This window comes from Lactobacillus sp. (assembly GCF_014803895.1).
This window is the reverse complement of sequence record NZ_JAAVAU010000003.1, coordinates 1-115,343: the sequence shown is the minus strand read 5'-3', so window position 1 is coordinate 115,343 and position 115,343 is coordinate 1. Positions and strand designations below refer to the sequence as shown.

Here is a 115,343-nt window from a genome sequence, read left to right as displayed (position 1 = left end):
TGGACGTTTGCGTACAGCCTCAAGTCCATGCAAAATTTGGATGGATGAATCATCGTAAGTATTTATATTTTTATTTGCTTTGACCAAATAAATTCCTCCATTTTGTCTGACAATTAAAATCAACCCTACATATTACAGTAATCTTTGCTAAAATAGCTTTAGATTAAAACAAAAGGTTGAAGAATTATGTCTATTTTATATTATAGTCTAACGTTTATTTTAGCATACTTGATAGGATCCTTTCCTACAGGTGTGATAGTTGGTAAATTATTTTATCATGAAGACATTAGAAAATATGGTTCCGGTAATATCGGTACAACTAATTCATTTAGAGTGATGGGACCAATCGGTGGCAGCATTGTTTTGTTAATAGATGTTTTGAAAGGAACATTAGCCACTGATTTACCTCGTCTTTTTCATTTACATGGACCAAATTATTTATTACTTGCTGCGGGTATTTGTGCAATTTTAGGACATACCTTCCCTATCTTTTTAAAATTCAAAGGAGGAAAGGCAGTGGCAACTAGTGCGGGGGTATTTTTGGGATATAATCTCAAATTTTTTGGTGTTTGTGCCCTTATCTTTTTGCCGATACTTTTTGTCACGTCTTATGTCAGTTTATCAAGTTTAATATCAATTGTACTAATTTTTATATGTTCATTTTGGTTTCATGATATCTTTTTAACATCTATTGCAGGCGTAATGATGATTATTTTGTTTATTCGACATCGCGATAACATCAAGCGATTAATTCATCATAATGAAAATATCGTACCATTTGGTCTTTTATATTGGTATAAAAAAGCTCATCATCAATTAAAAAATAAATAGCTAGAGAAGAAAGGTCAGTAAACGCAATGTTTACTGACCTTTCTATTATATTTAATCCCCACAGTAATTTACTTAGGAGTGTCTTAATTGTTTCAAGCTTTCGCCAAAAATATCATCAATTACAGCTGGATCACGATGATCAAAGAATTGACTAACACCCTTATCGAGTCCAGCAATTTGTTTCATATCTTCTTGACTTAATTGAAAATCAAAAATATCCATATTTTCTTTTTGTCTTTCACTGTGAACAGACTTAGGAATTACCACAATACTTCTTTGAATCAACCACCGTAAGATAACTTGTCCCACAGTCTTATCATACTTTTCACCGATAGCTTTTAAAGTTTTATTACTGAAAATATTATCTTTACCTTCTGCAAAAGGTGCCCAAGCTTCAACCGCAATATCGCGACCTTGGAAATATTTTACATCATTAGTTTGTTGGAACCATGGATTAATTTCAATTTGATTAATTGCTGGTGAAACTTCATGTTCTAACTCTAAATTCATATATTGATCTGGTGCAAAGTTAGATACACCAATTGACTTAATCTTACCTGCACGTTGAGCTGCTTGCATAGCATCCCAAGCCCCATAAACATCACCATATGGTTGGTGCAAAAGCATCAAATCAATATAATCTGTACCTAATTCTTTTAAATCTTCATCAATAGCTTTAGTAGCTTTTTCAAAAGTATAATTTGAAACCCATAACTTAGTTGTTAAAAAGATATCTTCACGTTTAACACTACTATCTTTAATTGCCTCGCCAACTGCCTTTTGGTTATTATAGGCCTCTGCTGTATCAATCAAACGATAGCCATTGCTTAAAGCTTCCTCTACAGCCTTTTTAGCTTCATTATGATCTGGAATTTGGAAAACACCGAAACCTAATTGAGGCATTTGATTACCATCATTTAAAAATATATTTGTAACTTCAGTCATCGTAAATCTCCTCTCTTTACATTCCCAATTATACTTCTATTTATTCGCAAATGAACTATATCGGAAATAAATTTCCCCGTTTTCACCAGTTTGTAATATTAAACTTGTTTATCATGAAAGGCCATTGAAAAACCATTTTTCCAAGTTTCACCAGGCTTTAAATGATTCATACCTTTCTTATTTTCAAACTTACCATCACTATCTAAAGTGTCTGCAATTCCCCACCAAGGTTCAATGCAAATATAATCGGCAGTCTTAGGATATTGAGACCACAAACCAACAAATGGAGCATTATCCATCTTTACATTAATATGATAATCACTTTTATCAGTTCTAATAGAAACTTTCGTGGCATTTTTTAACTCAAATACCCAGGCATCGTCTTTAAATAAAAGATCACTAATTTCAAAAAGACTATCAGTTGCTACTAAAGAACGATGCTCCCAATCAAGTAAAGGTGCTTTAAGAGGGATACGAATATGATCAATAGAAGGTTCAAATTTAAAATAATAGTCATTCTTTTTGATACTGTCATTTGTAGGTAAATTAAAACCTGGGTGTCCACCAATACCAAAAATCATTTCCTTGTTACTAAGATTTGTTACCTTAAAATTTTCTTCAAGTAAGTTATTAAGCAAAGTGTAAGTAACACGTAACTCAAAATCAAATGGATACTGTTTCTTAGTTTCTTGGTTAGATTTAAGCAAGAAAGTAATTTGATCATCAGATTTACTTTCTACTTCAAATTTACTATCACGTGCAAAACCATGCTGGCCCATATGATATGTTTTACCATCGTAAGTATATTGATCGTCTTTCAAGCGACCAACAATTGGGAAAAGCACTGGTGCATGACGTCCCCAGACTTTAGAATCTGCTTGCCACATATATTCACGTTGACTATTATTATCGATTACACTTTGAACTTCAGCGCCATGATCAGATACTGTTACAGTTAAAAAGCTATTTTTTAATTTATGATCCATGATATTTCCAATCTTTTTATAAAATAAACTTAGTTAAGTCCTTATTGGTTATAATATCACTCAATTTTTCATCAACATATTTTTGAGTAATAGTGATTTCACCCATACTCATATCAGGACCTTCATAAAGAACATCTTCCAGTAATTTTTCAAGAATGGTAGCTAATCTTCTAGCACCGATATTATCAGTTCCTTGGTTTACTTCATAAGCAATTTCAGCAATACGGTCAATTGCTTCTTGAGTGAATACCAATTTAATACCATCTGCTTGTAAAAGTGCGATGTACTGTTTAAGGAGAGAATTTTGTGGATCTTTTAAAATTTTTACAAAGTCTTCTTGAGTCAAAGCATCTAATTCTACTCTGATTGGGAAACGACCTTGAAGTTCAGGAATTAAATCACTTGGCTTACTTTCAGCAAAAGCACCGGCTGCAATAAAAAGAATATGATCAGTCGATATTGGACCATACTTAGTTGAAACAGTAGATCCTTCAACAATTGGTAAAATATCACGTTGAACACCTTCACGAGAAACTTCACCACTCGTTTTCTTATTTCCGGCTGTAATTTTATCAATTTCATCAATAAAAATAATACCATTTTGCTGAGTACGCTCAATTGCACGTTGGTAAAGTGTATCGTAGTTAACTAACTTCTTAGATTCTTCTTGAATTAAAACTTCGCGAGCATCAGAAACCTTTAAAGTACGTTTTACAGTCTTTTTAGGCATCAAGTCAGTAAGCATGCTAGACATATCCATCCCCATCTGACCCATCATATCACTCATCGGATTAGCCTTTGGAGCTTGTTCCACCTCAATGGTTACCTCACGATTTTCAAGTAAACCTTTCTCTAATTGTTCTGCCACACTTAAACGTTGATTTCTAACCTCATCAGTAACTTCTTCATCATCTTGATTAGGTTGATTCAGATTAAAATTACCCGAGAGCATTTGCATCATTTGTTGCATTGAATTTTCACGATTTTCGCGCTTAATACCAGGAACAATTAATTTAACTAACTTATTATTAGCTTTCTTAGTTGCTGCAACTTTTACACGATCAAATTGGTCTTTTTCTTCCATACGAACAGCTTCTTCAACTAAGTCACGTACCATGGATTCAACATCACGGCCAACGTAACCTACTTCTGTAAACTTAGTTGCTTCCACTTTTACAAATGGTGCATCAACAATTTTAGCTAAACGCCGTGCAATTTCAGTTTTACCGACCCCAGTAGGACCAGCCATTAGCATATTCTTAGGGGTAATGTCTTGTTGCATTTGTTTAGGAAGTTGTAAACGACGATAGCGATTATACAAAGCAACAGCTACAGCCTTTTTAGCTTCATCTTGGCCAATAATGTATTCATTTAAAATATTAACAATTTGTTTGGGAGTTTTTTCTACAGTCAAAATAATCACCTAGATTTCATCAGTAATAATATGGTCATCAGTAAAAATATCAATACCTGAAGCGATTTGAACAGCTTCTTTAGCAATCTCACTGGCATTCATTCCTTCTGAGTGACGTGCCATTGCCAAAGCTGCAGCTTGAGCAAAGTTACCACCAGACCCAATTGCAACAACATCTTCATCAGGTTCTAACACTTCACCATTACCAGAAATAAGCAATAAATCTTTATCATTAAAAGCAATTAACATTGCTTCCAACTTAGCTAAGGTTGGATCTTTACGCCAACTTTGAGCCATCTCAACTGCTGCTCTTCTTAAATCACCTGAATAAGTTTCAAGTTTTCCTTCAAGCATTTCTTGTAAACTAACTGCATCGGCAACACCACCAGCAAAGCCAATTACGACTTTGTTGTGATAAATACGGCGAATTTTTTTAGCAGTAGCTTTAGCAATAACCTTTTCGCCTAAAGTAACTTGCCCATCACCTGCGATTGCAGTTTTACCATTATATCTAACAGAACAGATTGTTGTCATATTATTTTGCCTCGTCTTCTTTATTTTTTCTAGGAAAAAATTTTTGATATTCATTTTGCAAATGTTGCATGCTGACATGAGTATAAATTTGAGTAGTTGAAAGTGATTCATGTCCTAATAATTCTTGCACACTTCTTAAGTCAGCACCATTATTAATAAGCTCAGTTGCAAAAGAATGGCGCAACATATGGGGATGGACTTTTCCACCCACCCCAGCAGTCCTAAAGACTTTTTGCATAATGTATTCAATTCCACGACTGGTTAAATTTTTTCCTCTATTATTTAAAAAAACATAACCCTTATCTTCAGATTTTTCAAGTAATTGGTCTCGACCTTGCTCTAAATAATTATTGAGTGTAATTTTAGCTTGATCAGTAAAAGCTACATAGCGATCTTTTTTCCCTTTACCATGAACTAAAATTATATTTAAATCAAAATCTATCTGACTCAACTTTAAGTTTGCAATTTCACTTACCCGCATTCCGGTTACATAAAACAGTTCAAACATTGCTTTATTACGCAAAGTCAATGGCTTATTACCTTGTAAGCTATCAAAGACTTTTTTTAATTCATTCTGATAAAAAAAGTCAGGTAATTTTTTCTCACCGCTACGTAATGAAATTGTTTCAGTTGGATCAGATTTTAAGATTTCGCGCTTATTAAGATAGCCAAAAAAAGACCGCAAAGTCGACATCTTCCGTGCCTTAGTAGCTTGACTAACATTATTATTAGTCAAGTCTTGCAGAAATAATTCTACATCTCGCCTAGAAGTCTTATCCCAACCATCAAATCCACCATTTTTATCTAAAAAATATTGAAATTCTTTTAAATCACCTAGATAAGAGATTATTGTATTTTCACTATAAATACGTTCATTTTTTAAATAATCAACAAATTTTAAAATTAGTTGATTATTAGTCTGCAAAGTCATATTTAGTCAATTCTTTATCTCTAAATTCATCTAAGTCAGCCAAAGCTCGCTTAGAAATTTCTAAATGACGTTCTTGCTTATTTCTTACCTTATGATCAAGTCCTGGCAAGAGTGCATAAGATGCATTCATTGGTTGGAAATGTTTAGCACTTGTTGTAGTGATATAGTTAGCCATTGATCCCAAAGCAGTTGTCTTAGGGAAAACAATTGGTTGCTCATCACTAGCAGCCAAAGCCGCATTAATACCAGCTACTAAACCACTACCAGCACTTTCTACGTATCCTTCCACACCAGTCATTTGTCCAGCAAAAAAGAGATTCTGTTGCTTCTTAGCTTCATAGCTAGCATTCAATACTTCTGGACTTGCAATGTAAGTATTACGGTGCATTTTACCATAACGTACAAAACGGGCATTTTTTAAACCTGGAATCATTGAGAAAACACGCTTTTGTTCACCATACTTAAGATGAGTTTGAAAACCAACAATATTATACATACTTGCACTAGCATTATCTTGCCGTAATTGTACTACTGCATATGGTGTTTTTCCAGTCTTGGGGTCCTCTAACCCTACAGGCTTAAGCGGACCAAAAAGCATTGTTTTTTCACCACGTTTAGCCATTACTTCAATTGGCATACAACCTTCAAATACATTCTTATCTTCAAATCCATGAAGCTCTGCAGTCTCTGCAGCAATTAAATTCTTGTAAAAGTTGAAAAACTCTTCTTTAGTCATTGGACAGTTAAGATAAGCTGCCTCACCTTTATCATAGCGAGATTTTTTATAAACAATATTTTGATCTATTGATTCGCTATCTACAATTGGAGCAGCTGCATCGAAAAAGTGTAGACTATCAGTGCCACAAAATTCTTGAATTTGCTGTGCTAAACTATCACTAGTTAACGGTCCAGTAGCTACCACAACAATCCCATCTTTAGGAATTTCAGTAATCTCTTCCTCGTGAATAGTCACATTTGGTAGAGATTTTAGCGTTGCAGTAACTTTTTGAGAAAATTTATCACGATCAACTGCTAGTGCTCCACCAGCAGGAACCGCAGTTTCATCAGCAGCTTTTAAAATAAGTGAATCTAAGTGTCGCATTTCTTCTTTTAAAAGTCCTACAGCATTAGATAATTGATTAGACCTCATAGAATTAGTACATACTAATTCGGCAAATCCCGCAGTGTGGTGAGCAGGAGTTTGTTTTTGTGGACGCATTTCATAAAGATCAACTTCAATTCCACGTTTAGCCAATTGCCAGGTAGCTTCACTACCTGCCAGACCTCCTCCGATAACTGTAACTTTTTTTGGCATTTAGATTTTCCTTTCTTTTTTAGGATGGGAATACATACCCTATATTAAAAAGAATACCATCAAACCGCTTTCAATTCGATGGCATCTTTATAATTTTTCTTAAAAATTATTCTTCCTTAGGTTCTTCGCGGTAATCTCCATTTGGGCAAAGAACCACTAATCCTTTTTTAGTCTTCTTTTGAACTAAGAAATGACCATCATTTGGACAATCACGTCCAATTGGTTGATCCCAGGATACGAAATCACATTCTGGATATCGTGAACAACCATAGAATTTACGATTGCGCTTAGATTTCTTTTCGACAACTTCACCTTTTTTGCATTTAGGACAAATTACACCAATTTTTTTAATAATTGGCTTAGTATTACGACAATCTGGGAAGCGAGAGCAAGCATAGAATTTACCATATCTTCCCATCTTGATAACCATTGGCGCTCCACATATATCACAATTAAAGCCGGCTGGTTCATCCTTAATTTGGATCTTTTCAATTTCAGTATCAGCCTTCTTTAATTCTTTAGAAAATGGCTTGTAATATTCATCAACGACCTTGACCCAATTCATTTTTCCAACTTCAACATGGTCCAAATCATCTTCTAACTGAGCGGTAAAGTCGACATTAACAATATCTGGGAAAAATTCTTCAATTAAACTATCAACAATTTCACCTAATTCAGTAGGGACAATTGAACGACCTTCGAGCTTAACATAGTAACGACGTTGAATTGTATCAATTGTTGGTGCATAAGTTGATGGTCGACCCACTCCATTAGCTTCAAGCGCATGAACTAAACTAGCTTCGGTATAACGAGCTGGAGGTTGAGTAAAGTGTTGACGGTCATCAGTACTCTTTAATTTAACCTTATCACCTTCGTTTAAATCAGGTAGCTCTTTACTCTTTTCTTTTTCATTATCATAAACCTTGGTAAAACCAGCAAACTTCATTTTAGAACCAGTTGTTCTAAAAGTTACACTATTTTGCTCAATATCTGCTCTTACCGTATCGTAAACAGCCGGTGTCATTTGACTAGCAATGAAACGAGCCCAAATCAAACTATAAAGACGGTATTCTTCAGTTGTTAAGTATTCTTTTATTGATTCCGGAGTTCTAAAAGCAGAAGTTGGTCGAATTGCTTCGTGAGCATCTTGAGCTTCAGCATCATTTTTAAAGTTTTGCGGTTTAACTGAAGCATACTCTTCCCCATATTGTTCATGGATAAAATTAGAAGCTTCATGTTTAGCAACACTAGCAATTCGTTTGGAATCAGTACGCATATAAGTAATTAGACCAACAGAGCCTTTACCTAAATTAACTCCTTCATATAATGATTGAGCAATGCGCATAGTTCTTCGTGTACGATAACCCAAACGTTTATTAGCCTCTTGCTGCATGGTTGATGTAGTAAATGGAGCTGCCGGTTGACGGCGACGTTGCTTTTTAACAACTTTGGTAACTTCAAAATTTTTGCGCTTATCAATTCTAGCAAGAATTTCTTTAACACTATCTTGATTTGGTAAATCAATCTTTTTACCATTTAGTCCATAAAACGAACCAATAAATTTTTTTTGATTCTTATTAAATTCACCATCAATAGTCCAATATTCTACTGGTTTGAAATTTTTGATTTCTTTTTCACGATCAATAACTAGCTTTAAAGCAACTGACTGAACACGACCAGCAGACAATCCTTTTTTTACTTTAGCCCATAAAATTGGGCTTAATGAATAACCTACTAGACGATCAAGTACACGGCGCGCTTGTTGTGCATCAACAATATCCATGTCAATTGTTCTTGGATTTTTAAAAGCATTCTTAACAGCATCTTTAGTAATTTCATTAAAGGCAACACGATTATGTTCTTTAGGATCCAAATTCAAAGCATGAGCTACGTGCCAAGCAATTGCTTCCCCCTCACGATCCGGGTCAGAAGCCAGATAAACATACTTTGCTTTTTTAGCTTCACTCTTTAAATCTTTAATTGTTTCACCTTTACCACGAATAGAAATATATTTAGGCTGATAATCATGGTCGATATCAACTCCCATTTGTGATTTTGGTAGGTCACGAATATGTCCTTTAGAAGCAATTACATGGTAATTACTTCCAAGATATTTTTCAATTGTTTTTGCTTTATGTGGAGATTCCACAATTACTAAGTTCTTTTTCTTTTTAGCAGGCATTATGATGCCCCTTCCTTGCACTTATTCTCTTTACATGTATAAATTACCAGAAAACACAACCTTGTCAACTACCACCTTTCTTCTAAGTCATAATTAACAATTGGTTGGGCTCCTGCTGCAATCAAGTAATTCGGTCCTTGAGATAACTCATTATCTATCGGACCAGGAATAGCAAAAATATTACGATTCTCTTCTAACGCAATGTTAGCAGTAATAAGAGAACCAGATTTTTTCTTAGCCTCAGCTACAATAACATTTTCACTTAACCCTGCTAATATGCGATTCCTTTCTGGAAAACGGAATGGCATGGGTGGTGTATCAGGTAAATATTCACTAAGTAACAGACCACGTCGAAAAATTTCTTCTTGTAGTGCTTGATTTTGAGCAGGATAAAAATGATTCAAGCCATTTCCAATGACAGCAATAGTTTTACCACCATTGGCAAGCGTTTCTTCATGAGCAATTGCATCTACTCCTTTAGCCAGTCCACTTGCAATAACATACCCATCTTTAATTAGCTTAGGGATTATTTTTCTTAAAACTTTTCGACTATAAAATGTAGGTGTACGAGAACCTACAATAACAGTAATTTTCCGAGAAAGCAATTTTAAATCACCGCGAGCAAATAAAATCAATGGTGGTTGATAGCTTTCTCGGAGTTGATTAGGATATATTTTATCAAAAATTGTGACAACATGACATTGATTTAAAATTTGTTTAACCCAATTTGTTAATTCTTGATTATTGAATGCGTCTAATACTTTCTCTTTTAAGTTAAGAGGCAAGTTTATTTTTTCAATTGCTAATCTAGTTACTTCATCAACTTCTCCTAATTCTGCCATTATTCTCTGCATCCCTTGATAGCCGATTCCTTTTTTTAATTTTAAGCGTAAATAAAATTCTTTTTGATTCATACCAAAAATAAACCTCCACTTTCTTATACGGAAAAAGTAGAGGTTTTAGCGTTTATTTTTCAAAAAAATCGCTTACTGGTGCAAAAGTTTTACGATGTATAGGAGTAGGGCCATATTTATGTAAAGCAGCAATATGGTCCTTAGTACCATAACCAGCATTATGAGCAAAATCATATTCTGGATACTTTTCTCCATAAGCTTTCATTAAGTTATCTCTAAATACTTTAGCTACAATACTGGCAGCAGCGATTGAATTAGATTTACTATCACCTTTAATCAAAGAAGTTTGCGGCAAATCAACTGGTACATTCATTGCATCGACTAAGAGAGCATTAGGTTTAACACTTAGACCTTCAACAGCATGCTTCATTGCAAGGCGGTCAGCTTCATAGATGTTGATTTTATCGATAATATCATTATTAGCTAAGCCTACACTTACACTAATCGCTTTATCTAATATTTTTGGAAAAAGTTCTAATCGCTTTTTATGTGATAATTTTTTAGAATCATTGACCTCAATTAAATCAAAATCTGGTGAAATAATAACTGCAGCCGTTACTACCGGACCTGCTAAAGGACCACGTCCTACTTCATCAACACCTGCTACAAGTTGATTATTTGCCCAAAATTGTCTCTCATAGTTAAATCTTTTTTGAAATGATGCTAATTTTTGTTGGTATTTTTCTTGGCGCTTATAATAACTACTTAGTAATTTTTGGACACCCTTACGTGGATCTTCTTGTAATGATGTTAATTGTTCTTCCGGAATCTCATCTTGCTTTAGTAATTCTTTGATTTCATTAATTGTCATCTTAAATCTAGCGTAATCCTTCCAATTTTACCCTTTCGAAATCTTTGTAACATATATAATGAAAAACGTTCATAATCATCCCGCATACCATATTTTTGTGTCATTGCTAACATCAAATCTACATCATTAAATTGTTCCAGTGATTCCTTATCAAAACGAGCAAATTTACATAAATCATTAAGGTAATGTTCTCGCAAAAATTTAATTAAAAACATTGCTACATCATCTGCATGAAAAATATTATCTTTAATAGCACCACAGGCTGCTAATTTATAACCTACTTCCTGATCAGAAAACTTAGGCCATAAAATACCTGGTGTATCCAAAATTTGAACGCTAGAATTAGATGTTTTCAACCAGCTTTGTCCCTTAGTTACTCCTGGTTTATCTCCCACAATCGCAGCATTTCTCCCAACCATTCGGTTGATAATAGTAGATTTTCCACAATTAGGTATTCCAGCAATTGCAACTCTAATGGTTGGATGAGCTGCCCCTTTAGCTACTAACTTATCAATTTTTTCCTTTCCTGCAAGTTTAATAATCTTAAACAAAGTGCTCATATTAGTATTATGTTGTGCATCTAAAGAAAGCACAAAGTTACCTTGCTCTTGAAAATAATGAGTCCAGCGTTTAGTTTGAAGCGGATCTGCTAAATCTGACTTATTTAATATCACAATGTGCGGCTTTTTCTTAGTTAAATTACCAATCATTGGATTACGAGAAGAAACAGGTAATCGCGCATCTAAAACTTCAATAATTACATCAATTAGGTCTAAATTATCTTCTAGTTGATTTTTAGCCTTATTCATGTGACCTGGATACCATTGAATAGTTCCCATTTTTTTACACCTTCTAATTTACTTTCAGACTTAATGCCTTTTTCAAGGCTGGATTTGATTGACTAGCTCTTTGTGCAGCTAGCAAGTATAACCGCTGAATAGTCGAGCTAGTTACTTTTCCATTAACAGTTAACCCTTGTGACTTTTGGAATTTGACTACACTTGCTTGAGTTGCACTATCATATACCCCAGTAATATTATTTTTTAAATATCCAAGGGCAGTAAGATATTGCTGTAGAATCGCAACGTCTAATCCCATCATATTCTTTTTAAGAGTTTGGTTAGATTGGAATTGTGGTAATTGTGAAAATTTGGATTCTTTGGTTTTATAAGTTGGCTTGATTCCTTTATGGTTAATCCATGTCCCATTAGGTGTTAACCACTTAGCAACAGTATATTTGTATTCTACATTATCACTATTACCCACTTGTTGAACTGTACCTTTACCATACGAAGTTTGTCCCACAGTAACGGCCCGGTTATTTTCTACTAGAGCAGCTGTAAAGATCTCACTAGCACTTGCTGTCTGATCATTGATTAAGATGATTGGCTTTAAGCTAGTCTTATACCCACCTGAAAGCTTCTTAGATGACTTAATAATTTCTTGACTATTACGGCTTTGATAACGCATTAAAACTTTACCATTTGGTACAAAATAAGAAGCTGCCTCTAAGGCACTGTTCATTACTCCACCAGGATTATCCTGCAAGTCAATAATAAGCTTAGGTGTTTTTTTAGGATTAATTTGCTTAAGAGCCGCTTTAAGATCTTTAGCAGTATTAACATCAAACTGGGTAATTGTAATAATTGTTGCTTGTCCTTGAGTTTTAACTGTTAAACTGGATTGAGAAATTGTAGCGCGAGTCAAAGTTACTATAAACTTAGTATTATTACGTTTCAATTGTAATTTAACTTTTGTCCCTTTTTTGCCCCGTACTAATTCGGCAACTTTATTAAATTGACTAGCAGAAACTTTTTTACCATCTACACTTACAATTTCATCCCCAACTTTAATATTACTCTTAGAAGCTGGAGAATCAGCGACAATGGATTCCACTAAAATTTTATTGTTTTTGACAGTCATTTGAATCCCTACACCGCCAAAGTTAGATCCCTCAACCAAACTATTAATCTGTTGCTGACTTTGTCCAGTAAGAGCTTGGGAGTAAGGGTCATTTAAGCTGTTAAGCATCCCATTAACTGCTCCTTGAGTTAATTGCTTAGTGGAAACCTTTTTATAATATGTCGTTTGTAGTTGATTATATACTTTTTCTACATTAGCTAAAGGCGAATTATCTTGTTGGTATTTCATAATACCATAAGTAGCTCCACTACCAATTGCTAAACTAACTAATATAGTGATGGCAAATTGAGCAGTTTTAGGAAGTTTAAACTTATTTTTTACCTTAGACTTTTCATTATCATCTGGTTGGTCTTTTTTATCTAATTTTGTCATAATTTTATCCTTAGTTCATCTTATCAAGATACATTTGATAAGCATCATCAAAAATAGTCATACGGGGTAAATACCCTGCATTTAATTCAAGATAATTAGAAATTTCTTCATAATCCTGACTTTGACGTGGAAAACTACTATCATGTTGTGCATTATTAGCAAATTCTGCAATATCATTATGAGAATCCGGATCACGTTGCGTCATCAAAAAACGATAAAAACTTTCACGATAAGCCATTTTTTACTCCGTATAATAAATAATTGCGTATGCGCCTTCACCCGCATGTGTAGCAATAATTGGACTAGTTTGTTGGACTAAAACATCGATATCGGGATTTATATCTTTAATTTTTGCAGCTAATTCTTCCATCTCTTTAGGAGTATTAACATAAGAAATACCTACGGCTTTAATGGTATTTTTATTTTGCGCAATATCGTTTAAAACCCGCTCATCAAAACGTTTAGAGAATTTTTTACCACGGCCTTTCTTGGCGACAATTAAATCCCCTCCTGGCATTTGTAACACAATTCGAATATTAAGTAATGTGGCAATTGTACCAGAAACTTTACCCAAACGACCGCCTTTGATAATATTTTTTAAATCAACGACCATCATTTCCAAGGTTTGATTTTCAATAATTTGGTTAACATGAGTCACAATTTCATCCATTGACTTACCAGCTTGAGCATCTTTAGCTGCAGCTAATACTTGAAAACCTTCCCCGCGATCAGTCATTTGCGAATCAATTAAAGTAATTTGATTTTCTTTACCAATGATATTTACTGCTTGTCTAGCAGCCTCGATAGTACCACTTAAGTTATGTGATAAAAAAATACCGATCACTTGATCATCTTCATTTTTAGTTAATTCATTAAAAGTCTTTTCAAATACACCAATTGCTGGTTGGCTAGTCTTGGGAAGTTCAACAGAATGGAGCATTTTTTCAACAAATTCACTTCGAGTAATATCTACACCGTCAGTGTAAGTTTCTTTATCAATTGTGATTGTTAGTGGAACAACTGTAATATCATATTTTTCAATTTCTTCAGTAGTTAATTGCACTGAGGAGTCAGTTACAACTTTAATATTTGCCATAAATTGGTCCTTCATTTCTCTTAGGATTTGAATTAGAAATTAAAACTTTTTTCTAATGTGATAGAATTTAGCTTATAGATACAAGTTTTAGTATATCAAAAATCTAAAACTGAGTTAAAAAGAATTATGGGAGAATACGTATGTCGATTAAAGATTTATGGAGAGAACCAACTAATCGCTCGAAAACTTATAATATTATAGATAATGTTTTAAGTGCTGTCACGCATGGAATCGGTTTTGGACTGTCAGTAGCTGGATTAGTAATTCTCATTGTAGTAGCTGCCCAAAGTGGTAACCCAATGAAAATTGTTTGCTTTACTTTATATGGATCAAGTTTAGTTTTATTATATTTATTCTCTACCTTGTATCACAGTCTTGTTTTTACTAAAGCGAGAAAAGTTTTTCAAATATTTGATCATTCATCAATCTTCATTTTAATTGCTGGCTCCTATACTCCTTATACTTTGGTAGCAATTGGTGGAGCGAAAGGATGGGTATTATGGAGTATTATTATTGCCCTATCCGTGTTTGGAATCTTATTTTATATCTTTAATCAAGGCAAACATGTAGCTTTAGATACAGTAACATATGTCTTAATGGGATGGATGGTTATCTTCGCTAGTGCAGACTTATATCCTGTTTTAGGACCCACAGGCTTTTGGCTCTTAGTAGGTGGTGGAATTGCCTATACTATTGGTGCAATTTTATTTTCAATGCGTCGTATTCCCTATATTCACGTGATTTGGCATTTATTTGTAATGCTCGGTTCTATCTTGATGTATTTCTCAATTTTATTATATGTTTAAAAAAGTCGGAGTGACAAACTCCGACTTTTTTATTCATGTTCAAGAATAAATTGATTAATTTCTTCTGGTTTATTTGCTATTTCACCTTCAACTACAGCACGGGTGATTTCACGTAGTAAATATCCTACTTTGGGACCAGCGGGAATTCCACTGGTAAGCAAAGTTTTACCATCAACAACTAAATCTTTTTGTTTCTTAATTGGCAAAGCTTCATAACGGTCGACCAAGGCACTTCCATTAATTGGCTGGCCTAAAATATGGGCTAAATCAATTGTTAAAATGATTGTTTTTAAATCTCTTTGGAACAAATCATAATTAGTTGGAATTCCTAAACTAATTAAATCAAAAAATTCTACAATTTTGGCAACTTGTCTTTCCATTGCGTTTGAATTTTTCCATGTACGCATAAATTTAGGAATATCCTGATTATCTATTTTAAGAAGAATAATCATTAATGCCCATAAATTTTCTTCAGTCATAGGACTAAAAGTTAATTGAGTAAAGATAGAAAGTAATTCTTTTTTTCCTTTGAAATAAGGTACTTCTTCTGATAAACCAGTATCTAAAAAAACTTTAAAAGCTCTTTTACTACCACTAGCAATTCCCATCTTAACAAATTCATCCCGAATACGTTCAACTGAAATTTTTGAAAGCAATGCATGGTTATCTTTAATTGCTTGGTAAGTTTTTTCTTCAAGATCAAATTCAAGTTGACTCATAAAGCGGACAGCACGCATCATCCTTAGAGCATCTTCATGGAACCTATTTTCGGCTATACCAACAGCTTTTATCACTTGGCGGTCTAAGTCTCCAACTCCATCAAAATGATCAATGATATTACCTTCTATGTCCATTGCTAATGCATTAATGGTGAAGTCACGGCGTTTCAAATCCTCAGAAAGATTTTGCACAAAAGTAACATGATCAGGTCGACGATAGTCTTGATATCCCGACTCTGTTCTAAAAGTTGTAATTTCGTAGCTATTGCCATTGTACAAAATAGTTACCGTTCCATGCTTAATCCCTGTATCAATTGTTTTATTAAAAATATGCTTAATTTCCATTGGATAAGCGCTAGTTGCAATATCTACATCATGAATATGGCGATCTAATAAAAGATCTCTAACGCTTCCACCCACAAAATATGCTTCATAACCCGCTTCGTTAATTTTTTTTAAAACTGGTAAAGCTTCAGTAAAAACTGTGGGTAAATTTGTAATTTTCATATAAACTCCTTAAATTGCTTTAGGCACCCCTGTGCCAAGAAAAAGAAAGTCTAATTATTAAAAATATATCTTTTCCTGTATATATATCTATTATAAACTATATAAACTAATTTTTTAACTTAGACTGGAGTTTATTACCTTTATAACTGATCAAATAAATCTTGCATTTCATCATCTTCAGGGACAAGTTTAAGATATTTTTGTAGTAATTCTTTAGTAATATCATTGTTACCAACTTCTCTAAAGAAAATAATCATTTGCTTTAAGAAACTAGTATTTTCTTGAAAAGCTGGATATGCAAGTAAAAATTCACCCTGAGCTTTCTCGTAATCCTCCATTCTTTGATAAGATAGTGCTCGATTCCAGTGAGCCTGTGGTTCAAGTTGGTCATCATCAAGATTTTTAAATAAAGCTAAATTATCTTCATCTTTTCCTTCAAGTAAATAAAGATTAGACAATTGCAACCGCAAATCACTGTTATCTGGTGCGACCTTTAATCCTTTGCGTAACAAACGCTCTGCTTCGTCTAGACGATTTAAATTGGCTGCTGCCTTAGATCCCAGGCCATACAAGGTCTCATCAAACTCATTATATGAAAGACCAGTTTGAGCTGTTCTGAGGACTTCTTCATTATTATCTTCATTCATATAAGCCTGGGCAAGCAAAGGATATGCATTAACATAATCGGGCTGAGTTTCAATTACTTGATCGAAATAATTAATTGCTGCCTTATTGTCGTTAGCAGACAACATAATTAAACCTGCTTCATAAAGAGCGTCAATACTCAGAATATCATTACTATGGTCTCTTAATTCTTGTGCAGCTGCTTCATAATCACCTAATTTAGCTAAACAAGCTGCAATTCTTTGACTTATTACTACTTCACCAAATGTTTTATTATTTTTAGCTAATTCTTGATAATATTTTAAGGCATCAGAATAATTTCCACTTAAATAATCTAATTCAGCTAAACCAAATGTGATAGCATCTTCTTCTGGCGCTATTTTTTTAGCTTGTAGGAGTTTTTGCTTTGCTGTTTCAATCAAACCATTAGTTTGATAATAATCAGCTTGAGCAAGTAAGCTTTCTAAATATGCATCACTGGTTGAAGAAATATTGTAAAGTAAGGTTAAACCATCATCTTCATAACCATCGTTTAAAAGAATTTCAGCCAAATAAACTTTAAAAAGATCTTCATGGGGAAATTTTGCAATTAATACACGATAAATTTGCTTCGCTAAATCAGTAAAGCCCATGTCAGTTAAATTATCAGCTAAAGAAGCTAATATTTCTGGATTATCATTATCTAGAGCTTGTTCTAATAAAATTTGATTATTGGAAAAATCATGATTTTGAATTGCATCTAACAATTGTTCTGAATATGACATAAAATGCCACCCTTCTTTTTATTTTTATACGATAATTGTACACAAAAAAAGCGTTAAGCCCAAAAGCTTAACGTTTTTCTGTGAAATCAATAGATAATTTCAAAATTATTTAACTGCGTCCTTAAGAGCCTTACCTGGCTTAAATGCAGGAACCTTAGATGCTGGAATTTGAATTTCAACACCAGTTTGTGGATTACGACCCTTACGAGCTGCGCGATCACGTACTTCAAAAGTACCGAAGCCGATCAATTGAACCTTTTCGCCTTTAGCAAGATTTTCTTGGATAGAATTAAAAATTGCATCTACAGCAGCAGCAGCATCTTTTTTAGTTAAGTTAGTCTTTGAAGAAACTTCTGAAACTAATTCAGCTTTATTTGCCATTCTGATTCACCTCCTGATTTGAACTTTTTAAGATAAAGTTCAAAACTTGTCTTCATAAAAATATGAAAAAGGAAGAATGATGACTACCAATCATTAGTCCCTGCATTAAAGTTAGCACAGAACTATTGATGCCACAAGCTTTTTTAACTAATATCTTAAAAATTTAAGCAAAATTAAGTGTAACATTATTTTCTCTTACGCGCCATAATTTTTATTGGTGTTCCAATAAAATCAAAGTTTTGTCGTAATTGATTAATTAAGAAACGTTGATATGAGAAGTGCAGCAACTCAGGTTCATTGACAAATACAACAAATGAAGGTGGATTAGTAGCTACTTGAGTCATATAGTAAATTCTTAGTCTTTTACCATTAACTAATGGTGTTGGGGTGATTCTAGTAGCTTCTAATAGTAAGTCATTAAGTACACTAGATTGAATACGACGATTTTGGTTTTCATGAACTTCTTTAACAAGATTTAGAATTTGTGGCACACGTTGGCCAGTTTTAGCTGATACAAATATAATTGGTGCATAATCCAAATATTGAAATTCTCTTCTAATCGTAGCCGTAAAATCTTGCATTGTAGTACTATTTTTTTCTGGTAAGTCCCACTTATTAACTACAATAATAACACCACGTCCAGCATCATGAGCATAACCTGCCACATGTTTATCTTGCTCACGAATTCCAGTACTTGCATCTAACACTAAGAGTGTAATATCACTATTCTCAATTGCACTCATTGCACGCATAACAGAATATTTTTCTGTCTTTTCATAAACTTTACCACGTCGTCTAATGCCGGCAGTATCAACGATAGTATATTTTTCACCATCATGTTTAAAGCTAGTGTCAATAGCATCACGAGTAGTACCCTCAATATTAGAAACAATTACACGTTGTTCACCTAAAATTGCATTAACAAGTGAAGATTTTCCCACATTTGGCCGACCAATTACACTAAAGCGAATAGAATCGTCCTCGTGTTGATTGGCTTTGTCACCAAATTGAGCAACAATAGCATCTAATAAATCACCAATACCAGTTCCATGTCCACCAGATACTGGTATTGGATCGCCAAAGCCTAAACTATAGAAATCATAAATGTCATTTCGTTGCTCTGGATTATCAGCTTTATTAACGGCTAAAATAACAGGTTTTTTAGTGCGATAAAGCATCTTAGCAATAGTTTCATCCATATTAGTCATATGGTTGGTTACATCGCCTAACATTACAATTACATCAGCTTCATCTATTGCAATCTCTGCTTGAGCTTTAATTTGTTCTTCAATTTCACCTTCATTGAGGGTGATACCACCCGTATCAATTAAGATAAATTCATGTCCCATCCACTCTGCTCGAGAATAAATTCTATCTCTAGTTACTCCAGCTTCATCTTCAACAATAGCTACACGAGAATTAATGATTCTATTAAATAATGTAGATTTACCCACGTTTGGTCGACCTACAATTGCTACAACTGGTAATGACATATTTAATGCTCCTTTCTCTTGATAAAAAAAAAGCTGACGATAGCCAGCTTTTTTAATTAAATGAAATTAATCGTTGTCTTTAAGTTGATCACCGATGATATCACCTAATGCAAAACCATTGTCGTTATTGTCGCTCATGTACTTTTCAGTAACTGAATCTTGGCGACGACGACGTGGACGTTCTTCACTCTTAGCATTTGGATCAGCTTGCTTAATTGACAATGAAATTCTTCTGTCACTTGGGTCAATGTTCAAAACTTTAACCTTAACAGTTTCTCCAGCCTTTAAAACATCGCTTGGCTTGTCAACGTGCTTGTTTGAAATTTCAGAAACGTGAACTAAACCTTGGATACCTTCAGCAACTTCAACAAATGCACCAAATGCAGTTAAAGTCTTAACTTCACCTTCAATAATATCACCTTCGGTTAAGCCGGAAGTTGCTTCTTCAAATGGAGATGGCAAAGTTTGCTTAATTGAAAGGGAGATGCGGTGTCTATCGTTGTCGATACCGATAACCTTAACTGTAACATCTTGACCAGCCTTCAAAACATCACTTGGCTTGTCAATGTGCTTGTAAGAAATTTCAGAGATGTGAACTAAACCATCAACACCACCAACATCAACGAATGCACCGAAACCAGTTAAACGTGAAACTTTACCTTCAACAGTGTCGCCAACAACTAATTGGTTAGCAACATTTTCAAATGCTTCTTCACGTTCTTTTTCGATTAAATCTTTTCTAGAAAGAATCAAACGGTTCTTGTTAGGATCAATTTCAGTGATCTTTAAGTTCATCTTCTTGCCAATGTATGGCTTCAAATCTGACACATAACGGTTAGAAATAAGTGAAGCTGGTAAGAAACCTCTAGTACCAACATCTACTAATAAACCACCACGTACGGCACCAGTTACAGTACCTTCAACAGTCTTACCTTCTTCGAAGACCTTTTCTAATTCCTTGTAAGCTTCTCTTTCCTTCAAGCGAGTTACGGAGAAGAAGAATTCACCGTTTTCCTTATCGCCGCCAGCTCTTCTAAGAACTAAAGCCTTGAACTTGTCACCTGGTTTTACTAATTCGCGTAAATCTGCGTTACGATCTACAGTAAATTCGCGCTTAGTGATGACACCTTCAACACCTGCGTTTTCTACACCAACAGCAATTTGGCCGTCTTCAACATCTAAAACTTCAACGTCTACGATGTTACCAACTTCGACTCCTTGCATTTCTTTTAAAGCATCTAAGAATTGATTACTATTATCTGACATAAGTACCTCCCAATATCATGTTCCATTTTAAAGTAATTAAGAAAATATTTCTACTGTTTTGCTTAATTTTTTTGTTTTTTTTCAATTAAATTTGTGATTTCCCCTACAACTTCATCAATAGTCATATTAGTTGTGTCCAACTCTATTGCATCGTCGGCTTTTTTTAGAGGTGAAATTTTACGGTGAGAATCTTTATAGTCTCTTACTTCGATATCATGTTCAATATCTTTAAGATCTTGGTGAATACCTTTTTCTTGAAAATCCAAGAAACGGCGTTTTGCTCTAGACTCTACACTAGCAATTAAGAAGATTTTTACATCTGCGTCCGGCAAAACCGTAGTTCCAATATCACGTCCATCCATGATAACATTATTCTTTCCGGCCATTTCACGTTGAAGTTCAACCATCTTCTCACGAACTCCAGCTAAAGCAGAAACTTGAGATACATTCTCAGTAATTTCTGGTGTACGAATTGCCAAAGATGCATCCTCACCATTTACAAAAACTTTTTGTTCTCCTGCTTCATTTTTAAAATCAATTGTACTTTGATCAATTAATTTTAAAATTTCTGCTTCATTTCCGTAATCAACATGGTTATTGCGCGCTATCAGAGTACATGCTCTATACATTGCACCAGTGTCGATGTAAATAAAAGATAAATTTTTAGCAACAATTTTTGCAACTGTGCTTTTCCCAGCTGATGCTGGTCCATCAATCGCTACTTGCATTAAATACAATAGGTCCTTTCTTTGTTTCTAACTAAGAATTTTAACATATAAAAAAATAAAAAACAGAATTATTTTTATAATCCTGTTTTACTTATTATTCGATTAGAAATGTTTCTTTACAAAATTATCAAGCGTTGGCAAACAAGCCTTGGCTAAAAGGATGACAATTATACTGTTGATTACTCCTTTTATTAAGTTAAATGGAATAATGACAGTTAAAATATATGTCAATAAAGTTGAATTCAGCTTAAAACCCATCATCGTAATATACATTGGCATCAAAATAAAATAATTAGCTAATGACATAATGATTGTTAAACAAATGGTACCCACTGCTAAACCTAAAACTTGATAGCTTAGCTTACGAGGATTTTTCTTACTAATGTAGTAAAAAGGTAAGATATAAGCAAGTGAGGCAAGTAAAGCTGCAAGGTCACCTACTGCAGAAATTGGATTAAAGCCTGAGAATGCTAAATTACAGATTGTCTTAATAAGAGCAATCATACTCCCACCAAATGGACCAAATACTAAAGTGCTTAAAGCAACCAAGCTATCTGACAAATCTACTTTTAAATAATCAAAACCAGGTAAAATCGGAATTTCTATTTTCATAATTAAAAATGCCAGTGCACCAAGCATTGCCCAACTGACCCAATACGATAGTTTATAACCATTGATATTTTCTTTTCTTTGCATTTTAAAACCTCCTGCACAAGAAAAATAGAGGTCCGTTGCTTCAGCAACAGACCTCGATATGAATGGCATTCAAAATATCAGTCTGTCTTCTTCCATCTAGACTATACTATCGGTATCAGGATTACACTGATTCGGCACAAAGGCTCGCGGACTGTTACCGCCGGTCTGGAATTTCACCATGCCCTGAAGACAACTTACTCTTTAATTACTTTTTATAAGTACATTATACAATCTTTGTAAATAAAAAACTAGTCCTTAGACTAGTTTTCATCGTTACTACTGCTATTATCATCATCTGTCACTTTAATAGTTTGACCGATAACTACATTATTTTGTTTAGAAATACCATTAATCTTCATTAACTCATCAACAGTAGTATTATTAGCTTTAGCAATTTCTGATAGAGTATCGCCCTCTTGAATAGTGTAATTACCATTACTATCAGCTTTATAGTCAGAATCACTTGAAGAGTTAGAAGAAGTGGAACTACTACTTTGACTTTGATCAGTAGTTGAGGACTCTTGCGTATCAACTTCTTGAGACTGAGAGCTTGAGCTTGACTGACTCGTATCTATTGAGGAACTACTTTGAGTAAGAGATTTTTTAGACTTTTTCTTTTTAGTAGTTTTTTTAGATTTAGAAGTACTTTTACTTGTTTCAGCTGGTTGAACACTCTTTTCAGCAATATTTTGGCTTTGATTATTATGCAGTTTAGCACCCAAAATTGGGACAGCGGCAATTAAAATAATTGCCACAATAATAATACCTGCCCAAATTTGTGGGTGTCCTTTTTTATCTTTACGCTCTTCACGAGCATATCTTTGACTTCGTGAAGTGGTTGGTCTTTCATAATGCTTATACGGGCCCTTTTCTTGAGGCTTTTTACTCATCTTTCTTTACCTCCTATGGCCCGTCGCCATATTAACGGACCTGTTTATAACTTAATTCTAATTAAGGTGTTTTAATTTGTAAACTTCTTCATTGCTAAGTTCACGATATTCTCCTGAAGTAAGTGATCTTAAATCTAAAAAAGCATACTTTTCCCGAGCCAACTTATCAACTAAATGACCAACAGCTTGGAACATTCTCTTTACTTGGTGATAGTGACCTTCATGAATTGTTAATTGTACAATTTGAAAGTTTCTCTTAGTATCTGTGCGTAAAATCTTTAATTTGGCTGGGGCTGTTTTTTTACCATCGATTCTAACACCATGAGTTAAAGAATAAATTTCTTCGGGAGTTAATGTTCCTTTTATTTTGGCAACATAAACCTTAGGAACTTCATTTTTAGGGTGCATCAACTTATTAGCAAGTTCTCCATCATTGGTCATTAAAAGTAACCCTGATGTATCATAATCCAAGCGTCCAACGGGATATAAGCGATATGGCACTTCTTCAAAATAATCTACTACAGTCTTTCTACCTTTATCATCATTAGCTGAAGAAATAACACCACGTGGTTTATAAAACAGATAAGTATGTAAGCTTTCACTTTCAATTGGAACACCATTCACTTCCACCTTATCATTTGCTTCAACTTTAGTACCTAATTCTGTTACTTTTTGACCATTAACCTTTACTTGTCCGGCAATAATCATTTTTTCGGCCTTTCGCCTTGAGGCTACACCAGCCTGCGCAATAACTTTTTGTAAACGTTCTGCCATAATATCCTCCCTTATTCTAAATCCTTATCAGCTTGACCTTTACTTTCAAATAAATCAACAGGTTCACTATTATCATCTTCAAAGTCTTCAATTACTGGCATATCAGCTAAGCTGGAATAATTGAAATATTGTAAAAAATAATCTGTTGTTACATATAAATTTGGACGGCCGGGAACATCTTTTTTTCCATTAATTTTTATTAATCCACGCCAAATAAGTGTCTGAAGAGCAGCTGAAGAATTTACACCACGTAATTCATCGATTTCTACCCGAGTAATAGGTTGTCGATATGCAACAATTGCTAAAATTTCTAAAGCAGATTGACTAAGATTTTTAGATAAATCTTTTTGAAAAAATTCACTAATTACATCGCCACATTCTGGACTGGTAATCAACTTATAGGTTTGATTGATAGTTACTAGCCGTAAACCGCTATAATTATCTTCTTCAAGCTTATTTTTAAGGTTATTAATAACCGATATTAATTCATCTGGACTAAGTTCTAAAACTCCACCTAAAACATCTCTATCCATACCATTATCACCTGCGGCATACAGTAATGCTTGAAGTTGTGCTTCCTTAGTGGCCATCTGTAGTCCTTTCTAAAATCAAATCACCAAAACTTTGGTTTTGCATAATTCTTAATTTTTGATGACGACATAATTCCAATATTGCCAAAAATAAACTAATAATTTCGTCTATAGTATGTAATCCCTGTATATATTCAAAAAAACTTAATTGGTTATTTTGCTCAAGCCTTTTTGTCAAATCAACTGTCATTTCTTCAATAGAAGCTTCTTCTACTTTAATTTCACCTGAATTAGGATTACGTAATTTATAGCGATGAATTACTAAATTAAAGGCAGTAGCCAATTGCTGACTAGTAATTTCTCCTAATGGCAACGGCTTGATTTTATGTTCTTTAGCAACTGAAGGTTCTTTAGCTACAGTTAACGGTACTGCTTCATTTCTTTGTTTTAAATATATAGAAATTTTTTGAAAAATAGAATACTGAACTAACTGCTCAACTAACTCTTCTCGAGGATCCTCTGGTTGATCTTCCGGCTCAATAAAATCATTCTTTGGTAATAAATACTGTGATTTTATTCTAAGTAAAGTTGAAGCCATTACAAAATATTCTCCCGCTATTTGTAAGTCTAGTTTTTGCCATTTAGCTAAATGATCCAAGTACTGCCCAGTAATCTTAGCTATTGGAATATCATAAATATCAATTGCTTGCGAACGAATTAAGTGAAGAAGTAAATCTAAAGGACCAGAAAAATTAGGTAAATTTAAAGTTAAATCATCTTTTTCCGTCATTCATTATTCTCCTCACGTAAAAAGGGCAATAAGTAAGTATAGTCTGGCAAAGTTGCAATTTTTTGCTTAGGATAATATTGTTTTAGCTCATGCATTATCATTCTTCTAGTCTCATCATTCCGGTAACCAGGATCTAACGACAAATACCTAATTACGATACAACCTGGCCCAGACTGAACCCCAACAAGACCACGAATATCTTGATTTTTACCACTGAAAAGTAGAACCTCAAATTGATCATTCTCGTCGTCTAAAGTAGTATACAGCTGCATCTCTTCTTTTAAGTTTTCAAGATTTTTAAAATCATCTAGATAAGACAAATAACCCATAACGGTTTTTTCATAATCTTTTTTATATTTGCTCAACATAATCCTTAGCTATATGCGCGGATGCGCTTGCTTATATACCTCCAAAATATGTTTCTGCGTTAAATTAGTATATATCTGTGTTGTACTAATATCACTATGCCCAAGTATTTCTTGTACTACCCGTAAATCAGCCCCATTTTCTAATAAATGAGTAGCAAAAGTATGACGTAAAGTGTGCGGTGTAACGTTTTTAGTAATACTTACCTCTTGACAATATTTTTTTATCATTTGCCAGATAGCCTGTCTCGTCAAAGGACCACCATGCGCATTCAAAAATATGTAATCAGTGTATTTGCCCCTTTTTAAAATTTGTGAATCTCTAACATCTTTTTGATATTTTTTAACCCAAGAAAGCGCGATATTAGTAATTGGAACTAATCGTTCTTTTGAGCCCTTTCCTAAAACGCGAATTAAATTTAATTCTTCATGAAAATCACTTTCTTTAAGGGAAATCAGTTCACTAACTCGGATTCCCGTTGCATATAAAACTTCTAAAATAGCCCTATCACGTAAACCTAATGGTTTAGATATATCTGGTGCACTAAGTAAATTATTTAGTTCTTTGTGACTTAATGCTACTGGTAAATGACGTTCTTTTTTGGGTGAATCAATCTTAATGAGGGGATCACGCATAATAATATCATTACGTAGTAACCATTTGTAAAATCTACGCAAACTAGAAATCATTCTGGTAATTGAGGTAGTTGCCTTGCCTAAATCTCTTTGATTTGCTAAAAAACTATCGACTACATAAGCATCTACTTCCCATGTACCCTGTTTTTCTTTTTCCAAAAATGTTAAATATTCAACTAAATCTTGTCGATAAGAACTAATCGTATTATTGCTCAAACCCCGTTCAACTTGGGCAAATCTAAGATAATCTTCAAGACTATCTTTCATTTTCATCTGTTTCATTGTTTTCTACTAACGAGATAGTACCTGCATCTTTATCTTCAGTAATTAGATTATCTTTTAACAGATGACCTAAAGCTCTTTTGAATGCTGATTTAGAAATACCAAAGTGTGTTTTAATATCAGCAGCATCACTCTTATCATAAAATGGTAAAGTCTTAGTTTGTTCACGTCTCAAACTCATCAAAATCATCTGTGCATCATCATCAATTTCTTCAAATCCACGCGGTAATACACTCAAATTTAAACGTCCATATTGACTAACACCAATCACACGTGCTTTAACTTTTTCACCTAACCGAAGTGGTCTATACATTTGTGAGTTATGAACAAATGCCAAATAATATTGGTCTGTCAAAACAAACGAACCAACTTCATAGTTATTGTAAACTGTACCTACTAAATTTTTGTTGTTAAGATTACTTGGAAAATTAGCAGCTAATTGTTCAAAGACATCTTCTCCAGCCATCTTTGCCCAAATACGATTTTTTTCATCGGTCTCAAGACATACGAGCAAGCGGTCGTCTTTTCTAGGCCAGCGATTTCTATCTTCTGGAAGATCATCTAAAGAAATTACCATATCTTTATCATTCAACCCAATATCAACAAAAACCCCTAAATCTCTTCTGACTTCAGTAACCGTTCCCCATCCATATTGGTCTCTTTGTGCAAATGGATAAAATTGGGTCATTTCCCTTTTTTTATCTTTATTTTCATAAATAAAACCTTGAATTGTGTCACCAAGTTTAATTGGTTCATCTTGGGTAACTTCAATTTTTTTAAGCTCAAAAGTTACACCATCAACTTGAACATAGTAAGCTTCTTCATTTTCATCTGTAACTTTACCCTTAGTAATTTCACCTAACATATAAAGTCCTCTATTCTAATTGATTTGAATAATTATCTAATCAATACTTAGTATAAAGTAAAAAAGAAAAAAATAAAATAGCCAGCCTTAACGACTGACTATTTTACATAAAATTATTTACTTAATCTAACTCACAGATTAAAGATTAGTTGCTTCGCCTTGGTAAACAGCACCACGGTGTGCATCAAGAGTGATCTTAGAACCATCTTTGATCTTTGAAGTTGCATCAGTAGCACCAACAATAACTGGAATACCAAGTGAAAGACCAACAACAGCTGCGTGACTAGTTAAACCAGAAGCTTCAACTACCATACCAGAAGCCTTCTTGATTGCTGGTAAGTAGTCCTTATCAGTAGTCTTAGCAACTAAGATGTCACCATCTTTTACCTTTTCGTTTGCTTCTTCAGCAGAAGTTGCAACTGCAGCAGTACCGATAACTGATTGATCACCAACACCTAAACCTTTAACAAGTTGAGTACCAATCAATTGTAACTTCATCAAGTTAGTAGTACCAGTTTCACCCAATGGAACACCAGCAACGATAATTACCAAGTCACCATCTTTTGCAAGACCAGTTTCTTTTGCTAATTCTGCAGCCTTAGCAAAAGTTTCTTCAGTAGTCTTAGGCTTTTCAACAAGCATTGGCTTAACACCCCAAACAACAGCTAAGGAGTGTTGTACTTTTTCATCAAAAGTCATAGCAATGATGTTTGCGTTAGGACGGTACTTAGAAATCATACGTGCAGTGTAACCAGATTCAGTTACAGTAATAATAGTCTTTACACCTAATTCTTCAGCACTTCTTACAACTGATTCACCAATAGCTTCAGTTACGTTAGAACCTTGGTATTCTTCAAATCTTTGAAGAGCTAAAGTGTTACGTTCAGCAAGTTGCTTTTCAGTACGCATATCAATTTCAGCCATAGCCTTTACAGATTCAACTGGGTAAAGACCGTTTGCTGATTCACCAGAAAGCATAGTTGCGTCAGTACCATCCAATACAGCGTTAGTAACGTCAGTAACTTCAGCACGAGTTGGACGTGGGTTTTCTTGCATAGAGTCAAGCATTTGAGTAGCAGTAATAACTGGCTTACCTAAAGCATTACACTTTCTGATAATATCTTTTTGTACAAATGGTACGTTCATAAATGGAATTTCAACACCCATGTCACCACGAGCAATCATAATACCATCTGAAACCTTTAAGATTTCTTCAAGGTTGTCAATACCTTCTTGTGATTCAATCTTAGGGAAGATCTTTACATATTCACAGTGAGCTTCTTCAAGCAATTCACGGATATCTAATACGTCTTGAGCTTTACGTACAAATGAAGCTGCGATGAAGTTAATACCTTCGCTTAAACCAAACTTAATGTCTTCAGTATCTTTTTCAGTGATACCTGGAAGGCGAATTTCAACACCTGGTGCGTTAACACCCTTCTTAGAACCAATAAGACCAGTGTTTTGAGCTTCACAAATAAGTTCTTTGTTAGCATCATCTTTGTCAACGATAACTAAGTCAACCAAACCATCATCGATTAATACGTGGCCGCCTTTTTTAGTATCTTCGTATAAACCTGGGTAAGTAACGTAGATCTTGTCCTTGTCACCTTCCTTGGTTGCATCCATAGAAATTCTAATAGTATCGCCAGTGTGAATAGTGAACTTGCCGTCTTTTTGAGCTGTAGTTCTGATTTCAGCACCCTTAGTATCAAGTAAAATACCGAGTAACATACCTGTATCTTTTTCAACCTTGCGAACCATGTCCATACGTTCTTTATGTTCTGCATGGTCACCGTGTGAGAAGTTGAAACGGAAAACATTTGCACCAGCTTGTGCTAATTTAGTAATAGTTTCAATACTATTTGAAGCTGGTCCTAAAGTACTAACAATCTTAGTTTTCTTCATTTGAAAAAATCTCCTATAAAAAATCTAAAAATCAAAAACTACTTAGCTAAGTCTTTGTTTAATGAGTATAATGAGTAATCACCGTGGTGTTTTGCATCAAACAAATCAAGCATGTTATGAGATTCAAGTTTGTTGTTTTCGATACCGACAGCTAAACCGCCTTTACCTTCAAGCAACAATTTAACAGCATAAGCACCCATCTTGCTTGCTAAGACGCGATCACGAACAGTTGGACTACCACCACGTTGCATATGTCCTAAAACATTTGCACGAGCATCGAAATCACCGTATTTCAAAAGTTCGTTCTTGAATTCTTCAGCGTCCATTACACCTTCGGCTAAAACTACAAGACCGTGCTTTTTACCATTAGCAAATCCTTGCTTCAAGGTTTCAGCAATTTCTTTAATATCATATTTTTCTTCTGGAATAACGATAGCGTCTGCACCAGTTGCAACACCAGCATGAAGTGCAATATCACCACAGTCACGACCCATAACATTTACAATAAACACACGTTGGTGGCTAGTTGCAGTGTCACGAATCTTGTCAATGGCATCCATTGCAGTATTGCATGCAGTATCGAAACCAATAGTGTAATCAGTATATGGGATATCATTATCAATAGAACCTGGTAAACCAATAGCATTGTAACCATGTTCAGTTAATCTTAATGCTCCGTGGTAAGAGCCGTCCCCACCAATAACAACTAAAGCGTCAATACCGTGCTTCTTTAATTGTTCGATTCCTTTAAGCTGAGTTTCTTCTTCTGCAAACTCTGGGAAACGAGCTGAGTAAAGAAACGTACCGCCGCGGCCAATTTTATCCGCAACAGTTTCGGAAGTCATTTGGAAAATATCACCAGCCACAAGACCAGCAAAACCATAATGAATTCCGAAAACTTCAATGTTATTTGCCAAAGCTGTCCGGGTAACAGCTCTGATAGCAGCGTTCATGCCTGGGGCATCCCCACCACTAGTTAAAATACCAATCCGTTTCATGAATTCACCTCTGCGATTTTTCTGAGTTTAATACTCACATCGCTTCAATATTAACATTTTTTCTAACTATTGTCTTGTCTAAAAAGCCTATTTTTCTAAGTATTTTTTCTTCCGTAAAAATTGTTTCCGGTTTCAATGCCGTGATTTATGATTTTTATAATGAAAAGCTTTTTTTGAAATTATTCTTTAAAATCTACTTTCCTCACATTATTTAGCAAATACTGCAATCTATTTGGATTATATCTATCTGCTTGAGTACGAATCTGTAACAAATAAATATCACCAATATTCAAATTATTTTTCATTATTTCATAACTTCGAGGAAAAATAGTAAATTCTTGTTGACTAGTACTATCTGCAAAAACTGCAAAGGCCATTTCTGTTTCATTTTTGGTGGTAATTTTTCTCAACTTTATTAATTTTCCTACGCCAATACCATTTTCATTAAACTCAAACTCATTTAACTTTTTGGCATTAAAGCGTTTAGCATACTTTTGAACAGCAATTAAAGGATTCTTGGTTGTGGCAAACCCCATTGCTTCAACTTCCCACTCTACTTTTTGGTCAGTAGTAGGTTCTGGAGCTACTTTTTGATCAGGTGCTAAAGTTTTAAACAGAGTCTGGTTACGTCCTGACATTTTCACAGTAGCAATCAAATCTGGGGTATTATCGATTAATTCTTGACGATTCTGACCTAAATGATCAAAAGCTCCTGCCTTAATTAAATTTAAGATTGCATCTGTGTTTAAATATTTATCATCGATATCTAATAAAAAGTCTAGCAATGATTTGTAACTTCGCTTTTTATCGGTTATTTCCTTAACGAAATCATTTCGTAATCCCTTTATTGCTCTTAGACCTACAAGAATTTTATTATTCTTTAAAGTAAAATCAGCACTACTATCATTAATTGAAGGAGATTGAACTTGAATACCTACTTCTTGAACTAATGTTAAATACTCATTGACTTTATTCCGATTACCTAAATTACTATTCAATAAAGCTGTATAAAAAGCAGCTGGATAATGAACTTTTAAGTAAGCCAGCCAAAAAGCAATTTTACTATAGGCCACAGCATGTGACCTATTGAATCCATAATTAGCAAATTGAGCAATATAATCATAAACTTTTTTAGCTGTAGTTTTTGAATGGCCTAACCTAACTGCTCCATCGATAAATTTTTGCTTTTCTTTTTTTATCACACCAAGATCTTTTTTTGACATTGCACGTCTAAGTAAATCAGCTTCCCCTAAACTGAAGCCTGCCAAAATTTGTGCAGTTTGCATCACTTGTTCCTGGTAAACCATAATTCCATAAGTTGGTTGCAAGATTTCACTCAAACTTTGATCTGGATAAGTTACTTGCTCCCGACCTAATTTTCTTTTAATAAAATGATCAATATTTTGCATTGGACCTGGTCGATACAAGGCATTGACAGCTACAACATCTTCAAAATTATCAGGATGTAATTTTCTTAATACCTGTTTAATACCATTTGACTCAAATTGAAAAATGGCATCTGTATTACCTTTTTGAAAAAGTTCTAGTGTCCATTTATCATTCAGAGGAATTTGATTAGGGTCCAAATTAATCCCTTCACTTTTAAGAAGATTCAAAGTATCTCCTAAAATTGTTAAATTTCGCAATCCTAAAAAATCAATCTTCAATAAACCTAGTCCCTCAACATTTTTCTTTGTTTGCTGAGTTACAGGTATATTTAACGGACCAGCCTGTAAGCCGACGATCTGAGCTAATGAGTCATCGGTAAGTACTAATCCTGCTGCATGGATAGAATAATGACGCGATAGACCTTCTAAATGTTGTGCTGTAGCAAATAATAGTTTATTAAAAGAACTAGCGTTAACTAAAAATTGTAGGTCTTGCGAGTTTTGGTAAGCCTCATCTAATGTAAATTTAGTTTTATTATTGGGCAAAGCCTTGATCCATCGATTACTTTCAAATTGATTTAAACCAAATACCCTAGAAACATCACGAATAATTTGTTTAGCTGATAAAGTACTAAAGGTTAAAATTTGCGCAACATGATTCATTCCATATTTATCAAACATATATTTAATAACTTCATCACGTCGATTATCAGGAATATCTAAATCAATATCTGGCATTTGCTGACGAGCTGGATTTAAAAATCTTTCAAATAATAAATTATATTTAATTGGATCAACTTCAGTTATATTTAAAGCATAAGATACCAAAGAGCCTGCCGCCGATCCTCTCCCTGGACCAGTAATAATCTTAATGCTATGCGCAAAATTAATTACATCCCACACAATCAAAAAATAATCATCAAAACCCATCTGATTAATAATACTCAATTCATAATCAAGACGCTTTTGATAATTTTCAGGAATCTGACCATTAAATCTTTGAGCTAGACCTTCCTGAGCTAGATGATGAAGATATTCTTTAGACGTTGAATATTTATTAGGTTTAAATTTTGGAAGTTGAGGATCTTGAAATTCAATGTCTACATTACATATGTGTGCAATTTTATCTGCATTTTCTAAAGCACTGAAAATACCTAAACTACGATATTCACTTTGTAACTGACTAACTGAACGTAAATAGTGTGATCCCTTTTGTTTGGCTAATTCTTCAATATCCGGTAAGTGACTATTTTCAGAAATTGCTCCTAAGACCCTTTTTAAAAATTGATCATTAGGATTTAAATACTGAACATCTTCTGTTGCAACTAGGGGCAACTTAAATTGCTGACTTAGTGAATCAACATAATTAATATATTTTTGTTGTTTTTTATGACCATATACTCCTAAAAACAAATCACTCGATTGGGGAATTAGCTGCTTTAATTTTCTAAGATAGTCACTACCAAGACTGGGATTATTTGTTGCCAGATAGCGCAGTTCACTATGTTGATTAGCTGGTGTAATAATAACTAAATGTTCCAAATACTTTTTTAAATTTTCAAAAGCAATCACATGATTATTTTGCCCGTTTTTTGTTAATAAATTTATTGCACTAGATAAACGAAGTACATTACCATAGCCAATATTATCTTTAGCAAGTACGATAAAATTATAGTGACGACTATGATCAACTAAGCCATTTACACTCACCTGCATCCCCAATAATGGTTTGATCCCCACTTTTTTAGCTTTTTTATAGAAATCAACTAAGCCATAAGTAAAGTTGATATCAGTTAAGCCAATTGCGCTATAACCACGCTCTTTTGCTTGCTCCAATAATTGATCAATTTTAATTGGACTTTGTAAGATAGAAAAACTGCTGATATTTTGTATTCCTGCAACCATAAAAAATCCCCCTTGTTAACTCAAGTATACCAGAGCAAACTATTTTTTCTTGCTTCAAGTCTTATTTTTTGCTAATATGACTAGCGAAAGAAGGGAATATTATGCGCTATATCGTTACTGTTATTTGGTCAACTATTTACTTTGAAATTATTGGTTTTATCTGTTCTGCTTTGACGAGCATGAAATTTGATCCAATTCAATCTGCAATTATGGGTGTCGTGTTCGGCTTACTTTTTGCATTTATTATCCCTGGTATTACTGCAAAGAGTCATAAAGATTCAAGTAAATTTAGTAAAATGCTTTAATAAAAAAACAAAGAAAGAACTAGTTCAGTGAGAGCTAGTTCTTTTTTTGTTGCTTAATAAAACTTATAATTCTTTTGCGTATCTACTTTGACATCTTCTGTAGTTAAGTATTCTTCAAACATTTGGACATAATCTTGGTCAAATGTTTTTTCAATTTTATCCATACTATATGCCGGATAAAATCCTCCGCCTAGTGCGCGATAATTATTAACTGCTAATCGGTATACTTTATCATCTTTGATTGGTTTTTCATTCAAAGTCACCTGCGTTAATCTCTGACCTGCTGGTTTAGAAAGATCAGCCTCATAGTGCACTGGATAGAAAAGATCGAAGTGATATAACATTTTCTTAGGTTTAATCCAGCGATCGATAAACTTTATTTTCCCATCAGGCGTCTTTTCTAAGAAAGCTGCACTATATTCAATAATTTTCTTTAAATCTTTGCCAGTAATTTTAACGATGCATAGTTGATTAGCATATGGGTAGTTAAGTAAAACTTCTCTCATAGTAACGTCTTTTGAAAAACCTTTAGCGGTGTCTGACATAATGGCAGTCGCAGAAACGTCTGCGCCAGTAAACCACAATTGCATTTGGTGAATCAAATTTATAAAAGGTGCGCCTTCAATTCTACCCTTGATTGCATCTGCAATTGGTGCTGGTTCGGAGAGATGAGCAATTGGTTGATCAAGCCAATCTTGTGTTCTTTTATCTAAATTAGCTACAATTTTTTCGACTTTTGGATCAGGTGCATAATCTTTAGTATCAATTAATTGAGTTTGCATATTTTTAATATGCGCTTTACCACTAGCATCTTTGTCAACTTCAAGAGTTACTTTAGCTACACTTTCTCCTCGATATCCTGGTTGAACAATTGCAGTCCCATTACTAATCAAGTTCAGACGCCGATGTTGATGTCCTGTTAAGAAAACATCAATTTCGGGAATTTTAGTTAAAATTTTGTAACCCTCATTTTCTCCAGTATGGGGTTCCGTTACTTCCCCACTTTCTGGATCACTTTCAAAACCACCATGATAAAGAGCAATTAAAATATCAACTTGTGGTCGGAGTTTTTTTGCTAACTTACTTAAAACATCATAGCCAGAAACAAATTTAAGTCCCTTGATATGTTCTTCAGGTTCCCAATGAGAAATATATTGAGTAGTAATTCCCATAATTCCAATCTTTAAATCGGCTTTCTCAATTATCTCATATTCTTTTCCAAAAAAAGGTACATTAGTGGTAGCATCAAGAACATTATCATTTATAAATGGCGCCGAGTTATGATCAACATAATAGCTCAAGTAATCTAAGCCATAATTAAAATCATGATTACCTAAAACTCGAGCATCATAACCAACTGCATTATAAGCCTCAGTAAATTCTTTTAGTCCTTCTTCTTCTGGTAATTCATGAGTAAATGAAGCCAATGGAGAGCCTTGCAAACAGTCCCCACTATCAGTTACTAATACATTATCAGCTCCATATTTTTCTTTTTCTTGTTTTATTACGCTACTAACACGACTTAAAGAAAGTGGAGCATTATAATTTGTTTTATCTTGATAATCAGTTGGCATTAAGAAGCCATGAGTATCACTAGAGTGTAAAATAACTAATTTCATATTCTTCCTTTTTTAAAAAATGTACAAAAAAAGACACCATAAGGTGCCCTTTTATTAATCATTGTTTTGTTGCTTTTCTTCGTTAGCAACTTGACGGCCTTTGTAAAAGCCCTTTGGTGAAACGCGGTGGCTTAAACGGTATTCACCAGTAGTTGCATCATAGTGCATTGCTGGGGTAGTTAACTTAATATGACCACGACGTGAACGTTTCTTTTGCTTAGAAGTTTTTCTTGCAGGAACTGCCATTAGTTAGATCTCCTTTTTTATAGAATTGAGACTTGCATACTTATGTAAAAATAAGTTACTAAATACTCACGTATTTCAATAATACAATCTTAGCGTTGATAAATCAAGTATTATTCTGAGATTGATTTAGATTTTAAATCTTTCAATTGCTTATTTAATTGAGCAATTTCTTGATCTTTTTGCTTAAGCTGAGATTCGTATTTTTTACTAATTTCTTTTTCTTGTTTTTCAATTTGTTGCTTCTTTTGTTTTAATTCTTTGGTATTACCTAAAAGCATTGAAATAATTGCGCCTAATAAAATCATCATAATTAAAATAATAATTAAAGGCATTTTAGGTTGAATAAAACCAAAATTGATAGCGACTTGTTCTGTGTTCAAGCAGGCAAAAATTACCAAAAGTAAAACAATTACTAAGCCAACAACTAATCCCTTTTGTTTTTTCATTCTTTAATCCATTTCATTTATTTTCTGCTTGCAAATTTTAAACTTGCCCAGTCTCCAATAGTTGGAAAAATTTGGTAAAGTTTTGCCAAAATTGACAAACTAATTGGTAAATTCAATTCTCGACGATTTGAGCCAAAGAAATGAACTACTTGCCAAGCAACATCATCTGGATCAAGCATAAATTCTTGTACGTTAGATGCATAATTACCGCTTTTATCTGCAATATTAAAGAAGTTTGTATATACAGGACCCGGATTAACAGTCATTACTTTAACGCCAAATGGTTTAAGCTCTAAACGTAAAACATTAGAAAATTGAATAACGGCTGCTTTAGTTGCACTGTATGCTGCAGTTTTAGTAGTTGGCACAATTCCAGCAATCGATCCAAAATTGATAACTTGCCCACTTTTTTGGTCAATCATTACTCTAGCAACTAGACGAGTAAAATACATTAGACCTAAAACATTAGTTTGGAACATGTCAGTAACGACTTTAGGACTCATATCCATAAAGTCTTCAAAAACACCAAACCCAGCAGCATTAACTAAAAAATCAATGTGCTTTACATTTTTAATAATTTCAGTAAAAGCAGTTTCAATTTGGTCGGCCTTACTCATATCTGTTGGAAAAACAAAAGCGTCACTACCTGAAAGCTTCCGCGCTTCATCTGCGATTTCTTCTAAACGTTCTTGATTACGTGCCATTAAAATCACAGTAGCACCACGGCTTGCACATTCTAAAGTAATGGAACGACCGATACCACTTGAAGCTCCTGTAATAATTACAACTTTATCTCTTAATGAATCACTCATTTTTTACCCTTTCATTGGTATGTTAAAGCTATCAAAATCATTAGCAAGTTTTGTTCGTTTAAAAACATTTCTTGCCTCTTTTTCTAATTCACGACCACTTCTTCCAGTATAACGTGCTGAAACATGTGATAAAAATAGTTGATGAACATGATGATGAATAGCAACTTTAGCTGCATCAACACAAGTTGAGTGAAAGTAACGATGTGCCATCTTAGCATCTTGACCACTAAAAGTAGACTCATGAATTAATACGTCCGCATTTTCGGCAAGCTTACCGATATTAGGAGTTGGGCGCGTATCATAAATAACTGTCACAATTCTACCTGGACGTGGCTCCCCTAAAAAATCATGTCCATCTAAAACTCGTCCATCGGCTAAGGTAATTACTTCCCCCGCTTTTAACTTACCCAATAAAGGACCATTTGGTACATTATATTCAGCAAGCTTATCCATCATTAATTCACCAGGACGTGGTTTTTCAACAACTCGAAATCCATAACTCGGAATCCGGTGATCTAATTTGGCTGCAAATACCTGAAAATTACTATCTTCATAAATCAAGCCATTTTCCTTTAAAATTACATATTTAATTGGATATGAAACCTTGGTGCGTGATACACGGAGTGCAGTTTGAACAAATTGATCAATACCAGCTGGTCCAAAAATTGTTAAAGCTCCACCGTCTCCTTGAAATGAACGGGAAGAAAGTAAGCCCGGTAGCCCAAAAATATGATCACCATGATTATGTGAAATAAAAATTTTGCTAATCTTTCGTGGTCTGATATTGGTACTTAAAATTTGATGTTGCGTTGCTTCCCCAACATCAAATAACCAAATTTCATTTAATTCATCTAGTAATTTTAACGCAATAGATGAAACATTGCGATTTTTTGAAGGTTGACCGGAACCGGTCCCCAAAAATTGTATCTCCATGAAAACCTATTTCTAATAAAGTCCTTTTTCTACTAATTTCTTAGTTACATAACTACTGTAGTACATTGATCCAGTTGGATTTGGATGAGTATGATCACCATAGAACCATTGTGGATGAGCTGCAGCTAACTGATACCAATTAATTACCACAAAGTTTGGATATTTCTTGGCAGCAGCACTTAACATATTATTTACAGTAGACTGCCAAGCACGTGTAGGAACATAGACATTTATCCAAAATACCTTACGTTTCTTACCAACAATTTTCATCAAATAGTCTAAATCTTTTTCTTGGAATGCACCATTAGTACCTAATCCTACTAAAACATTCCTACTCAAAGCACCTTTATCCTTGTATTGTTTGAAAAGCGGCAAAGTTTCAACCAATTGTCTTGAAACAGCAGCATCAATAAGTGCATGAGGCATTAATTTTTTCAAGTTTTGACTAGAACCAGCCATAACAGAATCTCCCAAGGCAGTTACTTGAATTTGTTGTGCTAATTGTAGCTGAACTTGACTAATACCGTATTTTTGGAAATTCTTATTAACAGGATGACTTTTAGCATTGGCTTTTGCTTGCGCTAAAACTTTATTTTTAGGTTCTACAGGTTTAGTATTCTTTTTCTTAGCATTTTGGATGATTTTTTTATTATCTTTTATTTGCTCATCGCGGTTTTTCTTAATCTGTTTTGCAAGTGCTGAATCATTAGGATCCTCAGCCTTAACTGAACCTGATTTAATAATTCCCACTGTCCCAACAACTAAAACTAAAGCAGCAAAAACAGTTGTAACTTTTTGGAAAATATTATTTTTATTTAAAGTAGCAGCCTTAGCTAAATGATCTTTAACTTTAGCCCAAGTCATTTTTCCCCATGGCTTTTCAATTATCCGGTAAGTTACTTCCGATAAAATCAAAATCAAGGCTACTTCAATAATCCGATACAAGACTACATGATCCGCTAAATTTTTGACTTTATCTTCAAAGAAAATCATAACTGGAAATTGATACAAATAAATGCCATAGGACCTTGACCCAATCCAATTAAAGACTTGATTAGTTAACAGGGAATTCCAAATTGAAGCTGGATGAGCAATAATACCTACCAAAATAGTAGTTAAAACTGAAAAAATAAATATTCCACCATGATACGGAAAAGCCTGCTGAGGATTAAGTTTAGGACTGCAGGCCATCCATAACATGCCTACTAAGGCAATCGCTCCTACTACATTCAAAACAAGCTTATGTTTTCTACCAATATTTTTACTTAATCTCCAAGTTGGCCAAACTACTGCTAGCATTGCCCCTAATCCTAATGAGAAAAAGCGAGTATCTGTACCATAGTAAATACGGTTAATATCTACATTAGGCTTAAATAAGACTGCCATTTCTATAGCAGAAAGCAATGTTATTGCCGTTAAAATCCAAAAGCGTGTTTTCTTTTTTGGGATATATTTAACTAGAAGCCAAATAACTAATGGCCAAACAATATAAAATTGTCCTTCAATCGACATTGTCCACAAATGAACAAATGGCGATTCATTAGCTGCAAATCGTTCAAAATAACTCTGGCCATTAAAAATTTCCCAAATATTAAAAACATTAAGAATATTAGTTGTAACTATTTGATTTAATTTTGCTAGTAAATTTTGCTGGAATAAAACAATATATGCACTACATAGCCACAATAACGTAATCATTTGGGGATATAATCTTTTTACACGTTTAATGTAAAAACCTTTTGTATCGTATGTTCCTGTATCTTCATACGAATGGAATATATGATCTGTAACCAAATATCCCGATAATACAAGGAAAATAGGTACTCCCAAATACCCTCCTATAAATCTATTAGGATCTAAGTGGTATAAGATAACTCCTACTACGGCCAAGGCTCTTAATCCAGCATAGCCTGTAATAAAACGGTTGTGTTTTTTCAAAAGTCATTACCCCAAATATTCAATTATTAATTATTCAACAAATTCAAATGTTAAATTACCAATGTTAACTTCATCGCCTTCACTGGCACCTTTAGCTCTTAATGCATCATCAACACCCATGTTCTTAAGTTTGCGAGCTAAAAGCATAATTCCGTCGGTATGATCTAAATTAGTCATTTGAACTAAGCGTTCAAGTTTCTCACCAGTAACAGTGTAGGTATTTTCACCAGTCTTCGTAACTGTAAAGCTATCATCCGGCTTTTTGTAAACATATTCTTTTTCAGCAACTGTAGCTTCTCCCACTTTTTCAGCTTCTTGCTTCGCTACTTCATCAACTAAATCAGCAGTTGCCCGCATTAACTCAGTAACACCCTTGTGAGTAACACTAGAAATTGGATATACAACCTTATTACCAAGTTTTTCTTTAAACTCAGCTAATTTTTCTTCACTCCCTGGAATATCCATTTGAGTAGCAACAATCAATTCTTTTTTGGTTGTTAAATCCTTAGTATACCCAGCTAGTTCTTTTTTGATAGTTTCATAGTCTTCGTAGGCATCCCGTCCATTATTAGGATCCATTGATACCATGTGCAAGATAACTTTGGTTCTTTCAACATGCCGTAAGAATTTGATTCCTAAGCCCACACCTTGAGATGCACCTTCAATTAATCCGGGTAAATCGGCCATTGAAAAATCGCGTCCATCAGGTAATACCACCATTCCTAAATTAGGCGTTAAGGTAGTAAAATGGTAAGCTGCAATCTTTGGTTTAGCCTTAGTTACCACTGATAATAAAGTTGATTTACCTACTGATGGAAAACCTACTAAACCAACATCAGCTAAAACTTTAAGTTCTAAACGTAATGTTCTAAATTCTCCAGGTTCACCATTTTCAGCAATTTCAGGTGCAGTTCTAGTAGATGTGGCAAAGTGAATATTACCACGACCTCCACGGCCACCGTGTGCGACAACTAATTCCTGACCATTCTCAACTAAGTCGCCTAATAACTCACCACTATCAAAATCATAAACTGATGTGCCCATTGGTACTTTAAGATAAACATCTTTAGCACCTTTACCATACTGAGATTTTATACGACCATTTTCACCATTATCAGCTTTAAATTTTCTTCTAAAGCGAAAATCCATCAAAGTTCTTAAACCAGAATCAGCTACTAAAATGATACTACCACCGCGACCACCATCGCCACCAGCAGGACCACCAAGTGGAACATATTTTTCATGACGAAAGGCAACTGCTCCATCGCCACCCTTTCCGGCTTGTACGTCAATTTTTGTTTGATCAACAAACATATTTTCCCTCCTCTTTGTATAAGAGATGTCTTTTCTATAATACCACATCAAATGCCTTAACAAGATTTAGATATCATAAATTTATGATAATGATAATTTTACTGTTTGGGCTTGTGGTAAAGTTAACCCAGCTCTCCTTAAATCATCAACTGAAGCTTCTTTAATTTTCTTTAGAGAACCAAATTGACGAAGTAGTTTATTACGAGATTTTGGTCCAATCCCTTTAATTTCATCTAACTTGCTTGAAAGAGCATTTTTTGTATGCGTCTTACGGTGAAAAGTAATTGCAAAGCGATGGACTTCGTCCTGTATTCTGGTCATAAGATAAAAACCTTCAGATTTTGGATTCATCGGGATTAAAGTTAATTCCTTGCCTTTAGTAGGATCACCAAAAAGCAAGTGATTAGTTCGATGATGATCATCTTTAACCATTCCTGCAACGGGAATATCAACACCTAGTTCGTTCCTTAAAACATCTAAGCAAGCTTCAACTTGAATTTGACCACCATCCATCAAAATTAAATCGGGTAATCTTTTATGTTCTTTTAACAAACGACTATAACGTCGACGAACAACTTCCCGTGTATTCCCTACTTCGTCAGCCCCATTCTGATGTTCAACTTCACCCTTTAATTTATACTTCCGATATTCTTTTTTGTCTGGTTTCCCATCTGTGAATACAACCAATGCAGAAACAGGATCAATTCCTTGAATATGCGAATGGTCAAAACTTTCAATTCGATGTCCATAAGGTAAATTAAGAGCAGCAAAAATTTCTTTTTGTGCGCCTTCAGTTTTTCTATTTCCAAGTTCTAGTAACCGAAATTTTTCATCCAATTTCAATTTTGCATTTTCCTTAGCCATATTAAGAAGTGACTTCTTTTGGCCTCTTTGAGGTGTTCTAACCGGAACTTTTAAGACTTCACTTAATGCCTCATTGTCAATTCCTACTGGAACTAGTACTTCTTTAGGTAAAACACGATTTTTTTGATTATAAAATTGTGCAATAAATGAAATAAATTCATCTTCAGGATCAGTTATATCTGTTAAGGGAAACATTCGTGTTTCTCTTCTAAGTAACTTAGCTTGACGTAAAAAGAAAATTTGAATGGAAATCCATGATTTATCAACATAAAAATTAAAAATATCTCTTTGAGTATGATCATTAGAAATAATTTTTTGTTTTTCAACAGTTTGTTCAATATACTTTAGTTGATCTCTAACTTCTGCTGCACGTTCAAATTCTAGATGTTCAGACGCTTGCATCATTTGTTTAGTTAAATCTTGCTTAGCTTGCGTAATGTCCCCATTTAAAAAACTCTTGATTTTTTTAATCTGTGCATCATATTCCGCTTTTGGAATTTCTTTAAAACATGCACCTAAGCATTGTCCCATATGATAGTAAAGACACGGACGCCCTTGATGACCATGGCAGCGTCTGAGAGGCCAAACTTTTTGAATGAATTTTAAAGTTGCTTGAGCTGCATATACATTTGGATATGGCCCAAAATAATATCCACCATCTTTTTTGATGATTGAAGTTAACTTAGTTTCTGGATCACGTTCATTTGTTATTTCGATATATGGGTATCCTGTACCTTGCTTAAGTTGAACATTATAGTAAGGTTGATACTTTTTAATTAAGGTAATTTCAAGTAAAAAAGATTCCTTATCAGAAGAAACAGTAATTATATCAAAATCTCGAATTTCTTTGACAAGTTCTGCTCTTCGACCTATTTGTTTACTTTTAAAGTAAGAACGAACACGATTTTTTAAATTTTTAGATTTTCCAACATAGATAACATTCCCATTGATGTCTTTCATTAAGTAGCAACCAGGTTTGCTTGGTAAAAGTTTTAATTTATTTTCAATATGATCGGTTGCCAAAACTTTCATCTTCTTCCTATATAAAATATTTTCCAACAGATTAGTTTACCATGGTTAGAGAGATTTTTGTTTTTAAGAGCTTAGCTTTTAGGTTTACCAAAGAAGTTTAATTAATTAGAATAGAATTATCATCTATTAAGAAAGGTTGAATTAAGGTAAAAATAAACAATGACAACTTGGCTAACTGGATTAATTGAACAATTTGGGTATTTCGCAATTATTTTTCTAATTACAGTAGAAAATATTTTTCCTCCGATTCCATCGGAGGTTGTCTTAACATTAGGTGGTTTTTTAGTAACTAAGACTTCTCTAACTCTTATCGGAGTAATTTTAGCTTCTACTTTAGGTTCAATCATTGGAGCAATCATTTTATTTTCAATTAGTCGCAACTTAACCCTCTCTCGTTTGGAAAAACTATTAGATACAAAAATTTTTAAAATATTAGGTTTCAAAAAAGATGATGCACAAAAAGCAATTAATTGGTTCGATAAATATGGGGTAAGTGCTATTTTATATGGCCGTTGCATTCCAGTAGTTAGAAGTTTAGTTTCTATTCCAGCAGGAATTGCTCATGTTGGTTGGGTAAAATTTTTAACTCTGACTACCATAGGAAGTTTAATTTGGAATATGGTGTTGGTTGGATTAGGGTTCTACACAGGCAAAAATTGGCATCTAGTTGTAAAAATCTTTGATGATTATACTTTGGTAATTATAATAATAATTTTACTTGCTTTAATCTACTTTGGATATAAGTGGTATAAATCTCGTATTAAAAAGTAGTTGTGGTGACTGTGTTTCTGCTATGCAGAAACACTATTTTTTTGTTATAATATTTTTGTTAAAGTAACACTTATATGATTGTTAAAAAGGAGAAAATATGTACAACTTTCCATACATCCAAAATTTTAATGATTGGTGTTCTACTCGACACTTGCGTCCCCAAACAGTTCACTCCATCAATCAATCCGTAAACTATTTTTGGAATTATTATTTAGCTAATAGTAGTCATGCTCCTACTCTCGATGAATTAACGGGACAAGATATTCGAAGTTTTTTGATTAATCTCGAAATCAAGGAAAATCGATCAGTTCAAACATTAAACAAATATATTACTCATCTAAAAAAATATTTTTCTTTTCTCTATGATCATCAACTAATGCCTAATTATGTGTTAACTGATATTAAAGGACACACATTTGACCGTACTCCTCGCTTTTGTTTAGATTGGATCGATCATTTAGATGAAATTGTAGCTTCTGATAAAATTAATCAAGATACCAAAAAACTACTAATTTTAATTGCGCATGGTTTTAAACCTGAAGAGTTACTAAGCTTACAAGTTCCTGATGTTAGTAACAAAATCAAGACCCCTCTCTATTTAGAAATTTTATCTGATCCGATCATTCCTAATGTTCCTCCATTAATTTTTCATACAAAAAAAGGACGCCCTTTAAGCGCCCTTCCTTCTCTAAGTAGAAGAATATTAGGTGACAGAGAGATCCTCAATCTTGATCTAACTCCTGGAAAACTACGTTTATGTTATATTTACCGCCTTGTAAATGATTCTTCGCTCTCCGACGATGATCTTACTCAATTAATTGATTGTAATCGTAAAACAATTACTTACTACCGTGATCAGGCTTCTAAAGCTTCATTTATTAAATTCAATCCCACTTTCTAATTAACAAAATTTTCAACTGCGCTCACCATTTTGTCAGGTTGCTCTGCTTGAATGATGTGGCCACAATCTTTTATTATTTCGGCCTTAATTAAAGGATTAGTTTTTGCAACCACCTCAGCAAAGTGATAGTCAAAATATGGCGAATGATCACCCGCTAAAATTAAAAATGGAATTCTACATTCAGCTAAAACATCCCGCCAATCCTGCAAAGCATGATCTGCAAAAAATTGAAAATTATCTGCTGGAATATACGGAAATTTTTGATATTCCTTCTTAGCCAATCGAGCTAATTCTCGATCAACACGAATATAAGTTGCTCGACCTAACTCATTTTCTAAATATTGAGGATAATTATCCCAACTTAATTTTTTAAAGCCATAGGGCCAAGAAGAATCTGTAATCATTTTAGGTGACTGATCTAAGTCAATCATCGCTTTAAATTTCTTTCCATGATAGATGCTCAAATATGCCATCAAAGTAGAAGCACCCATTGAATTACCAATACCAACAATATTATCTAATTCCATTAATTGCAAAAATTCATAGATATCTATCGCATGACGAGCAATACGCTCCCCTTTTTTTGTTCTTTGCGAGAGTCCTTGATTACGTGGATCTAAAACTATTACGCGATACTTATTACGCATTCGCTCAATTACTAAATTCCACAAAACATGTGACCCTCCTAAGCCTGGTAAACATAAAATCGCAGGTTTATCCTCTTGAGTATCAGTATAAAAAAGTTCGACGTTATCACTAGTTTTAAATTTCATTTTAATATTTAACTTCTTAACTGCAAAAATTTCCAAAATCTTCTATAATTAAGTCAATTATTGATTTAATTAGTTAGTAGAAAGGAACTTTAATTATGGGGTTAACTTTTAAAAAAAATGATGAATTAGAAAAAATGCTCGATAGATTCGCAATTATTCCAGACGATCCTAAAGAAAAGAGTAAAAAAGAACCTGAAAAAGATAGTAAAAAAGACGATAAAAAGTAAAATTTTACTTGTTACTAAAAAAGCTGTATTGCACTACAGCTTTTTTCTTTTACCTAAAATTCCAGTTTTATTTTTCAAATTTAAGCTTGTTAATAAGAGCAAGACCTAATCCAACAATAGCCATTGCAAGACCACTAATTAAAGCTACGCCGGATTGCTTAGCTTGAGTTTGTGGCAATTCAGCATTACTTTCAGTCGCCGTATTAGAAATTTGTGAACTTTTAGTAGTCGGTTGTTGACTAGTAGATGCAGTATCTGGTTCATTATATTCAGTCTTAACATCCTTAACAATTACTTGATCGCTGTTGTTATCAGAACCATTAGTTGAATTTGCATTATCTGCTTTATCTGCAGAATTTTCCTTATTTGATTGATTTGTGTTTTCAGACTCACTATTATTAACAGTTGCACTCTTAGCAGATGTCTGAGAAGTAGCCTTGGCTGCAGATTCATTTTTAGCTGCCACTTTTTCTTGAGCATCTGCTGTAGCTTCTTTTACTTCATTAGTATCAACGCTAGATTGAGCAGCTTTTTCTTCTTCACTGGAACTACTTTGGGAGCTGGCATCTGGATTAACAGTCACATAGACTGCAATTACAGAAGCAGATTTATCAGGGAAAGTTACAATAACAGTCCCATAGCTCTTCCCTGTTTGATCAACAGTGGGTTGCTTATCCCAAGTTGCAGTAGTTCCTGCGGGAAGACTATTCCAGTTAGCAACACCACTTTGAGCTGATGGTAATTGCCCCTTCGTAGTAGTCAATTCAGCTGCTACCAAAGGATAATTATAAGCTTGTAAATTTTGGTGTTCCTTCATACCTTCTTCGTATTCTTGACTTTTATCATCACTTGGAGAATCCGCATAAGCGACATTTGCACCAGTACCTAAACCTGTGGCAATCGCAGAAACACCTAACATAATCAATAATTTTTTAAAATTTGAATTCATTTTTTTAATCATCTTGTATCTCCTAAGTAGGCGTCAAAAAATCCTACTGTTGTTAATATAAAATTTCACTAATTATTATATGATACTTTGTAATAAGGATACAGATAAATGTTAAAAAAATTAGATTAACTTCTCAAGTAAGTCAAGGCAATTTGTAATTGCGATAAATCACTTAAAGCTTGGGGAATTTCCTCTTCATCTTCTACTTCGCAAAAAATTTCACCAGATTCTTCATCAAATTCAAAGCCCGAACCAATCACGACATCTGCGGCATCCGCATAAAAGTCAAGATCTTCTTGAGCTGGATCTAATTTAAATAATAAGTAACCATCATCGCTAATACGCCAATAACCATCTACTTTTTCAATCCAGCAATAAATTTTATCACCGTATGCCCCAATTAGCGGTGTTGCAACCTCAATGGCGTTGCCAGCTTCAATAAAATTAAGGTTATTTGCTACCCAATTTATGCTTTTCTTTTTAATTTCATCAATATCTCTCATCATATTTTTCGTCCTTTTACAAAAAAAGTTCCGAATTAACGGAACTAAAAACAAAATACTAAAGTGATTTAGCCAAATTTATTTCACACAATAAAAATTCTGCGAAATTATTAAGTGCTGTAGATAGTTGATCAGCCTTAATCTCTTGATTAACAAATTCACCACGTTCATTAAGCAATAAACCATATGTAGCTGCTAAACGAGCTGATGGTAACTTAATCCGCTCAAAATTAGTAATTTTTTGATTAATATGATTAGCAGTCAAAACTCTATCATTTAACGAAAAAGTATTATTAGCATGTGGTGTCAAGTAAAAACTGATACCATTACCTAAACCATCTATACTATTTGTATAAACGATATATTCATCACCTTCGGTTGGTTCCAGTGAGAAAATATCATTATCTTCTTCACGCCAATAATTTTCTAATAAAGAAATTAATGGATCCATTATAAAACACCGCTCCTTCTGTAATAGTTTTCATACTTTATTATAGCCATTTTCCTCATAAATTTACACAATAAACACAAAAGAAGAGCTTTCGCTCTTCTTTTTAAAATATACCACTAAAGCAGATTAATAAAATAATCATTACAACGAGACCAACAATTATTGGAATAAATTGACTGTTCTCTTGCGCCTTGAGCAATTGCTGATAATGTTCTTTTTCATTAGCAACTTTTTTAGAAACACTATCAATTTCTGGCTGGGTCTTTTTAATAATCTTTTCTTTTTGAACTTGCAATTTTGAATATTTCTCCACTGCCTTCTGAATATCATTCATTGACCCACCTCCTAAATAACAGCATCAGTAAAACTATTATCATGGTCTCTTAATTGCTTTTCAAAATACTGACGAGCTTGGGCATAACCAACATCTACTTGCTTTAACTCTTCAATTGCATCCCGTTGAACTTTCAAATTAAAAATTTCATGCTTTAGTTCAATTAAATGATCCAAACAATCGTTCATAATTTCTAATTGATTAGTTAACTCAATTACTTGATTTAAAGTAAAGTCAATATTTTTCTCACTAGTCTCTCCATTCCAGAAGACTAGATTACCTGCCTGTCCAATAATTGATAAGTTTTTAGTATCATCAATCAAAATACGTCCAAGTGCTTTAACCTCTTCATTAGTTAAAGATATTGGTATCACAGTATTTACACCATTAGAAATTACCTTTTGTAACTCATCTAACTTCAAAACTTCAATTCCATGGTCTGTATAAACATCACTATTCTTAAAACTAAAGTTTTGAGAAGTACGTCCAATAAATACTATCAAATTATGGATTAAGTATTTACTCTCAGGTTTTTCAAGTAACTTTTTAATTACTGGATCTTGAGATTGCTTCAAAGCGTGTTCAATAGCATCCCTATGTTTAGTAATTTGGCTATTTATTTCTTGATAACCATTATTTACATTATAAGTTTGAGAAGTAATCATTCGGGTTTCAGTCTCAATACAGAAAATTCCTTTATTAGAGACTACCAAATTATCGATTTGACTACTTTCAGGACTATTCTTATCTTTATCATTTGGCGATGCTACGACAACATTATGTCCAATAAATTTATTTTGACCAATTTCACGAAGCGTTTTTTCAACCATTAATTTGGCAACCTCATCGGCATATTTATTACCTAAGGAGGATAAATCATGTTCAGTCAAGTTAACAACTTTTTCGGGAACATCAACTTTTAACTTTTTGTAAGAAGTTCTTCTTAACTTATTTAAGTGTTCAAGCTGAATATTTAACTTTTGATATAATTTATCAATCTTTGCCAGACCAGGAAGATTATTACGAGAAAGATCATTCTCATTTTTGATATTAAAATATTGACGACCGACCTTTTCCGCTGTTAGCAACGAATCAATGGCAATACTATCTTTAAACCAGCTACCGTCTTTATCTTTACGCAAGAACCAGTTAGAATCTTGTTTTTGTAAATTTTTGATAACAGCTAATTGGTGGCGTACCTTATTCTTTAATTGCTGATAATACCAATCCTTTGATTGTAATTGAGCATTAACAGTGTCAATTGGGGGCAAATTATTAATGTCCAATTCACCAGCATAGTTTGAATGATAATCAAACTTCGGTGGAGTTTGACGAAAATCTGCTTTTGTATAAGTATCTGGCGTCAAAAATTGCCAATATTGCAGAATTTGTCCCCTTTTATTGTAAATCAATTGATAACGTAACCGTTGGTCTTTATCAAAAACTTTTCTAATTACTGAAACTTCATTTTGATGATGACTGGTTAATTCATATGTTTGAAATGTCAATCCTTCATCATTTGGAAATTCATAATTATAATGATGATTTCTTAATTGATCTACTAACTGATTTTCTTGATCAGCTACTTTGTTTAACTGTTGGTTTTGATTAGTTTTTAAAGTGGTAAGTTGTTGGCTAACCTCATCTAAACGCTCTTTTTGTTCAGAGAGATGGCTTCTATCTTTAATAAAAAAAGCAACACCAAAATAGACTACACACCCAATTATTATTGCTAAAACATCAATTGCAAGATTATTTTTTAGAAATAGAAGTAGGGTGATCAGGCCTAAAACAACGATCACTTTCCAACCATTGAGTGATCCTTTAATTTTCATTGATCTTAATTCTTTCTATCTAGAATAATAGACGACGATTTAAGTATTTATAAAAATTATAGCAATAAGTCATTAAAACTACCAAATTTCATTTTTTAATAAGTGCCAAAATCATTCGCTAACTTCCATTTTAACCATTTTTTAACGAAAGCGATACTATTAGCGACAAATTAAGCATAATTTGTATTTTTACCCACTCGTACCACAAATTTATCAAGCTTGTTCTTCTTAGTCATTACCTGCTCCACATTATACCAACGTCGAGTTTTAGGATTATAAAAATTAAAATTCTGATTAAATGAAACTTCAAAATTATTCTTAGTTAATCTTTTTTTAGAAAAACGAAGATTCTTACTACCAGTAATATTTTGTAAGCAGAAAATAATATCCTCAGGATCCAATAAAATATCATTTGAATAGTATTCTAGCTTTGTGATTTTCTGATTTTTATCAACTGTATAGTGAATCGCTGAATTTGATTTATTTATAAGTTGAGAGTTGTGAGTTTTTACCAAGGAAGAGTTGAGCTTTTGTCCTGGAAGTAATTTATTTTCGCTAGCGACAATCTTTTGATATTGCTTAGATTCATTTTTTATATTAACTACATCAATTGTTTTATTAGGATCTTTCAATACCAAATGCAAACTAGGCTGCGTCGGTGCTACACTTAAAACTACATGGGTAATTTCGTTTGGTTCAACATTAATCGTCTGAAATTCATGTAAAAATGAATCACTTTTTCCAGTTAAAAGTTGGATTTTTCCTTCTTTTAATCCCTTAAGAGTCAAAACATATGAACCAGCAGAATTAGTCTTGAAGTCATAACTTTCACCATTATACTCCCGCTGTGACCCCATAATTTCAAAATAGGTTGAACGAGTATTAGAATCTTTTGAAGGACTAACTACCTCTTTAACAATCGACATTGCATGAACAATATTGAAGACCTCGTATCCCGCTCCTATTAAGCTTAAAAAGCTTAGAATAAATAAAGTTATACTTACTTTTCGACGTTTACTATATGTTTTTCGACCAAAAAAATAGGTAACGACAACAATAATAACTAATAGTAAAAAAATACCTGTATAAATACAAGCCTGTGTCTTATATGGTAATGTTTTCATAATTTAGCTTCCCTATCTTTTATATGAGAATTATACCAGCTCGTAACATTATAAAAATAAGCTGATACATCCGTACCAGCTTAAGGATATTTTTCCAATGATGAAAAAGCACCCTATTCAGAGTTTTACATTATTTATGTTCTTTTTCATCCTCTTCAAAAATTGTCATCAACTTATTCATATAAGCATGCATCTGCCCATCTGCAGTTGATCCATGATGAGCAATTCCTTCGAATAAATCGCAACCAACATTCATATCCGGAATGCTATCTACATTCTCTAAACTACTATCCGTCACTAACTCTGCTTCTTGACCCGATGCATGAAATAACGACACTAAAATATAACCAATATCTAAATTATTAAAATCATGTTCACGCATATTTTTAGCTACCATCATTAAAAATGGTAGTGAATAATCGCCAACATTTGCTGTATTTTCTTTCATTACCTTTGCCTCACTAAAGTTCTAAGTTTATTTTAACATTCTTAGGATTTTGTGCCGAACTTTTTCTAAATTAATTAACAAAGAAATCTAATTCCTCATCAGAATTACTTTCCAATTCCACCTTGCCATGTAAATGTTTCTTGGCCAAAGCTTCAGTCGGATAAGCCTTAATAGTTTTTCCATTGGAAGTAATATACAAGATTTTATCTTTTATCAAAAATTCTTCACGAGCATTATTTTTATCTAGTATATCATAAACTAACAAGCCACTATCATTTCCCTTTTTGATAATCTCACCTTCTAGAGCATTAGGATACTTATTCTGTAATTCATGCAAACCAGCATTACTCTTTTGATTGCGGTAATACTTAGTAATTTCATGACTATCAAAAACTATTGAATTTCGCACTAAATGTGTGGTGAATTTAATTTGTTCCATAGTTTGATGTCCTTTAACTTCGGTGTAATAATACCAACTTCCTCGCAAATTAACTGGAACAGTAATTAATTTTAAATTTGGTATACTAGTGGCTTTTTTAACTTTTTGCTTAGTAATCTTGCTAGAAACATCTAAGTTATTAGAAATATTTTGCCAATCATTAAGATCTTGTCGACTTAAGGTCTGATACATCTTCAAGAGATTCTCTTTAGTTAATTTTTCCTTACTGTCTGCAATTGTTAATTCACTCTTAGAGCGAGATTGGTTATTATTAAAAACAAAAGCTGCACGACCATTAATGACATAAACCAACTGATTTTTCGTAGTTTTTAAAGTAAAATTTTTAAAGCTATATTGATGATATTTTTTTATTTGTAGGCCATCATTTTTCCCGAGCTGATAGACTTTACTCCAATCTTGAGCTTGATTATCAATTTTGTGCATATATACAACTACTAATCCGATTACTTGATTCAAAGTAAACTTATCAACTTTATCAGCCGTCAAAGTTTTTTTCTTAGTTTTCTTAATAATCTTGGGTGAATTAACGCTAGCTTTTTGAGTTTTTTCAATATAAAACCAAGCCACACCGCCTGCAATCAAAATTAAGAGGAGGCTTAAAATAACTAGTAATTTTTGTGATTTTCTTTCTTGTCTGAATTGCGCTCGCTTCATTTTTAGTTATGGAGACATCCTTTTCTAAACAAATATAATTATTTATTAAACAATAATAACTTTTTAATTCTACCAAAAAAAACGTCAGTTACAAACTGACGATTTTGACTATTCTATTTTTCAAAATGCGCAAGAGCCTTACTTAAGTAACTAACAATTGCTTGATCAAGTGGTGTACTCTTTTGTAAATCAATTAATTGTTGATAATAATCTTGTAATTGTCTAAGCTTTGCTGGATTATCCAAGTACTTTGAAGTATCACTTTGAAACTTCAAAAATTCACGACGCTGGCTAAGAGTTAATTTCTCTTCAGATTGCTTCTCTTTTTTCAGAGAGACGATTTGCATATCCTGCACAACATTAGGGTGATCTTTTTCCCACTTTGCCTGAGTCGTTCCCAATTGTAAGCTTTCAAAACGGTCAATAGCAAGGTTTCTTTCTTCAATTGTCAGATAAGGATTATTATTGATTCTTTCTAAACCTAAAGAAGTCTTAATTAATTGTCCCGGTTCAAAATCATCGGCACTATGTGCCTCAGGGACCCAAGTAATAGTGTAACTTTTTAGTTTTTTACCTCGGCGTGCCTTTACATAATTTTTACTAATGTTAAATTGAGAAAGTAATGGCGCCAACTCCTGCTTCGCTACACTAATTATTCGCTTATCAATGTGGCTAGTTCGATAACTCTTAGGAATATCAAGTTTAGTTCGAAAATCTTCTAAACTAATTGTTCGCTTACCCACAGTTCTAAATTGCTTAACTAAACGAAAAATTGTCTTAGAGTAAGTACTATCCAAATGAGTAAACTGCTGTAAAGAAAATCGAGTCCAATTCTTCAAATCATTAAACAAGCCCTTAAACTTCGGGTTAACGGCTACTTTTAAAATATGTTCATCTCGAATAATCGTATATTCATTGAACAACACAAACTTAGTATAAGTATTCCCATCATCAGTATAAGCATTCAATCCTAACAATTTATCAGAAACCGTCTGTAAATAAGTTGCAAAATTCTCATGCTTGCTATAATTACTAATTTGTTTAAGATAATCAAAATTTAAAATAACTTCATTTTGATCTTTATCTCGTACTCGTGAAAAAATTGCAAATAGAATATTCATCTCTGCTGCATTAAACTTCCGCAAAGGAATATCATTCAGTCTATTTTGATATTTTACGATTTCATTAGCCATAATAATATACTCACTTTCAAAGTCTCAGTACACTTTAGCAAAAGCAGCTTATAAATGCAACATCATTATATAGATGTTGCATTTATAATTTTAGCAACCTGATTTGTGTCATTTATAAAAAAGTCGACCTTTTAAGATTTAGCACGTCTTCCCCGATTTGTGTCACTTATTGCCCCATTTGTTGCACTTATTAAAAACCACCTTTTACCATCGAATTTTCCTAAAATGTGTCACACCTTGATAAATATTGGTTTACCAGGCATTTGTCTTACCTCCCCAAATGTTGCACTTATCAATCTTTATCCCAATTTGTGTCACTTATAGCCCTGAAAGGTGTCACTTATCTGCCTGATTTGTTGCATTTATTATCCCCAAATGTGTCATCTATCGCCCCATTTGTTGCACTTATAGTCACTTCCTTCTTACAGCCCCAACCTTTCCCAAAAAGTTAAAGAATCTTATTAAAGAAGTTATTAAATAATTACTTAAAGAGATAATTAAAAAGGTTGCACATTCGTGCAACCGGAACAAATTATTACTTAATTTTTTTACTAGGAATTTGAATTTGTGATGCTAAGAGTAAAGATTTTAAATTAGCAGAAGGATATTTTAAAGCATTAGTGTCAAAAGTTCCTAATTGATTATCACTACGATAGAGTGCCTTTTCAACAGATAATTGACTAATTTTACCAGCTACACCATACTGAAACTTTCCTCCTTGACTTAAATTATATAAGATATCTAAAATAGCACGACTCACATCATGTTTAATAGCAATAACAATATCTAATCCTTTAATAGAATCAGTGATAGTGTCCTTATCTTCATTAGTTAAAAGTTTTGCCTTCCCATTATGAGCTACTACAACCTTACGAGCATCCCTCGATACTTCTTCTTGAGCACATACAATACCCACATTTTGACCATGCAAGTCAAAATCAATTTGTGGCACATATAAGGCATCCGTTTTCTTAAGGCGGTCAGACTTGCCTTTTTTCTTTTCAGAAACTGACTTTTTCTTAACAATCTTTACCTTCCTTTTGCCTTTTTCTTGTTTTAATTCAGTATGCGGCTCATTTTCCAGTAATTTTTCTAACTTCTCATTCGTTTCTTTTTCATGCTTAGCCAAATTTTTATCTTCAGCAATTGAATTTTCAACCATCTTCACAATCAATTTTAAAGCTACCATACTCTGCTTAAGTGATTGCTCGTTATCTTCGGTTGATCTCATCAAGTTAATTATATCCGTGCGATAGTCGTACATTTTTCCATCCTCTAAAAAATATTCTGTCTTAATAATAACAAAAAGACGCCCTACCAGGACGCCCAATTATTAAAATATTCATTTAATCCCAAAAAGTTTCGCTCCAAGTCTTTTTATCGACTAAAATACGTTTGGCATCAACCGCATCAGGATAAGTTATTAAATCATGTCCCTCTTTTTGTGCATAATATGTCACATCCGCTTTATCTAACAAATTCAGTAACTTTTGACGACCAATAGGATGGATTTTCAACCATTGATTTTTTGTTATCCCTTGCTTTTCAAAACCATTATGGGCTACATTTTCTGGCAAAATATCTTTAAAATCTGGTAAATAATACATTGGACGCCCAGCCTGATTAAAATGATAAATTTCAATATCTTCAAATTCTATGAAACAATCTAAGGCAAAACCTGCTAAAATCACTTTTTCTTCTAATTCTTGGCGATTAACGCATTGATTATGATTTTCTTTAAAATTATGATGATGCTTAAGCCACTCTTTGCGCACCTTCATCTTATCTGGACGCCCATGAATAATATCACGTACCTGTTGGAGTTCTTTTTCAGTTTGTTTACGAAGCCGGAACCACATTTGCTTAGGATACCTAGCTTTGAGCTTATCTAAATTCTTTAGCTGATCATAATAAGCATTCAAAATGAAATATAACTTATCTGTATCATAAATCTCTAACTGCCTGGAATCCCAATAAAGTTCATACATTGACGACATTTTCTTGCTCCTACTTTATTCTTTCAAACCTATCCTACCAAAGCAAAAACCACTGCAATCAAGTAGATTATTAATTAGTTCTCTAATAATGTATTTTGATAAGTATAAATCTGTTCAATCTTTCCTCTCTCATCCAAAACAACGACATTACCATCATTGTGCGGATATAATGCTGGATTTGAATGACTACCACCATCAGTAAAAATACGTGCTGGCTCACCAGGATAATCAATCACCCGTACTCTACATGCAGTCATTGGTAATTGTTCAAGTTTACGACCATCATCAAATTTTCCTTTAATTACACATGTAGGCGTGTGTCCCGTCACAATCACCTTTCCTGTATGATTATGAGCAAAGTAACCTTCCTCATTGACCCAGTAACTTTTTCTAGCCCAAAGACGATAAAAGTCATAATCATACTTACCATGATAAATATCCAATTTATCATAGGTATCAGGATTATTATAATTTTTATCAGGACGGATACCAGCATGAACAAAAATAATATGGGGTGTCTCATACATTATCGGTAACTTTTTAAAGAATTGATAATACTCAGTCTGCCTAATTTCATCAGGTTCTAATTCTCTACCATATAGACTGTCTAAACTAAGAGCACCACCATTATAAAACCAAATTCCAGCTTGATATTCTTGCTCTTGAGCATAATTAAGAAACAATTGCTCATGGTTTCCCTTTAAAATCACAGCATTATCATTATTAGCAGCTTCCTGTAAATAATCAATCACAGGCTTTACATCCCAGCGACCATCTAGATAATCACCACCAGCTACTAGTTGAGCATCAGGATAATCTGCTCGTGCCTTCTTAATTAATTCAAGAGTTTCAATATTTCCATGAATATCAGAGATGAAAATATAGTGTTTTTTGCTTTTATTCGCTTCTAGCGTCTGATTAGTAAATTGCTGGTTCATAATTTATCCTTTCCGCTAGTAATAATTCATTCAAATATTATCCAAATTTTCTATCGTGTATAATGATTTTATTATAAATATGATTGTAACATATTAAAAAAAGATTAATAGTTTCAATCTAAGAAAATAATTTATTAGGAGAAACAATGCTACAGATACTTGGAATACTAAGTTTAATTTTTTTACTCACTCTTGGGAGTTTTCTCTATGTTCTTTTTCATGAACGACGTACGCTTTGGGCAGGAATGACCTTTACTGCTACGCTAGCAATGCTAGCGATTTTGAGTATTATTTTACTAATGAATCTTGCTGATAAATACTCTACACAACATCAATGGCTACTCAATTTCTTTATTTGGGGATTGCTAGGTATTTTACTTTTTATTGTGATATTTGTCTTCGTTATTATTGCTATGCTAATTTACAACGGTATCAAGCTGATTTATAAAGAGGGAAATCACTGGACTAATTATCTTTCGTTAGGATTAGGAATTTTTTTAATTCTTTTTCTATTTATATATCCTAACTTTAGTCATTTCTATATCAATGATTGGATAACTTATCTTTATATTTTTTTAATTTTAGTAACCCTTTATTTTCTCTATATTATGGTAATGTATGTTTTTACCGCTTGGGTAAACTTAATTAATCATAAAACTCATAACCTTGATTACGTGGTAGTCTTAGGCTCAGGTCTCCTTAATGGAAAGCATATCTCACCCCTCCTAGCAGGTCGCATTAAACGGGGAGTTGAAATTATGCAAAAAAATCCTGGCTCTAAGTTAATCCTTTCCGGAGGTCAAGGACCTAATGAAGAAATTCCTGAAGCCGTAGCCATGGCTAATTATGCAAGAAAAAATTTAGGTATCCATGATAAGGACATGATTTTAGAAAAGAAATCAAAAACTACCAATGAAAATATTCAGTTTTCCCATCAGTTAATGAAAGCAAATAGTAATTTTTGTCTAGTAACTAGTTCTTACCACGTCTACCGTGCATTAGTTTTAGCTAAGCGGCAAGGTCTCAAATGTATAGGCTATGGTGCTAAAACCAAATGGTATTTCACTCTTAATGCTTTCATCCGCGAATTCATTGCTTACGTTGTAATCACTAAACGATTGCAATTAACGATGGTCAGCTTAATTGGTATTTTCTGTTTAGGATTAGCAATAATAGATAATTTATATTAATTAAAGTAAAACAAAAACAGGAGTATCTTCAAGATACTCCTGTTTTTTATAAAGGGCGGAATATGGGATTCGAACCCACGCATGCCGGATCCACAAACCGGTGTGTTAACCCCTTCACCAATTCCGCCATATCGTTGACTTAATTATTATACCTAAAAAAATTGATAATTACCAGTTAAAAATAAAAAAATCCAATAAAAACTTACTATTAAAATACTTAATTTAGCTAAAAAAGTTAGGGATTGCTCAAATTTACCGCCTACTTTATAGTGCGGCCATAGCTTAAGCGGCTTTTTAGTTAAAGGCCATAGCCAATTAATACCACCACGACTAAATCCATCTTCAACTAGATGCAAAATATAGCCTACCACCAAACCTAGCCATAAGCAGCCCCAGTCATCACTAAAAATCATATTTGTTAGTGGAACTGGGCGAAAATAATTCATTATAAAATATAGAATACAACTGAAAATAAGCCAGCCAACAATTGTATGTGTAATTCCCCGATGACGAAAGAAAAAGCTAAAGTTAATTGGTGAATTCCGACTAGCTGTGCTATTGTTTTGATCAACATCAGGTAATAAAGCTCCTACACTAGTAGCAGCTAACATAATTAACAATGGGACTGGCCGAGATGTGTAAAGATGATGCGTTACTAGTAATCCAGCCTCCGCAATCGCAATACTACACAGGCTGTGCGCGCGTGCTAGCATAATCATCCCTCCTGGTAAAAAATCATCTACTTATTTTACCATTATTTTTCAGTATTGGAAAAGTTAACAAAAAAGCACCCCATAAGGGATGCTTCATACTATTGAAAAATATCTGGCATGATTCAAACTAATCAGATGATCGACCAAGCAGATTTATAATTGAAGCCACTTAATAATGAAGAAGATTAAAAGGCCACCTTTGTGGGCAACCTTTTTCGATTTATTTAACTGTTTGAATCATTTTCTTTACTCTATCAATATTGATAACTTCAAGCACATCAGGAATGAAAGTCTGAATATTTTTCAATATTTGCTTATCATCTAGGCCTTCTTTTTTGCTATTAGCAATAAAAGAGAGTAACGTTTTATTTGTTCCTTCCTCAATACCCTCAGCACGCAGCTCATTATTGCGTCTTTCTCTCGCTAACATAATACCCCTCCTTTTTGGGTCTGTATTCATCAACACGATTTCCTCCTCGGCTTCTTTGAAGTAAGGATTATGCGTATCCTCGCCATTAATAAACTTAGCCAAATCTGCCAAATTTACATTTTCAGATTGTAATTTTCCTTTTGAATTAATGATAATCTTGCTAGAATTCGTTTGCAACTGAAGCGATTTATCACTATCTTCATATTCATGAAAACTATATTTCAACTTCTTTTGATCATATGGATCAAACACACATAAGAAAATTATAAAGGATTCTTTTAAATCCAAATACGTATCTCCTTTATTCAAGGAATCCAAATCAATCAACGATTGATAATATCGCATTCGCAAGCCAAGATTGTACTCATTAGCTACTTGCATTTCTACATCATACAAGCGTCCCTCAACATCTTTAACAAAAATATCCAAAATAATATCTTTGCTCTCGGTATCAGGATTGCCTTTTTTATCCTGCTTTTGCAAATAACTAATTTTTGTAATCTCTATTTGCGGCAAAATTGTCTGTAATACAAATTTACAAAACTTCTTGTTGCTCATTATTTCACCAAAAACAACGTCCGATGAAAAATCACGCCACTTTCCATCGTCATGTTGATCGACCTTAATAATTTGGGGCCTCATAAACACTCAACTTTCTATTTAAATTTTAGAAATTCTTATCCTAATGTTTATTACGAAAATGGTGCTTATTTTCTTACAAAAAAGCCGTCTTTTTCAAGACAGCTTCACTTCTAAAGAATTCTCCATACCAAAACTAAAATAGCACCCATAATTCCCCCACGAATCATTCGGCGAATACAAGCTCGACGAAAAGGTATACCTTTAAGAATCATCTGATTAAAAAATATTTGTTTACGTAAATATTTTTCACGCAAATTATTTACATATAACATTACCTGATCTGGTGTACCACCATTTCGTCTTAACTGCTCACTTTTTTTCTTTAGTTGCCGTGCTTGCAACTTAAAATTACCTCGCAAATATCCCAATACCATATCACTCACAAACCATAACAACAAAATCGCCAGCAACCAAACGCGATCATAAGTATTCTTATCGAGTGCCAAAACAACAATAGTTTCAGTCATAAACATTAGAATTTCTAAAGCAAAAAGTCTCTTCATATTTTTCTCCAAATTATTATATATTTGATATATTATACAGCAAAAAAAGAGCCGTATACCGGCTCCTCATTATTTCAATAATCCATGTTTCATTAAATCTTGCTTCAAGTCAGAGAAATGCTTAGCATCATCAAATTTAATCTTACTAAAACTTTTCAATAAGCGACGTTGATTCCAACTTAATTCTTGCTTAGGACGAATTTTATCAATATGTTTGATTACATCTTCATGCCAATTATCAAGCTTATGTCTGATTGCAGAATTATCAGTTGCTTGATCTAACTTAGCATGTAATTTATTAAGATGTGCATTGATTTTTTCATTCCACATTTGCGTAGTTGCATGGAATCTCTTAACACTAATAATTGTTAAGACTAAATCAGTACCCATCACAACCACAATAATGGCTGCCATCGCACCATGCGTTTTTGCCTCTTCCCAGTTAATAATCTTCTGGATAAAAGGTTGAACAAACTTAACTAAAATTACTACTCCAATTCCCCAAAAAAGAGAAATCTCTGGCGCAATACGGCCCTGAATATTTCCCCATAAATGAGAATAATCCCACAATGTCATATGGAATACTTTTTGTAAAAAGACACTAGCAACAAACTCAAATATAGTTGCCACTAACATTCCTACAATAAAAAGCAAGAAAATATTGTCTTGGAACCGATCAGTACAAATTAAAATTGTCGTGATTGCAAAACCATAAACTGGACAATATGGTCCAAACAAAAAGCCACGATAATCATAATGACCATCTTTAATGGAACAATACACTGTTTCCCACAGCCAGCCTACTACTGAATAAGTGAAAAACAACACAATTATTTCTGAAAGTGTGTATGGCATATGCCACCTCCTAGAAATAATTGTGACATACTTTGTTATTTTTACGCAAGACCAATTTTTATAATAATAGAGTTAGCAAAACCTTGGTAATTTAGTGGGGGATGAAATCCGCCCTATTATTATAAATCCGCAAAAAGTTAAAAATTTATTCTAATAACAGTTAATTAGTCTCATTATTGAAGAAATCACTATCAATCTGATACAATTCAAAGTTTTCCTTTACCTGGACTCCGACTTTGTACTGAATCATCAAATTACCTAACATTTGACCATCAACTAAAGCAATAGTATCAGAGTCTTCAGCTCTTTCTCTAGCATCTTTAGAAAATGACGACGTGGTAATAAAAATACCACGCTTTATTTCACCACCAAGAGAACCAACAAATTCATTAATTTGCGGTCTTCCAACTGTCTTGTTAGCTGCATATCTTTTAACTTGCAAATATACGCGTTCTAATCCCAGAGGATCTTTATTAATAATACCGTCAATTCCACCATCGCGTGTTCTTTGAGTAGTAACGGCCAAGCCGTCAGTTCCCTTATAGCCCATTGCACTAATTAGTTTAACCATTAAAGTTTCAAACTCTCCCGGATCAACCTTACGAAGCCTATTTAAAAGCTTCTCTCTCAAAATATTATTTTGCTCATTAATCCAAGATTTCACCTTACTAACAGAATATGGCGCAGAGTGATCATGAACTTCATTCTTAACTACCGGCACTTTATTCTTCACCAAGGGAAGTGGAAAATCAGACACTTCTGCATCCCTCTTTAACTGTTTCTTACCCTTCTCAGTCAAAAAATATTCATCATTTTTATTTTCTAAAAAATTATCTCTAACTAATTTAGTTGCAGCTTCTCTTCCATTACGTCTGAGAAAACGTTTCTGACTATTATTTAACTTTTGACCTAATTTTTCTTCTAACTTATCTAGCAAAGTATCCCCAGATATTGCTGGAAATTCCTGAATAATCTTCAAAAGGCTATTCTGTAAATCATCTGGAGTATATTCATCTTTAACCATTATTTACCACTCAACTTAGCTTCTAGTTCTTTGATCTTGATATCTTTAACAGCATTATCAACAATTCTATAATTTGCTTGCCATAATGTCTTAGTCTTACCAACTGTTTGAGGATTATTACCAGTTTCAAAAGTAGTTTGTACTAATTCAACGCCGACTGTATCCCAAACTTTATAAGGATCAACTTTCCAAGTGATTTTTCCAGTTTCAGGCTCTTCTTCAAGCAATGCTCTGAAGGCACCGTATATTGGGAAAAGAAAACCATTTGAAATACTATAATTCTTTTCCTTCATATTAAATTCAGTAAAACCTTCCCCGTCTTTTTGAACCTCAACACCACGCAAGCCACCAAACTTGGACTTCTTACCCTCTTCTTTTTTATACTTGCGGTACATTTCTGGAAGAGTAGTCTCAACTTCTTCATATAAGTCAATTAACTTAGGTAATTCTGGTGCTAATTTTTTATAAATATTATCTTCTTGTTCATATTCCTTCTTATAATCAATAAAAACAGCACGCTTGCTTGAATATGCGGCAGTTGGAACTGAGGTGTTGCCGGGGAATCTCTTAATATTGAACATAAACATCAAACGCAACAAGTCAGCAACTGGAATTGGCTTCGTATCATTATCCTTGTAAGCAACTTCATCACCATAAGCTTCGTCATCAATACTCTTCTTAATGAAGCTAAACTTATCATCCAATTCATACAAGGCAATGTCACTAACTTGCAGTGAAGTATTACGAGCATCAGCAAGTTGTTGAATATCAACGTCACTACCGACAATAACTTCTGCCTTAACGAACTTCTCCTTCATCAAATCTTCGGAGATTGCATCCCTGTTTTGGATAATTGCAGTATAAGTATGACCTCCATCCAAGATACCGTACAACTTATGATTATCATCAAAATCAATCGTCACACTATTATCAGAATTAACGGTCAAATCCTTAGCAGTAATTACCATCCCACGATTATTAATATCAAAAGTTTCATCATCAGCCTTAACAGCATTGATTAATTCCTTAGCTACAGCGGTATTCATCTTAGGTTTACGAGGATTAACATCAAGTGAAATATTATCAGGCAAGTCTTTAAAATTTATCCATAAAAAGTAAGACGTAATATCTTTATCAGACGGAGACTTAACTTCGCGCAATTCCTTATATTTAATTTTAGTTTTAACCATTCTTATACTCCTATCTCATATAGATCTAATATAATAATACATCAGCTTATTGTATACATGAGGAGGGAATTTTATTTTTTGGTAAGAAAAAAGCCGCATCTTGCGTGGATGTGGCTTTAATAAGTAACTAATTGAGTAATATTTTTAAAGTATTCAAATTTTTTATATCAATAGGTACTAAATTTTTTGCTGCATTAGGAAATTTGGTAATATTAGCATGCTTATTTAAATCTTTTACGAGTCTATATTCATGTTGATATTTATAACTCATTCTTTTATAGAATACAGCCTCATCTTTATTATCAATTAATTTAAACGAATCGCCGTCATAAGGATCATAATACTTTACTAACCCATCTTTGAGTTCATCTTTTCTTTTTACATAATTTATTACCTTTGCACTTACTAAAAATAATGTTCTATCTGATGACCCCATTTTTTTAACATCACTAATAAATTCTTCTTTTAATACAAACTCCTTTGGGTTAATTGATCTTATTAAATCATTTCTAGTTATTGCCATAAAACATGCAATTCCTATAGAACTTTTTTCTTTATTAGACAGCCCTTGAGTTAGATCAACTGGTCCAACTATATCTTTAACAGGAATAACAATATTATTAATTTTTAAAACAGGATGATTAGATCTATAGAGTTTGGTTCCCTCATATTGATCACCTATTTTTTTATCATTATTATTGTTCTCTAAATTTTCAAAATAATTTAGAGAGTTAAAAAATAAATTACCATCTTTAAAACTTTTTACATATTGGTTGTCAACATATTTTAAATAGTATAATGGTTTCAATTTATTCACCTAAAATATTAAACGATACTAAATTTTTAAGAAAACTACTTGAAGCTATTTTCTTATCTCCACAAATATTAGTGTTCGTAATAATAGTAAATCATGATACGTATTAGGGACAAGAGTTTTATTAATTCTGTCCCATATAAAAAAGTCAAGTTTTTTAACACTTGACTTTTAAAAAATTACTTAGTTGTTCTATCTTTCTGACAATTCGTTTTTGCTCTTCAAGTGGTGGCAATGGAAATATATATTTTTGTACTTCCTTAGGTTTCGCTCTGGTCAACGAACCACCTACACCTGAGACGTTGCTTTGTAATAACTTTCTGAAATATGGCGCCATTAATCCATATCTAAAATAATCTGGCAAAATATTGTCTTGTCTTAAAACAATCCACTCAGTTGAAGCAATATTATCGTTTTCTGTAATATCCAAAACCTTCCAAACTCTATTAATACGGGGATTAATTTTACAAAGCAAGATATCATCTTTATTCACAGTTTGTTTATTAGATTTTATTTCTTTACCTTGAACTATTTCAGGATGACCAGTTGGATAGATTGGAACGCTATATAATTCAAATATTTCATCAGGCATTTTATCCGGATGAACTGAGTGTCCATTGTAAGTATTAACATCCCCCAATCTAGCCCATTCCCAACTATCGGGAATATCGAAAGGCTTCTCCTCATCGGTGATTAGTGGCAGCGGCTTGGTCTTCTTAATCTTCTTCTCCTTAACCAACTGCGCCTTCTCGGCCTTGATCTTCTCAAGCAACTCGCTCGCCGGCTCATCATTAGGATCCTGCTCAACCAACTTGCCACGCATCGCCAAGTCCAGCACCTTGTCATGCAACATCTGCTGTAATTCAACGTATTGGTCATTAGAAGATTCGACTTTGCGAAGCAAAGCGAATAGCTGCGCTATTTTGTCAGCGATTCGACTTTGCTCTTCAAGTGGTGGAAGTCCAATTACCCTTTTAGATAATTTAGGAGAATCAACTGTTGGAATAGTAGATCCTTTAATATATTTAGTAATATCGATACTACTAAATAAATAAAATAAAAATTTATTATCTAAATTTTTAGACCCTATTAATGCACCAGTATTTAAATCAACTAATGAATCTTGTGACAAGACACGCTTTTTACGTGTCAATACTGCTCCACCATTTTTAGGAAAAACTATAGTATTAGCTGGAAAAATATTTCTCTCATAACTATCTCCAACATACTGGTCTGTATATTTTAAAAATAAAGCATTTTTTGGATCATTCATTTCTTTTACTTTAAAATATGGATAAATTCCTTTACTAGTAATGTCAGACTTTTTAGGAGTTTTTCCTGCTTTTAATTCACCAATATCCCCCAATCTCACCCATTCCCAACTATCGGGAATATCGAAAGGCTTCTCCTCATCGGTGATTGGCGCAAGGGGCTTAGTTTTCTTAATCTTCTTTTCCTTAACAAGCTGGTCTTTTTCTGCCTTAATCTTTTCAAGCAAGACACTTGCTGGCTCATCATTTGGATCTTGCTTGACCAACTTGCCGCGCATTGCCAAGTCGAGGATTTTTTCTCTTAAAGCTTGCGCATCAAAGTTTAAACTATTAATCGTCATCTTCAATTCCTTCCAACGCCTTATTTAATTCCGCAATTGCTTCATTAATAGCTTTCGCATTTTCATTCATATCAGACATAATTTCTTTGAGTGACTTTTGTTCCTTCTCTTCTTCATCACCCATCCATGAAATATCAAGACTAGTATTTGGACGTTGCATAATTTCTTCAATAGTGAACTTACGCCAACGACCATTAGGATTTTTCTCCTTATCCCAAGTCTCTTGACGCTTAGTAAAATCATCTACATTAAATACTTTCTCAAATTCTTCAAAATCTTTAGCATTTAGTGGACTTCTTTTGCCAAATGAACGCATCTGGTGACGCATATCATAAATCCAAACATCCTTGGTATTATCATATTCACTTTCACCACGAGTGAAGAATAAGACATTAGTTTGCACACCTTGAGCGTAGAAAATTCCCGTTGGTAATCTCAAGATAGTATGAAGATTACACTTATTCATTAGGTCTTTTCTAATCTCTTCACCCTTACCAGAATCAAATAAGACATTATCTGGAACAACTACGGCCGCGCGAGCTTTACCATCTTTCTTCAATGAATTATAGATGATCTGCAAGAAGTTAAGTTGCTTATTGGAAGTATCGTAAGTTAAGTCATCACGACTAACTCTTTCGCCACCCTTCTTAGTACCAAATGGTGGGTTGGTTAAGACAACATCGAAGCCCTTCATCCACTTACCTGCACTAGATAAGGAGTCACCTTGTTCAAGTCGACCATCCATGCCGTGAAGGTATTCATTCATCATGGCCAAGCGGTGAGTTCCAGGAACCAATTCCATCCCTGAGAAGGCTTCTTCTCTTTGGAACTTTTCTTGTTCAGGGCTTAAGTCGAAGTAATCATCATTTTTTTCTTTAAGATATTCATCCGCAGCCACCATAAAGCCAAAAGTACCAGCTGCAGGGTCATTCAATCTTTCGCCAATTTCAGGCTTAGTCATTCTAACCATCATATTAATTAATGGACGTGGCGTGAAGTATTGACCAGCACCAGATTTTACTTCTTCGGCGTTTTTTTGCATTAAACCTTCATACAAGTCACCAAGACCTTCTTGCCGAGCTGTGAACCAATCCAGGGCATCAATATCTTTGATGATTTTTTCTAAGTTAGCTGGCTCATCAATTGAAGTAGAAGCATTTCTGTAGATAGCATTAATCTTATTACTATGTACCTTATCAGGATTGCCCAAATCTAAAAGCAATTGACGATAAAAACTCATCAATTCTGTTCCTTCATGAGATACTAATGCATCCCAACGCAAATCTTCTGGAATATCATCTTCCTGTCCTTGCTCCTTACTCATCTTTAAGAATAACAAGTAAGTTAGTTCCGTAATGTAATCTTGATAGCTCACCCCATCATCACGAAGCACATTACATTCATTCCATAATTTTTGAACAATCTCTTGGTTATTCACTTATTTTCTCCTATGCATATAAATTATCATTCAAAGTTTTTACAATTTGATCAATCTGTTTAGGAAATACTTTCTTCATGCTCTTGTAGCCACCGTGTGATCTAAAAATCTCACTATCTTCAAAAGCATGCTCTGCATCAGGACCTAAAACAGTAGTTTCTAGTAATTGCTTTTCAATTCTCTTAAGCCATTTCTTCTGAATGACATTCCAATCAGCCATACCATAAATCTTCTGCATTGCATTATGGATACGCGTTTCATGATCAATCAGTGGTGAACCCAAGGCAGCTTGACGAATAAAGCTAATGATATCAGCAGTTGTTTGCACATGATTGGCATTCTTCCAGGCAGTTTGCAAGCTATTTTCTTTAAAACCATTTTTCTCCAGTTGCAACTTAATCTGCTTCAACTCTTTCAAAGTCAACTCCTTGGGACGTGTTGCAATTATATTGAGAGCCGGGATTTCATTGATGTTATTTTTAATATATTCATTAAAGCTCTCGATATAATCTTGGGGCTCTACGTTGCCGTTACCATATCCACGCTTGACATCAGTCAATTCATCTTCTGCGGTAGAAATGTACTGTTTAGGACCAGCTGATTTTAGTTCAGCAAGATTTTCAAATTTATCCCATTGGCTAACAAAGTCATCTTCACTCATCTTAGAAAGCGAAGCAGCCCAATTATCAATTGACTCGACCTCATTTAAACGTTCAAATTCTTTTTTAGCAGCTTCGGACAAACGTTTGATTTTTCTTTCAACTGCAGCTGACATATCAGTTTGATATTGCTCAAATAACTTCTGGTCAGAAACCTCAAAGAGGTCATGCTTTTTATTCACATAGTACTTCACATCATGATGCGGATTCTTCACGACAGGCTTCATATTAGTAACCTGATTCATAGCATCGTAAATTCCAACTGCATCATAAATTTCAAAGTGATCTTTGTTAATTTCTGGGCACAAACGCGTAGCACGACCAAGCATTTGTTCATAGAGGATACGTGACTTAACTCGCCGCAAGAATACTAGATTAGAAATTGATGGCACATCAACACCAGTTGTTAGTAAATCTACCGTTACCGCAATATTTGGAAATTCTTCGTTTTTAAAGCGCCGAATTTCTGCATCAGGATCGCGTAAGGAACCAGTAATCTTTTCAATAGCATCATCATTAACAGGATTACCAACTTTCTTGAAGGCTTTCTTAAGTAAATTAACAACCCTATCTGCATGAGCATCAGTAGCAGCAAAAATCAAAGTCTTCCCTTGACTTGGATCGTTAGGATCCAAATTATTAGCCAGATAATCACAGACTACTTCATTAAATGATTGTGTAATTACCTTCTTATTAAAATCTTTAAGTTCAAATTTCATGTCGTCAGGCAATTCTTCCTTCTTAGTAGACTGGCTGGCTTCATCGTAAACATCAACTTCGCCCTTCTTGAACTTAATTCCATCTTTAGCAAGCTTGGTCTGAATAATATGTGGCGCATCATGATCAACTAACACCCCATCAAGTACACCTTGCATATAACTATATGAATATACTGGGCTACCAAAGATATTAATTGTCTGAAGAGCTGGAGTTGCCGTCATTCCGATTACAGTTGCATCAAAGTAGTCAATCACACGACGGTACTGGCTAATATAATCTTGCTCATTGTAAGCACGATATTCTTCATCAGCCATATCTCGGTCTTCAGCATAACCACGGTGAGCTTCGTCAACAATGATAAAATCGTACATCCCCACTGATGGTTTTTCCATCTTACCATCATCACTATAAAACAGACGTTTAATCATCCCTTGCACAGTAGCAATTTGTACCTTAGTCGAAGCTTCTGGCAATTTATCTTCTAATTCCTTCATACCATAAGTAGAAGCAAAAGTATTAGTTCCTACTTTACTATCTTTAATAGCATTGGCAGTCTGACGACCAAGAGAATTTCTATCAACAAGATATAAAATTCGACGGGCACGTTTATGATTGAGCAAACGATACATCAAAGACATCGCAGTCCTCGTCTTACCTGTACCAGTTGCCATCGCTAAAAGCATGCGCTTTTTACCTTGTTGAATGCCGTCCTCTAGAGCTTGCACGGCTTTTTTTTGATAATAACGATCTGCAAATTCTGGGAATTCTTTATCCTCTGCTAATTTTTTATTTGCTACAGCCTTATTTTCAGCAGATATTTTTAATTTTAAATCTTCAGGGCTATGAAATTCTTCAAGAGCATAGCTACTTTCCATCGGGTTTCTTGCATCCCAGAACCAGATACCGGATTTTTCTTTATATTGCTTAACGTATGGTCGACCGTTTGTAGCATAGATAAAAGGTACCTTATAATCACCCATATCTTGGTCAATTAATTGATAATCTTCAGATTCGGTGAATGAACGTGAATATTCTTTAGGTTGCGGCAATTGGCCAGCAATATCACTATCCCAACGCTTAGCTTCAATCACACCAAATAATTTCTTACCAATAAATAAGGCATAATCGGCGCGCTTTTTGTTAGGAAGAACCCATTCAGCAATTGCCATATTGTGGCCTTTCTTTGGAAGAGTACCATTCTTCCAATTGTTAAGCTTGTCAGTATCAACTTCCCAACCAGCACTGCGCAATTGATCATCTATTAACTCACGAGTCTGTGCTTCAGTAATTCCAAACTTAGCATATTGTACCGTAATCTTATGACGCTTTTCTTTCTGCTCAGGAGTTGGTGGCACAACTTTGACAGGTTGTGCTTGTAACTTAGCAATCTGCGCTTTGAGCTTAGCAACTTCATCTTCTGTATCAGCTAGTGCCTGTTTTGTGTAAGTTAGTGCTTGATTCATATCAACTGGCTTTTGATAAGGCTTAATTTCATCTTGAGAAAAAACCTCCAAAAACCAACTCCACACTGCATAAGCTAACTTACCAATTTCTAAGGCATCATCCTGCTTAGGTTGAAATTCAATCGCATCCTGGTGAGTGGCACGATTACGCTTTTTTCTAATAATATCTAAATATTCAGGGAGAATATCAGGATACTCGTTTTTTACTTTATAACTCCGCAATATATCAATACGTTCTACTTGCTTAGCATTATCATTAACTAAGCCATCTAATTCATCTAACCGAAAAATCTCTTTTGTAAGTTGCTCCGCAAAAGTTCCAAAAATTGTCAAACTGCTACGTGGATCAGAGTAAATCAAACTCTCTGAACTATTAGCCAACTTGGCATATGGAAGATATTCTTCTTCCTTAGTTGTAAAATTTCCCATTAATCTTTCTCGATTCTTTAAAAAAATATATCTTTAGTATAACAAAAAATCTTCTCAAAGCTCTCTTTCTTTATTATCAGTTATGTAGCTAAATAAAAAACGCACTTCGACTACATCAAAATGCGCTCTTTGATTAACTTTTCTTATTTTTTAACCATAGCCAATGACCCAACCAACAAATTAAGACAAACGGAATCGTATAATACAAGGCTACTCTTTGACTTTTATCAAACCAAATTAAAATGCATGATAACAAACTAGCAAAAAATGCGAAATACGGTACTAGTGGATACCAAGGAGTCCGATACTGTAAGTCTTCCAGCTTGTTACCGGCTTTTAAGTACTCTTTTCTAAATTTTAACTCACACCAGGCAATTGCCATCCATACAAATACGACAGCTAAACCTGAAATTGATACTAAAACTAAATATACTGTACTTGCTGCAACTTTACTAGAAATTAAAGCTAAAACTCCCCCACACATACTTAGTATCAAAGCCACTACCGGTACTCCTGCCTGATTAGTTTTAGCAAAAATCGGTGGCAATGTTTTTTCATTACCTAAGGACCAGAGCATTCTAGTTGAAGCATATAAGCCAGAGTTTGCAGCAGACAGAATAGCTGTTAAAATCACAAAGTTCATAATATTAGCGGCAAAAGGAACATGAATTTCGTTTAAGACATATACAAAAGGACTCTCGGTTACTCCTGCAACTTTATAAGGAATTAAGGCAGCCATTACAACAATACTCCCAATAAAAAACACTAATAAGCGCCACAAAGTTGTCTTTATAGCTTTAGGAATGGCTTTACTAGGATCTTTTGCTTCTCCAGCAGTTACTCCAATTAATTCAGTACCCGAAAAAGCAAAATTTACGGTTAACATGGTCGTAAAAACTCCACCCCAGCCATTAGGAAACCAACCATTTTTATAAAAATTTACTAATCCTGGAGCATGTGCTTGCCCTTTAAGCGGAATTATTCCTAAAATTGCTGCTCCGCCTAAGATGATGAACATTACAATTGCTAATACCTTAATAGCTGCCAACCAGAATTCACTTTCTGCAAAACCCTTAACTGAAAAGAAATTACTTCCAAATATCAAAATCATACAAGCCAAGCTCCAAATCCAAACAGGTACATTAGGAAACCACTCTTGCATAATAATTCCGACTGCTGTAAATTCTGATCCTAAGGCAATTGTCCAAGTCAACCAATAAAGAACAGCAACTACAAAACCTGCTGAAGGGCTAATAAACTTTTTAGCATACACATGAAAGGCACCTGTATAAGGCATCGCAACGGATAATTCTCCTAAGCATAGCATCACAGCAAAGACAATCAAAGCCCCTACTCCATAAGCCAAAACTGTCCCCAACGGACCAGCTTCATGAATAGTATATCCAGAACTTAAAAATAATCCTGTCCCAATCACACCACCTAAAGAAATCATTTGAATATGGCGGATACCCATTTTTCTTTTTAAATGTGTCTCATGTGCCATCTTACTTACCTACCTTCTTTTAATTTTTTCAGGGTTGTACTAATTTGCTCGATTTCTTTGGGACCTGTGGTACAACATCCTCCAATTAAACGAGCACCTTTTTCATACCAAGTTTTTGTTAAAATTGAAAAATTTACTTTAGCTGGTATTTCTTCCCATTCTTTTATCTCTGGATTGTAACTAGCTCCCTGATTAGGGTATACCACGAGAGCTTTTTTAGTATTTCGATGTAATTCATCTAAAGCATCCCCAACAAGTGTTGGTGCTATACAATTAATCCCTACACCAATTACTTGTTGACATTGGTTTACTAATTGACCAGCTTTTGCCAAAGGGGTTCCATCACTAAGAGTTTTACTATCTCTTAAAGTAAAACTTACGTAAATAGGAATATCCGGAGCATTTTCCTTTAACCAATCCAGTAATACCTTTGTCTCAACTAATTTTGGCTGCGTCTCAATAGCGATAATATCAGGCTTTTCATTTAAAATTAATTTTAATCTAGGTAAGTGAAAATCAAGATATTCTTTTTTACTTAATTCATATTCTCCTCGATATTCATTTCCATCAGCTAAGTAAGCACCATAAGGTCCAATGGTTCCTGCCACAAAATTATGAATTCCTGTTTGCTTTTCATAATCATTACGTGCTTTTTTAGCGACTTTAACAGCATCTCTAATAAAATTACTTGCTTGTTCTTTACTATATCCGTTGGCTAAAAAAGCAGGAATATTTGCTTGATAAGTATCAGTAATTACAATATTTGCACCTGCTTTAAAATAATTTAAATGGGCTTGATAAACCTTATCAATTTGATCGATTAAAGCGCTAGCTGTCCATAAATCACTATGCAAATTTGTTCCTTGACGTTGTAACTCATCTGACATTGCACCATCTAATACCAGACCTTGTTTAATTGATTCAAATAGTGTCATTATTTACTCCTTTAATTAAAAATAAAAAAGCACCCATCCAATAAGGACGAGTGCTTCGTGATACCACCTTAATTTATCATTTACTTACATAAATGACCTCAACAAGTAGCTCTCTAAATGAGAATTACCTTGCTATGTTAACGAGAGCAACCCCGTAGTTAGCTAATTATTCACTAACTCTTACTTTCCCAGCCCATCTTCACTAACCATCTCCTCTTAGCTCTCACCATCCACTAATTCTCTGTAAAGGATATCAAGCTAGTTACTCTGCTTTTCAATTTGTTTATTTATTTGTTGAATATTCTAATACAAATGAAATTAATGTCAATAGTTTATTAAAATAAAAATTATTAAAGATTAAAAACGTGGTAATTTTTACCATAATTAAGTCATAAGAAAATTATTTCAAAAAAATAAAAGCACTTTAAAAAATTCAAGTACTTTATTTTCTATTAATTATTCCATGTCATTATTATCTAAATTCACTGAATGACGATTACTCTTAAATTTTTCTGGAAAACTTGAGCCTTGTTTCTTATCTTCTTTTAGGAAATCATCTAAATTAAGATTACCAACTACCACCCGATCAAACTTTTCGGTATTCCAGTTTCTAGAACCAGTTAGAGTTAAGCTGTTTTTATTAAGCTTAGCAGTAAGTGGATTTTTAATATTTTTATTATTTATTGTTACTTCAAAAGTAGTACTATTCTTTTTCTTCCAAGTAAACTTGGTGTCAATATTACCATTCTTAGCATCACAATGAACATAGCGCCCAGTACCATCTTTTTTGAACAAAATTGCTGCTTTATTACAATCATCACGATAAGTTCCTACAATAGTAGGATTTTGTTTTTTTAAAATTACTTGGCTTGATTGAACTGTCGCAGTCTTGGGTCCCTTAACATTCGATTCCTTACTACAAGCAACTAAGCTAGTAGTAGCTAAGAGCAGAATTATTATTCCAACAATTTTATTTTTCATAAAATATACCTCTTAATAAATTTAATACCTCCAAGTATCCTAATTGATTATTTAATCACTTTCTTAACAAAGAAAGTATCTAAAAAATATTTTAAGCTCAAAAGTATCTTCTAAGTATAGAGTTACTCTTTCATCACTGTAATATTTCATATTAATAACTGGTGATAATTAATTCACCCACTTTTCCCCTTTTACTTGCAACAGAATTTATTGCTCTGGTTGCTCGTACTTCATAAATATTAGCATCTTTATAGAGCTCACGCGTAATTGGAGTATCTGAATTACTAAGCATTACATTAACTCCTCTATTTGCCAAATCAAAGAATACTTTTTTGAGTCTTTCCTGGTCTTCCATGCTGAAGCCATCACTTGTATATGAAGTGAAACTAGATGTTTCTGTTAATGGAATATATGGTGGATCAAAATATACAAAATCAGATTTTTCAACAGTTTCTACAGCTTTTTCNNANTNACCGCTAGTAATTTCATTTTTTGTATGATTGAAAAATTCTTTTGCTGCAAACAAAGTATCTTCATCAGCAATTTTAGGATTTTTATATCTACCATAAGGAACGTTAAATTGCCCCCTTCATAAGGAACGTTAAATTGCCCCCTTTTATTTACTCGATATAATCCATTAAAATCAACTTTCAACATATAAATTAAGCGCGCTGCTCTTTCGATATCGCTCATTTTAGCAAATTTTTTAGGTTCTCTATCAAGAGCACGAATTTCTAAATAATATTCCTTTGTATTATTTTCCTGATGCTTTTTTAAAATTTCTAATAACTCGTTAGTAGAATTTTTAACAACTTTGTACATATTAATAAGCTCTTTATTGTGATCATTAATTACAAAGTCATTAGGTCGTAAAGCAAATAAAAAAGCACCACCACCAATAAAAGGCTCATAATATTTATTAAAAGTATCAGGTTTATATTCCATTAGTTTAGAAATTAATTGTCTTTTTCCACCAACCCATTTTACAATAGGCTTTAAATTATTGTCTTTCACAAAAAATCACTCCATTACAAACTTACATAAATTATTCTACTATATAAGATTATTGTTAATTATATTTTTTAAAAGTATTATCAATAAAATTTTCTTGTTTAAAATTGAACTTCAATTTGATTTGAACCTATCGACCTAATCAAGCTATAATTTTATTAATATAACAAATGGAGTGATACAGATGGGACTAGTTATTAATAACTTTTTCTAAAAAGAAAGACACAGATAACCTCCTGCTTTATCCATATTTAAGTAAAAAAGAAGTTATACAAAATGATGGTATAAATTATTATAATCTTGAGCGAATTTATTCTTTGCGCCACTACTTAACGGTCAATCGTCATTATTACTCTACTCATGCACAGCTTAAAAAATTCTATGATAATCTTCAGACTATCACTTGGATTGGAATCGTTGCTGGGATTAGAATTCCTGAAGAAAAATATCAAGAACCCGCTATTTTACTTGAAAAAGTTGCCGTTTTTGATAAAAAGCACCCCTACTTATTAGATTATCATCTTTGGCTGTATATTAATCGGGTCAAGTAACTAGCCAATGAAGATAATGAACTAACTTTGGGTGTTGGGGATGCAATTATTGGGACTAGCAAGATTAAGACTTACACTGGCCCAACTTCTGACACTAAATATGGGTTAGATGAAACCATCCTTCATGGCACTGGAATTCTTGTGGGCAAAAAGAAGCGCAACTCACGCCAAACTAACTTTGATAGTAAATTAATCTCTAATTATGATCACGGCGAAGACTGGATTGCCAAGCTCAACAACACCGGGAAGTTCTTGCACTTCGACCCAAATAATTTTGATTTTCAAACTGTAATCTCAACTAGTGGCCACATTAGCTGCCAAAGCCAAAAGAGTACTTTCTCCAAAGTGGCTAAAACTTTCGATAAAAAGAAACAAGAGCTATTTGCTCCTAAAGGTTCATTAACCCGGTATCGCGGACGTGTGAGCAAAATTACTTACACTACGAATGAAAGTAATAAGTATCACCAGACAATTTCTTTTTCTGATATTCGCGATGAACTTGGCAATTTAATTGCTAACAAGTCTTATTTTCTCTATGAAGGTCCAATTATTAACCTCAATCAGCTATTTAATAATGATGAAATTTGACTTTTTTACTAAAAATATCTTACCCACCACTTCTAACCTTCTTGGTAAGCTTAAAAAAGTTCAATTACTTATTCATCATGACCACCAACTAAAGGTCCCAGAAGATTTTGATGTTTGAACTGGTTACTATCTACCTTAAAGGGGATCAAGCTCCCGAGCGGAAGATTTATGTAGAAAAATATCGTGCTTGAGCAATCAAGAATGAAGGTTTTGATCCTCTAAAGGAAGAAGCTCATGCACTCAATTATGAATTAACTACCAACGAGACTTGCGAAAAATATGCTATTTCTGAAGAAAAATTCCAGAAAATCTGTAAAAAATTATTAATTTTCCCTGCTAGAACTAAAGATAATATCAGTTACTACACCAAAAAGGCAGTTTCTCAAATTGAAAAAGAAGTTTCATTGGATGCGATGCTGGGCAACTTACATCACCAAGATAAGCCACTTATTTCCCAAAATAATCAGAAAACTAAACATAATCCTTATTTTTAGGATACCATCTTAGTAGTAAATGACAAAAAATATATTAGTAAAGATTTTGCTACTATGACAAATAGCGACATTTGTTGGGAACTTGAGCAGCTCAACCGCTCTTCGATGACGTTATATTTGCTAGTTAAAGATGGTCGCACTCGCCAGAAGCATTATATTTCTCCTAAAAAAATTAGCTTAGTCAAAGCCGCAAATACTAGTAGCTACATTCAAATTAAAAATTACGATATTGATTTCAAGTAAAAAAGTTTTGAAGGTACACAGTTTGTACCTTCAAAACTTTTTCTTTATTCATCATCTAAATCATCATTACTTTGAATACCATCATAATAGCGAATATTACTAAAGACTTTATTAGCATACTTCTTAGCGGTCGCTTGGTCTTTCCAATAAACTGCGTCTGCCCATACTCCAGCACCATGTGCTGTTACTAAAACAGTTTGTCCCTCTTCTTGAGCAATATAATAATATTCACCATCACCAGCATCTTGAAGCCAGCCACGAACATTTAAAACTCTATGACCATCTAAATTTGCAATGTAAGAACGGCCCCAATCTTTGGTAGTCTTTTGATAAGCCTTATTTTGTAAATATTTAGTATCAGTAAAATCAAAATCTTTAGACATCTTATGAAGAGTTGTCGTACCGCTGCCGTCACTATCTTCATAAGAAACAGTATGTGCACCGATAGTTACGGTGTGAATAGTATCATCATCTTTATCAGACCAAAAGTTGTCAGCACTGTACCAAGTACCCTGCATGTCAGAAGGAATATCAAATAACCCTTCATCCCCAGCAACATTGGACTTTTGCGTACTTGAACTACTATTCGAACTAGATTGGGCTTCAGAACTAAAACTTTGTGACCTACTTGCAGATGAACTAGAAGAATCTCCTTCCTTTAAGAAATCATCCAAGTCAAGCTGCTTACCCATCACGCGGTTGAAACTCTCAGTGTTCCAATTATCCGAACCGGACAAAGTCAGACTATTTTGACTAATTTTAGCAGTGAGTGGATTTACGACATCATCATCGTTCATCGTCACTTCGAAAGTCGTGCTATTTTTCTTCTTCCAAGTGAATTGGTCATCAGTGTTGCCATTCTTGCTGTCACGATAAACATAGCGCCCGGTGCCGTTTTTTCTAAACAAAATTGCAGCACCATCGCTATCATCACTATAAGTCCCAACGATGCTAGGCGCTTGCTTCTTCAAGACAACTTCGCTTGACTGCACGGTCGCGGTCTTCGGCCCCTTAGCTTGGGGTTCCGTACTACAACCAACTAAGGCTGCCGTAGCTAACACTACAGCAGCTATTCCAACAATTCTCTTCTCCATAGAATTACCCCTTACTAAAATTTAATACCTCCAAGTATCCTAATTGATTATTTAATCACTTTCTTAACAAAGAAAAAAGGCATTTCTTATCCGAAATGCCTTTATTATTATACCAAATGAGCTTCTGATTTATCGACTAACTTTCCAGCCCTAAATAATAAAATTGTATTAGCTCCCCGACCTCCAGTTAAACCAGTTCGCCAAGTAGCTGTTACCAAACTATTACTATTAATTTTACTTTCATTATAGCCATCAGGTTCACCGATCAGTTCAATGATTTCCTCATATGAGCTACCAGTCTCTAAATTATTGAAAACCTCTAAAGTTAACTTTTCTGGTCGCTTACCCCATTTGAAGCCAGTAATATTTTTAGAAACTACTTTTTCACCTGATAATTGTACAGTTACCACAATCATATTTCGCCGCCAAGTATCTACTTCTACTTGGACATCTTTAATTTGAGAATCAGTAGTCACCGCAGGTTCACCAAGCAGCTCAACAACATCTAACTTACTACTTCCCCCATCACCTTCATTGGTTAAGTCACCAACTAAAATTTTATCGAATTTTTCTCGGAGAGTCTTAGCTTGTAAGACGCGACTATTTTCTATAACTTCTTTTTTTGATTTTTTATCTTGAACCTTTTTGCCATAAGACTCAACAGCCTTTATAGCTGCAATAACTGTGGCAGTTGCCACTGCTAAATTTTTAATTTCCTTAATTCTTTTAAACATAATTATCTCCTATGACTAATATAATTAGATTTTATCATGTTTAATGATTATTAATAGCATTATTAAGGCGTCTACGATAAATAAAATAAATAACTAAAATAAACGGTACTAATACTAACTCTACTGGATAGAACCACTTAATAGGTAGTGCTTGATCAATAAAACCTGAAACAATTGGGCCAAAGGCCATCCCAAAATCAAGACCAAGATAGAAAGTTGAACTCGCTAATCCCTGTTCTTGCATTGGAGCTAAAAGTAAAGCCGTTGATTGCAAAACAGAATAAATAATTCCATAACTCATTGCTAAAAATGCTGCTCCTAAAGCCATTTGGAGATTATTTTGCATCACCGTCATAAAGTAAACGTATATTACTAAAGAAACGATGCTAATCCAAAACCAAACACCAAATTTTACTAGATCAAAATATTTCTTAAGCCAAAGTCTAATAGCCAAAAGAACAATAGCATATATTAGAAAATAAGAACCTATAGCTACATTAGCATGCCGTTGGCTAGCATAAGTTACCACATCAGCTTGGGTGGTAAAATATGGAAAAGCAAATAATGTTGTTAAAAGCATTACCGGCAAGACATTCTTTTGAACCAGTTTAAACTTCTTTTTAGGTTGATTTTCTTCTTTAATTGTAGGCTTAGCATGGTTAATTGTAGGCTTAGCATGGTTACCTACAAATTGAATAGCTATAATCATTAAAAAAGCAGCGACTGCCGCAGCAATTAAAGATTTACGATATCCAATTATTGGATATAAATTAATGGATAATGCTGGTGCTAGAGCCATTGCCAAAGCATTCATTAATCCATAAAATCCCATTGCCTCACCAACATGTTGACGAGGAACAAGAAAAGCTAACCAAGTAGACATGCAGACTGTGCCAAGTACATAACCTACACCATTAATTATTCTAAAAAATAAAAGCCAGCCACTTTTTGGAGCAATTATATAACCAATTATCCCAATTAAAATTAGGACACCTCCTACATAAGAGAGGCGATACTTTGAAAATTTATCAGTTAAATTTCCTGCAATTGGTCGCAAAAACATTGCTACGATGCTCATCACCCCAACAATTATTCCTGCAAAGCTACTACTTGCACCTAAATCTTTTGCATAACCATTCAAGATAGGCGTTACAAACATTATGCTGAACATAAAGAAAAACGAGGCTGCCATTACTAAAATAACATCTCTCGTATAAATAGATTTCTTTTTTACCATTCTTTCCACCTTTTTTAAAATTTTTCTTTCTTAACATAACTAATTTTATAGATTATTTAAAAGATGTAAATGTTTTACAAAAAAATCCACAAAATCTTATTCCAAAGATTTTGTGGATTTACAAATATTCTAAACTAAATTATTACTTTATCTTGTTAATGTCTAATCACTTTAACTAGTTGAATTAAAATAGTTGGAATTAATGCTAAACCACCAATCCATAGTACTTCATAACCAGTTAATGGAGTTACAGCAAATAGGCTATGTAATGCTGGAACAAATAAAATTAATGCTAGTAAAATAGTACCTAAGGCAAAGGCTGCCAAGCTATACCAATTATTTTTGAAACCAATTTTAAAAATGCTATGTTGAGAGCGACAATTGAAGCCGTGCAACAATCTAGCAAAAGTTAAGGTGGAAAATGCCATCGTAGTAGCGACTGCTGGATTATCTTTTAAACCAATTAAGAAAGCTGCAATAACTGCAACAGAAATTAACAAACCTTGAATTGTAATTTGACTAACAAACTTCTTATTTAAAATACCTTCTTTAGGATCACGTGGCTTACGCTTTAAAATATCTGGATCTCCCGGTTCCATTCCGATTGCTAAAGCTGGAAGTGAGTCGGTTACCAGGTTAATGAAGAGTAATTGAACTGCCACAAATGGAACTGGCAAAGCTGCAATTGAAGCAAATAAAACCGTAATGATAGCTGACAGGTTACCTGATAATAAGTAACCAATAGCATTTTTGATATTTTCATAAACTGTACGTCCATTAGCGATGGCTTTAATGATTGTCGCAAAATTATCATCGGTCAAAATCATACTTGCCGCATCTTTAGATACTTCAGTACCAGTGATTCCCATGGCTACTCCAACATCAGCCTTCTTCAAGGCAGGCGCATCATTAACACCATCACCAGTCATTGATACGATATGACCTTTTTTCTGCCATGCATTAACAATTCTAATCTTATTTTCTGGTGATACACGAGCATAGACTGATACTTTTTCAATTTTTTGTTCTAATTCTTCATCACTTAAAGCATCTAATTCTAGTCCAGTTAAGGCAAGGTCACCATCAGTAAAAATTCCAATTTTCTTAGCAATTGCGACTGCAGTAATCTTATGGTCACCAGTAATCATTACTGTTCTAATACCAGCTTCTTTAGCTCTAGCAACCGCCGCTACACTTTCTTCACGAGGTGGGTCCATTTCTGAAACCAAACCAATAAAAGTTAAATCTTTTTCTGAATCAACTGAGAGTTCTTCGTCACTTTCTTTATATGCAAAAGCCAAAACACGCAGACCATTTTCAGAGAAAGTAGTATTTTGTGCCAAAATCTTTTGACGATCATCTTCCGTCATTGGACGAATTTCATCATCAATTCGAATATTAACACAGCGTTTCAATAAAACATCAATTGCACCTTTAACAAAGATAGTCGGTACTGTATGAATATAATTCTTGGTACTCATCAACTTACGATCTGAGTCAAAAGGTACTTCTTCTAAACGCTTAGTATGATCACGTAATTCTTGCTCCGATAACCCTAACACACCATTACCCAAATCAATACCTGGTACTTTACGATACATTTCAAGTAAAGCAGACTCGGTCGGATCACCAATAGCCTTATCTTCTGATAAGCTAGCATCATTATTAAGAACTACATCATAGAGCAAGTAACGATGTGCTTGATTACTTAAATCTAATTGGTTTGGCTTTAAAACTTTACCACCAATATAGATATCTTCAACAGTCATCTTATTTTGCGTTAGAGTTCCTGTCTTATCCGAAGCAATTACGGATACTGACCCCAAAGACTCAACGGCAGATAAGTTCTTGATAATAGCATGTTCTTTAGCCATTTTTTGCGTACCCATTGCTTGAACAATAGTTACGATAGAGCTTAAAGCTTCTGGAATTGCGGCAACAGCTAATGCTACTGCAAATAAAAGAGAATCCAACAGCGGCTGACCACGCCACATTTGAATACCAAAAATTATTGCACACAAAATCAAAATTGCTGTTGCTAATCTTGATGAAAATTGATCAAGTGATATTTGCAATGGAGTTCTACGTTCCTTGGTTTCATTCATCAAGGAAGCAATCTTACCAATTTCTGTCTGCATCCCCGTAGCTGTTACAACTACCGTAGCTCGACCATAAGTTACCAAAGAACTAGAATAAACCATGTTCATTCGATCAGCTAATGGAACTTCCTTATTAAAATCAGTATCTAATTTATCAACGTTAGTTGATTCACCTGTTAAAGAACTTTCATTCACTTGTAAAGAATAATTCTCTAAAATTCGTCCATCCGCAGTAACTAAATCGCCTGCTTCCAATAACAGGATATCCCCAGGTACAATATCTTTAGCATCAATCTCTACTTTCTTACCATTGCGCAAAACCTTAGCAGTTGGTGCAGATAATGACTTTAATGATTCTAGTGATTTTTCTGCTTTAACGTGTTGGACAGTTCCCAAAATTGCATTCAGAATCAACACCGCAATAATTACCAACGTACTTTCTAAGCTTCCTGTGAAGGCAGAAATTATAGCTGCAATAATTAAGATAATAACCATCAAGTCCTTAAATTGTTCTAAAAAGACTTGAAAGATACTCTTCTTCTTACCTTCAACTAAAGCATTAGGACCAACTTCAGCCAATTTTTGTTGGGCTTCTTTATCACTCAACCCTTTTTCAAAGTTAGTATCTAACTCTTTAGCTATCTCACTTTTTTTCTGACGATAGTATTCCATAAATAGCCTCCTTATGAGAATATTTTGGCAAAAAAATAAGACTATTGGCTAAAACAAAGTTTAGTCAATAGTCTCATCATTTAAATTTACAGCGGAAAAATAAATTTCGTTCTGACGCCGTAAATACAATTCATGCCGATTACTCCCTATCTACCTATATCATTTATACCACAGTGTTTGTGGTTTGACAACTATTTTAGAAAGATAAGAACTTTAATATTTAAGATTCTTTTGTAAAAACTCAAATACAATTTTCAAAGCCTCTGGACTAAAGAAAGCATCAGTCGCATGGTCACTATTTTCAATTTGATAAAAATCGACACTTTGATTATTAGCCTTAAGCTTCTCATAAAAAATACAACTTTCTTCAAATGGTACTAATCGATCTTTATTACCATGCATAATTAAATATGGTGGTAATTTTTTATCCTTCTTTATATATGAAATTGGATTAGCCTTTTGTACCAATTCAGGATTTTCATAGATGTTCTTATTACCTAAAAATTCTCCTTCCAGACTATGTGCTGTTACATGATCTTGAGTAGAAGGAAACTTATTCATTAAGCTAATATCAGTTGGTCCATAAAAATCAATTACAGCTTTAAAAGACAAGGGACGAGTTTCAATATCTTCATCACTGAAGAACTGTTTATCTTCTGTAACACTTGCTAAGGTAACCGTGTGACCACCAGATGAATCACCCCAAGCCCCATAGCGATCTGGATCAACATGATATTGAGAAGCATGATCTAACATAAAACGAGTAGCAGTATTTAAATCACGCACTTGAACTGGAAAGGCATGCTTAGGTGCGTAACGATATTCCACAACCGCTACCACATAACCATGCTTAGCTACTTCAATCAAATGTGCTAAATGCTCACCAATATTTTGCTTATGAAAAGCTGAGCCTTGAACGTACATAATAAGAGGAAATTTAGCTTTTTGATCATTAATAGCCGGAACAATAATTTGCAAATGTAAAACTTCATCATTTTTAAATGCATAAGGAATATTTAAATCTACTTTAGGATAAGTATTTTTTAAATCTACACTTAGTACTTTCATTCCTGCTGGAGCCTCTAATGACTTAGGAAAATCATCATAGCTTTGTGCTAACGGCTCAACATAATCATCAGGCATTTTAGCCAAATCTACTTGTTTCATAAAATGTTCATTCTTCATACTGTATTTCTCCTATGCAAAAAGGTATCTCCTTACCAGAGATACCCTTCTACTCTACTTATTCATTAACTTTTTAGTCAATTCATAGTTTTTTATATGAGTCGTATATTCTGGCTTTTTGGTATTCTGAGCACTTGTTTTTACCCAAACTAGTACCTGCTTAGCCAACTCCTGGGTCATTGGAAAAGAGGCTTCAATTTGAGCTTGAGTAATACCATCAAGATGGACACCAGCTGTTACACAGAGATTACCTGGCAACTGATGTTCAATTTCTTCGGCAAATTTTTCAGCCAGAAAAATATCTTTATGTATTCTGCCACTGTGGCTAGCAAAGCGAATTTCCTCTTGCTTTTTTACCTTGCCATCCCAACTGACAATGCCCCCAATATGAGGAACATCACCACCTGTCAAACTGACCAAGAGGTCTTGATTGATCAGCTGACAAGTAGCAGATATCGTATAAGCTTCTTTTGTAATATTAAAAGTTTTTTCAATCATTCTCTTCCCCCACTCCAACGTTTACCAAAATTATTGTTGATTCCTAAACTATCTATTACCTTCATAGACTGATGGTCAACAATATCTTGAATCGTCTGGGGATGATTGTAGAAAGAAGGTATCGGAGGAATGATATGGATACCAAGTTTAGACAATTTAGTAAGATTTTCTAAGTGAATTGGGGAAAATGGAGTCTCTCTTGGTACAATAATTAGCTTTCTTTGTTCTTTAATCATCACACCAGCAGCTCGCATAATCAAGTCTTCATCAAAACCAACAGAGATTCCTGCTACAGTTTTCATTGATGCTGGAGCTATGACCATTCCATCAACTTTAAATGATCCGCTAGCAATTGTAGCCCCCATATTATGGTTATCATAAACGTAGTCAGCCATTGCAATTACTTGATCAGCAGTATACTCAGTTTCAAGTCTAATATTTTCTTTAGCCCAATCGCTCATTACCAAATGAGTTTCGATATTTGGTAATTGACTGAGTTTTTTTAAAACATCGATGCCATAAATGCTACCTGATGCTCCGGTAATTGCTATGATAACTTTCTTCACTTAAATCATCCTTTATTCAATTATTTTAAGTATTTTTCCCAATCGGAAACTTCTTTGAATTGAGCGCGCTTAAATTGGTCCTTCATATCAAATGGTACAGTACCATCAACAATAATCTTAGAACTCATTCCCTTTACACGAATAGATTTTGGATCATATTGTGGTCTTTCTGAAGGATCAAGTGGGTGGTTACGCATACCTGGCAAAACAACAATATCTTGATCTGCTTGGAAACGAGTATTCATAGTCCATACTACGTCGTTCATATCAAAAATATCTACATCTTCATCAACAAGCCATACAGTCTTCAATTCTTTAAAAGCACTAAAGGCTAAGATTGCTGCTTGTCTCTGAATACCTTCATCAGCAAGTTCATCCTTATGAATTTGCATAATAGTCATAAGCTTACCACCACCAGCTGGAGGATTGTAAACATTTACAACTTTACCTGGAATTGCCTTATCAACTAATTCTAAAATTGAAGCTTCAGTTGGAATACCTGCCATTGACACGTGTTCTTCACTTGGTCCAATTACAGATTGCATAATTGGATTCTTACGATGAGTTACAGCGGTAACTTTAATCACGTTTAAAGCTGGATTAGCTGGGCCATTGTAGCCAGGAAATTCTGGCATTGCATAACCAGTATGAGTATTGATATCTTCTTGAATAGTTTCATTAGGCATAATATAACCTTCTAAAACATATTCACTACGTGCCAAAGCAGTTTCATCAACACTAACACCATCAACTAATTGAACTGGTTCTTGGCGAAGAGCACCTGCAACATCTAATTCATCATAACCAAGTGGAGTTGTAGGTGGTTCAAAAGTTGCACCAATAGTAACTGCAGGATCAAGACCAATACTAATTGTAATTGGCATTGGCTTGTTAAGTTTCTCATATTCTTTTTGGAAGTGACCAATGTGACGACCACCAGGCATAATATAGATACCCAAAGTATCTTTATCTTCTAAAACCATACGGTGAATAGTCACGTCAGTCATTGTTTTATCAGGATTTGATCCTTTAACTAAACCACAAGTAATATATGGACCAGCATCATATTCAGTGTTAGTTGGAGCTGGAACTAATTTTCTAATATCAAAATCAGGATCACTTGCTAAATGAACTACTTCTTGAGCTGGGGCATCTTTTTTATCAACCTTAATTGGATGAACAGGATTTTCAACAGCATCCTTTAAAAAACGACCTAAGGTTTTGTAGTCATGGTGAAGCATCTTACCAACACGCTTACGGCTTGCCATTAAACCAATTAAAACACGACTATCAGGAAAGCCTTTTACGTTATTGAAAAGCATTGCTGGACCTTCTTTAGTAGGTCTTTCAACAGTACCACCAGCACCAATATAACGGTAAACACCAGAAATTTCTGCATCTGGATCAATTTCAACGTCAGTTTCATGAAAATCAGCTGGATTATCTTCGATTTCTTTTAAAACCTTGCGTAAATCCCAAGGATCTTTAGGTAATTGAGTCATCTTAAACGCTCCTTTGATAATTATTACATCCTTATCATAAAAGCGTTGGAGGGAGGATATCAATTCCAACCACTACCACAATTATTCCGAAATGGAATGATATTCTTTTTTCAAAAACTGCCAAAACGTATTCAAAGCCCGATTATGATGATCTTTTCTTTTGACAAAAAGAAGCTTTCCTTGACGAGTAGGATAAATTGGAATCGCCTTTACTCCATTCTCTAAGCTAGGAGAATCCATTAAAATAGCAATTCCTTGTTTATTTTTTATCATATTTAAAATAGAACTTACTCTTGAACTTACAAAAGTAATTCTAGGCTCAAAGCCAGACTGGCGACAAAGTTCAATCATAGGTTCTTGTAATAGACTTTTTTCTGTTAAACTTAGAAAGGCTCTTTCTTTTAAATCAGAAACATTAACGATATCTTTTTGTACTAGTGGATCATCACTTGCAACAAAAACTCGAAAGCTTTCTTCCTTAACTTCAATTGTTTCATAAATTGCTGGTAAGTCAGTTAAACTTCTAATAAAAGCCGCATCTATCTCTTTTTTGTCTAATAACTGATAGACTTGCGAAGTTTCACATTCATGAAAAGTTAGAGTAAAGTTCGGATGATGGTCCATAAAATATGTTGCTTTTTGAAAAGCATCATAATTTGCAAAAGTTGGAATTGTACCTAAGCGTAAGCGACTTGCCTTTTGTGCATTAAATTTAAGAAGCTGATCTGACATTTGATCATAATTAAATAAAATCTGCTTAGCATATGGCAAGACTACTTGTCCATATGAAGATAGCTCGACCTGTTTATTAGTACGTAAAAATAAGTGATGACCAATTTCTTTTTCCAAAGATTTAATATGTTTAGAAACACTACTTTGTGTAATATACAAATTTTCTGCTGTTTTTGAAAAACTAAGCGTTTCTGCTAAATCAATAAAAGTTCGTAACTTATTAATTTCCATTATTCACCTATGTATTCAACTACTTCACTATTCCAACATAGAATAATTAAACTCTTTTTTAGAATTGAGGGCAAGATACATTTAAAAATATACTAAATTTAGATTTATAGAAAAGAAGGTTATTACATGCCAACTGGTGTTATTATTAATGCTGCAGCGGTATTTCTTGGAGGAATTTTTGGTGGATTCTTCGGAAATAAGCTTTCAGAAGATTTCAAAGAAAAACTAAACATGATTTTTGGTGCGTGTTCTATGGGAATGGGGATCTATTCAATTGCACCAATGAAAAATATGCCTGCGGTAATTTTCGCTATTATTTTGGGAACAATATTTGGTCTTTTAATTCATTTAGGCACTATCTTCAACAAAGGTGCCGTTTTAATGCAAAAACCAATTACGCGTATCATTCCTACCGAAAACTTATCTATTTCTCATCAAGAATTTGTAAGCTTAATGGTTACAGCGACTGTCCTATTTTGTGCAAGTGGTACTGGTATTTACGGTTCACTTGCAGAAGGGATGTCAGGAGATATTACGATTTTAGTGTCTAAGTCAATTTTAGACTTTTTCACCGCCGCTATTTTTGCTGCAAGTTTAGGTTACGCAGTTTCAATTATTGCGGTTTTACAATTAATAATCTTTGTGATTTTATTCTTCTTAGCTCAATTTATTATTCCATTTACGAATTCTACAATGATTTTAGACTTTAAAGCTTGTGGTGGTTTCTTAATGCTTGCTACTGGATTCAGAATGTTAAAATTAAAGATGTTTCCTATTGCAGAAATGATTCCAGCTATGATTTTGGTTATGCCTCTTTCATGGGTATGGATGAATATAATTACTCCACTCATTCACTAAGATAAATAAAAAAGCACTTCATATCAGAAGTGCTTTTTATTTAACTTTAAAATAACTACCATTTTTATCAATTACGCCCTTAACATGATATTTTTCATCATTATTGATTCTAACATCACCCAAATCAATTTCTCCATACGCATGCTCTTCATCAGTTATGACTATATCAGAAAAAGTACTCTGGAAAAATTTTCGCATAATAATATTTTTAGTTTTTACATTTTTAGATTTTTCATAGGCAGCTGCTAAAGTATATCCACAATCTAGATACTTTTTAATAAAAGCAATCATAAATACGGTTCCCAAATTATACCGTCGTACTCCAGAACTTTTATCTTCAACTGGTTTAATAAACCCCTTCTGTTCCCAGTAGCGTAATTGGCGAGGAGATACTCCAATAATTTTACTTACTTCTCCAATTCCAACAGCTATATTTTGATAAAGGTCATGCAAAGTCTTCTTTGTATCCATAAATTCCCACTTTCTATTTTTCTATTTTATTTTAAAGACTTTTGTTACTTTTTTCAACATTATTGTAAGATAATTTGACAAAAGATTTTTGCAATACTATAATTTTACAAGTACTATTTTTAGAAAGAAGGAATTTCATGAATAAACAACCTACTGATATTCATGGCAAGACCTATAATCGTAACTTATTGGTTCTTGTCCTAATTGTAGGCTCATTCTGTACTGTTTTAAATGGTACTTTGTTATCAACTGCGCTACCTTCAATTATGCGCTCGTTTAACATTAGTACTGCTACTGCCGAATGGCTTTCTACCGCCTTTTTATTGGTTAACGGAGTTATGATTCCAATCTCTGCCTGGTTGATCAATCGTTTTGGCTCTAGAAAAATGTATTTAACTGCTATGTCAGTCTTTTTCCTTGGAACTGTTACAGCAGCTATTGCACCCAATTTTCCTGTTTTATTAGCTGGGAGAATTATCCAAGGTCTCGGTGTTGGAGTAACGATGCCACTTTTACAAACAATTATGCTTTCCATCTTCCCACCTGATAAACGTGGAGCAGCAATGGGAACTGTCGGAATCGTTATTGGTCTAGCCCCAGCCATTGGACCTACTCTTTCTGGCTGGGTGGTTGATAATCTTTCCTGGCGTTACCTTTTTAGTATTATTGCCCCAATTGCAGGAATTGTTGTAATTTTAGCCTTCTTTTTAATTAAAGATGTTCTACCTACTAAAAAAGAAAAAATCGATATTTGGTCAGTAACTACTTCAACTCTTGGTTTTGGTAGTTTACTTTATGGTTTTTCTGAAGCTGGTAATAAAGGTTGGACTAATCCTGAAATTTTAGCATTTATTGCCTTCGGTATTATCTTTGTTATCCTTTTTGGCATTCGCCAAGTTCATATGGAACGTCCTTTCTTAGATATTACTGTCTTCAAGCACTTTGAATTTTCACTAGCTGCAGCCTTAAGTGGTATTACTAACTTAGCAATGGTAGGAATTGAAATGGTTCTTCCACTTTATATTCAAAATTTACGTGGACTTTCTGCCTTTAAGTCTGGTTTAATGCTTTTACCTGGTGCCTTAATGATTGGTATTATGTCTCCAATAACTGGTCGTCTTTTTGATCGCTATGGTGCTCGGAAAATGGCTATTACTGGTATGACACTCTTGACTTTGGGAACTATTCCATTCTTATTCTTGACTGACTCTAGTTCATTTACTATGATTACAGTTCTTTATGCCATCAGAATGGTGGGTGTAGCCTTAGTAATGATGAATGTTACTACTTCAGGAATGAACTCATTACCATTGAATAAAATTTCTCATGGTACTGCAGTAAACAACACCTTTAGACAAGTTCTTAGTTCAATCGGTACAGCTATCTTGGTCTCTGTCTTAACTACCACTACTAAAGATAACATGCCTTCTAAGCATTTGCTCCAAACTCTCCCTCTTCAATATAAGACGGGAGCAATCAATGCCACCCTTGATGGATTCAGAGCCTCATTTGGGATTAGTATCGTCTTTGCATTAATTGCCTTAGTTCTTACTTTCTTCTTAAAGAAAGGAAATCGCGCTCGTGAACGTAGTGAGGAGGTTTCAGGTTAATGATTATCTTTATTTTAATTATTGCCGCAATTGGTTTTATTTACTTTAACGTTATTCCTGGTAAGTTTCACACCCCTACTGCCTGGATAGCTTTAATTATAGCTATCCTGTGTGTAGTCGGAATTGTTGAGCACGATTATAATCACTGGGGAATGAAAACAGAAACAACAATTAAAACTCAAAAGCTTACTTCAAGCGCTAGTCCACAATTACCTATCTTACTCTACCAGCCATTAGGTAATGGTACAGAAAAAATTTATCTTTATAAAACTCCTAATTCTAAAAAATTAGTAGCAACTAAGACTGATAAAATGGCAACTAAAATTAATAAAAATGCTAAAACAGCTAAAATTGAAATCAGAACTACCCGTTATATTTATAAAGATAAGCTCAACGAAGTAATGTTTAGTATCTTTGGTCATAACAATGAGTTGAAAAAACGTGAATATGTCTTCTCTCTTCCTAAGAATTGGCAAGTACTTTCTGTTAAAAAAGCTAAAGAACTACAAAAACAAATGCAAAAGCGTGCTGCGCTATTAAAAAAGCAACAACAAATACAAATGAATAAGTAAAAAAAGACTTGAATCACAAAGATTCAAGTCTTTTTAAAAAGTTATTTAAATATGTCATAATTAGCGTAATTAATGCTATCAAAACAGTAATCATTAAACTTGACCATATAGATCCGTTAGGTAAACTTGTAGCTTCCCAAATTAATGGGACACTAATTTCTAAAATTAATATTAAAGTCATTAACCAAGACCACCAACTACGATAAATATTCAGCCAAATTATTACTGCATAGGCTACATTCCAAAGTGCAAAAATAAAACCAATTAAAATCACAAAATTTTGCATCCCCGCCTTCATCCCTACAATAGCATTACCACTTACAGCTAATGAAGCTAAAATAAAGGCCCCATAAAATAAAGAAATAGCGGCTGAAATAAACTTTAAAAATAAAAGCAATACCATACTGGAACTAGTAAAACTTTCTAAATTATTCACCATCAAAGCTAAAATTGTCGTTCCAGCTAAGAGTACTTCATTTATTATAGTGATGACCGTAGAATGCATAAAGATTAGAGCTGGCCATGCAATTAAATATGATGAAATCGTCATCCCTAGCGTAACAATAATAATCGTATTTCGTATACCTCGTAGATGTTTTATTCCCTTAATCCAATATGATATTGCAAGTAAAAGAAATAAGATAATATAAATTATTATTGAAATATATGGACTATGGCTATCACCCATTTTTTTACTGCGAACAATCATAATTTTTAAAACAAACATTAAATCCAAACTAGATGCAAGCGATAAAATCGTCAAAATAATTTTTATTAGACGTTCATGGGCTTGAGAAATTTTCACATTTATCACCTCGTTCATTATTTTAGCATATTAATTTTTTTGAAATGACAAATAGAAAATTTATACTTAATTATTAAAAAAAGAGGTCACTTATCATGACCTCTTATATTCATTATTCCGCATCAGTTTTAATTTTAGCAGTTGCAGGATTATATGGACTTTCACCATATTCTACATCGTTACGATCCTCATAAGCTTTAACTTCTGGCAAATCTACTACTTCATTACTAATAGTTGGACCTTCATTTGGTTGCATAATACTCTCATCTTCATCATCACTATTTTTATAATATTCAATCGCCTTTTTAGTAGCTAAAACAACCACACCTAAGCTTGCAATAGCTCCAGTGATACCAGCTGCTATTTTCCATGCATTTTTACTCATAAAAAACACCCCATTTATAATTAATCTTTCTTTTACTTTTAATTATAGAATTTTTAGGGCACTTTTGCACATATTGTAGCCTGCAATCAGCTAAAAATATTGGTCTTACTTCTTTCTTAAGTATTCAGCTGCAGATTTTAAAATATCTAATTTACCATGAACAGTTAAATATTGCTCAGCCTCTAAAAGAGTAACCCACTGATAATCGATAATTTCTTCTGGTTGAACCTTAACTTCTTGATTAGTAATATATTTTGCCAAAAAATAAGTAACTTCCTTAGATTTATTATCAGTTAACTTATATGCAGTCTTTTCAACGAAATTAAAATCAAACTTTGGTTTTAGACCTACTTCTTCTAAAACTTCTCTTTTAGCAGCACTTTGTGCTGTTTCTCCGCCTTCAATATGACCTTTAGGAAAACCCCAATTTTTATTAATAATACTTTGAACAATTAAATATTCTAATTCTCCATTTTCTCTTTGCCGATAAATTACAGCACCAGCCGAATATTCTTTAAGCATTTTAGAGAAGCACTCCCTTCAACTTCTTTTCGAAGATTGGCAGCCATTTTTCACGATAACCCGCACGTGTTGGATGAATTGCATCTGCCATATACAAATTATCGTGATTTTTAAAAGTAGGATCATGATAAAAATCGATCAGTTCAAACTGCCATTTTTCTTTTAATTCTAAAGTACGGTCAACCATTTTGCCATAAAAAGGCTCACCAAAATCAGGATTTGTAAAAATAATTACAGGACAATGCCATAAAAGTTTAATTTCAGAAAGAATATACTCAAGTGCACCTGTAATAGTTTTCGTATCATAATGAGCATCACTAATTTTTCCTAATTCCTCACGGCCATGTCGTACATCATTAGTAGAAAGTTGTAACACTACTGCCTCTGGAGCAGGATCACTTAAATCTGCTTGAAAACGAGCTACGTAGGAATCATTAGGTTTAAAAGTATCGATATTGACTAAAGTTGTACCATTTTCTGAATCCTTAATTGCACGTAGACCATCCTTTTTCCACAAATAGTCGACAAAACTTTCACCTAACCCCCCAAAGCCAAAAGTTACTGATGACCCTAAAAATAAAACATAATGATTATTCAATTCACTAAGCTGTGTTTTAGTTTCATTAACACTATATTGAGGAGCATTTCCAGGCAATTTAGAATATCGATTATAAACTTTAGCCCGCTCTGGATGAGACTTTAAATCTGCAGACAATTCCGCTCTAGCTATTTCGGATAAATTATTTCTTTTTTCTAATAATGTCAAAAAATCTCTTTTCTTCATTTTTACCACCTGATGTTAATTATTAAATGAAAAGCCCTGTAACTCAATAGTTACAGAGCCTCTTTTATTCTCGAACATCTTCATAAACATAAGAGATTTCTTTTGGACGATAAACACCATTTAATTGACCAACTCGTTTAAAACCCATTTTATCAATTAAATGTTGCATTGCTTTATTATCCTCATGAGTATCAATTCGAATACTGTCAATATCTGTTCGATTATCTCTAATATAATCAATTACACCTTGTAACAACTTAGTTGCGTATCCATGGCCTGCATGTTTAGAATGAATTGCTACGCGGTGAATAACTACATATTTTTGTGTATCTAACAACCATTCTCCATCTAACTTATCATAAGAGTGGTCTGGTGCTTCTACAATTGAAATTGCACCAACAGTTTCACCATCCTGGGAAACAGCTAAAAAAGCATAGCCATTTTCAATATCTTCTTTAATTTGATCTGAGGATGGGTAATCACCTTGCCATTGATCTACCCCACGCTCAGCAAGTTGGTTTGCCCCGTCTTTTAAAATAGTCATAATTTGATCAAAATCTTCTGCATTAGCTTGTCTTAATCTCATTACTCTTCACTCTCCTTACAAAATCAAAGATTTATTATAAAGAAAATTCCTTATACTTTACAAGGTTTTCTTATAAAAATTAACTGTTAAGCGAAATTTGAATTTTTTTATAATAATTATAAAAGTTTCTAAAAAACTCAAATTGAGGAATAGTTTCACTATTAACAATTATATTAATTATAAATTCTTGAATATTATCAGTATTATCAACCATAATATTATAATTTTTGAAAGTAGGTTCAACTTCTTGCCCAAAACTAATTGTTGAATCCATTAGCGTATAAATTGAATAAGCGGCTGCCTTTTGTGGGAAGGTAAAATTAGTAAACATTTCCTTGAATGCCTCACTTTGAAAAGCACTATGGACGGCCTTTACGCTTTCAGTAAGCAAATACATTGTAGCTTCAATAAGTTCTTGTTCCCTATCCATCATGATTCCTACTTTCTAAAGTATCTAGGCTTAATATTAACATGTTTATTAGTATAATTAACAATAAAGATATTAACTGCTAACAAAGGAGAAATTTATGATATTTACCGAAGGATATATGCCCTTCAAAGGGTATAAAACCTATTATCGAATAGTAGGTACACCCAGCAATAAACCACCCTTGGTACTTTTACATGGTGGTCCAGGTTCGAGTCATAATTATTTTGAAGTATTAGATGAACTAGCTCAACTAGATCATCGTCAAATTATTATGTTGGATAAACTTGGATGCGGTAATTCAAGTATCCCTGATAACCACCCCGAGCTCTATTGTCAAAAGACATGGGTAGAAGAATTAATTACTTTAAGAAAATATCTTAACCTCGATACAATTCATCTATTAGGACAATCTTGGGGAGGGATGTTGGCTATTATCTATATGTGTGATTACTCTCCAACTGGTATCAATAGTTTAATCCTTTCATCTACTTTAAGTTCGGCTAAACTCTGGTCACAAGAATTACATCGACTAATCAAGTATCTACCCAAGGAGGAACAAGAAGCTATCTTTATTGCTGAAAGAAATCATAACTTTTCTAGTGAAGCCTATCAAAAAGCAAACAAACATTTTATGAGTCAGCATGTAATTAAAATGACCTCAAATCTGCCCGAACCCGTCTTACGAAAGAAAAAAGGTGGTACTATTGCTTATACTACTGCTTGGGGTCCCAACGAATATACTCCCGAAGGAAATTTATCCAACTATGAATATACCGATAAATTAAAAAATATTACACTCCCTACTTTGATTACTAATGGAACAGATGATTTATGTACCCCCTTAGTCGCAAAAACCATGAATGACCATCTAGCAAATAGTTCTTGGGAGTTATTTGCAGGTTGTGGTCATATGCCTTTTGTACAAGAACGTGATCATTATATTAGGCTACTAATTAAATGGTTAAATGAATACGACTAGCCAATTCACCATAGATTATAGTCTGTAGATTACAGTTCATAACTTTTTTCAAGTCAGGAGTACAAACTTGTTATAACTTGCACTTAATATTGAATATTAATCGTCTTTTTTGGTATTTCTATCTATGTTACACTAAAAAATATATTTTTTGGAGGTTTCAAGTAACAATGAATATTTTTGAATTATTATTTTTTAATCCGTTTGTTTCTTTTGTAGTTAAAAGGGGTAAAGGAAATCGGAGACATTTTATTAAATGGTAGATTTATCAACTAACGGACTAGAAGTGGGAGCCTATGAATTATGCGGTTTATTATTTGATTACATCATCTTCTATGCCTTAAACAATAAAAGAAAATTTTATCTTTCAGATATTATTTTCTTTTTTATTACTTTTCCCATTTTATTTATCTTACAAGATTTCGGGATGCCTATCACTCTGATTGTAACAATCCTTGAAATTTTTAGTTTCTGGATTTTTTACAAAAAAAATTTGGTCCTTTACAAACTCTAACAACAGTTGTATTAACCAATTTTCTTTCGCTAGCAGTCGACTCAACTTTAGGCGAACTAGAAGATTATAAAATCTTTTCCTTCCTCTACTTTTCAGTACTTTTTTATCTTCTAGTAATTTTTATACTAGCTTGGGTAACATACCACTTTAATTTCACCAAATTTCTCACTAAAAATAATGACTATTATTTACTTTCTTTAATTATTTTTTCTTTTGTTACTTTGCTTCTAGTAGAAAATTTTTCTAAATCTACTGTTTTAATTTTTATTCTTTTTCAATTTATCTTTTTAATCTTTTTACTGCGCTACTATCAAAAAAAGGAGGCAACTCAACAATTAGAAAGAGAAAACAAAAACTTAGATATTTACTTACAAACACTTAAAATCGAGCAAGATAAATTACGAGCTTTTAAACATGATTATCAAGATTTGCTTAAAGGGCTAGCACATGATATAGATTCTAATAACTTCAAAAATATTCTAAGTAAATTTGAAGTATACTCAGCTAACCAACTTTCGACAAATAGTTTAAATATTTCCGAGTTGAACAATGTTTCAAATCCTTATCTTAAAAGTTTAATCTTAGAAAAGTTCAATCAAATTTATAAGATGAAAATTCCATATACTTTTGAATGTGTTATTCCTATTAACTTTCCTAGTACTATTAATACATTTGATTTACTGAGAATAGTAGGAATTGGCTATAACAATGCAATTGAAGAAAGTCTAAACCTTAAAAGATTAGGTAAAAATTTTGAAATTAAAACAATGATTTATCAAGGTAATTCTGATGAAATTGAAATTACTATTAAAAATAGGGCTACTATGCAAAAAGATGTTTCTAAGCTTACTAAGCAGGGTATTACAACTAAAACAGGGCATACGGGCTTAGGATTAGCCAATGTGGTAGATATTGTCAAAAATAGCAATCATCTTTCTTTCCATTACAGCCTAAAAAATGGTTGGTTTACTTTTACACTTACAATTTTTAGCAGTTAGGAGGTTCCCTCAATGCAACAATTTAATATTTTTGTTTGCGATGATAATCCTGCTTATCTCAACGAAGTAACTGATGCTGTTAAACAATCTACAATTATCCTATCTGATGACCAACAAAACTTTAACATTTTTAATACTAAGACCAATTATTCTGAGTTGCTGAATTATATTTCTACACACAAAATTCAAAATAATATTTACTTTCTTGATATTGAACTTCAACAAGAAAAAAATGGTCTAGATTTAGCTGAGCAAATTCACTCGATTGACCAAAATGGGCAAATAATTTTTGTAACTTCTCATCAACATTTTGCATTTTTAACCTATCAACGCAGAATTAATGCTTTAGATTATATATTAAAGAATCTGCCTGCAACGAAATTTCAAGAGCGTATTACTGAAACTTTAACACAAGCTAAAGACAATCTCCTTCAATTTTCTCAAGTAGAAAAAGAAACTTTTACATATAACATTGGGAGCCACGTCTATAAAATTCCTCTTGATAATATTTATTATATTTCTACTATTCAAAACTCCCACAATTTAGCCTTAATTACTAAAAATGGTTCTTCTTATTTTAGAGAAAGTATTAAAAATATTGCGAGAATTTATCCTTCTCTGACAAAAGTTTCTCAATCTTATCTCATCAATTCTAAAAATATCTCCGATATAAATTTAAAACATAGAACAATTACCTTTCCTAATAAGAATATTGTTCCTTATTCCTTTCGCTATCAAAAAATTGTTAAAAACCTAATTTAAAAAATTAACGAATATGCCAAAAATATGGCAACTTGCGCCAATTTCTTTTTTAAAGATAAATTTGAGGTATCCTTGTTAGGTAAATAATTTTACTATTTTTGAAAGGAATTAAATGACAATGAAAATAAAAAATCATTTATATAACCAAACCTCACCCATGTAAAACTCCATTTTAGTGCAGATAATAAATAAAAGAAGGAATTTATTTCCTTCTTTATTACTTTAAAGGACAAAACTATGCTCAAAAATACTAAAAGAATTTTAGCCCTTCTTTTTTCTATTTATTTTATTACCCTTAATTTTTACCTATTCAGTTACTGGCAAGAAGAACATTCTTTATTAGTTCAAATTAGAAAACTAAATAGAACCAATCCTTTCCAAGGATTGAATTCATTTGTACACATCCAACTTTCACAAGATCCTCCTTTTACTACACCAGGCCTTATCTATACTATTGTAAGTTTCATAATTATCCCACTTTTTGGCTCACTCTTTTATATTTATCAAAAAGACAACGCCACATTTAATTTTTTACCCCAAAGAATATCCTATTCAAAATACTTAAAGAAAGGGCTTCTTTCTTCATTTCTAGGTGGATTTTTACTTTCCCTTTTTACCAGTATTTATGAAATTATTTTTGTTAACTTAACTCTTTCAGGAATTAACTATTCTGTTAATGGTTATTTTAAAGAAGTTGGTGCCCCTTCTTTTTCAAATAATACATTAATCGAAGTAGTTTCTCTTATCGCTTTAAACGCGTTAGGTTGGAGAATTTATTCAATGTTTATTTTTGCTCTGAACTTATATATTCCAAAGATAATTTTTTCTATTCCTAGTGGATTTCTCTTTTTCTTAATTATTACCTTATTAATTTCAGTTTTTGGAAATCGGAACTCTCTAGTTATGGTTATTAGTGGCACTCTCTTTCCAGAAGCATTAGTATCTCCCGGTTTTACCACCTTTTATGGTCTAGCATACCCAATAAATTATTATCTTCAATTCATCCTTTCGGCTGTATTTTATATTTGTTTAGCTCTTGTTCTAGCTGTTATCTGGAAAAAACGGAGACTTAAATATGGCAAAAATTAAAAGAACATTTATAACCTTTGCAGTATTTTCATTAATATTAGGAATTATTTTTGGACTTTTTATTTTTCTGACCAGAGCAAGTAATGATTTACCCTATCTATTTATTCATCAACATGGACTTTCAACTTATTATCAGACGTTCTTCCTACTTTTAGTTGCTTGGGAAATATTTTATTTCAAAAAAATTCGTTCCCTAATTATTGTTCGCAAAATGCAATCCTTATTCATCTATCAACTTTGCTTATCTGTAGGTACCAATTTAATTTTATTTATTCTCGGACTATTTTTACCGTTTATTCTTACTAATTCTCTTGCCTTTAAATATGGAAATCCAATTTATGGCAGCTTGATTATTATTCTTCATTTTATTATCTTGGCTATTTTAACTTGGGGGCTAATTTTAATTTATAATTCAAAATATCCAGTTATTTGGCTATTATTAATTCTCTTTATTAATATTTTCTATCATCAAACTCTTGAAACTAATTACTTAATTATTCACTATAGTAAGTATTTTGATCCTCTTTGGCGTGCTATGCACCATATTTATATTTAATAGAAAGGCTCTTTATGCAAATTTCAAATCTTCAAAAATCATTTAAAAATAAACAGGTTCTTAAAGATATTAATCTAACCACTAAGCCAGGACAGTTAATCCATATCGCCGGTCGTAATGGCTCGGGAAAATCTACCATTTTTAAAATTATTACAGGCTTGCTTAAAGCAGATAGTGGCAGTATAACGTTTGATAATAACACCTATATTGGGGCTTTAATTGAAAATCCTGGTTTTTTAGAATATGAAACAGGATTATCCAATCTTCAATTTTTAGCTAATCTACGACACAACTATAATGACAGTACAGTTCGACAACTTTTAGAATTTTTTTATTTAGATCCAGATGATCGACAAGCTATTCGAAAATATTCTATTGGTATGCGGCAAAAAATTGGTATTATCCAAGCCGTTATGGAAGATCAAAACCTTATTTTATTTGACGAACCTACTCGTGGACTAGATCCTGATAGCATTCATCAATTTGCTTCTCTACTTAAAAAATTAAAAAAAGAAAATAAAACTATTATTGTTGCTAGTCACGATGAAATTCATGAAATACCTTATACTCACTTTTATAAGTTAAGTGACGGAGTACTTGTAAATGAAAATTAATAAAGTTTATTTTTCTTTTACTCTTTTTTTGGCTATCTTTTTGATCGAAGTAAAAATAACTCAATCTCTTTCAAATAGAACTTTATTTTTAATAACTTATGGTTGGTATAACAAAACTCTTCTGTTAAGGTCTCTTAACGGCTTAATATTTATCTTTGACTGGTTAAGTATTTTGTTAGCAAGTACTACTTTCTCATCAGTAAACAATTTTATTATTTTTCGCACTCTAGCGTTTAAAAGCAAAATAACTAAACTTTCTCCTTACTTAGCCCAATATTTCCTTGGAATTCTCTTAATTCATTTAATAACTTTTACCTTAGCATTCGGAACCATTTCAACCTTTTTAATTCTTTTACTACTCTTCTCTACTTTTTGTCTGAGCTACTTTTCTTATAATCATCAAATTGCAAAAGGTATTTGCATTCCGATTCTTTTAGTAATTATTCGAAATCTTATGCCTATTTTAATAAGTTGATGTTCAATATTTATACTAAATAATTAAATAAATGCAACTAATAAAGAGCTACTGGTATTGTATCCATATACCATAGCTCTTTTAAATTTATATTATGCTTGTTTATAATAAGCACTATTAATAATTCTCTTTAAAGTTTCAGATTCCTGCACATCTTTAAATTCCTTACCATTTATTATCATAAAAGGTACTGAATTAATTCCTTTATCACTTAATATATTTTCTTGTTCAATAACTAAATCACGATATTCGTTAGTATTAAGAAATTTTTCAACTTCATCATGATCAAGTCCAACTTTTACTGCCCGATCAATTAATACTTCATGATTAGCTAATTCGCGATTTTCTGTAAAATAAGCTTTAAATAATAAGTTAGCCAGCTTGATTGCCTTTTCATTATCTTTTTTATCATGCTCAACCCATTGCACCAAACGGTGAGCATCCATAGTATTAGTATTAAGAGTATCAGCATACTTAATATCTAAATTAGCTGATTCACCAAGCTTTTTAATGGATTCAAATCTTTTATCTACTTCAGCTTTAGATAAATTTTCTTGCTTAGCTAATAAGTTACCAGTTGTATCTTCAGCACGTTGTGGTGCATCTTTATCAATTTGTGCAGCATGAAGATTAATCTTAATATTACTTAATTCTGAATCCTTAATTACTTCCTGTAAACGTGTAAAATCTACATAACAATATGGACAAGCATAATCTAACCAAAGTGTAATTTCCATAAAAACTACTTCTTTCTTAAAAGTAAAAACTACTTATCTTTTAATAATTCTTCTGACACGACTATCATAAGACCTTCAAGTGGTTAATTCAAGCAAATCTTATTAAACGTCACCATTCATAACATCCGTAAAGTTCTTATTTAAGTCTTTATCCGTACTCTTAGTTAAAGTGATATTACCGCTTTTAACAGCACTATCAACTAAAACAACAGGCTTTTTATCATGTAGACAGAATAAATAAGTCGCATGCTTACCACTGCCTAAGTCACGATTATAGATTGAAAGTACCTTGTAACTATAAGTATCCCCACCTTGAGGACTCCAACCAATACTGATCTTTTTACCATTTAAATAAAACTTATCTTTTTTGAAAGTATCCGGATAAATACGAGTATTTGCAACTTTTAGAGCATTTTTGCCATCATATTTAGTATAGGTTACCTTACGCTTTTTCCCCAACGCTCTCATTGCATCAGTTAAGTGTGCGTCCTTTTTTTCAGTCCACGTTACCTTAGCTTGTTCTTGTTCTTCTTTAGTTTGTTTTTCTTTGAGCTCTTTTTCTAACTTCTTCGATTGAGCAGCTGCTTGACTTTTTTCAGTAGACTTTTCACTACTCTTTTCAGTAGATTTTTTATCTTTACCAACAATAATATTATTTCCATCATTAGATACTTTAACTTGCCCACACCCTGCCATAGTAGCAGACAGAGCTAAAGCCATTGCACCTAATAAAATTACCTTTTTCATATTACTTTCTCCTAATTAAATTTTCTTTACATATTAATCCTATCATAATTATAATAAACTTTTATAAATCTACAAAAATTGTTCTCATTTATAATATGAAACAATTAATATTATTGACTAATATTAATATTTCATGTATTCTGATATGATTTAGATAATAGCTAAATCAAATTTTAAAGGAGATTTCATATATTTATGAATAAGAAAAAATTATTTAGTTTATTTTCAATTTTAGCGCTAGTTTTAGTTATCCTTACAGGCTGTGGTAATTCTAATTCCACCTCCTCAAAATCTTCAAAGGATAATAAAATCTCTATTGTAACTAGTACCAATATTTATGCGGATATTGCGAATAATATTGTTGGTAAATACGGTAATGCTCAAGCCATTGTTACAGGCGATGTAGATCCACATGATTTTGAGCCTAAAACTAGTGATGCTAAAAATATTCAAAATGCTGATATTATTGTAGCTAACGGTTTAGGCTATGATAGTTGGCTTGACAAATTAGCTGATGCGAGTGGTAAAAAAGTCATTAAAGTGGGGAATGATATCATGAAACTTAAAAGTAATGCTAATCCCCATATTTGGTATGATTTAAATATGCCTGTTCAATATACCAACTATTTAGTTGAACAACTTTCTAAATTAGATAAGAAACATGCTTCTTACTATAAAGAAAATGGCAAAAAATATATTGCTAAAATTCACAAAGTTCAAACTATTGCTAATAAAATCAATGGCAAAAACAGCAAGCCTGTTTTTGTAAGTGAACCTGTTTTTGATTATGCATTATCAGCTACTGGATTCAAAATTGGCGATAAAGATTTCGAAGATGCAATCGAAAAGGGGACAGATCCAACACCACAAGTCATCAACAAGATGAACAAAGATATTGCTGGTAAAAAGATTGCTTTCTTTGTGAATAATACTCAAGTAGAAAGTTCAACTGTTTCCAGTTTTATCAAAAAAGCTCAAGCTAAGAATATACCTATCCTTTCAGTTAGAGAAACCATGCCAAACGGCACTACTTATTTGAAGTGGATTACCCAAAATTACGAAAATTTAGCCAAAGTCGCTAAAAAATAAATTTAATTATAACTAAAAAAATCAGATTAGCACGTTTTATCAAAAATACCGCTCATCTGATTTTTTTATTAATAAATACTATTTATTCAATTCAATTTTTTTAATTCAATATTATCCTTACCATCAATTTCAGTCACTTGTACTGCTACTTGTTCATTAAGTGAGGTAGGAATATTTTTACCAACATAATCCGCTTTAATCGGAAGTTCACGATGTCCTCTATCAACAAGCACTGCGACACTAATTCTTTTAGGACGACCTTCATCCATTAATGCATCCATCGCTGCTCGTATTGTACGGCCAGTATACATAACATCATCGACTAAGACAACATTTTTATCATCAATTTCTACTCCAACTTTTTCAGATTTAACGACTGGATCTTGATGACGAGATGCATCATGACGATCATCACGATATAAAGTAATATCCAAGGTACCAACTGGAATTTCTACTCCTTCTAGTTCATAAATCCTCTTTGCAATTCTTTGAGCTAAATAGATTCCACGAGTCTTGATACCTACTAAAACTAAATTTTCTGTACCCTTATTTCTTTCAATAATTTCATACGTAATTCTTGTTAATGCACGCTTAATTGCAACTGAATCAAATAATTCTTTTGTCATAAATTCTGCCTCATTCTTATTTTTCATTTATAATTTTTGCAAATCCTTCATTCAAGTTTTCATCTGTATTAACAGTTAATGGGATAACTTCAACATTGGTAGTAGAGTCAACTAAGACTACTGGCTTTCCTTTATGTAGACAGAACAAATAGGTTGTATGCCAGCCATTACTCTTTACATTACGATTATAAATAGCTACTACATTATACTCATACTTATTTTTACCTTCCGGACTCCAACCAATATCAATTGATTGATGGTTATCAATTGAGAATTTCTTATGTCCAAAAGCTTCGGGATAAGTGACACCACCAACAGTTTTAATTGAACCATGACCCGTATATTCCCGATAAGTTTGATCAGCTGCAGAACTCCATTCTTTGACTACTTTTTGTAACTGCTTTGATTTTGATTTAGACCATAAAGTCTTTGACTTCGTAGAAGAAGTTGTAGAACTTGTTTTATTAGACTGCTTAGTTGGAGCCTGTGCTACTTTCTTAGTAGAAGTATTTGATTTTTTGGAACTTTGATTAGAAGTGGTTGAAGTAGATGACGAATTATTTTGACTACATCCTGTGAGACCAAAAGAAATTAAAATCGTGCTTGTAAAAAATATTAATTTTTTCATTGTATCACCTCTTCATAATTATAGTTTTAATCTTACCATGTTTTATGTCCTGAACGACTATTATAAACAAATTTTATCTATCTGATAACCTTTTTAGCCCAGTATCCGTTTACATTAATTAGACTCCTTGACGAATGAGAAAATTTTCTCTAAATTGAGTTTATCAATAGAATAACGAAAGAGATTTTAAAATGAATAAAACAAAAACCTCAACTTCAGTACGTAATGTTGTTGCCATTGGTATAGGAACTGCTATCTATGTTATTTTAGCTCGTTTTACTTCTATTCCAACAGGAATTCCTAATACAAATATTGAAATTGTTTACCCATTTTTAGTTCTACTAGCTACGATTTATGGGCCTAAAGTTGGTTTTAGCGTAGGTTTTATTGGTCACACCCTCTCTGATTTTCTAATGTACGGACAAACTTGGTGGAGCTGGGTATTAGCCACTGGTATGCTAGGTTTTGTAGTCGGAATTTATGGTAATAAATTTCTTGATTTAAAAAATGGTATTTTTTCTCCTAAACAAATAATTTTTTTCAATATTGTTCAAGTTTTTGCGAATGCCTTCAGTTGGCTAGTAATTGCACCAATTGGTGATATTTTAATTTATAGTGAACCCGCTAATAAAGTATTTTTGCAAGGAATTAGTGCTACAATAGTTAACTCAATTTCTACGTTAATTTTGGGAACTATTCTATTAAAAGCATACGCTGGTACTAAAATAAAAAAAGGAAGTTTAAAGAAAGAATATTAAAATGAATAAACCAATTATTGAATTTAAAGACTTTTCTTTTAAATATGTAAGTCAAGCTGAACCTACGCTTAAACATATTAATCTAGCTATTCAGCCTGGCGAAAAAATCTTAATTGCTGGTCCCTCTGGAAGTGGCAAATCCACAATTGGGAAATGTTTAAATGGCCTTATTCCAGAAATTGACGAGGGAGAAATAAAAGGAACTTGCACTATTAATGGTAAAAATATAACGCAAACATCAATTTTTGATCTTTCTTTTACTACCTCAACTATTTTACAAGATTCTGATAGCCAATTTATTGGTCTGACAGTTGGTGAAGATATTGCCTTTTCACTTGAAAATGATTGTAAAAATCAAGATAAGATGAAGGAAACTATTAAAAAATGGGCTAAAAAATTGAATATTACCAATCTTTTGCATCAATCTCCGCAAGCTCTCTCAGGCGGTCAAAAACAAATAGTTGCCCTCGCTGGGGTTTTAGTTGACGAATCTCCTATTCTTTTATTTGATGAACCTTTAGCTAATTTAGATCCTGCAGCTGGTGAAAAAACAATGGCAGTTATTAACTCAATCCAGCGGGAATTAAATGCTACCGTAATTATTATCGAACATCGCCTTGAAGAAGTTTTAACTCAGCCGGTCGATCGAATAGTACTAGTAGATGATGGGAAAATTATCTCTGATACTTCTCCTAACAAATTATTGCACACCAATAACCTAGAAAAAGCAGGAGTTCGACCTCCCCTATATCTTACTGCAATGGAAAAAGCAGGAGTAGACTTAAGGAAAATTGACAAACTAGATAATATTTTAGCATTACCTAAAAATCCTCAAATAAGTAGTAAATTACAAAACTGGGCTCATTCTAACTTTAAAAATACTACTCATAAAAAGAAAAATTCTTTACTTGTACTTAATCAAGTTGGTCACCGCTACAGTAAAACTCAATCTTATCCCTTACATGATATTTCCGCCACTATTAACCAAGGAGATTTCATCTCAATAGTTGGACAAAATGGGGCTGGAAAAACTACACTTTGTCGGACAATTTGTGGGTTTATTCCCTATTCAGGTAATATTACTTTTAAAGGTCAAAATCTTGCCAATCTTTCTATTAAAGAACGAGCAGAAAAAATTGGTTACGTAATGCAAGATCCCAATCAAATGATTTCACAAAAAATGATTTTTGATGAAGTAGCATTGGGGCTGCGCTTAAGAAACATAAGTGAAGATGAAATTAAAAAACGTGTCATTAGTACTTTAAAAGTATGTGGTCTTTATCCTTTTCGACATTGGCCAATTTCAGCTTTAAGTTTTGGTCAAAAAAAGCGAGTCACTATTGCCGCTATTTTAGTATTAGAACCTGACTTACTTATTCTTGATGAACCAACTGCTGGTCAAGATTGGAAAACCTACACAGAAATAATGAAATTCTTAAGAGAGCTTAATCAACAAGGTAAGACTATTATGATTATTACTCATGATATGCATTTAATGATGGAATACACTAATCGGTCTTTAGCATTTGCTAAGGGGGAATTAATTGCAGACACAACCCCACTTAATCTTTTAACAAATATTGAACTAGTACAGAAAGCTTCACTTAAACGCACAAGTCTATTTAATTTAGCTCAATATTATCAATTACCTGATCCAAATCAATTTGTCGAAGCTTATATTAAAAGCGAGTACTAAAATCTTTAGGAGGTTCACAATGCACGATGAACAAATTTTAGGTTATCAACCTGGAAACAGCTTTATTCATGGGCTTAATGCTACAACCAAATTGATTTTTCTACTATTAGTATCTATCTCTTGTATGATAACTTTTGACACAAGATTTTTATTAGTAATCTGTATCTTTTCATTAATTTTATTAAAAATTGCAAAAATTAAATGGTCTCAAATTTCTTTCATTATAAAATTCATTATGATTTTTGCTTTAATTAATATTATTGCTGTCTTTATCTTTCAACCCACTTATGGTCAAACTCTTTATCATTCTAAAACTGTACTAATCAGTGCCGGATACTTTACCTTAACCGCTCAAGAGTTGTTTTATTTACTAAATGTTATCTTAAAGTATATCTGTTCTATTCCATTAGTTCTTTTATTCTTACTCACAACTAATCCGAGCCAATTTGCGGCTAGCTTGAATAAAATTGGTGTTTCTTATAAAATTGCTTATTCTATATCTCTAGCTTTACGTTATATCCCTAATATTCAAAGTTCTTATTGGTCTATCTCAGCAGCTCAACAAGCTCGAGGTAATGAACTTTCTAAAAAAGCTCATCTTAGCCAAAGAATTCATGGTACTTTAAATATTGTAATGCCACTAATTTTTTCAAGTCTAGATAAAATTGATGTTATTAGTACTGCTATGCAGCTACGCCGTTTTGGCTCAAAGAAAAAACGAACCTGGTATGTGACACAATCCTTTAAATTAGCTGATTATTTAACAATTACATTAGCATTTATTCTTATTTTAATTGTTATCATTTTATTTAGAATTAATTCTGGTCGTTTTTATAACCCATTCAATTAAAAAAACCACCTACTTCAATTGAAGTAGGTGGTTTTTAATTAAAATAAAAAAGCTGTTTACCCTCTAGATAAATTCCAGCTTTCTTATATTTTATTATACAATTTAAAGTCGTTCTCTTCCCTGAACATGTCAGATTCAAGAAACTTCATTAGATTTGCAGCTATAGAAACTTACAAAAACTAATAAATTTTCGTGAAATTTTCCAAGATCGAAATTAAATGTATTTCTTATTGATAATTATATTGCTTTTTGTCGATAAAATTAACTTTTTTACGTAAATTTAATATCGAAAAATTCACCTCGAGCAATACCCTTCAAATATCGCCTTTTCGTATTAAAGCATAACTTTACTTTCATAAAACAAAATAACTATTTGGCTTATATTTTGATAAAAATATTAGTTTAGTTATGAACAATTTAATTAATAATTACTTTACAGGTACAAGGTACTTAGCATAAATGTAGCTACCATCACTTAGCTTCCAAGCACGTTGGCCATTAATAGTACCAACAGCTACAGCGTTAACCTTTTTACCATATGCAATGTTTTTAGTTTTTTTACCAGAAGCGTCCATTAAGTAAGCTTGAACGTTCTTGTAACCCACTTTCCAAGTTTCCTTGGATGCAGTCATCTTAGGTGACTTAGTTGTACTACTGGTTTTAGTAGTTGTTTTCTTAGTAGTAGTAGTTTCAGTTGAAGTGGTCTTTGAAGAAGTAGAACTAATAGTAGGCTTCTTGTGACCAGCAGTTGCACTAGCTACATCTTCAACTTTAATCCATTGATTAGTCTTGTAACGGTAAGCAACAACTTTACCATTTACTTTCTTAACATTAGTAGTATATACGTATGAAACATTTGAAAGTGTAGCAGTAACCTTACTTAACTTGTAATCATAAAGTGATACTTTCTTTTTCGCATCATCTTTAAGTACTACAGTTGCAGCATATGCAGGATAAGTAGTTTTAGTAGTAGAAGTAGTTGATGTCTTACCTGCAGCTACTTTTGCAATATCGCTAACTTTAATCCATTGGTTAGTCTTGTAACGGTAAGCAACAATCTTTCCATTTTCCATTCTTACCATTGTGGTATAGAATGTGGAACCGGATTTAGTAGTAGTAACTTTCTTCAAGTTATGGTCATAAAGTGAAACTTTAGTAATACCATCCTTGATAGTTACTGTGTTCTTAGCAGATTTATAAGTAACCTTAACAGTAGCAGCTGTCTTAGTAGCAGTAAATGTTACCCTAGAAGCTGGAATCCACATCTTATTAGAATCAATTCGGTAATAAGTCTTACCATTCATTATCTTCTTAGAAGTAGTCTTCCAACTACTATTTTTCTTTACAGTAGTTTTGGTAATTTTACCAGCTTCAGTATACAAACGAGTATTCGTCTTTACCTTAACAGTACCATTAACCTTAGTGGTTGTATCAGTAGTTATAACATCACTAGGTTGTAACCAAGTAAAACCACCTTGGGTAGTATTGAAAGTAACTCTGACATAGCCGTCATCGGAAACCTTAATAGTTGCTTTATCAGAAAGGCCACTGTTAGCATTTTCAAGGCTTTCAATTACTTGAGCTTTTTCTTCATCAGTTAAATTCTTAGCGTCTTTTACAACAACTTTTTCATCTGAAAGACGAACCGTAGTTGCAGAAGTGTTTAAACTACCAGTTCTGTTAAAAGTACTAATCCAACCTTCGTTTACTAAAGTCTTATTAGAAAGATTCTTAGTTGAACCATCAGTAAACTTAATAATTGCTTTAGTACCAGATTGAGTAACAGATTCAACATTAGAGTTCAAAGACTTGATCAATTTTTCTACTTGACTAAATTCGCTCGTAGTTAATGAAGTTAGACTTTTAACCTTAACAGGAACGAATAACTCATCACTAGTATTTGGAGTTACGAATTTAGTAGTAGTAGCAAGTGTACCTGCATTTACTAAGTATTCTGCAACTTTAATAGTTTTAACAGTAGTGCCATCTTTTTTAACGATAACTTCACCCTGTTCAGCTTCGGCAGTTACTTCATAACCAGGATTTGCAGTTTGAACTTGTTTTGCAAAATCAGTCACAATTTGAGCATTAGTGCTGTTTTCATTGAAAAAGCCATCATCATTAATTTTGGCAAATTCTGCATCAGTCATATGCACTGTCATATTCTCAATTTTAAGAGAATCTTGGCTTGAAGTAGTCGAAGTAGTTGCAGTAGTATCAGCAGCTTGAACTTCTTGGTTTTGACTAGCTACGCCAAGTAAGGTTGCACCGATAGCAACTGAAGCTGCACCAACAGCTAATTTTCTAATTGAAAATCTAAGTTTCTTTTCGTTTTTCTTCAATGTTGAATTCCTCCGAATATCGCAAAAAATTTATTCAACGCTTATATTATAGGCTATCAATTACTTAGATGGCAACAATAAAAAGTTTAAGAATTGTTAATTTTATATTTTTAAAAATTTTACAATTTTAGCAGATAATATTTAACTCTAAACATTAAAATAGATGATTCAATTATTCACACTTCACAATAATTAAATTTTGATTCATAACTAATCAACCCGAGTTTATGTGTACTTTAAATCAATTCATTTATAAACTAAAAGTAGCAGCTTACCCACCAGAAGCGGTAAAATAAAGATGAGAGTAAAGGATGGATAACAAATATGGACAATACAAATAATATTTTATCCTATATCAAATGGCGTGGAGATATTAGTCTTAATGCACTCCCATTTGGAGAAGTTGATGGGCTAGTATTTGCTGTTTTATCATATATAGATTTTAAAGGCATCGTTTCCAATAATAATAAAGAAATTACACTCAAAGATGCTGCACAAGAATATTTTAAAACTGGTCAACTTCGCAAGAATAGTCCAGGACAAAAAGAATTACTCAAACTAATGTCCCAGTCTAAGCGTTTCTCTGATGCTAAACTCTCTTTTTATATAGAGACTTTGACTCATGAAACTCAATTTAGCGCAATCAAAATTAGGCTTTCTGATAATACACATTATCTTGCTTTTCGTGGAACTGATGACACAATTGTCGGCTGGAAAGAAGATTTCGAGATTAGTTTTAAAACTACTGCAGCTCAAGCAGCTGCTTTATCATATGTACAAAAGATTATTTCTCACGATGATACATTATATACTTTAGTTGGACACTCTAAAGGTGGAAATTTGGCAGAATTTGCTGCATTAAACTTGCCTACAAATTTAAAAAATAAAATAGCAGCCGTTTATACCTATGATAGTCCAGGACTAAGTAAACGAGTCGATGAAGTACATACGAAAATCAAACGATATGTCCCTGAATTCAGTATTATTGGCCGCTTATTTGAGCCTGAAGAAGGCGAAGATGCTACTATTGTTGTTTCTAATCGAACACAATTAGCTCAACACGATCCATTAAGCTGGGAAGTAGAAAGTTCCAAATTTGTCACTAGTAAACATCGCAACCCACAATCCGTTATCTATAATCAAATGATTAATAAATGGATTGAAGAAGCTACACCAGAAGAACGCGAATCATTAACTAATGATTTATTTGGTGCTCTAGCTGCCAGCGGATCCGAAAAAATAACTGAATTAAATAAAAATGGCTTTGGTGGTTTTGGTGCTATACTCTTTTCCTTAACTGATTCTTCTCGTAGAACGCGATTTGTTTTAGGTAGTTTATGGCACACAATTTGGTCTAGCATTCGTGGTTTACATCTCGATCGACTCTTCATTACACGAGAATCGTTGATTGGTTGGGGGATGATTATTTTAGGGGTTATCAATCTAACTTTCCCTAACTATTCATATCGCTCATTTGGTTTTCTAGCTTCACTATTTGGAATTTTTTGGAGTGCTAGTCATATTTTAGATATTGCTACTTCAAAATTTAAAACTCAGCAAAAACGTTTTTTCATTATTTCATATTTGATAGTTTTTGCCTTATCGATTGGCATTATTTCTAATAATAAATTACTGGGCTTTTTAGCTCATTATGTCTTAGGCATTTTCCTTATTGGCTTTGCCTATATAAAATTACGTCAGGTTATTTTAAAAAGATCATCATTCATTTTCAAAAAGATTGTTGATACAATTGAAGGTTTGCTAGCTTTTGCGGCAGGAATTATGATTATCATCAGTCCCAACTCCTTTAATACAAAAACTATTGTACTCGTTGGTATCTTTTTAGTAGTCTATGGTTTATTTAAATTGATCTTAGAATTATTTTCACAACGCAAAAAAATGCCAAAAAGTCATCGATAATTTAACGTAATAAAACCCTCCTACAGTAAAATTTATGTAAGAGGGTTTTATTGTCTTATGTTAAAAAGCTACCTATCACCGTTTTTAGTATCTTCCATGCTAAAATTATTAGTAATTATAATTATGAAAGGTTATTTTATAAGCAATGGGAAATCAAAAAGTGTCTAATGATAAAAAGAAAGCCAAACAGTCGTTACATGGCAATTGGGATAAGATGATTATCTTAATGATCTTTATTTTATTATTTGGAGTTCTAATCAAGATTAGCAAAAAAATTGCCTTATTTTTGGCCCTCCCCTTAATGTTTCTATATCTAGTAATCAAAAATGCTATGCGTCTCGCAGTTTATCTTACAAAAGAAAATAAATTAACAAATGGTCATATAATTCCATGGGAAAAAATATTTAAGCTTAGCTCATATTCTTTAATTATTCGTATCTGCTTCTTAATACCTGCTTTAATAACTATTAGCATTCTTCTCTTTCAAACAAAACCAATATTTATATGGTTTTTACACCATCATACACTTTCTACCTTTGATTATCGTCTCATTATTAATCAATTTCTTACCAAGCCTATATTAATAATGCTTACACTATTGAGTATTATCCTTTGGTATCTAGGAGATGTAATGTATGAATCACTATTCTTTTCTATATTCTTATTAATTATTGATGAACCTAAACTAACAAGTTTTGAAGTACTTAGACGTAGTTTTCAAATATCTAAGCCATGGCTGAAAGAAAATATGCAGTTAATCATCAGCTTTTTGCCATGGAAATTATTAGCAGTAGTAACATTAAGTTTGTCACATGTCTATAGCCAACCTTACTACTACATGAGTTTAGCTGAACGCTATGAACAAATGAAAAATGAAGCCACATTTTAATGGCTAGTAAATTTTATTCTGTGGAAAGCAAAAAAGATGCCGCTAAGTCCTAGAGCTAAGCGACATCTTAATTTTATAAAAGGAGAGTACAGGATTTGAACCTGCGCGCCGGTATAAGCCGGTTCGCCGGATTTCGAGTCCGGTGCATTACCACTCTGCCAACTCTCCATAACTTTGTTAATTATACCATACTGTACTTATTTAGTGTAAACTATATTCAATAAAAAGCCTACTGAAATTCAGTAGGCCGTTTTTATTTGACTTAATTTAGTTCTCATACTCTAGATTAATCAGTTTATCCAGAAGCTATAACCCATCCCCATAGAGCTTAGTTATTAACTTCAATATAGCCCTACTAGTAATGGCTTAGTTTGCTGCTCTGATCACTAACTTTATTTAAAAAATGTTTTATCCAACTCGTATATAGTCTTAGGAGTAACAAATACTTGGTACTTTGCAGTTAAATCTAATAACTTTTCGCCATCAATTAAGGTTATAATTCTAGTTCCTGAACGGGCTGCTTTAACTGCTTCTCTAGTGAAAGAAGATGTAGTAATGAATACACCATATTCAGCCCTAAATTTATCCATTGATCCTCTAAATTTGTCAATTTCAGGGGATGAAATCATATTATTTATATTCCAACGTTTAGCCTGAATAGCAACACGTGTAGTTCTAAAGTCATCATTAGTTAAATAACCATAGCCCATCACCCGAAATCCGGTACTGTATATCGTGGAATTGAAGATGCTTTAGATTCTACTTTAAAAGCATATTTCCCTAAATACTCAAGTTCTTACTTATATCATTTTTTAAAAAGTAATCAAAATAAAATTTATTTTAATTTTCGCACTCCTAATATTCCGCATGTGGTTAAAGATTTTTCTACTAAATTTATGATTAAAATACCATCTAATAAAGAACAAAAAGTTATAGGCAATTTATTAGATAAAATAAATATATACCAAGAAAAAAATAAAAGTAGAAGAAATTCATTGAAAAAATTGAAACGATTCCTTCTTCAAAATATGTTTGTTTAAGTAGAGTAAAAATACAATGTATGTATATCGTAGTATAATAAAAGTAAATTTATAGAGACAGAAAGGATGTATTATTATGTCACATACATATAGTTACCGCGCTAACGAAAAAGATCATGATGAAGTGAAAAAATACTTGATGAATTAGGTCTAGATGTTTCAACAAGTATAAAAATCTACTTTAAGCAAATTATTAAACAAAAAGGTATTCCCTTTTCTCTTACCACTAATTCCGATACTCCTACTAAAGAAACTAAAAGAGCACTTCTTTTAGCTGAAGCTAAAGATATGGGCTTAATTGAAGATAATACTCCTGGTTTTACTAATAATAAAGATTTGATGAATTATATGAAAAATCGTGCAGAGGATCTTAAGTAATGTATGAAATTAAGTTAAAAATATTATTTATATTTTATGTATAAAAATTTTGTACTTTTCTTCATTAGATATAGCCTTTTCTGTATAATTTATACAGAAATCAAGGAAAGGAAATAAAAGAATGCGCTAACAAAACTAAAAATGGTTTATTATGCTTAAAAGATCAGTTTCTAAAAGTGATGGACATAAAAAACTTCTACATCCAGATTGCAAAAATTTTGATGTATGATGAAGAGTTAAGCAAACGTACGGAACAATAATCATTCAAGACGCTCAGTCAAAACTTAATAGGCATGACAAACTTGTCTTATAAATAAAGAAAGTGAATCATTTATAATTAAACGACTTTACAACTCGTTTGTTTGGCATATTCTTTTAAAATTATCTAATGAATGAAAAAAGTAAGGAACTTATCTATCCCGTCATTGTTACAGAATGCAATGATGAAACAGGACATTATTTCAGCGTTGTTTCGCCTAATATTAAAGGTATGGTGACCGATGGCACCAGTTTACAAGAAGCGATGATACATGCAGAAGATGCAATCGCCACCATGATTTTTGATACTGAATATCCAGAAGTACAAGACCCTAGAAAATGGAAGCTTGAAAAGGATGATTTCATTATGTGGGTCCCTGTGAATATGGATAAATGGTTAAATCAAAATAAAAACTGTCAGAAGAAATGTATCTATTCCAGAAAATTTAAATAATTGGGCTAAGAAAAACAAAATTAATGTTTCTAAAGTTGTGACTGATGCTTTACGTAATATGCAACAATCATAAGTAGTGGTAAATAAATTAATATATTAAAAGTTAATATCATTAAGTCAAGAACTTAACATGATATTAATTAAGGATCATCACTACTTAGAGTCATAACTTGATTTGTTTGGCTGAGGATTCAGGAAATTATTTTCATCGTTTATGTTATAGTTTAAATCTTTTAACTACTAACAATAGACCACCAGAAATTGGCTATTTTATAGATAAATATTCAAAAGCAGAACTCCAAAAAGAATTAAAAGAACGAGAAAAGTTTGCCAAAAAGCTTATTGAATGTAAAATATTACAACGTGAAGTAGATACTTACATAAAAGAAAGATGTGCTCAATAATATGTCCTAATTTTAGGGTTCATATCAGAATCACTCAGTTAGTCTTGATAATCTATATAGATTACAAATTACTCTAGGATGACCCCACTTGCGTTCGTAATCAAGGTATTATATAACCGTTGTAATCAACTGATACATCAACATTTATCGCTTTTGAACGTGCAACAAAAATAAAAAGTCTGCTGAAATTTAGCAGGCTTTTTATTATACTCCGTATATAACTTTTATTATATCACTTTTCTAGTTCAATTAATTCATCTAATACTTCACCCGGTGTCTTACCCAACGTTTTAGCAACTGCACTTATCACTTTTACTGTTTGTCCTGATAAAGGTTTAGTTGGTG

Annotated in this window: 113 protein-coding genes, 2 tRNA genes, 4 pseudogenes, 1 riboswitch and 1 other annotated feature (1 of these 121 running past the window's edge); of the genes and pseudogenes, 29 read left to right on the top strand and 90 right to left on the bottom strand. The window is 33.1% G+C overall.

All coding sequences use genetic code 11. The annotated features are described in order from the left end of the window. Positions 1-87, bottom strand: partial view of a DNA topoisomerase IV subunit B gene (gene parE, locus HDR40_RS01320; protein WP_290625530.1) — the start only. It extends 1,872 nt beyond the left edge of the window; only the first 87 of its 1,959 coding nucleotides appear in the window; the start codon lies at positions 85-87; its stop codon lies beyond the left edge, outside the window. 99 nt (positions 88-186) lie between these two features. On the opposite strand from parE, the gene plsY reads away from it, so the two are divergent. Continuing rightward, positions 187-831 carry a glycerol-3-phosphate 1-O-acyltransferase PlsY gene (plsY, locus tag HDR40_RS01315; protein ID WP_290625528.1) on the top strand — a complete coding sequence of 215 codons (645 nt, stop codon included), beginning with the start codon at positions 187-189 and terminating at the stop codon, positions 829-831. Between the two features lie 72 nt (positions 832-903). Here the strand turns inward: plsY and HDR40_RS01310 are convergent, their stop codons facing one another. From HDR40_RS01310 to HDR40_RS01250, 13 genes are all read right to left on the bottom strand, one after another. Continuing rightward, positions 904-1,776 carry an aldo/keto reductase gene (locus tag HDR40_RS01310; RefSeq protein WP_290625526.1) on the bottom strand — a complete coding sequence of 291 codons (873 nt, stop codon included), beginning with the start codon at positions 1,774-1,776 and terminating at the stop codon, positions 904-906. A 98-nt stretch (positions 1,777-1,874) separates the two neighbouring features. Further along, positions 1,875-2,762: an aldose 1-epimerase family protein gene (locus HDR40_RS01305; protein ID WP_290625524.1), complete on the bottom strand. Its 888-nt coding sequence runs from the start codon at positions 2,760-2,762 to the stop codon at positions 1,875-1,877. 16 nt (positions 2,763-2,778) lie between these two features. Beyond that, a complete protein-coding gene (gene hslU, locus HDR40_RS01300; protein ID WP_290625522.1) occupies positions 2,779-4,176 on the bottom strand; it encodes an ATP-dependent protease ATPase subunit HslU in 1,398 nt (465 codons plus the stop codon). Between the two features lie 9 nt (positions 4,177-4,185). After that, entirely contained in the window at positions 4,186-4,710 is a 525-nt protein-coding gene (gene hslV / locus HDR40_RS01295; RefSeq protein ID WP_290625520.1) for an ATP-dependent protease subunit HslV, read from the bottom strand. 1 nt (position 4,711) lies between these two features. Continuing rightward, on the bottom strand, positions 4,712-5,641 hold the full coding sequence (gene xerC, locus HDR40_RS01290) for a tyrosine recombinase XerC (protein WP_290625518.1): 930 nt from the start codon (positions 5,639-5,641) through the stop codon (positions 4,712-4,714). Further along, on the bottom strand, positions 5,625-6,956 hold the full coding sequence (gene trmFO, locus HDR40_RS01285; protein WP_290625516.1) for a methylenetetrahydrofolate--tRNA-(uracil(54)-C(5))-methyltransferase (FADH(2)-oxidizing) TrmFO: 1,332 nt from the start codon (positions 6,954-6,956) through the stop codon (positions 5,625-5,627). Before trmFO ends, xerC begins: the two co-directional genes overlap by 17 nt. A 106-nt stretch (positions 6,957-7,062) precedes the next feature. Next, entirely contained in the window at positions 7,063-9,138 is a 2,076-nt protein-coding gene (gene topA, locus HDR40_RS01280; protein ID WP_290625514.1) for a type I DNA topoisomerase, read from the bottom strand. Between the two features lie 68 nt (positions 9,139-9,206). Beyond that, positions 9,207-10,052 (bottom strand): DNA-processing protein DprA, encoded by an 846-nt coding sequence (dprA, locus tag HDR40_RS01275; RefSeq protein ID WP_290625512.1) that lies wholly within the window; start codon positions 10,050-10,052, stop codon positions 9,207-9,209. Positions 10,053-10,104: 52 nt separating this feature from the next. After that, the gene (locus tag HDR40_RS01270) at positions 10,105-10,863 is read right to left on the bottom strand and encodes a ribonuclease HII (protein ID WP_290625510.1); all 759 of its coding nucleotides are present in this window, start codon (positions 10,861-10,863) and stop codon (positions 10,105-10,107) included. After that, entirely contained in the window at positions 10,860-11,702 is an 843-nt protein-coding gene (ylqF, locus tag HDR40_RS01265; protein WP_290625508.1) for a ribosome biogenesis GTPase YlqF, read from the bottom strand. Before ylqF ends, HDR40_RS01270 begins: the two co-directional genes overlap by 4 nt. Positions 11,703-11,715: 13 nt before the next feature. Continuing rightward, positions 11,716-13,158, bottom strand: a complete 1,443-nt coding sequence (locus tag HDR40_RS01260; protein WP_290625507.1) for a S41 family peptidase — start codon at positions 13,156-13,158, stop codon at positions 11,716-11,718. Between the two features lie 10 nt (positions 13,159-13,168). Further along, on the bottom strand, positions 13,169-13,396 hold the full coding sequence (locus HDR40_RS01255) for a YozE family protein (RefSeq protein ID WP_290625505.1): 228 nt from the start codon (positions 13,394-13,396) through the stop codon (positions 13,169-13,171). Between the two features lie 3 nt (positions 13,397-13,399). Next, positions 13,400-14,254 (bottom strand): DegV family protein, encoded by an 855-nt coding sequence (locus tag HDR40_RS01250; RefSeq protein WP_290625503.1) that lies wholly within the window; start codon positions 14,252-14,254, stop codon positions 13,400-13,402. A 140-nt stretch (positions 14,255-14,394) separates the two neighbouring features. Here HDR40_RS01250 and HDR40_RS01245 point away from each other — a divergent pair, with 140 nt between their 5' ends. Next, a complete protein-coding gene (locus HDR40_RS01245) occupies positions 14,395-15,060 on the top strand; it encodes a hemolysin III family protein (protein ID WP_290625501.1) in 666 nt (221 codons plus the stop codon). A gap of 29 nt (positions 15,061-15,089) precedes the next feature. Here the strand turns inward: HDR40_RS01245 and HDR40_RS01240 are convergent, their stop codons facing one another. The 17 genes from HDR40_RS01240 to HDR40_RS01160 form a co-directional block, all read right to left on the bottom strand. Then, on the bottom strand, positions 15,090-16,286 hold the full coding sequence (locus HDR40_RS01240) for a CCA tRNA nucleotidyltransferase (RefSeq protein WP_290625499.1): 1,197 nt from the start codon (positions 16,284-16,286) through the stop codon (positions 15,090-15,092). 140 nt (positions 16,287-16,426) lie between these two features. After that, complete coding sequence (locus HDR40_RS01235; protein ID WP_290625497.1) at positions 16,427-17,674, bottom strand: tetratricopeptide repeat protein; 1,248 nt, start codon at positions 17,672-17,674, stop codon at positions 16,427-16,429. A gap of 105 nt (positions 17,675-17,779) precedes the next feature. Beyond that, positions 17,780-18,055: an HU family DNA-binding protein gene (locus tag HDR40_RS01230; RefSeq protein ID WP_290625494.1), complete on the bottom strand. Its 276-nt coding sequence runs from the start codon at positions 18,053-18,055 to the stop codon at positions 17,780-17,782. A 185-nt stretch (positions 18,056-18,240) separates the two neighbouring features. Then, complete coding sequence (der, locus tag HDR40_RS01225) at positions 18,241-19,548, bottom strand: ribosome biogenesis GTPase Der (protein WP_290625492.1); 1,308 nt, start codon at positions 19,546-19,548, stop codon at positions 18,241-18,243. A 66-nt stretch (positions 19,549-19,614) separates the two neighbouring features. Next, positions 19,615-20,814, bottom strand: coding sequence for a 30S ribosomal protein S1 (gene rpsA / locus HDR40_RS01220; RefSeq protein WP_290625490.1), 1,200 nt, complete (start codon positions 20,812-20,814; stop codon positions 19,615-19,617). A 62-nt stretch (positions 20,815-20,876) separates the two neighbouring features. Further along, positions 20,877-21,542: a (d)CMP kinase gene (gene cmk / locus HDR40_RS01215; RefSeq protein WP_290625633.1), complete on the bottom strand. Its 666-nt coding sequence runs from the start codon at positions 21,540-21,542 to the stop codon at positions 20,877-20,879. A 102-nt stretch (positions 21,543-21,644) separates the two neighbouring features. Then, a complete protein-coding gene (locus HDR40_RS01210) occupies positions 21,645-22,238 on the bottom strand; it encodes an ECF transporter S component (RefSeq protein WP_290625488.1) in 594 nt (197 codons plus the stop codon). Positions 22,239-22,318: 80 nt separating this feature from the next. After that, a riboswitch (FMN riboswitch) is annotated at positions 22,319-22,433 on the bottom strand. A gap of 65 nt (positions 22,434-22,498) precedes the next feature. After that, on the bottom strand, positions 22,499-23,128 hold the full coding sequence (locus tag HDR40_RS01205) for a LysM domain-containing protein (protein ID WP_290625486.1): 630 nt from the start codon (positions 23,126-23,128) through the stop codon (positions 22,499-22,501). A 57-nt stretch (positions 23,129-23,185) separates the two neighbouring features. Then, entirely contained in the window at positions 23,186-23,902 is a 717-nt protein-coding gene (locus HDR40_RS01200; protein WP_290625484.1) for a pseudouridine synthase, read from the bottom strand. 11 nt (positions 23,903-23,913) lie between these two features. Next, positions 23,914-24,492, bottom strand: a complete 579-nt coding sequence (scpB, locus tag HDR40_RS01195; protein WP_290625482.1) for an SMC-Scp complex subunit ScpB — start codon at positions 24,490-24,492, stop codon at positions 23,914-23,916. Further along, positions 24,482-25,222: a segregation/condensation protein A gene (locus tag HDR40_RS01190; RefSeq protein ID WP_290625480.1), complete on the bottom strand. Its 741-nt coding sequence runs from the start codon at positions 25,220-25,222 to the stop codon at positions 24,482-24,484. The genes scpB and HDR40_RS01190 overlap by 11 nt, the downstream gene beginning before the upstream one ends. Further along, the gene (locus tag HDR40_RS01185; RefSeq protein ID WP_290625478.1) at positions 25,219-25,590 is read right to left on the bottom strand and encodes a reductase; all 372 of its coding nucleotides are present in this window, start codon (positions 25,588-25,590) and stop codon (positions 25,219-25,221) included. Before HDR40_RS01185 ends, HDR40_RS01190 begins: the two co-directional genes overlap by 4 nt. Positions 25,591-25,599: 9 nt before the next feature. After that, positions 25,600-26,490 (bottom strand): site-specific tyrosine recombinase XerD, encoded by an 891-nt coding sequence (gene xerD, locus HDR40_RS01180; RefSeq protein ID WP_290625631.1) that lies wholly within the window; start codon positions 26,488-26,490, stop codon positions 25,600-25,602. Then, positions 26,480-27,370 (bottom strand): S1-like domain-containing RNA-binding protein, encoded by an 891-nt coding sequence (locus tag HDR40_RS01175; protein ID WP_290625476.1) that lies wholly within the window; start codon positions 27,368-27,370, stop codon positions 26,480-26,482. The genes xerD and HDR40_RS01175 overlap by 11 nt, the downstream gene beginning before the upstream one ends. Positions 27,371-27,508: 138 nt before the next feature. Beyond that, entirely contained in the window at positions 27,509-29,278 is a 1,770-nt protein-coding gene (gene pyk, locus HDR40_RS01170) for a pyruvate kinase (protein ID WP_290625474.1), read from the bottom strand. A 38-nt stretch (positions 29,279-29,316) separates the two neighbouring features. Next, positions 29,317-30,276, bottom strand: coding sequence for a 6-phosphofructokinase (gene pfkA, locus HDR40_RS01165; protein WP_290625472.1), 960 nt, complete (start codon positions 30,274-30,276; stop codon positions 29,317-29,319). A 179-nt stretch (positions 30,277-30,455) separates the two neighbouring features. After that, the gene (locus tag HDR40_RS01160; RefSeq protein WP_290625470.1) at positions 30,456-33,569 is read right to left on the bottom strand and encodes a DNA polymerase III subunit alpha; all 3,114 of its coding nucleotides are present in this window, start codon (positions 33,567-33,569) and stop codon (positions 30,456-30,458) included. Positions 33,570-33,670: 101 nt separating this feature from the next. On the opposite strand from HDR40_RS01160, the gene HDR40_RS01155 reads away from it, so the two are divergent. Then, positions 33,671-33,874 (top strand): YjzD family protein, encoded by a 204-nt coding sequence (locus tag HDR40_RS01155; protein ID WP_290625468.1) that lies wholly within the window; start codon positions 33,671-33,673, stop codon positions 33,872-33,874. A gap of 53 nt (positions 33,875-33,927) precedes the next feature. Here HDR40_RS01155 and HDR40_RS01150 read toward each other — a convergent pair whose 3' ends face one another. The 8 genes from HDR40_RS01150 to uvrC form a co-directional block, all read right to left on the bottom strand. Continuing rightward, positions 33,928-35,493: a bifunctional UDP-sugar hydrolase/5'-nucleotidase gene (locus tag HDR40_RS01150; RefSeq protein WP_290625466.1), complete on the bottom strand. Its 1,566-nt coding sequence runs from the start codon at positions 35,491-35,493 to the stop codon at positions 33,928-33,930. Positions 35,494-35,547: 54 nt separating this feature from the next. Then, the gene (gene rpmF / locus HDR40_RS01145; RefSeq protein ID WP_209686709.1) at positions 35,548-35,739 is read right to left on the bottom strand and encodes a 50S ribosomal protein L32; all 192 of its coding nucleotides are present in this window, start codon (positions 35,737-35,739) and stop codon (positions 35,548-35,550) included. Positions 35,740-35,849: 110 nt separating this feature from the next. Continuing rightward, positions 35,850-36,185, bottom strand: a complete 336-nt coding sequence (locus HDR40_RS01140) for a lipopolysaccharide assembly protein LapA domain-containing protein (RefSeq protein WP_290625462.1) — start codon at positions 36,183-36,185, stop codon at positions 35,850-35,852. 17 nt (positions 36,186-36,202) lie between these two features. Next, positions 36,203-36,997 (bottom strand): SDR family oxidoreductase, encoded by a 795-nt coding sequence (locus tag HDR40_RS01135; RefSeq protein ID WP_290625460.1) that lies wholly within the window; start codon positions 36,995-36,997, stop codon positions 36,203-36,205. Between the two features lie 3 nt (positions 36,998-37,000). After that, positions 37,001-37,930, bottom strand: coding sequence for a ribonuclease Z (gene rnz, locus HDR40_RS01130; protein WP_290625458.1), 930 nt, complete (start codon positions 37,928-37,930; stop codon positions 37,001-37,003). Between the two features lie 12 nt (positions 37,931-37,942). Then, positions 37,943-39,868, bottom strand: a complete 1,926-nt coding sequence (locus tag HDR40_RS01125; RefSeq protein WP_290625456.1) for an acyltransferase family protein — start codon at positions 39,866-39,868, stop codon at positions 37,943-37,945. A 30-nt stretch (positions 39,869-39,898) separates the two neighbouring features. Continuing rightward, positions 39,899-41,182 carry a GTPase ObgE gene (obgE, locus tag HDR40_RS01120; protein WP_290625454.1) on the bottom strand — a complete coding sequence of 428 codons (1,284 nt, stop codon included), beginning with the start codon at positions 41,180-41,182 and terminating at the stop codon, positions 39,899-39,901. Between the two features lie 81 nt (positions 41,183-41,263). Next, a complete protein-coding gene (gene uvrC / locus HDR40_RS01115) occupies positions 41,264-43,069 on the bottom strand; it encodes an excinuclease ABC subunit UvrC (protein WP_290625629.1) in 1,806 nt (601 codons plus the stop codon). Positions 43,070-43,237: 168 nt separating this feature from the next. On the opposite strand from uvrC, the gene HDR40_RS01110 reads away from it, so the two are divergent. Together HDR40_RS01110 and HDR40_RS01105 are read left to right on the top strand one after the other, a co-directional pair. Next, on the top strand, positions 43,238-43,849 hold the full coding sequence (locus tag HDR40_RS01110; RefSeq protein ID WP_290625452.1) for a DedA family protein: 612 nt from the start codon (positions 43,238-43,240) through the stop codon (positions 43,847-43,849). Between the two features lie 97 nt (positions 43,850-43,946). After that, positions 43,947-44,750, top strand: coding sequence for an integrase (locus tag HDR40_RS01105; protein ID WP_290625450.1), 804 nt, complete (start codon positions 43,947-43,949; stop codon positions 44,748-44,750). On the opposite strand, the gene HDR40_RS01100 is transcribed toward HDR40_RS01105, so the two are convergent. After that, on the bottom strand, positions 44,747-45,523 hold the full coding sequence (locus HDR40_RS01100) for an alpha/beta hydrolase (RefSeq protein ID WP_290625448.1): 777 nt from the start codon (positions 45,521-45,523) through the stop codon (positions 44,747-44,749). The genes HDR40_RS01105 and HDR40_RS01100 overlap by 4 nt on opposite strands. 95 nt (positions 45,524-45,618) lie before the next feature. On the opposite strand from HDR40_RS01100, the gene HDR40_RS01095 reads away from it, so the two are divergent. Further along, positions 45,619-45,750 (top strand): SPJ_0845 family protein, encoded by a 132-nt coding sequence (locus HDR40_RS01095; protein ID WP_290625446.1) that lies wholly within the window; start codon positions 45,619-45,621, stop codon positions 45,748-45,750. Between the two features lie 67 nt (positions 45,751-45,817). On the opposite strand, the gene HDR40_RS01090 is transcribed toward HDR40_RS01095, so the two are convergent. From HDR40_RS01090 to HDR40_RS01035, 12 genes are all read right to left on the bottom strand, one after another. Further along, the gene (locus HDR40_RS01090) at positions 45,818-46,711 is read right to left on the bottom strand and encodes a Rib/alpha-like domain-containing protein (RefSeq protein ID WP_290625444.1); all 894 of its coding nucleotides are present in this window, start codon (positions 46,709-46,711) and stop codon (positions 45,818-45,820) included. A 113-nt stretch (positions 46,712-46,824) separates the two neighbouring features. Next, positions 46,825-47,205 (bottom strand): DUF1828 domain-containing protein, encoded by a 381-nt coding sequence (locus HDR40_RS01085; protein WP_290625442.1) that lies wholly within the window; start codon positions 47,203-47,205, stop codon positions 46,825-46,827. A 55-nt stretch (positions 47,206-47,260) separates the two neighbouring features. Then, positions 47,261-47,653, bottom strand: a complete 393-nt coding sequence (locus HDR40_RS01080) for a hypothetical protein (RefSeq protein WP_290625440.1) — start codon at positions 47,651-47,653, stop codon at positions 47,261-47,263. Positions 47,654-47,756: 103 nt separating this feature from the next. Beyond that, on the bottom strand, positions 47,757-47,987 hold the full coding sequence (locus tag HDR40_RS01075) for a hypothetical protein (RefSeq protein WP_290625438.1): 231 nt from the start codon (positions 47,985-47,987) through the stop codon (positions 47,757-47,759). Between the two features lie 11 nt (positions 47,988-47,998). Beyond that, positions 47,999-49,822: a nuclease-related domain-containing protein gene (locus HDR40_RS01070; RefSeq protein WP_290625437.1), complete on the bottom strand. Its 1,824-nt coding sequence runs from the start codon at positions 49,820-49,822 to the stop codon at positions 47,999-48,001. A gap of 170 nt (positions 49,823-49,992) precedes the next feature. After that, positions 49,993-50,946: a hypothetical protein gene (locus HDR40_RS01065; RefSeq protein ID WP_290625435.1), complete on the bottom strand. Its 954-nt coding sequence runs from the start codon at positions 50,944-50,946 to the stop codon at positions 49,993-49,995. Between the two features lie 130 nt (positions 50,947-51,076). Beyond that, a complete protein-coding gene (locus HDR40_RS01060) occupies positions 51,077-51,394 on the bottom strand; it encodes a hypothetical protein (protein WP_290625433.1) in 318 nt (105 codons plus the stop codon). A gap of 70 nt (positions 51,395-51,464) precedes the next feature. Continuing rightward, the gene (locus tag HDR40_RS01055; protein WP_290625431.1) at positions 51,465-52,508 is read right to left on the bottom strand and encodes a hypothetical protein; all 1,044 of its coding nucleotides are present in this window, start codon (positions 52,506-52,508) and stop codon (positions 51,465-51,467) included. A gap of 113 nt (positions 52,509-52,621) precedes the next feature. Next, complete coding sequence (locus HDR40_RS01050) at positions 52,622-53,701, bottom strand: replication initiation protein (RefSeq protein WP_290625429.1); 1,080 nt, start codon at positions 53,699-53,701, stop codon at positions 52,622-52,624. 535 nt (positions 53,702-54,236) lie between these two features. Continuing rightward, entirely contained in the window at positions 54,237-54,965 is a 729-nt protein-coding gene (locus HDR40_RS01045; protein ID WP_290625427.1) for a hypothetical protein, read from the bottom strand. 82 nt (positions 54,966-55,047) lie between these two features. Then, complete coding sequence (locus HDR40_RS01040) at positions 55,048-55,698, bottom strand: hypothetical protein (RefSeq protein ID WP_290625425.1); 651 nt, start codon at positions 55,696-55,698, stop codon at positions 55,048-55,050. A gap of 74 nt (positions 55,699-55,772) precedes the next feature. After that, positions 55,773-56,636, bottom strand: a complete 864-nt coding sequence (locus HDR40_RS01035; RefSeq protein ID WP_290625423.1) for a metallophosphoesterase family protein — start codon at positions 56,634-56,636, stop codon at positions 55,773-55,775. 146 nt (positions 56,637-56,782) lie between these two features. Here HDR40_RS01035 and HDR40_RS01030 point away from each other — a divergent pair, with 146 nt between their 5' ends. After that, positions 56,783-57,826: a YdcF family protein gene (locus HDR40_RS01030; RefSeq protein ID WP_290625421.1), complete on the top strand. Its 1,044-nt coding sequence runs from the start codon at positions 56,783-56,785 to the stop codon at positions 57,824-57,826. 54 nt (positions 57,827-57,880) lie between these two features. Here the strand turns inward: HDR40_RS01030 and HDR40_RS01025 are convergent. The 15 genes and pseudogenes from HDR40_RS01025 to HDR40_RS00955 form a co-directional block, all read right to left on the bottom strand. Continuing rightward, a tRNA-His gene (locus tag HDR40_RS01025) sits at positions 57,881-57,953 on the bottom strand. 25 nt (positions 57,954-57,978) lie between these two features. Then, on the bottom strand, positions 57,979-58,539 hold the full coding sequence (locus HDR40_RS01020; protein ID WP_290625419.1) for a metal-dependent hydrolase: 561 nt from the start codon (positions 58,537-58,539) through the stop codon (positions 57,979-57,981). Positions 58,540-58,759: 220 nt separating this feature from the next. Continuing rightward, positions 58,760-59,611 (bottom strand): Rpn family recombination-promoting nuclease/putative transposase, encoded by an 852-nt coding sequence (locus tag HDR40_RS01015; RefSeq protein ID WP_290625417.1) that lies wholly within the window; start codon positions 59,609-59,611, stop codon positions 58,760-58,762. Positions 59,612-59,721: 110 nt separating this feature from the next. After that, positions 59,722-60,114 (bottom strand): hypothetical protein, encoded by a 393-nt coding sequence (locus HDR40_RS01010; RefSeq protein WP_290625415.1) that lies wholly within the window; start codon positions 60,112-60,114, stop codon positions 59,722-59,724. 69 nt (positions 60,115-60,183) lie between these two features. After that, positions 60,184-60,969, bottom strand: a complete 786-nt coding sequence (locus HDR40_RS01005) for a putative ABC transporter permease (protein ID WP_290625413.1) — start codon at positions 60,967-60,969, stop codon at positions 60,184-60,186. 160 nt (positions 60,970-61,129) lie between these two features. Then, positions 61,130-61,993: a restriction endonuclease gene (locus tag HDR40_RS01000; protein ID WP_290625411.1), complete on the bottom strand. Its 864-nt coding sequence runs from the start codon at positions 61,991-61,993 to the stop codon at positions 61,130-61,132. Further along, entirely contained in the window at positions 61,993-63,183 is a 1,191-nt protein-coding gene (locus HDR40_RS00995; protein ID WP_290625409.1) for an AIPR family protein, read from the bottom strand. The genes HDR40_RS01000 and HDR40_RS00995 overlap by 1 nt, the downstream gene beginning before the upstream one ends. Before the next feature lie 127 nt (positions 63,184-63,310). Beyond that, positions 63,311-63,991: a hypothetical protein gene (locus HDR40_RS00990; RefSeq protein WP_290625407.1), complete on the bottom strand. Its 681-nt coding sequence runs from the start codon at positions 63,989-63,991 to the stop codon at positions 63,311-63,313. Between the two features lie 163 nt (positions 63,992-64,154). Next, the gene (locus HDR40_RS00985; protein WP_290625405.1) at positions 64,155-65,609 is read right to left on the bottom strand and encodes a restriction endonuclease subunit S; all 1,455 of its coding nucleotides are present in this window, start codon (positions 65,607-65,609) and stop codon (positions 64,155-64,157) included. Beyond that, a complete protein-coding gene (locus HDR40_RS00980) occupies positions 65,599-67,047 on the bottom strand; it encodes an N-6 DNA methylase (RefSeq protein ID WP_290625402.1) in 1,449 nt (482 codons plus the stop codon). The genes HDR40_RS00985 and HDR40_RS00980 overlap by 11 nt, the downstream gene beginning before the upstream one ends. A gap of 10 nt (positions 67,048-67,057) precedes the next feature. After that, complete coding sequence (hsdR, locus tag HDR40_RS00975; protein WP_290625401.1) at positions 67,058-70,318, bottom strand: type I restriction-modification system endonuclease; 3,261 nt, start codon at positions 70,316-70,318, stop codon at positions 67,058-67,060. Between the two features lie 133 nt (positions 70,319-70,451). Continuing rightward, the gene (locus tag HDR40_RS00970) at positions 70,452-71,822 is read right to left on the bottom strand and encodes an amino acid permease (protein ID WP_290625399.1); all 1,371 of its coding nucleotides are present in this window, start codon (positions 71,820-71,822) and stop codon (positions 70,452-70,454) included. 5 nt (positions 71,823-71,827) lie between these two features. Then, positions 71,828-72,757, bottom strand: a complete 930-nt coding sequence (gene mmuM, locus HDR40_RS00965) for a homocysteine S-methyltransferase (protein ID WP_290625397.1) — start codon at positions 72,755-72,757, stop codon at positions 71,828-71,830. Between the two features lie 39 nt (positions 72,758-72,796). Beyond that, positions 72,797-73,044 (bottom strand) — a binding site (T-box leader). Positions 73,045-73,213: 169 nt separating this feature from the next. Next, on the bottom strand, positions 73,214-73,738 hold the full coding sequence (locus HDR40_RS00960) for a DUF3642 domain-containing protein (protein ID WP_290625395.1): 525 nt from the start codon (positions 73,736-73,738) through the stop codon (positions 73,214-73,216). Positions 73,739-73,889: 151 nt separating this feature from the next. Next, positions 73,890-74,683, bottom strand: a pseudogene (locus HDR40_RS00955) (Dam family site-specific DNA-(adenine-N6)-methyltransferase). A 383-nt stretch (positions 74,684-75,066) separates the two neighbouring features. Between HDR40_RS00955 and HDR40_RS00950 the strand changes: the two are divergent. Together HDR40_RS00950 and HDR40_RS00945 are read left to right on the top strand one after the other, a co-directional pair. After that, positions 75,067-75,300, top strand: a complete 234-nt coding sequence (locus HDR40_RS00950) for a hypothetical protein (protein WP_290625393.1) — start codon at positions 75,067-75,069, stop codon at positions 75,298-75,300. 27 nt (positions 75,301-75,327) lie between these two features. Next, entirely contained in the window at positions 75,328-75,888 is a 561-nt protein-coding gene (locus HDR40_RS00945; RefSeq protein WP_290625391.1) for a hypothetical protein, read from the top strand. Positions 75,889-76,669: 781 nt separating this feature from the next. Here HDR40_RS00945 and HDR40_RS00940 read toward each other — a convergent pair. The 9 genes from HDR40_RS00940 to HDR40_RS00900 form a co-directional block, all read right to left on the bottom strand. Then, the gene (locus HDR40_RS00940; RefSeq protein ID WP_290625389.1) at positions 76,670-77,719 is read right to left on the bottom strand and encodes a lipocalin/fatty acid-binding family protein; all 1,050 of its coding nucleotides are present in this window, start codon (positions 77,717-77,719) and stop codon (positions 76,670-76,672) included. Between the two features lie 107 nt (positions 77,720-77,826). Next, positions 77,827-78,453 carry a DUF3862 domain-containing protein gene (locus tag HDR40_RS00935; protein ID WP_290625387.1) on the bottom strand — a complete coding sequence of 209 codons (627 nt, stop codon included), beginning with the start codon at positions 78,451-78,453 and terminating at the stop codon, positions 77,827-77,829. 40 nt (positions 78,454-78,493) lie between these two features. After that, complete coding sequence (locus tag HDR40_RS00930; protein WP_290625385.1) at positions 78,494-79,690, bottom strand: MFS transporter; 1,197 nt, start codon at positions 79,688-79,690, stop codon at positions 78,494-78,496. Between the two features lie 155 nt (positions 79,691-79,845). After that, positions 79,846-82,461, bottom strand: coding sequence for a cation-translocating P-type ATPase (locus HDR40_RS00925; protein ID WP_290625383.1), 2,616 nt, complete (start codon positions 82,459-82,461; stop codon positions 79,846-79,848). Between the two features lie 213 nt (positions 82,462-82,674). Further along, entirely contained in the window at positions 82,675-83,646 is a 972-nt protein-coding gene (locus HDR40_RS00920; RefSeq protein WP_290625381.1) for an alpha/beta hydrolase, read from the bottom strand. 54 nt (positions 83,647-83,700) lie between these two features. Then, on the bottom strand, positions 83,701-84,144 hold the full coding sequence (locus HDR40_RS00915; RefSeq protein ID WP_290625379.1) for a hypothetical protein: 444 nt from the start codon (positions 84,142-84,144) through the stop codon (positions 83,701-83,703). Next, positions 84,141-84,710, bottom strand: a complete 570-nt coding sequence (locus HDR40_RS00910; RefSeq protein ID WP_290625377.1) for a UbiX family flavin prenyltransferase — start codon at positions 84,708-84,710, stop codon at positions 84,141-84,143. The genes HDR40_RS00915 and HDR40_RS00910 overlap by 4 nt, the downstream gene beginning before the upstream one ends. A gap of 20 nt (positions 84,711-84,730) precedes the next feature. Further along, a complete protein-coding gene (locus HDR40_RS00905; RefSeq protein WP_290625375.1) occupies positions 84,731-86,212 on the bottom strand; it encodes a UbiD family decarboxylase in 1,482 nt (493 codons plus the stop codon). 81 nt (positions 86,213-86,293) lie between these two features. Further along, positions 86,294-87,175, bottom strand: a complete 882-nt coding sequence (locus HDR40_RS00900) for a LysR family transcriptional regulator (RefSeq protein ID WP_290625373.1) — start codon at positions 87,173-87,175, stop codon at positions 86,294-86,296. Between the two features lie 126 nt (positions 87,176-87,301). Here HDR40_RS00900 and HDR40_RS00895 point away from each other — a divergent pair, with 126 nt between their 5' ends. Next, positions 87,302-88,033 (top strand): DUF554 domain-containing protein, encoded by a 732-nt coding sequence (locus tag HDR40_RS00895; RefSeq protein WP_290625371.1) that lies wholly within the window; start codon positions 87,302-87,304, stop codon positions 88,031-88,033. Positions 88,034-88,069: 36 nt separating this feature from the next. On the opposite strand, the gene HDR40_RS00890 is transcribed toward HDR40_RS00895, so the two are convergent. Further along, positions 88,070-88,504 carry a MerR family transcriptional regulator gene (locus HDR40_RS00890; RefSeq protein WP_290625369.1) on the bottom strand — a complete coding sequence of 145 codons (435 nt, stop codon included), beginning with the start codon at positions 88,502-88,504 and terminating at the stop codon, positions 88,070-88,072. A gap of 137 nt (positions 88,505-88,641) precedes the next feature. On the opposite strand from HDR40_RS00890, the gene HDR40_RS00885 reads away from it, so the two are divergent. Both HDR40_RS00885 and HDR40_RS00880 read left to right on the top strand, forming a co-directional pair. Next, positions 88,642-90,114, top strand: a complete 1,473-nt coding sequence (locus HDR40_RS00885; RefSeq protein ID WP_290625367.1) for an MDR family MFS transporter — start codon at positions 88,642-88,644, stop codon at positions 90,112-90,114. Further along, positions 90,114-90,686 (top strand): DUF4811 domain-containing protein, encoded by a 573-nt coding sequence (locus HDR40_RS00880; RefSeq protein ID WP_290625365.1) that lies wholly within the window; start codon positions 90,114-90,116, stop codon positions 90,684-90,686. The genes HDR40_RS00885 and HDR40_RS00880 overlap by 1 nt, the downstream gene beginning before the upstream one ends. Positions 90,687-90,699: 13 nt before the next feature. Here HDR40_RS00880 and HDR40_RS00875 read toward each other — a convergent pair whose 3' ends face one another. The 6 genes from HDR40_RS00875 to HDR40_RS00850 all read right to left on the bottom strand — a co-directional run bounded on the left by HDR40_RS00875 (position 90,700) and on the right by HDR40_RS00850 (position 94,201). Further along, a complete protein-coding gene (locus tag HDR40_RS00875; RefSeq protein WP_290625363.1) occupies positions 90,700-91,491 on the bottom strand; it encodes a hypothetical protein in 792 nt (263 codons plus the stop codon). Between the two features lie 112 nt (positions 91,492-91,603). Continuing rightward, positions 91,604-91,876, bottom strand: a complete 273-nt coding sequence (locus HDR40_RS00870; protein ID WP_290625361.1) for a hypothetical protein — start codon at positions 91,874-91,876, stop codon at positions 91,604-91,606. 105 nt (positions 91,877-91,981) lie between these two features. Continuing rightward, positions 91,982-92,398, bottom strand: coding sequence for an NUDIX domain-containing protein (locus tag HDR40_RS00865; protein WP_290625359.1), 417 nt, complete (start codon positions 92,396-92,398; stop codon positions 91,982-91,984). Between the two features lies 1 nt (position 92,399). Next, a complete protein-coding gene (locus tag HDR40_RS00860) occupies positions 92,400-93,182 on the bottom strand; it encodes an SGNH/GDSL hydrolase family protein (protein WP_290625357.1) in 783 nt (260 codons plus the stop codon). Between the two features lie 64 nt (positions 93,183-93,246). Then, the gene (locus HDR40_RS00855) at positions 93,247-93,768 is read right to left on the bottom strand and encodes a GNAT family N-acetyltransferase (protein WP_290625355.1); all 522 of its coding nucleotides are present in this window, start codon (positions 93,766-93,768) and stop codon (positions 93,247-93,249) included. Positions 93,769-93,847: 79 nt separating this feature from the next. After that, positions 93,848-94,201 carry a hypothetical protein gene (locus HDR40_RS00850; protein WP_290625353.1) on the bottom strand — a complete coding sequence of 118 codons (354 nt, stop codon included), beginning with the start codon at positions 94,199-94,201 and terminating at the stop codon, positions 93,848-93,850. A 94-nt stretch (positions 94,202-94,295) separates the two neighbouring features. On the opposite strand from HDR40_RS00850, the gene pepI reads away from it, so the two are divergent. The 7 genes from pepI to HDR40_RS00815 all read left to right on the top strand — a co-directional run bounded on the left by pepI (position 94,296) and on the right by HDR40_RS00815 (position 100,182). Beyond that, positions 94,296-95,177 carry a proline iminopeptidase gene (pepI, locus tag HDR40_RS00845; protein WP_290625351.1) on the top strand — a complete coding sequence of 294 codons (882 nt, stop codon included), beginning with the start codon at positions 94,296-94,298 and terminating at the stop codon, positions 95,175-95,177. Positions 95,178-95,909: 732 nt separating this feature from the next. Beyond that, the gene (locus HDR40_RS00840) at positions 95,910-96,686 is read left to right on the top strand and encodes a GHKL domain-containing protein (RefSeq protein WP_290625349.1); all 777 of its coding nucleotides are present in this window, start codon (positions 95,910-95,912) and stop codon (positions 96,684-96,686) included. Positions 96,687-96,698: 12 nt separating this feature from the next. Continuing rightward, positions 96,699-97,448 (top strand): response regulator transcription factor, encoded by a 750-nt coding sequence (locus tag HDR40_RS00835; RefSeq protein WP_290625347.1) that lies wholly within the window; start codon positions 96,699-96,701, stop codon positions 97,446-97,448. Between the two features lie 237 nt (positions 97,449-97,685). Continuing rightward, on the top strand, positions 97,686-98,537 hold the full coding sequence (locus HDR40_RS00830) for a hypothetical protein (RefSeq protein WP_290625345.1): 852 nt from the start codon (positions 97,686-97,688) through the stop codon (positions 98,535-98,537). Next, positions 98,524-99,093: a hypothetical protein gene (locus HDR40_RS00825; RefSeq protein ID WP_290625343.1), complete on the top strand. Its 570-nt coding sequence runs from the start codon at positions 98,524-98,526 to the stop codon at positions 99,091-99,093. Before HDR40_RS00830 ends, HDR40_RS00825 begins: the two co-directional genes overlap by 14 nt. A 14-nt stretch (positions 99,094-99,107) precedes the next feature. Next, positions 99,108-99,707: an ATP-binding cassette domain-containing protein gene (locus HDR40_RS00820; RefSeq protein ID WP_290625341.1), complete on the top strand. Its 600-nt coding sequence runs from the start codon at positions 99,108-99,110 to the stop codon at positions 99,705-99,707. Next, positions 99,697-100,182 carry a hypothetical protein gene (locus tag HDR40_RS00815; RefSeq protein ID WP_290625339.1) on the top strand — a complete coding sequence of 162 codons (486 nt, stop codon included), beginning with the start codon at positions 99,697-99,699 and terminating at the stop codon, positions 100,180-100,182. The genes HDR40_RS00820 and HDR40_RS00815 overlap by 11 nt, the downstream gene beginning before the upstream one ends. Before the next feature lie 92 nt (positions 100,183-100,274). Here the strand turns inward: HDR40_RS00815 and HDR40_RS00810 are convergent, their stop codons facing one another. Together HDR40_RS00810 and HDR40_RS00805 are read right to left on the bottom strand one after the other, a co-directional pair. Next, positions 100,275-100,919 (bottom strand): DsbA family oxidoreductase, encoded by a 645-nt coding sequence (locus HDR40_RS00810; protein ID WP_290625337.1) that lies wholly within the window; start codon positions 100,917-100,919, stop codon positions 100,275-100,277. 102 nt (positions 100,920-101,021) lie between these two features. Continuing rightward, entirely contained in the window at positions 101,022-101,666 is a 645-nt protein-coding gene (locus HDR40_RS00805) for a DUF4767 domain-containing protein (protein ID WP_290625335.1), read from the bottom strand. A 195-nt stretch (positions 101,667-101,861) separates the two neighbouring features. On the opposite strand from HDR40_RS00805, the gene HDR40_RS00800 reads away from it, so the two are divergent. Continuing rightward, on the top strand, positions 101,862-102,755 hold the full coding sequence (locus HDR40_RS00800) for a zinc ABC transporter substrate-binding protein (RefSeq protein WP_290625333.1): 894 nt from the start codon (positions 101,862-101,864) through the stop codon (positions 102,753-102,755). An 86-nt stretch (positions 102,756-102,841) separates the two neighbouring features. On the opposite strand, the gene pyrR is transcribed toward HDR40_RS00800, so the two are convergent. Together pyrR and HDR40_RS00790 are read right to left on the bottom strand one after the other, a co-directional pair. Further along, complete coding sequence (gene pyrR / locus HDR40_RS00795; RefSeq protein WP_290625331.1) at positions 102,842-103,381, bottom strand: bifunctional pyr operon transcriptional regulator/uracil phosphoribosyltransferase PyrR; 540 nt, start codon at positions 103,379-103,381, stop codon at positions 102,842-102,844. A 16-nt stretch (positions 103,382-103,397) separates the two neighbouring features. Next, positions 103,398-104,009 (bottom strand): DUF4767 domain-containing protein, encoded by a 612-nt coding sequence (locus HDR40_RS00790; protein WP_290625329.1) that lies wholly within the window; start codon positions 104,007-104,009, stop codon positions 103,398-103,400. A 191-nt stretch (positions 104,010-104,200) separates the two neighbouring features. Here HDR40_RS00790 and HDR40_RS00785 point away from each other — a divergent pair, with 191 nt between their 5' ends. From HDR40_RS00785 to HDR40_RS00775, 3 genes are read left to right on the top strand one after another with little or no spacing between them, the layout of a single operon-like run. Continuing rightward, positions 104,201-104,767: an ECF-type riboflavin transporter substrate-binding protein gene (locus tag HDR40_RS00785; protein WP_290625327.1), complete on the top strand. Its 567-nt coding sequence runs from the start codon at positions 104,201-104,203 to the stop codon at positions 104,765-104,767. Position 104,768: 1 nt separating this feature from the next. After that, a complete protein-coding gene (locus tag HDR40_RS00780) occupies positions 104,769-106,463 on the top strand; it encodes an ABC transporter ATP-binding protein (RefSeq protein ID WP_290625325.1) in 1,695 nt (564 codons plus the stop codon). 19 nt (positions 106,464-106,482) lie between these two features. After that, entirely contained in the window at positions 106,483-107,313 is an 831-nt protein-coding gene (locus tag HDR40_RS00775) for an energy-coupling factor transporter transmembrane component T (RefSeq protein ID WP_290625323.1), read from the top strand. Positions 107,314-107,741: 428 nt separating this feature from the next. Here HDR40_RS00775 and HDR40_RS00770 read toward each other — a convergent pair whose 3' ends face one another. Continuing rightward, positions 107,742-109,655 carry a YSIRK-type signal peptide-containing protein gene (locus HDR40_RS00770; RefSeq protein WP_290625321.1) on the bottom strand — a complete coding sequence of 638 codons (1,914 nt, stop codon included), beginning with the start codon at positions 109,653-109,655 and terminating at the stop codon, positions 107,742-107,744. Positions 109,656-109,979: 324 nt separating this feature from the next. Between HDR40_RS00770 and HDR40_RS00765 the strand changes: the two genes are divergently transcribed. Next, positions 109,980-111,575 carry an Mbeg1-like protein gene (locus HDR40_RS00765; RefSeq protein ID WP_290625319.1) on the top strand — a complete coding sequence of 532 codons (1,596 nt, stop codon included), beginning with the start codon at positions 109,980-109,982 and terminating at the stop codon, positions 111,573-111,575. Between the two features lie 160 nt (positions 111,576-111,735). Beyond that, positions 111,736-112,464, top strand: coding sequence for a DUF975 family protein (locus HDR40_RS00760; RefSeq protein ID WP_290625317.1), 729 nt, complete (start codon positions 111,736-111,738; stop codon positions 112,462-112,464). An 80-nt stretch (positions 112,465-112,544) separates the two neighbouring features. On the opposite strand, the gene HDR40_RS00755 is transcribed toward HDR40_RS00760, so the two are convergent. Further along, positions 112,545-112,632: transfer RNA gene (locus HDR40_RS00755), tRNA-Ser, on the bottom strand. A 224-nt stretch (positions 112,633-112,856) separates the two neighbouring features. Next, positions 112,857-113,171: pseudogene (locus tag HDR40_RS00750) on the bottom strand (restriction endonuclease); the annotation flags it as partial. On the opposite strand from HDR40_RS00750, the gene HDR40_RS09880 reads away from it, so the two are divergent. The 4 genes and pseudogenes from HDR40_RS09880 (at position 113,160) to HDR40_RS00740 (ending at position 114,998) form a co-directional block, all read left to right on the top strand. After that, positions 113,160-113,504 (top strand): restriction endonuclease subunit S, encoded by a 345-nt coding sequence (locus HDR40_RS09880; protein ID WP_365936759.1) that lies wholly within the window; start codon positions 113,160-113,162, stop codon positions 113,502-113,504. The pseudogene HDR40_RS00750 and the gene HDR40_RS09880 overlap by 12 nt on opposite strands. A gap of 132 nt (positions 113,505-113,636) precedes the next feature. Beyond that, positions 113,637-113,690 (top strand): annotated as a pseudogene (locus HDR40_RS09875) (hypothetical protein); the annotation flags it as partial. A 580-nt stretch (positions 113,691-114,270) separates the two neighbouring features. Continuing rightward, a pseudogene (locus tag HDR40_RS00745) lies at positions 114,271-114,667 on the top strand (type II toxin-antitoxin system HicB family antitoxin). A 106-nt stretch (positions 114,668-114,773) separates the two neighbouring features. Beyond that, positions 114,774-114,998 (top strand): hypothetical protein, encoded by a 225-nt coding sequence (locus HDR40_RS00740; RefSeq protein WP_290625315.1) that lies wholly within the window; start codon positions 114,774-114,776, stop codon positions 114,996-114,998. The last annotated feature ends 345 nt before the right edge of the window (positions 114,999-115,343 follow it).

Excerpts from the sequence above, each read along its gene's own strand:
- HDR40_RS00930 (WP_290625385.1), bottom strand. The coding sequence starts at position 79,690 with ATGGTAAAAAAGAAATCTATTTATACGAGAGATGTTATTTTAGTAATG.
- HDR40_RS01075 (WP_290625438.1), bottom strand. The coding sequence starts at position 47,987 with ATGAATGATATTCAGAAGGCAGTGGAGAAATATTCAAAATTGCAAGTT.
- HDR40_RS00850 (WP_290625353.1), bottom strand. The coding sequence starts at position 94,201 with ATGATGGATAGGGAACAAGAACTTATTGAAGCTACAATGTATTTGCTT.
- HDR40_RS01305 (WP_290625524.1), bottom strand. The coding sequence starts at position 2,762 with ATGGATCATAAATTAAAAAATAGCTTTTTAACTGTAACAGTATCTGAT.
- HDR40_RS00885 (WP_290625367.1), top strand. The coding sequence starts at position 88,642 with ATGAATAAACAACCTACTGATATTCATGGCAAGACCTATAATCGTAAC.
- HDR40_RS01060 (WP_290625433.1), bottom strand. The coding sequence starts at position 51,394 with ATGAAAGAAAATACAGCAAATGTTGGCGATTATTCACTACCATTTTTA.
- pepI (WP_290625351.1), top strand. The coding sequence starts at position 94,296 with ATGATATTTACCGAAGGATATATGCCCTTCAAAGGGTATAAAACCTAT.
- HDR40_RS00890 (WP_290625369.1), bottom strand. The coding sequence starts at position 88,504 with ATGGATACAAAGAAGACTTTGCATGACCTTTATCAAAATATAGCTGTT.
- HDR40_RS01235 (WP_290625497.1), bottom strand. The coding sequence starts at position 17,674 with ATGTCATATTCAGAACAATTGTTAGATGCAATTCAAAATCATGATTTT.
- HDR40_RS01040 (WP_290625425.1), bottom strand. The coding sequence starts at position 55,698 with ATGTCGTCAATGTATGAACTTTATTGGGATTCCAGGCAGTTAGAGATT.
- HDR40_RS00820 (WP_290625341.1), top strand. The coding sequence starts at position 99,108 with ATGCAAATTTCAAATCTTCAAAAATCATTTAAAAATAAACAGGTTCTT.
- trmFO (WP_290625516.1), bottom strand. The coding sequence starts at position 6,956 with ATGCCAAAAAAAGTTACAGTTATCGGAGGAGGTCTGGCAGGTAGTGAA.
- HDR40_RS00765 (WP_290625319.1), top strand. The coding sequence starts at position 109,980 with ATGGACAATACAAATAATATTTTATCCTATATCAAATGGCGTGGAGAT.
- HDR40_RS01005 (WP_290625413.1), bottom strand. The coding sequence starts at position 60,969 with ATGCCATACACACTTTCAGAAATAATTGTGTTGTTTTTCACTTATTCA.
- HDR40_RS00860 (WP_290625357.1), bottom strand. The coding sequence starts at position 93,182 with ATGAAGAAAAGAGATTTTTTGACATTATTAGAAAAAAGAAATAATTTA.
- pyk (WP_290625474.1), bottom strand. The coding sequence starts at position 29,278 with ATGAAGAAAACTAAGATTGTTAGTACTTTAGGACCAGCTTCAAATAGT.
- HDR40_RS01240 (WP_290625499.1), bottom strand. The coding sequence starts at position 16,286 with ATGAAAATTACAAATTTACCCACAGTTTTTACTGAAGCTTTACCAGTT.
- HDR40_RS00920 (WP_290625381.1), bottom strand. The coding sequence starts at position 83,646 with ATGAAGAATGAACATTTTATGAAACAAGTAGATTTGGCTAAAATGCCT.
- HDR40_RS01045 (WP_290625427.1), bottom strand. The coding sequence starts at position 54,965 with ATGTACGACTATCGCACGGATATAATTAACTTGATGAGATCAACCGAA.
- HDR40_RS00940 (WP_290625389.1), bottom strand. The coding sequence starts at position 77,719 with ATGGAGAAGAGAATTGTTGGAATAGCTGCTGTAGTGTTAGCTACGGCA.
- HDR40_RS00790 (WP_290625329.1), bottom strand. The coding sequence starts at position 104,009 with ATGAAAAAATTAATATTTTTTACAAGCACGATTTTAATTTCTTTTGGT.
- HDR40_RS00970 (WP_290625399.1), bottom strand. The coding sequence starts at position 71,822 with ATGGCACATGAGACACATTTAAAAAGAAAAATGGGTATCCGCCATATT.
- HDR40_RS01030 (WP_290625421.1), top strand. The coding sequence starts at position 56,783 with ATGCTACAGATACTTGGAATACTAAGTTTAATTTTTTTACTCACTCTT.
- HDR40_RS00800 (WP_290625333.1), top strand. The coding sequence starts at position 101,862 with ATGAATAAGAAAAAATTATTTAGTTTATTTTCAATTTTAGCGCTAGTT.
- der (WP_290625492.1), bottom strand. The coding sequence starts at position 19,548 with ATGTCATTACCAGTTGTAGCAATTGTAGGTCGACCAAACGTGGGTAAA.
- HDR40_RS01085 (WP_290625442.1), bottom strand. The coding sequence starts at position 47,205 with ATGATGAGAGATATTGATGAAATTAAAAAGAAAAGCATAAATTGGGTA.
- pyrR (WP_290625331.1), bottom strand. The coding sequence starts at position 103,381 with ATGACAAAAGAATTATTTGATTCAGTTGCAATTAAGCGTGCATTAACA.
- HDR40_RS01205 (WP_290625486.1), bottom strand. The coding sequence starts at position 23,128 with ATGAGTAAAAAGCCTCAAGAAAAGGGCCCGTATAAGCATTATGAAAGA.
- HDR40_RS00880 (WP_290625365.1), top strand. The coding sequence starts at position 90,114 with ATGATTATCTTTATTTTAATTATTGCCGCAATTGGTTTTATTTACTTT.
- HDR40_RS01015 (WP_290625417.1), bottom strand. The coding sequence starts at position 59,611 with ATGAGGCCCCAAATTATTAAGGTCGATCAACATGACGATGGAAAGTGG.
- HDR40_RS00835 (WP_290625347.1), top strand. The coding sequence starts at position 96,699 with ATGCAACAATTTAATATTTTTGTTTGCGATGATAATCCTGCTTATCTC.
- HDR40_RS01250 (WP_290625503.1), bottom strand. The coding sequence starts at position 14,254 with ATGGCAAATATTAAAGTTGTAACTGACTCCTCAGTGCAATTAACTACT.
- HDR40_RS00915 (WP_290625379.1), bottom strand. The coding sequence starts at position 84,144 with ATGATTGAAAAAACTTTTAATATTACAAAAGAAGCTTATACGATATCT.
- HDR40_RS00865 (WP_290625359.1), bottom strand. The coding sequence starts at position 92,398 with ATGCTTAAAGAATATTCGGCTGGTGCTGTAATTTATCGGCAAAGAGAA.
- HDR40_RS01135 (WP_290625460.1), bottom strand. The coding sequence starts at position 36,997 with ATGAGTGATTCATTAAGAGATAAAGTTGTAATTATTACAGGAGCTTCA.
- mmuM (WP_290625397.1), bottom strand. The coding sequence starts at position 72,757 with ATGACACTATTTGAATCAATTAAACAAGGTCTGGTATTAGATGGTGCA.
- ylqF (WP_290625508.1), bottom strand. The coding sequence starts at position 11,702 with ATGGGAACTATTCAATGGTATCCAGGTCACATGAATAAGGCTAAAAAT.
- HDR40_RS01000 (WP_290625411.1), bottom strand. The coding sequence starts at position 61,993 with ATGGTTAAAGATGAATATACTCCAGATGATTTACAGAATAGCCTTTTG.
- HDR40_RS01160 (WP_290625470.1), bottom strand. The coding sequence starts at position 33,569 with ATGGTTGCAGGAATACAAAATATCAGCAGTTTTTCTATCTTACAAAGT.
- hsdR (WP_290625401.1), bottom strand. The coding sequence starts at position 70,318 with ATGGGAAATTTTACAACTAAGGAAGAAGAATATCTTCCATATGCCAAG.
- HDR40_RS01100 (WP_290625448.1), bottom strand. The coding sequence starts at position 45,523 with ATGAAATTTAAAACTAGTGATAACGTCGAACTTTTTTATACTGATACT.
- HDR40_RS01230 (WP_290625494.1), bottom strand. The coding sequence starts at position 18,055 with ATGGCAAATAAAGCTGAATTAGTTTCAGAAGTTTCTTCAAAGACTAAC.
- HDR40_RS01260 (WP_290625507.1), bottom strand. The coding sequence starts at position 13,158 with ATGACAAAATTAGATAAAAAAGACCAACCAGATGATAATGAAAAGTCT.
- HDR40_RS00960 (WP_290625395.1), bottom strand. The coding sequence starts at position 73,738 with ATGAAAAATAAAATTGTTGGAATAATAATTCTGCTCTTAGCTACTACT.
- HDR40_RS00935 (WP_290625387.1), bottom strand. The coding sequence starts at position 78,453 with ATGTTTAAAAGAATTAAGGAAATTAAAAATTTAGCAGTGGCAACTGCC.
- HDR40_RS01140 (WP_290625462.1), bottom strand. The coding sequence starts at position 36,185 with ATGAAAAAACAAAAGGGATTAGTTGTTGGCTTAGTAATTGTTTTACTT.
- HDR40_RS00900 (WP_290625373.1), bottom strand. The coding sequence starts at position 87,175 with ATGGAAATTAATAAGTTACGAACTTTTATTGATTTAGCAGAAACGCTT.
- dprA (WP_290625512.1), bottom strand. The coding sequence starts at position 10,052 with ATGAATCAAAAAGAATTTTATTTACGCTTAAAATTAAAAAAAGGAATC.
- HDR40_RS01190 (WP_290625480.1), bottom strand. The coding sequence starts at position 25,222 with ATGACGGAAAAAGATGATTTAACTTTAAATTTACCTAATTTTTCTGGT.
- HDR40_RS01245 (WP_290625501.1), top strand. The coding sequence starts at position 14,395 with ATGTCGATTAAAGATTTATGGAGAGAACCAACTAATCGCTCGAAAACT.
- HDR40_RS00895 (WP_290625371.1), top strand. The coding sequence starts at position 87,302 with ATGCCAACTGGTGTTATTATTAATGCTGCAGCGGTATTTCTTGGAGGA.
- rnz (WP_290625458.1), bottom strand. The coding sequence starts at position 37,930 with ATGGAGATACAATTTTTGGGGACCGGTTCCGGTCAACCTTCAAAAAAT.
- HDR40_RS01175 (WP_290625476.1), bottom strand. The coding sequence starts at position 27,370 with ATGTTAGGTGAAATTACTAAGGGTAAAGTTACAGATGAAAATGAAGAA.
- HDR40_RS01090 (WP_290625444.1), bottom strand. The coding sequence starts at position 46,711 with ATGATTAAAAAAATGAATTCAAATTTTAAAAAATTATTGATTATGTTA.
- scpB (WP_290625482.1), bottom strand. The coding sequence starts at position 24,492 with ATGGCCACTAAGGAAGCACAACTTCAAGCATTACTGTATGCCGCAGGT.
- HDR40_RS01155 (WP_290625468.1), top strand. The coding sequence starts at position 33,671 with ATGCGCTATATCGTTACTGTTATTTGGTCAACTATTTACTTTGAAATT.
- HDR40_RS00855 (WP_290625355.1), bottom strand. The coding sequence starts at position 93,768 with ATGAGATTAAGACAAGCTAATGCAGAAGATTTTGATCAAATTATGACT.
- HDR40_RS00985 (WP_290625405.1), bottom strand. The coding sequence starts at position 65,609 with ATGACGATTAATAGTTTAAACTTTGATGCGCAAGCTTTAAGAGAAAAA.
- HDR40_RS01020 (WP_290625419.1), bottom strand. The coding sequence starts at position 58,539 with ATGCTAGCACGCGCGCACAGCCTGTGTAGTATTGCGATTGCGGAGGCT.
- HDR40_RS01055 (WP_290625431.1), bottom strand. The coding sequence starts at position 52,508 with ATGAAGCGAGCGCAATTCAGACAAGAAAGAAAATCACAAAAATTACTA.
- HDR40_RS01035 (WP_290625423.1), bottom strand. The coding sequence starts at position 56,636 with ATGAACCAGCAATTTACTAATCAGACGCTAGAAGCGAATAAAAGCAAA.
- xerD (WP_290625631.1), bottom strand. The coding sequence starts at position 26,490 with ATGAAAGATAGTCTTGAAGATTATCTTAGATTTGCCCAAGTTGAACGG.
- HDR40_RS00870 (WP_290625361.1), bottom strand. The coding sequence starts at position 91,876 with ATGAGTAAAAATGCATGGAAAATAGCAGCTGGTATCACTGGAGCTATT.
- pfkA (WP_290625472.1), bottom strand. The coding sequence starts at position 30,276 with ATGAAACGGATTGGTATTTTAACTAGTGGTGGGGATGCCCCAGGCATG.
- HDR40_RS01080 (WP_290625440.1), bottom strand. The coding sequence starts at position 47,653 with ATGGATCCATTAATTTCTTTATTAGAAAATTATTGGCGTGAAGAAGAT.
- xerC (WP_290625518.1), bottom strand. The coding sequence starts at position 5,641 with ATGACTTTGCAGACTAATAATCAACTAATTTTAAAATTTGTTGATTAT.
- HDR40_RS01150 (WP_290625466.1), bottom strand. The coding sequence starts at position 35,493 with ATGAAATTAGTTATTTTACACTCTAGTGATACTCATGGCTTCTTAATG.
- HDR40_RS00785 (WP_290625327.1), top strand. The coding sequence starts at position 104,201 with ATGAATAAAACAAAAACCTCAACTTCAGTACGTAATGTTGTTGCCATT.
- hslV (WP_290625520.1), bottom strand. The coding sequence starts at position 4,710 with ATGACAACAATCTGTTCTGTTAGATATAATGGTAAAACTGCAATCGCA.
- HDR40_RS01010 (WP_290625415.1), bottom strand. The coding sequence starts at position 60,114 with ATGAAGAGACTTTTTGCTTTAGAAATTCTAATGTTTATGACTGAAACT.
- HDR40_RS01110 (WP_290625452.1), top strand. The coding sequence starts at position 43,238 with ATGACAACTTGGCTAACTGGATTAATTGAACAATTTGGGTATTTCGCA.
- cmk (WP_290625633.1), bottom strand. The coding sequence starts at position 21,542 with ATGCAAGTAGCGATTGATGGACCAGCATCAGCTGGGAAAAGCACAGTT.
- HDR40_RS00805 (WP_290625335.1), bottom strand. The coding sequence starts at position 101,666 with ATGAAAAAGGTAATTTTATTAGGTGCAATGGCTTTAGCTCTGTCTGCT.
- HDR40_RS01065 (WP_290625435.1), bottom strand. The coding sequence starts at position 50,946 with ATGAAAACATTACCATATAAGACACAGGCTTGTATTTATACAGGTATT.
- HDR40_RS00815 (WP_290625339.1), top strand. The coding sequence starts at position 99,697 with ATGAAAATTAATAAAGTTTATTTTTCTTTTACTCTTTTTTTGGCTATC.
- HDR40_RS01095 (WP_290625446.1), top strand. The coding sequence starts at position 45,619 with ATGGGGTTAACTTTTAAAAAAAATGATGAATTAGAAAAAATGCTCGAT.
- HDR40_RS01070 (WP_290625437.1), bottom strand. The coding sequence starts at position 49,822 with ATGAAAATTAAAGGATCACTCAATGGTTGGAAAGTGATCGTTGTTTTA.
- HDR40_RS01200 (WP_290625484.1), bottom strand. The coding sequence starts at position 23,902 with ATGGCAGAACGTTTACAAAAAGTTATTGCGCAGGCTGGTGTAGCCTCA.
- obgE (WP_290625454.1), bottom strand. The coding sequence starts at position 41,182 with ATGTTTGTTGATCAAACAAAAATTGACGTACAAGCCGGAAAGGGTGGC.
- HDR40_RS01255 (WP_290625505.1), bottom strand. The coding sequence starts at position 13,396 with ATGGCTTATCGTGAAAGTTTTTATCGTTTTTTGATGACGCAACGTGAT.
- HDR40_RS00775 (WP_290625323.1), top strand. The coding sequence starts at position 106,483 with ATGCACGATGAACAAATTTTAGGTTATCAACCTGGAAACAGCTTTATT.
- HDR40_RS00995 (WP_290625409.1), bottom strand. The coding sequence starts at position 63,183 with ATGGTTAAAACTAAAATTAAATATAAGGAATTGCGCGAAGTTAAGTCT.
- HDR40_RS01210 (WP_290625488.1), bottom strand. The coding sequence starts at position 22,238 with ATGCAAAGAAAAGAAAATATCAATGGTTATAAACTATCGTATTGGGTC.
- HDR40_RS01310 (WP_290625526.1), bottom strand. The coding sequence starts at position 1,776 with ATGACTGAAGTTACAAATATATTTTTAAATGATGGTAATCAAATGCCT.
- HDR40_RS01050 (WP_290625429.1), bottom strand. The coding sequence starts at position 53,701 with ATGGCTAATGAAATCGTAAAATATCAAAATAGACTGAATGATATTCCT.
- HDR40_RS00825 (WP_290625343.1), top strand. The coding sequence starts at position 98,524 with ATGGCAAAAATTAAAAGAACATTTATAACCTTTGCAGTATTTTCATTA.
- HDR40_RS00810 (WP_290625337.1), bottom strand. The coding sequence starts at position 100,919 with ATGGAAATTACACTTTGGTTAGATTATGCTTGTCCATATTGTTATGTA.
- HDR40_RS01270 (WP_290625510.1), bottom strand. The coding sequence starts at position 10,863 with ATGACAATTAATGAAATCAAAGAATTACTAAAGCAAGATGAGATTCCG.
- plsY (WP_290625528.1), top strand. The coding sequence starts at position 187 with ATGTCTATTTTATATTATAGTCTAACGTTTATTTTAGCATACTTGATA.
- HDR40_RS00830 (WP_290625345.1), top strand. The coding sequence starts at position 97,686 with ATGCTCAAAAATACTAAAAGAATTTTAGCCCTTCTTTTTTCTATTTAT.
- HDR40_RS00905 (WP_290625375.1), bottom strand. The coding sequence starts at position 86,212 with ATGACTCAATTACCTAAAGATCCTTGGGATTTACGCAAGGTTTTAAAA.
- rpsA (WP_290625490.1), bottom strand. The coding sequence starts at position 20,814 with ATGTCAGATAATAGTAATCAATTCTTAGATGCTTTAAAAGAAATGCAA.
- HDR40_RS00780 (WP_290625325.1), top strand. The coding sequence starts at position 104,769 with ATGAATAAACCAATTATTGAATTTAAAGACTTTTCTTTTAAATATGTA.
- HDR40_RS01105 (WP_290625450.1), top strand. The coding sequence starts at position 43,947 with ATGTACAACTTTCCATACATCCAAAATTTTAATGATTGGTGTTCTACT.
- HDR40_RS01185 (WP_290625478.1), bottom strand. The coding sequence starts at position 25,590 with ATGTTGAGCAAATATAAAAAAGATTATGAAAAAACCGTTATGGGTTAT.
- HDR40_RS00925 (WP_290625383.1), bottom strand. The coding sequence starts at position 82,461 with ATGGAATACTATCGTCAGAAAAAAAGTGAGATAGCTAAAGAGTTAGAT.
- rpmF (WP_209686709.1), bottom strand. The coding sequence starts at position 35,739 with ATGGCAGTTCCTGCAAGAAAAACTTCTAAGCAAAAGAAACGTTCACGT.
- topA (WP_290625514.1), bottom strand. The coding sequence starts at position 9,138 with ATGCCTGCTAAAAAGAAAAAGAACTTAGTAATTGTGGAATCTCCACAT.